The organism is Sulfuriferula multivorans, from assembly GCF_003851125.1.
Classification (GTDB): Bacteria; Pseudomonadota; Gammaproteobacteria; order Burkholderiales; family Sulfuriferulaceae; genus Sulfuriferula; species Sulfuriferula multivorans.
Map to the genome: position 1 here is coordinate 112,945 of NZ_BGOW01000015.1, position 100,797 is coordinate 213,741.

A 100,797-nucleotide genomic window follows, 5' to 3' on the forward strand; every position below is an offset into this window, starting at 1 on the left:
AGTTCGGCGCTGAATTCGGCACCGGGGCTGGGTACCAGCGGCACGCCTTCACCCACCGTGAGCCAGGCAATGGCCTCGCGAATCACCACCGGATCGGTATGGAAACGCCCGCCATAGAGATCGCCCTCGATGATGAATATCGGTTGATCGAAGCTGGATTTGAGCTTGCCTACTTCGCCAAACAGGCGCTTGTCCATAATCGCCAGACTGAAATCGGTAGCGGACTTGCGCTCCACCACCAAGCCACCGCCCAGATCATAGTCGCCGCAATCCAGTTCGGCAGGCTGGGTCACCAGTCCCTTGAAATTGCCCGGAAAGGTCTGCCAGTGCCGGAGCACCGGACCGTTATCTTCACGGGGATGAAAGCTAATGGAAACAGGGGTATCACTCATCGTCATGTTTGGCCGTGTCGTTTGAAAATGATGTCACTATAACGTGTCAGAAGGAAGACCCCGGCTGCTCCAGAAAAACCAGCTCTTCAACCGTGCTGGTGCGGCCGAGAATCGCATTGCGATGCGGGAAACGCCCAAAACGGGCGATCACCTCATGGTGCAGGTACGCATAGCGCACCGCTTCCGCCATGCCTTCCGCATCGCGCAGGCCTTCAAACAGGGGAATTGAATATAACTGATCTTCCATCATCTCACTGTGTTCGAAAGGCAGATAGACAAACATGCGCTGGCGCGGAGGCAGCACCTTATCCAGACCTCGTGCAATGATGTCGCGAGCGATATACCGCGCTTGCGCATCGGTGGCAAAAGCCTGGGCCATTGCGCGAAACAGATTGCGCGGGAACTGGTCTAGCAGGATCACCAAGGCCAGACCGGATGGGGCGGATTCCTGCCAGTCGGCAAGCTGTCCGTCTGCCGCGGCCTGATAATCCGCCAGGAATTCATCCCGCATCCGCGCATCGGTCAGTTCATCCTTGCCGAACCAGCGCCGCTGCTGTGCCGGCGCATCGCCATCGAACCAGAAAGACAGGATTTGTTGCGCGCTGTGCATGATGCATGTCTCATATAAACGTCTTCAAGTGTGCGTTAAAGCGTGCCAATGAACAAGCCCGGCGACAGACGGTCCATATTGCCATGGCACTGAATAAAGCCATTACCCTGTTGGGAATTGCCCTGGTCATGCTGATGGCGGCACCCGCAATGGCCGCCGACTTCGACCCTACCGGCCCCCGGGTGGAATGGCTGGGACGGATCATTGCCATTTATCGCGAGGATACGGATACCTGCTTTGAATTGAATGGCCCTTACGATGCCTACGGCGCCATGCAGGCAGGTGCGACAGGTCAGTTCAAGGCCTGCGCTTTTGGTTACTACGATCCTGCAAAATTTGCGCCGGGGCGCTGGCTGAAAATCACCGGTACCCTGCAAATAAACGCTCAGCGGACACACTCGCCGCTGGTGCTGGGTGCGAAATTAGTGCTTACCAGCCGCCCATTGCCGTCACCACCGTCCTATTGGCATGATCCCTGGTACGATCCCTGGCATACACACTACCCTGGCTATTGGTGGTAGGCTAATAAGCTTCCCCTGTTTGCCGCCTGTACCATGAAATTGCTCACTCAATACAATCTCGACGAACTCAAGCTTGTCTATCTCTGCCTGCACGCCGCGCTGCCAGACAATCCCCCCCTGATGGATTCCGAATTGTTGCAGGACTTGCAAACCCACTTGCAACAAATGGCAAAAGCGAACGGCGTAGACGTATCCCACCACGCACAATGGGCCACCTGGCTTAACAACGGCGTGCTATTGAAGCGCGTGTAGTCAATCATGACGGACTCACGTTTTGTGATGGATGCCACCCGGGAAAATTTTTCCCAGCTGGTGTTGGGTAATTCTGAAAAAGGCCCGGTCATGGTGCATTTCTGGACACCCAAGGCTGGCCCCTGCATGCTGCTGATGCCGCGCCTGGTCAAGCTCACCGCCGAGTACAACGGCAAATTCCTGCTGGTCATGGTCAACACCGACGAACTCGGCCACATAGCCCGCCAATACGGCGTCACCAGCGTGCCCACGGTAAAGTTTTTCCGCCACGGCCAGGTCGTTCACACCATCCACGGTGCTGATCCGGATGCCGAATTCCGTAAAGTGCTGGACCGTTTTATCGCCCGCGACAACGACGCCATCCACGTGCGTGCACTCACCAGCCGGCAACACGGCGATGAGCACGCCGCACGCATGTTACTGGTGGAGGCAGCTCTTGCCGACCCGGACAATCCGCGCATTCCCGCCGATCTGGCAAAGCTGTTGATGTCCGGCGGCGAGCTACAGCAGGCGCACGACTTGCTCACAGCTTTATCACCAACGCTACGAGAGGATGCCGAAATAAGCCGGCTGATCACCCATCTCGATTTTATTCTCACTGCGCATGTCGCACCGCCACCAGCTGATCTGGTGCAACGCATCGCACAGGACGCCAATGACTTGGAAGCACGCTACCAGCTCGCTGCCCAGTGCCTGGTGGCGGATGATATGGGTCACGCCATGGTCGAGCTTCTGGAAATCGTCCGCCGCGACCGCAGCTTTCGTCAGGATATTGGCCGCCGTGGCCTGGTCAGCCTGTTTGATCTGTTGGGTGCCGCGCATCCTCTCACAACGCAATACCGCCCTCTGCTCGTCAACGCATTGCACTGACCCATATGCTTGCCCATGACTGGATCGGCTTGCTCGCCGGCGCACTCACTACCGTCGCTTTTATCCCGCAAGTGATCAAAATCTGGCGCAGCAAAAAAGCCGATGATATTTCCATCAGCATGTTCCTGATTTTTACTATTGGGGTGGCGCTGTGGATGGTATTCGGCATTCAGATCGGCTCGCTGCCAGTCACGCTGGCCAACGCGGTCACCATGGTGCTGGCACTTGTAATTCTGATACTCAAATATCGCTATCGAAAATAACGCCCACACTTGGCTACCCGGCTGGCCAGCCCATTCTTCACTCTTTGATTCACTGCTGCCTCTGCCGACAGTGCTGACCACACCGGTGAACTGGCCGGATACGGCCACGCTTACACGGCTTGCAGCCGAGCGTAGTGTGGTCAACACCAACGGCCTGCCCATTCACTTCGTATCCGGCCATACCCCCGGCCCGGCGCTGGCTTACGAAACGACCATCCACAACAGCGGCATTGTCCCCACTCGCAGTCGCAATTGGCACGACTTCTTCAACGCACTGGTATGGCTCAACTGGCCACACACCAAGGCCGCATTCAACGCATTGCATATCCGCGCCGGGGTGTCGTCCGTGCGCAGCCGACTGCGTGATGCCCTGACCTTGCTGGACGAGAGCGGCGTGGTCGTGGCTTACTCCGAATCTGTACTGTGGGAGAAGCTGGCGCATGCAGACTGGAACGATTTGTTTGTCCGGCAACGCGCAACCGTGCGTGCTGCCATGCGCTTCTATCTGATTGGCCATGCGCTCCATGAAAAAGCGCTGTCCCCCTATCCGTCGATGACGGGCAAGTGCGTGCCTGTTTTGGTCCCAAATGAATTTTTTGCGCTGGATGCCGCACGGCAACGTCTACAACTGGATGCCTTGCTGGCTCAACAGCTGTTGGCAACCCCGCCGCAAACACCGGCACAGTTTCCGCCACTGCCGCTATTGGGTATTCCAGGTGTAACCCCCGCCAGTGAGCATCCGGACTTTTACGCTGACACCCGGATTTTTCGTCCGCAGCGGGTTATTTAATCCAGGATTGCCAATAGCATTGGGGTTGCTCAAGAACGAATGCTGCACACATCACCCACGTCGGCATCCTTTACACGTTGCATCCGTTCCCTCCCGCAAAAAATAACAAATCATTCTTAAATCAATATATTGCTATATGTTGCATAATTCTTGCTTAGATCTGCTTATCAGTTCAATAACGCTAGTGCGGTTCTTGCACCTGTGCCTTAACTTCCCGTGTTCACACGCTAGATAAAGCGAGATTTCGCCATTTTGGCAGAACTTTAAAGATGCATAACAAATAATGCTTTAGGAGCGCAGTGATGAAAACACCAAAATATTTGTCGATACTGTCATTGGCAGTGATCGGAGCGCTTTACGGCGCCTCCCCGGCACTGGCGACGCCATTGTTGGGTTCGGATTTGGCGAGCTTTACGGTTCTGGGTGCCTCGACGGTGACCAATGTCCCGACGAGCACCATCGTCGGAAATGTCGGTGTCTACGCAGGCAGCTCGATCACTGGCTTTAACTCGTCACCCGGCGTTGCAGTGTCGGACCCACAGGTGACTGGAGGGCAGGTTCACGCAACTACTGCGGTCGCGCAGTCGGCTCAGACTCAACTCACCGCCGCAATAACTAATCTTGGATCTCTGGGTGCAGGTACCCTATTGGCTTCGGATCTGACCCTTGCAGGATCCCTCGCTCCGGGCGTCTATACAGTTCCTTATGGAGTTACCAATTTGTCGGGGGCGCTCACTCTAGACGGCGGGGGCAATGCCAACGCGGCTTGGGTTTTCCAGATGGCAAGTTCGCTGATCACCTCGCCCAACTCGGTTGTGAACGTGATCAATACCGGTTCAGGTGCCGGCGTGTATTGGAATGTCGCCAGCTCCGCGACCATTGATGTAAACAGTACATTCTTGGGGAATATTCTCGCGCTCGCCAGCATCTCCTTTAACACCACCGCAACAGATCTTTGCGGTAGAGCCTTGGCGAGTACTGGTGCCGTGACATTGCAGAAAAACAGCCTCTCCGGCGTTTGCTTGGGCAATGGCTTGAGTGGCGGCCTTGATGTGATAACTACACCAGGTGTTGGCACGGAGGTCGCCTTTCTTCCACCCGCCCCCGTTACCGTACCCGAGCCAGCCACGCTGGCGCTGCTGGGACTCGGACTCGTGGGACTCGGATTCAGTCGACGTCGGCGCGATTGAGATAAACAGCCCACCACAACAAAACCCTGCTTCGGCAGGGTTTGTCGTTTGTACGCCGCCATGGTGGAGCAAACAATGGCAACGCCGTCGTGATGGTAGCGGTGACATTCCCATTACAATTACCAGTCACCGGGCTTAAAGCCCCTGAAAAGCCACCGCCTGCTGCGCAAGGTTTTGCACAAGGTTCAGGTTTTTCTCGCCGGAATCAGCGCATGGGTCCCGGCGCTAGCGCACACAATCCACATAATAAACCGGCTTGCCGTCCGTTTCTCCCTTCACCAGCCCGTGAATGTCCGTCTCGAAGCCAGGGAAGCGTTCATTGAAATCGCGCGCGAATTTGAGGTAACGCACGATGGTGGCGTTGAAGCGCTCGCCCGGGATCAGCAGCGGAATGCCTGGTGGATAGGGTGTCAGCAGCACACTGGTAATGCGGCCTTCGAGCTTGTCGATTTCCACCCGGTCGATTTCACGATGCGCCATCCTGGCAAAGGCATCGCTGGGTTTCATGGCCGGTTCCATATTGGAGAGATACATCTCTGTGGTGAGGCGGGCGATGTCGTTGGCCTTGTAGATGCCGTGAATGGCATCGCACAAATCCTTCAGCCCCATGCGCTCGTAACGCGGGTATTTGGCGATAAATTCCGGCAGTACGCGCCATAGCGGCTGGTTGCGGTCGTAATCGTCCTTGAACTGCTGCAGCGCAGTCAGCATGGTATTCCAGCGGCCTTTGGTAATGCCAATGGTGAACATGATGAAGAACGAATACAGGCCGGTTTTTTCCACGATCACGCCATGCTCGGCCAGGTATTTGGTAACGATGGCGGCAGGCATGCCGGAGTCGGCAAAGTCGCCGTCGACGTCGAGGCCGGGTGTGATGATGGTGGATTTGATCGGGTCGAGCATGTTAAAGCCCGAGGCGAGGTCACCGAAGCCATGCCAGCGTTCGTTGGCGCGCAGCACCCAGTCGTCGCGTTCGCCCATCCCCTCTTCGGCCAGGTGTTCCGGCCCCCACACCTTGAACCACCAGGAGTCGCCGAATTCGGCGTCCACCTTGCGCATGGCGCGGCGGAAATCCAGCGCTTCCATGATGGACTCTTCCACCAGCGCGGTGCCGCCCGGCGGCTCCATCATCGCTGCCGATACGTCGCAGGAGGCGATGATGGCGTACTGCGGGCTGGTGGAAGTGTGCATCAGATAGGCTTCGTTGAAGATGTCGCGATCCAGCGTGCGTGTCTCGGAGTCCTGAATCAGGATTTGCGAAGCCTGCGACAATCCGGCCAGCATCTTGTGGGTGGACTGCGTGGCGAAAATCATGGATTCCTTGCAGCGTGGCCTGTTCTTGCCGATGGCGTGCATGCCCTGGTAAAAATCGTGGAAGGTGGCGTGCGGCAGCCAGGCTTCGTCAAAGTGCAGCGTGTCGATCTGGCCGTCGAGCATGGATTTGATGGTCTCGACGTTGTAGAGCACGCCATCGTAAGTGCTCTGGGTGATGGTGAGGATGCGCGGCTTGCCTTTGGCGGCACGGGCGAACGGATTAGCGTCGATCTTTTTCTGGATATTTTCTAGCTTGAATTCCTCCAGCGGAATCGGGCCGATGATGCCATAGTGATTGCGCGTCGGTGTCAGGAACACCGGGATCGCACCAGTCATGGTAATGGCGTGCAGGATGGACTTGTGGCAGTTGCGATCCACCACCACGATGTCGTCTGGCGCCACGGTCGAATGCCACACCATCTTGTTGGAAGTGGAAGTACCGTTGGTCACGAAGAACAGGTTGTCGGCGTTGAAAATACGCGCCGCATTGCGCTCTGATGCCGCCACCGGGCCGGTGTGGTCAAGCAATTGACCCAGTTCGTCCACGGCGTTGCAAACATCGGCACGCAGCATGTTTTCACCGAAAAACTGGTGGAACATCTGTCCCACCGGGCTTTTCAGGAAGGCCACGCCACCCGAGTGCCCGGGGCAGTGCCAGGAATAGGAGCCATCCGAAGCATAATGGGTTAGCGCGCGAAAGAACGGCGGCGCCAGCGAATCGAGATAGGTTTTCGCCTCGCGCAGGATATGGCGCGCCACAAACTCGGGCGTATCCTCGAACATATGAATGAACCCGTGCAATTCCTTCAGCACATCGTTGGGGATATGTCGCGAGGTGCGCGTTTCACCATACAGAAAAATCGGGATTTCACTGTTGCGGAAGCGGATTTCTTCCACAAACGTGCGTAACTGGGCTACGGCCTGATCGGCCGCATTGGGCGAAGAAAATTCTTCGTCGTCGATCGACAGAATAAAGCACGATGCACGACTCTGTTGCTGGGCAAAACTGGACAGGTCACCGTAACTGGTTACTCCCAGCACTTCGGTGCCCTCATCTTCTATGGCCTTGGCAAGCGCCCGAACACCCAATCCGCTGGCGTTTTCGGAACGGAAATCCTCGTCGATAATGACGATGGGAAAACGGAATTTCATTACTGACTCCTCAAGACCGGCTGTTCAAAGACAGCACGGAAGAAAAAATGAAACCGCCAGGACGACGCCTCGCGCGAGGCTGCCTTGGCGGTTTTGGCGCTAGCCTGGAATGACATCGGCCTAGATTTTCGGCAGTGTTACACCGCTCTGCCCCTGGTATTTACCACCGCGATCACGGTACGAGGTTTCGCATTCTTCGTCCGCTTCAAAAAACACGACCTGCGCCACGCCCTCATTGGCATAGATGCGCGCAGGCAGCGGTGTGGTGTTGGAGAATTCGAGCGTCACATAGCCTTCCCATTCCGGCTCGAATGGCGTGACGTTGACGATGATGCCGCAGCGCGCGTATGTGGATTTACCCAGGCATATGGTCAGCACGTTGCGCGGGATTCGGAAATATTCCACAGTGCGCGCCAGCGCGAACGAGTTGGGCGGGATGATGCAGGAATCGCCTTCCACATCCACGAACGAATTGGAGTCGAAATGTTTGGGATCGACAATCGTTGAATTAATGTTGGTGAACAGTTTGAACTCGTTCGAGCAGCGAATATCGTAGCCGTAGCTGGAGGTGCCGTAGGAAACGATTTTCTGGCCGTTCATCTCGCGCACCTGGCCGGGCTCGAACGGCGCAATCATGCCGTGCTGCTCCGCCATGCGGCGGATCCATTTATCTGACTTGATACTCATCTGGATAAGTTCCGGTACTCAGGTATTTTGAATGACGATCTTCGGGAAGGCGGCGCTGTGGTCCTGCGACTGCTCAGCCACTTTCACTGCCACACGTCGCGCGATGTCGCGGTAAATTTCCGCAATGCGGCTATCCGGCGCCGCAACCACAGTAGGTGTACCGGAATCCGCCTCTTTGCGGATACGCATATCGAGCGGCAACGCACCCAGAAATTCGATTTCGTAATCGGCCGACATGCGCTCGCCGCCGCCTTCACCGAAAACATGCTCTTCATGTCCGCAGTTGCTGCAGATGTGAATGCTCATGTTTTCCACGATACCGAGAATAGGAATCCCGACTTTCTCAAACATTTTCAATCCCTTGCGCGCATCGATCAGGGCGATGTCCTGCGGCGTGGTGACGATCACCGCGCCGGTGACCGGCACGCGCTGCGCCAGCGTCAACTGAATGTCGCCGGTGCCGGGAGGCAGGTCAACGACCAGATAATCCAGATCGCGCCAGCGTGTATCGTTAAGCAGTTGCTCCAGGGCTTGGGTGACCATCGGGCCGCGCCATACCATGGGGGTTTCCGCATCAATCAGAAAACCGATGGACATGGCCTGTAGGCCATGACCTTCCATCGGCTCCAGAGTCTTGCCGTCGCGGGATTCCGGGCGACCGACAATGCCCAGCATAGTGGGCTGGGACGGTCCATAAATGTCGGCATCCAGCATCCCCACATTGGCGCCTTCTGCCGCCAGCGCCAGCGCCAGGTTGACCGCGGTGGTGGATTTGCCCACGCCCCCCTTTCCCGACGCCACGGCAATCACGTTTTTAACGCCCGGGATGAGTTTTACCCCGCGTTGCACGCTATGCGAGACAATCTTGTAGCTGACGTTGACAGCGATTTTTCCAATACCCGCCAGCGTACCCAATTTGTCGGCCACCAGCTTGCGGATGATTTCCATCTGGCTTTTGGCGGGATAACCCAGCACCACGTCCAGGCTCACGTCGTTGCCATCCACTTTGATATTGCGCGCGGATTTGCTGGTGATGAAGTCCTTGTGCGTGTTGGGGTCGATCACTTCTTTCAATGCGGTCTGGACTTGCAGCTCGGATATGGGCATTACTCTTGACTCCTTCGGTGTGCGGCGAAATATCTAATTTTAATCAATCTGTCCTGTCGCATCCATGCATGCCAAAATAAAAACCGGGGACATAACCCCGGTTATTCACTTTGACCGGCAGCAAACCATGTTTAATGGGTTGAGCAGGAACGTAAATGGCTGAGCAGCAGGTTCAATTTGCTTCGCCACTACGTATTTGCGTGTCGGCATCAAATTAACACATTGCGCTGGTTTATGCCTCTCGTCCCGTATAGTGCCCTACCAGCAAAGCTTCAGGCACACGATCGCGAATCGCCCCCGCTATTTCCAGCACAACGCCGGAACGATGCCGCAGCGATACCCACAGCACATTGATTGACAGGTTCACATCGGCAAACACCACTTCTCGATAACAGGCGAGAACCGTCTCGATACTGAGCACGGTACGCTCTATGTAGACTTTTGGCTGCTGCCGAAGCTTGGGCAATAACATCATGAAATCGGTCAGCATTTTGCCATTTTCATCGTGTGTGGGAACAATTTTCCACATCGGCAAAGCCGGTTTGGCGGTTTGCGCAGTAAGTACCGCTCGACTGGAGAAACGTGCCGGTTTCATGAGCCTATCTTCATGGATGAAGTTTGCGCGCTGTGACGAAGTTACTATACTTCTCAGTGCGCCAACTGGGTTTCAATTTCGGCGAAAGTACGCGCAATTTCCGCAGTCTGCACGGTAACGCCAAGCTGCCGGGTCAGGCGTGACAGCGACAGGATGCCACGCACCTTCTGCGGCAATCCCGGGGCTGGCCGATCCACCACCAGCGCGTGCTGGCGTCCACTTGCTTTAAGCGTGGCCAGCACATTGCCCGCCCTGGCGTGTTCAACATCATTCATGCAAATCACTTCGAGCCTGTCGCCCGGCGTCATGATGTCCTGCACCAATATCTCTGCATGAGTACAGCCGGTATTCTGGATCACCTGCATCGGCTTTTCCCCCATCAAGTCGGTGGAAGTAACTAATCCTAGTATCGTATTTTTTGCATCCACAACCAGCAACAAGCGCACTCCACGGTGAATCATTTTGTGTTGCGCTTCTTCTATGCTTTCCAAAGGAAAAATGGTGTATGCCGTCACGATTTTGAAATCGGTCATCACATCCAGCGCGGGGCTGTTCAGGGTGACCCGTTCAGGCAGGTTCTGTATAGGTTTATGAAAAGTTGCACCGGACTCAAGCCGTCCGGAAGGAAGCTGGTGATAGGTTTCGCTCATAGTTGTCGCCTTGTCTGATTTTATCGTGTTCTACCCTGTTCTCCTGCCAATCACAGGCTGGTCTGAACCAATATAAACCTTCACAGACAAAACCTCAATCAGCCAGTGCGCGCTCGACTTCATTCCGAATTGCGATATCAGCCCCGGGGCCAAAGTGACTGGTCAACGGATCGAAATCGTCGGTAAAGGCATAATCGAATTTCACATCCTGCAAACCCAGGGCACCGAACAGGCGGTTTTCGAATGAATAATCGTCGGGCTGGGCAATAATGGTCGGCCAGCATGATACACCGCAAGACAATATCGGCCCAAAAAATATCAGCCCGGGCTTATTCTTGCAGCGCAACGCGCAACTGCTTTCGGTGCGCCCTGACATAGGTAAAAAATCAATGGTGCGCGAGAACCGGTTTTCGCGATCCAGCACGATATCCGTCTTGCCTGAAATATGCCGGGCTTCGTGGCCGTAGGCCATGGTTTGCGCAGCAGACGCGCTACGCCAGGCGTCCACATCCTGCGCACCGAGGTGGCTGGGATAAAAAATGAATTTAAGCGGCATGATCGTATTGATTTGCGCCAGGGTTTCCGGGGAAAAAATCGGCGAATTGATCAGAATACCGCCTCCCTCTTTGTCGGCCAGAAAAAAAACTGCCGGGTGTGTGCCCGGCAGGTAGTACACGCTACGATCAAAAGACTCGTACAATTTTTGCATTGCATATCCTATTCGTGGTGATGTACCTGGCCGAAAAGCCGGGCGGTACCATGCTTGCGCGTCGCATCGCGCTCAAGATAACGTTCCAGCTCGGTCAGCGCGGAGCGATATACGTCACGCTTGAAGTCCACAACCGATTCCATTGCTGTCCAGTAATCGTTCCAACGCCAGGCATCGAATTCCGGGTGCGTCGAGGCGCGCAGGCACACATCGCAGTCGCGCCCGGTCAGCCGCAGCAAAAACCATATCTGCTTCTGCCCGCGATAATTACCGCGCCAGTCGCGCCGCACCCACTGATTCGGAACGTCGTAGCGCAACCAGTCGCGGGTACGCCCAAGGATGCGCACATGCTGCGCCGCCAAACCGACTTCCTCCATCAGTTCCCGGTACATGGCCTGTTCAGGGGTTTCGCCGTGGTTGATCCCACCCTGCGGAAACTGCCAGGAATGTTGCCGTATACGCTTGCCCCAAAAAACCTCATTCCGGGAATTACATAGAATGATGCCGACATTGGGGCGATATCCCTCCTTGTCGATCATATCCGTCACCAAAATTAATCCGTTACAATTGATTCCATTTTTCCACAGTTCGTAAACATTGGAAAGCCACGATGCGCTTCCCTGAACCCCTATTTCCGGAACCCGGTGTACTACGTCGGAAATTGCGGCACAAATCCGCAGCTCGCCAGTCGCGATTTGGCTTAATGAGCCGATGATATTTTTAACCTCGATATACCCCGCAAACCGAACGATGGATGATCTGGAAAAACACTATAAAGCGCTTCCGCTAGCCGAAAGGTTGGACCTGGCACTGTCGGAATCCCTGCCTGCGCATTACCGCCCCTTCATGGTGCATGAGCAGTGGATGGTCATCAAATGCTACTTTGCCCGTCGCGCCGACCTCAGCGAAGAAGAAGTCGCTGCGTTGATTGAAGATCAGGATCACGTCATCCGTCTATGCATCGCCAAACGCCCCGACCTCACCCCAACCATGGTGGAAAAATGCGTCAGAGATCGCGACCCCAACGTACGTCATGCCATCTCGCGCAATGCACTCACCAGCGAGGCACAACGTGCGCTACTCAGGCAGGACGAAGATCCACTGGTGGCGCGTGCAGCCGCCAAAGGCGCAAAGGCTACGCAATACCGGCAAAGGCCAGGCCAAACCAGGCTCATTAAATAATCGGTAAATAATCGGTTCTCTTATCCAGGGTGAGAGAAGCGGTTACGTCACTTCTTTTGTTGTCACAATACTGTCATATAAATAGCTCAAACTGATTGCGGTTTTGGTATTTCCAAATACCTCAGTTTCCAATTATTAAGGAGCCCATGATGTTAGCTGCAGCACTCAAACGTTTATATCAACCCCTTGCAATAGGTTTCATTGCTTCCAGCATGATCCTCGGCGCCCAAGTTGCTGCGGCAGCCGATACGCTGACAGGTGCTGGTGGCACCGCCATCTACCCCGTACTGTCCAAATGGGCTGAATCTTATAAAAAAGAAACCGGTACCGAAATCAATTACCAGTCGATTGGCTCAGGTGGCGGCATCAAGCAAATCCAGAGCAAGACCGTGGCTTTCGCCAACAGCGATAAACCCCTTACCCCGGATGATCTGAACAAATCCGATCTGGCACAATTTCCGGCCGTCATCATCGGCATCACCCCGGTGGTCAATTTGCCTGGCGTGAAACCCGGCGAAATGGTACTGAATGGTACCGTTCTGGCTGACATTTACCTGGGCAAGATTACCAAATGGAATAGCCCGGCTATCCAGGCGCTCAACCCCGGCATGAAACTGCCTGATATGGCGATTTCCACCGTGCATCGTTCAGACGGTTCCGGTACTACCTTCAACTTCACCAATTACCTGGCCAAGGTCAGCCCGGAATGGAAAGAAAAAGTGGGTTCCGACACCTCGGTGTCCTGGCCGAGTGGCGTGGGCGGCAAAGGTAACGAAGGTGTGGCGGGCTTTGTAAAGCAGCTGCCTGGTTCAATTGGTTATGTGGAATACGCTTACACCATGGAAACCAAACTGACCTACACCCGCATGGCTAATGCCGACGGCAAAGTGGTTACGCCCAGCATGGACAGCTTCCAGGCCGCTGCTGGCAATGCCGATTTCTCGAAAGTTAGCGATTTTTACCTGATCCTGACCAACCAGCCAGGCGCGAAAAGCTGGCCCATCACGGCTGCCACCTACATCCTGATGCGCAAGGACTATCCCAAGGCCGAAAATGAGAAAGTGCTGAAATTCTCCAAATGGTTCCTCGAGCACGGTCAGGCCGAAGCTGAAAAACTGGCCTACGTACCGCTGCCCAAGCGTACTGTCAGTTTGATTGAAGCCTACTGGAAAAAAGAATTGGGAATTTAAGGCTGTAAAAGGCTTTAACCAAGCTTCGGTTTAACATCAGGGTGGCGCAAGCCACCCTTTTTGTTTGGGTATAACGCCTAAAGTCAAAGCCCCGTAAAAAACCGCTCGCGCATTTCCTCCAGCCCCAGCGTTTCCAGCACTTCATTCAATCGCTCCGCCGGACGTTTGCGCGGCAGATCTTTATAGCTGGCAATAATCAGTTCATTTTTCATCGAGTGTTCCCACCCCACCAGTTCGGTCACGCTTACCTGATAGCCGTGCGCCTCCAACTGCAGACAACGCAGGACGTTGGTGATCTGGCTACCGAATTCACGCGTATGCAAGGGATGCCGCCAGATTTCGGTGAACGCGTTTTTAGCCAGCGTTCTGCTTTTGTTTTTCTTCAACACTGAAGCCACTTCGGCCTGGCAACAGGGTACCAACACCAAGAACTGTGCCTGTTTTTTTAGCGCAAAATGAATCGCGTCGTCGGTAGCCGTGTTGCATGCATGTAGTGCCGTAACGATATCCACTTTGGCCGGCAACAGGTCGGAGGTAATGGATTCAGCTACCGACAGGTTGAGGAAGCTCATGCCCGTGAAACCCAGTCTGGCCGCGAGTTCCTGCGACTTTTTCACCAGCTCGTCGCGGGTCTCAATCCCGTAAATGTGCGACGCATTATTAAGCGTCTTGAAAAACAGGTCGTACAGAATGAAACCCAGATAGGATTTGCCGGCGCCATGGTCCACCAACCGGATATCAGCGTGGTCCTGCTGGACAGCCTGCAGCAATGGTTCGATGAATTGGTACAGGTGATATACCTGCTTGAGTTTGCGCCTGCTATCCTGGTTCATTTTGCCGTCGCGGGTGAGGATATGCAGTTCCTTGAGCAACTCAACGGACTGACCAGGCTTGATTTCGTCCATGTCGCTCATGCCAGCCCCTTGTGGTCATGCGCATTCATCACACGCAACCCCTCAACAAAATGAGTGAATTCCAGCCCCAGGTCCGCTTGTAGACGCGCCGCGCGGTTGCGCAAGGCTTCCCATTCGGTATGGCGAGGCTTGCTGGCGAAGCCGAATACGATGATATTGCCGCGCCGCTCGGCAGGCAGACACAGAATACGTCCATCGAAGGCGGTTTCGATGCGTTTGAGGTAAACATCGAAGTTGGGATCGCTACCCCACAGATTGACCGACAGCACGCCCTGTTGCGTTAGCGCCATCGCGCAATGGTCGTAGAAATCCTGGGTTGCGAGGGATTCGACCTGGCAGCCGGAATCAAAACCGTCCAGCAGAATGGCATCCCAACCCAAGTGTTCAACTACATAACTCGCCGCGTCGCCATGCACTACCTGCAAACGCTCATCGTCTGCCGGCAGCTGGAAAAATGATCGGGCGGCGGCGATCACTTGCGAGTTGATTTCCACGGCAATTGATTTTGTTGCAGGCATCCGGTGGTAAAGAAATTTCGCCAGGGAACCGCCGCCCAGCCCCAGCATCAGTGCGCGCTCCGGTGGCGCCATGAGCAGCAGAAAACCCAGCATGGCGCGGGTATAGGACAGTTCCAGACCGTTGGGGTCGGACAACCGCATGGCTGATTGTACCGTGTCGTTACCCAGGTGCAGAAAGCGCACGCCGTCCTGCTCGCTGATTTCGACGGTATCGAGATCCGACACCGCCTTGTGAATACGTCGCTTGAAAAATCGCATGAAAATCCTATTTGTAAACGCAGCGCAGACGTAGCTGTTAAAATTGCCATCATTTTACGAACAACCGGACAGCTTACACCATGCGCGTCTCACAATTTTTCCTTTCCACCCTGAAAGAAGCGCCGTCCGAAGCTGAACTCATCAGCCATCGCCTGATGCTGCGCGCGGGTTTCATCAAACGACTGGGTTCCGGTCTATACACATGGATGCCGTTGGGTTTGCGCGTATTGCGCAAGGTCGAGGCCGTGGTGCGTGAGGAAATGAACAAGGCAGGTGCACTTGAATTGCTGATGCCTGCGGTGCAGCCTGCCGAATTGTGGCAGGAAACCGGGCGTTGGGATGTATTTGGCCCGCAGATGCTGAAAATCAAGGATAGGCACGATCGCGATTTCTGCTTCGGACCCACTCATGAAGAAGTCATTACCGACATCGCACGCCGTGAGATCAAAAGCTACCGTCAGCTGCCGCTGAATTTTTACCAGATCCAGACCAAATTCCGCGACGAGATACGTCCGCGTTTCGGCGTGATGCGCGCACGCGAGTTCATGATGAAGGACGCCTATTCTTTTCATGCCGATTTTGCCAGCCTGGAGCAGACTTATCAGGCCATGTACGAGGCCTATACACGTATTTTCACCCGCCTCGGGTTGAAATTTCGCGCTGTGGCGGCCGATACAGGCGCAATTGGCGGTTCCGGCTCGCATGAATTCCACGTGCTGGCGGATTCGGGCGAGGACGCGATAGCGTACAACCCGGATTCCGACTATGCGGCTAACGTGGAGCTGGCGGAAGCGATGACACCACTCACTCCACGTCCAGCGGCCACGCAAGCACTGTCAAAAATTCCGACACCAGGCCAGCATAGCATCGAAGAAATCGCTGATTTCCTCAAAATCTCCCCAGCCCAAACCGTGAAAACGCTTATTGTGGAAGGCGCAGAAGGCCCGGTGGCGCTGTTGTTGCGCGGCGATCATCAGTTGAACGAGGTCAAAGCCGCCAAACTCATCGGTCAGGAGATCCGTTTTGCCAGCGAGGCCCAGGTACGCTCGGTGGCGGGTTGTAGCGCCGGTTCGATTGGCCCGATGGGATTGAACATCCCGGTCATTGCCGATCGCGCGGTGGCAGCGATGGCCGATTTTGTGTGCGGCGCCAATGAGGACGGCTTTCATTTGACCGGCGTCAACTTTGCCCGCGATCTGCCCGAACCCAATGTAGCGGATATCCGTAACGCCGTCGCAGGCGACCCCAGTCCCGACGGCAAAGGTGCGCTGGATATTTGCAGGGGTATTGAAGTCGGCCATATTTTCCAATTGCGCACCAAATATTCTGAAGCCATGGGGTGCAGCTATCTGGATGAGGCCGGCAAAGCACAGACCATGGAAATGGGCTGCTATGGCATCGGTGTATCGCGTATTGTTGCCGCCGCCATCGAGCAGAATTTCGACGCGCGCGGCATGATGCTGCCCGAAACCATGGCACCATTCTTGCTGGCAATTGTGCCTGTCGGTTATCAAAAAAGTGAAGTTGTGCGCGAAACTGCCGATAATCTCTACAGGGAGTTGCTTCAGGCAGGTATCGACGTATTAATGGATGACCGCAATGAGCGCCCAGGTGTAATGTTTGCCGACATGGAACTGATCGGCATCCCTCATCGCGTGGTGATCGGCGAACGCGGCCTGAAAGACGGCCTGATTGAATACCAGGGGAGGCGCGATGACGTTGCCCGTACTATTCCGGCCGCCGAAATTAGCGGATTTTTGACTCAACTCTTGGCAAAATGAATTTGAAAACACTCAACATTCTTGGTAAAAGCCTGATCGCTGCCAGCGCCCTTATGGTGGCAATGGCGGCGCATGCAGGCGGCCAGATTTATGAGCCGATGTCAGCCAGCGTGCGCGCCGCCTTGGGCAAATCAGTCGCGGATTCACCCGTCACGCATGTCAGTTTTCTCGACAACCCGCATGGTCAAGCCTGGCTGGCTGAAATGTCACAACGACTCAGCAAACGCATGCCGGATCCCCAGCAACGGGTGGATTTTCTGAATACCGTGTATTACGAAGCGACCCGCGCCGGACTCGACCCTGAAATGGTATTGGGATTAATAGAAGTGGAATCCGGTTTCAAGAAGTATGCGATTTCCAGCGTGTCGGCACGCGGTTACATGCAGGTCATGCCATTCTGGGTAAAAACCGTTGGCACACCCAACCAGGACTTGTTTCAACTGCGCACCAATCTGCGCTACGGCTGCAATATCCTGCGGCTCTATCTGGATATCGAAAAAGGCAATCTATACCGCGCCCTGGGTCGCTACAATGGCAGTTTAGGCAAGCCGGAATATCCCGGCATGGTGCTATCCGCCTGGCAAAAACACTGGACCTTCCGTCCCTTCACCAAAACCGCGCAGAACGCCATTCCTCCGCGTAGCTAGTCTTAGCGTTTCTCCAGCACAATCAACGTCGGTGGTTGTAGCGTAGTCGCCACATACATACCAGGCTCGACCAGCCGCGCGTTCACCACCCCATCAAACGGGGCCCGCAATATGCTGTCCTGCTGATTTTTACGTGCGATGATGAGACGGGCCTGCGCTTCTTTTGTCATGGCATCCGCACGGGCATTGCGCAGTTTGGCCGCATCCAGTTCGGTGGTTGAACTCACCGCACGACTGTATAACTCTTTGGCGCGCGCCAGATCGCGCTCGGCATCCAGGCCTTCTTCCTTGGCACGTGCGACACCTGCCTCGGCTTCCATGACTCGCGCCTGATAAATGGTGTCATCCAGCGCCACTAATGGCTGGCCTTTTTTGACCCGCTGACCCACGCTGACAAACACGCTTTTGACTACACCAGAAACCGGTGTGGTAAGCGGTATGCCATGTAATCGGGTAGCCTCCCCCGCCAATGCAGACGTGCAGCCCAGTAGAAATACCAGTGCCCATAAAGCTTTCATAATACCTATCCTTTTGGTTGTTTATCCGCCAGCGCCACGATGTCAGCCAGCGGCTTGCCCGCCAATGCCTCCAGCCGGGCCAACGCCAGCGCCAGCCGATATTCCACGCGACGTGCCCGCAGTGAAGCAACCAAAGTCTGCGCCATGCTGTCACCCAGATTGGTTTTAAGTTCGAGTTCGTAATCGGCGCGACTGCGGTCCAGTGCCACGTCGCGGTATTTGATCTGCTCCTCGGCTGCAGGCCGGCTGCTACCCTGCAACTGCTGGATTTCCAGCAGCGTTTCCAACAAGCTTTGTGCTATCCGCATATGAAGTTTGTCAGCACCCGCCTGCAGTTTCTGAAACTGCGCCTGCTCGCGCGCGATATGGGCATCCACACGCCCACCCTGATAGAGCGGCCATGACAGGATCAGCCCAGCACTGACGCTATCGCGCGTAATCGAAGTGCGGCTGTAATCCGCTGCCACCATTTCCGCATCCAGACTGGGGGAAGTCTCATGACGCAAACCAGCCAGGCGCTGCTGCGCGGCCGTCAGCAATTGCAACTGAGCCAGCATCAGGTGATTGTGCGCCAGCACCCAAGGCAACAGCGTTTCATATTCGGGCAGCTTTGCATTGTTATTGGGCAACTTGGGATCTTCAAGGTCGGAAGCCAGCACGTCTGGACGGTTAAGGGCATTTGCCAACAACGCCCGTGTGATGCGTTGCTGTGCCAGGCTGGCGTTGCGCTTTTCACGCAGATCCTGATAACGCGCCTCCAGCACGGCAAAATCAGGACGTGACATTTGCCCGACTTTAACGCGGTCGCGCGCATTATCCATCGCGACATAAGCCACCGCCATGAATTCATTGTCGGCCGCATATTGCTGGTCGGCGAGCAGCACGTCGAAATAACGCGACATGATGTTTAAACGGCGCTGGTCGCGCGTATCGAGCAAGGCATCTTCACGCGCGTTTACCTCAGCTCGCGCCGCGCCCAGGGAATATTCGGTGCGCGAAAAGTCATACACATTTTTACGTGCCACGATACGTGCGCTGTTGTCTGCACTCCATGCATCCGATCCAACAGTGGGGCGCCCCTGACGCAATATCCCCTCAAAGCTGACAGTCAGGTCGCGCTGCGCAGCCGCGGCCCGCTCATCTGCCTGGGCTGCGGCGAGATCCGCCTGGGCGCTGCGTAAATCGGGATGCTGCGCATCCACTGCAGCGAGCGCTTCGGCCAAGGTCAATGCGTGAGCCGGCACTCCCATCGCCAGCGTACCGGCCAGCATCGTAGCCGCCAAGAGATGACGCGGATGAATCATTGCTGTGCTTGCTGTTTGTAGGCTGCAAACGGTTTGTCCTTATAGACACCGTCCACCACGTAGCGTCCAAGCAACAGGAATTCATTCGCGTCTTTGGTAACGCCGATGTAACGAGTAATCAGATCGCCATGGGTATCGAAAAACAGGAAAGTGGGCGTAGCACGGGCGCGGTTTTTAAGCGCAAAATCTTTCTCGGTGGTATCGACGCCCTTGAAATCAACCATGGGTGTATCGCCTTTCACATCCATCTCGAACACCAGGAAGTGTTTGCGATAATAATCCTGCACCGCGGACTGGTTGAGAACAGTGGATTTCATACGTTCGCAAAATGGACAATCGGCCATCTGAAACATGATGAGCACACCCGTCTTGCCTTCCTTGCGCGCGGTTTGCAGTTCACTTTTGAAATCTCCCAGCTTGGGCTGGAAAAAATAGGTCTGCACATCGCGCACCTCGGCAATGGCCGTAGTGGCAAACAGCAGCAAGGCCAAACCTAGCACGCGTAGCATCTGTCGTCTCCTTCATTCCCCCGCATTTTGCGGGTGGTTATTTTTTTACGGTACTTTTGCTATTGATATAGCTTTCCACAGCCTGTTGGGTAATCCCGCCCACCTGATAGGCAACCAACCTACCCTCCGGGTTATACAGATAAGTAGTTGGCAAACCCTGTAGCGGACCGAACTGTGCGGCAATCTTAGAGTTTCCCAACACAATTGGATAGCTGATAAACATACTATCGGCAAAATCCAGCACCTGTTTAGGATTCTGGTAGTCCATGGCGATGCCGATCACTTCCAGCCGCGAGTTTTTGTACTTGTCGTGCAGTGCACTCAAGGCAGGTATCTCGTCCAGGCAAGGTGGACACCAGGTCGCCCAGAAATTCACCAGCACCCATTTCCCCTTGTAACTGTCCAGCGTGTGCAGCTTGCCCTTGCTGTCGGTCAGGCTGAATGCCGAGGCAGTGGTGGTCACTGCGAGCATGGCCAGTAACAGCAAAATTCGTTTCAACATGCATAAACTCCTATAATTGCAAATTTGTTTAAATTGCCCGCCATTAAACCATGACCGACTATCGCATTGAACAAGACTCGCTGGGAAAGTTTAAAGTTCCGGCCGACGCTTGGTATGGCATCCAGACTGCGCGCGCAGTGGAAAATTTCCCCATCTCGGGGCGCATGCCGGATACCGACTTCATCCGTGCCCATGTGCAAATCAAGCTCGCCGCGGCACGCGCCAACTGCCAGCCGGACTGGCTCACTCCCACCCAGCGCGATGCTATCGCCAGCGCGTGCGAACGGATCCTGGCGGGCGAACTGCTGGATCAGTTCGTAGTGGACCGCTTTCAGGCGGGTGCGGGCACCAGCCACAACATGAACAGCAACGAAGTCATCGCCAATCTTGCTAACGTAGCGCTGGGCGGTGAAAAAGGCCAGTACGCACCGATCCACCCTAATGACCATGTCAATATGGGACAGAGCACCAACGACACCATCCCCACCGCGATTCGTCTGGCGCTGCTGGCCAAGCTGCCGCGCCTGCTGGCGGCCAGCGAGTCCATGGCAGCCGTGTTTGAACAGATCGCCGGGCGCGAACACGACACCGTCAAAAGCGGCCGCACTCATTTACAGGATGCGGTGCCGACCACCATCGGCCGCGAGTTCGCCGCCTACGCCTGGACCCTGCGCCGCGCCGGGACCAACCTTGCCGCCGTACGCCCGCTACTGTGCCAGACCGGCCTGGGAGGGTCAGCTGCGGGCACCGGGCTGAATACCTCGCCCGATTATGCGAATCGCGTGGCCGCCGAACTGGCCGCGCTGACCGGAGAAGCCATCGGCGTGGGCGATCTGGCTGCGCAGATGCAATCCATGTTCGACATGCAGGCGCTGTCGGCCGCGCTGCGCGGGCTGGCCCTGGAGCTGACCCGTATCGCCAACGACCTGCGCCTGCTGGCTTCAGGTCCGCGCACCGGGCTGGGCGAGATCACCCTGCCGCCGGTGCAGCCCGGCTCTTCCATCATGCCCGGCAAGGTGAATCCGGTAATGTTCGAAATGCTGAATCAGGTGTGCTATCAGGTGTTGGGGCAGGACGCTGCCGTAGCCTACATGACCCAGGCCGGGCAACTGGAACTCAACGTGATGATGCCGGCGCTCGGTTCGGCCCTGTTCGATGCCATGGACTGGCTCACCAACGCGATGAACGCCACCACCGAGAAAAATCTCAAGGGACTGGTGGTCAACCGCGAGCGCTGCGAGCGTTTCATCCACGACAGCGTCGGACTGGCGACCCTGCTGAATACCCGCATCGGCTATATGAGAGCGGCAGAAATTGCCAAGGAATCGGAACAAACCGGCAAGCCGGTACGCGAGATTGTCACCGCCCATCAACTGATGAGCGAAGCCGAATTCAACGCCCTGGTGTTGCAAGCCGCGCACGGCGAGGGGAGCGGCGGCGGGGGAGGCTGATCTCGTCCGTTTGACAGGAAATATATAAGACGGCCAGATGAAATCGCTGGCCGTCTTTAGCTTCTTGCTCAGTGTCCCGAGCCAGCCTTTTCATCGGGCTCATCACCCACCTTGCCGTGAGATTCTGCCGCATGGGTAAAGTACAGCGCCACACCGATCAGGGCAATACCGCCACCCAGATAGAGCAGATCCAGCGGGCTATCCATTTTGATTTGCAGCGCTTTCTCGAACAAGGTGACGATCAGAATCATCAGGATGACTTTAGCCAGACGCTGTTTCAAGTCATCCAGATTGTTGATCACCAGAATCTTGCTGGACGCGCGGCTGCCGTGCGCCTCGTCAATGTCGCTGACGAACAGCTCATACAGGCCGAGTGAAAAAATCAGCATGAAGGTGGCGAGCAGATAGCCATCCACCACTTCCACCACATGGGTAATCGTCTCGTCGTGGATTGCCTTGCGCGCATCGGCCGACAGACCCGGATCCGCGTAATGCACGACATGACCGACCAGATACACCACATCCACCGTCGCCATGTACATGACCGCTACCGCAGCAGCCATACTCGCCACCACCGCCAGCACCACCATATACCGGCTGCGCCACAAGGCAGCCTCGAACATTAATTCCAGGAATTTCACTCTTGCTCCTCTATGCCAAACCAACGCTGCAAAACCTTGCGCGGCAAATACCTGGCAATGATTATTATCGCAGACGCGCCCACCACCGCTGCCGCCAGCAACATCACAAAATCTTGCCGGGGATGGCCTTGCAGTCTGATTTCCAGCGCCGCCAGCGCAGTCGAGACCAGCAATGCCAGCATGCGCCATACCGGCGCCTGGGCGGTTATGCGCAGTCGCGCCACTGAGCCCAGTACCAGCACAGCCAAAACAGCATAACTCAGGCCGTAGCTCCATTGCAGCGTACCGACAGTAAGCATTTGCAACCCCAACCAGTAGTGGATGGCGTACGACAGCAATGCCCATACGATCGCTGCAACAGACCATTCAATACATTTTGTTTTTTTCATCCGTGGCATTATACCTGCTTGGCTTCCCGCTTAACGACACGCTGGTTTTACAAATTGGCAGATAAGCCCTAGAATTTTCTCACCACACCTAAAACAAATATCCGGCGCCACATGCACCTCAATCTCGCGCTTCCCGTTCCTGATCCAAGCCTAAGCCATCTCGCCGAAACACGTCCAAAATACTTGCAAACATGGCTGGAACGTTTACCTGTTGCCAATTTGCATGAATCAGCGCAGGCACTGTTGCTCTCTCTCGCAGCACAAAACCGCCAGGCTATAGCAGATGACTCCCGCCAGAAACTGCTGGAACTATACCGCATCACCGTACACACATTAACTGGCGCCGTTAAACTGCAAATCAGTGACGCTGCCTTGCCATTGACAGAAAAACAGCACCAGCTTGCAACACTGGCACGCGAACTCCTGATCGAATTGGCCAACGGTTACAAGATAGTGCTACAGGCGAGCAGCGGACGCCTTCTCAGTTTCCGAGGCAAGCCGGATCAGACGCAAACCATGCAGCGCATTTTGTCCGCCAATTCGCGCCTGCTGACCTTGTGTTACGAAGGCTACGCGGATGTACCGACCGGCCTGTGGTCAGAAATACATCAAATTTACCGTTATGCCGTTCACCAGAATGTACAGGATGACATCATCACCGACACGCCTCCCGCCAGCGTCAGTCAACTCTATCGTCTGTGTTTACTGATTGCCACGGCAGATCCCTACCGTCTGACTCTGGGTGAGGTCAGCAAGGTGCTCGATCTGCTGAGACTGTATGGCGACATTGCACAAACCCAGCCACTGACAACACCAGTACAGACCAATGGCCTGTTTTTGATCAGTCCGGATAAAGATCAACCGCCGCTGCCATTATTCCGTTACACCGGCAGCACTGATCCTGCCCGTGACTATTTGTTCAATACCCTGGAACTCGCACGTCGACTCCACCAGTTATTCAACCTTCTCAAGTCAGGCAAATCGGCAGCTCAGCTGGGATTGCCAGGCTATGCAGATGAAGCGACATATCAGGGTTTATTGCAGCGGCTGATACGCAATTGGGGACACGAACCAACCCGGCATTTCAACCGGCGCGGTGGAAGCGATGACGAGGCGGAACTCTGTACCGGCATCCGGGCAATCCATGGCTTTCTGCTGGCGGCGCACCCCACGCCCGATAACACCCAACAAGGCACGTTGGACCCAGACGAAATCAGCATCAGCACTATTTCGGCTCTTGGCCGCAACCATCGTACCGACACCATCGCGACCCATTGGATCGTGACCAATGACAGTGCCAGTGGACTGGCCCTGCATAAACGCAACAGCACCAGCGTCAATCTGAAAGTGGGTGAGGTGGTTGCGGTACGCTCACACCAGCTACCCCTCTGGAATATAGGCGTGGTGCGCTGGTTGCGTAACTCCCCTGCCGACCAGATTGAGTTCGGCCTGCAAATGTTGTCACCCAATCCGCAACCGGTATGGATACGCAACGCAGTAGGCCGAATCCGCACCAATCAGCCAGCCTTGCTATTACCGGCCAACCCGATACTGCAATTGCCTCAGCAGCTTTTGGTACCACGCGGCGTTTATGTTCCGGATATGCCGCTCGAATTAAGCGCGGCCACCAACAGCAGCATACTGCCCGGCAAAGTATTGGAACACACCCACAACTTCGATTTGTTTGAATTCCAGAAAATCAGCTAGGCGTTTGTGGAAATTCAACATCCGTGTCAGCCCTGTCCAAACATCCAGCCATCATCAATACCGCACACCATCGGTAAATTTGAAGACGCCCATGCGCCGGGCCCGGTCTGAACGAATTCTTTTGAGTGTTGCCCAAATTGTCCTGGGCATCCAGCTAAGCTTCAGACGATATAATGCAGAATGAAAAAGAGGTATTTACCATGCAAGACATACTCGTACTTTATTACAGCCAGAACGGCGCAGTTAAACAGCTGGCACAGATTATCGCGCACGGCATAGATTCAGTGCCCGGTGCGCAGGCGCGCATTCGCACCGTACCCAAGGTTGCGTCCGTCACTCAAACCGCAGCCCCACCGGTACCGGAAAACGGTGCTCCCTATGTCGAACTGGAAGATCTGCAGCAATGCATCGGCCTGGCGCTCGGTAGCCCCACGCGTTTTGGCAACATGGCAGCACCCATGAAATATTTCTGGGATGGCACTGCAGGGCTGTGGATGAAAGGGGCGCTGGCAGGCAAACCGGCGGCAGTGTTTACCTCTACTTCCAGCATGCACGGCGGGCAGGAGACCACCCTACTGTCGATGATGATGCCACTGCTGCACCATGGCATGATAGTGCTCGGCATCCCCTATACCGAACCCGAGCTCACCGCTACAGCCGGCGGCGGCACACCTTACGGCGCCAGCCATGTGGCCGGAGCGGCAGGCGATCGACCGATCAGCGAAGATGAACGCAAACTTGCATTCGCGCTCGGCAAGCGCCTCGCGCAAACAGCATTGAAGCTGGCCATATGAGCAATATCGACGCACGACGCTTGCTACGCCGGCAACAGCACGGGGTGCTGTCCACGCTATCGAAAAAACTCGATGGCTACCCGTTCGGCTCGGTTACCCCTTTTGTACTGGATCATCAGGCACGCCCGGTCATCCTCATCAGCACGCTGGCCGAACATACCAAGAATATCGCTGCAGACCCACGCGTCAGCCTGCTGGCACACGATTCCAGTACCGACATACAAGCCAACGCACGGGTGACAGTGGTTGGCCATTGCGCCCGCATGGAAGACCAGACTGCGCTCAGGGCGCGCTATTTGCGTTACTTTCCGGGTGCGGCTGATTACTTTGCCACCCATGACTTTTTCTTTTACCGGATTGAGCCGGCGCATATCCGTTACATCGGAGGCTTTGGCGCAATCCACTGGATCGAAGTCAGCAGTTTTGCTGCACCAGAGAACCAGCTGGCGGCTCAGGAGGACGCGATCATCGCGCATATGAATACGGACCATCAGCACAACCTGGCGGCTTATTGTCGCCATTTTCATGGCGTGGATACTAACTCGGCACAAATGGTCGGGATCGATACTGACGGCTTCGACATACGTGTCGATACGCAGCAACTGCGCTTCGATTTCAACCAGCCGGTGCTGGATGCACAAAGTGCGCGTAGCGCACTGGTTGCCATGGCCGAGGCATGCCGCGCATGAAGCGCATCGTCATACTGCATTACACCAGCATTGCCAGCCTGATCGCGCTGATATTCCTGCTGGTGGCGTGGGAAGGTTGGCTCGCACCGCTCAAGCCTGGTGGTTCGATGCTGATTCTTAAAGTATTGCCTCTGCTATTTCCTCTGTTCGGCATCCTGCGCGGCAAACGTTATACCTACCAGTGGGCCTCCATGCTGATTCTGCTTTACTTCACCGAGGGCGTGGTGCGAGCCTGGTCGGATCAGGGGTTATCGGCATGGCTTGCCGGAGGTGAAATTATCCTCTCAACCATTTTTTTTCTCAGCGCCATTTACTACGCACGCGATCTCGGACGCCTTGCCCATAGTAATCATTAGTGGGATGATTTCGCAATCATAATTCACTAAACAAGGCTCACTCGGGATGGAACACCCCCCACCGCTACGCCGTGCCAGTGACCGCCGCGAGCCCGATGACCGGCGGGAACAGGAGCGGCGCGGCCCACATCCCCCCCATACGACGATGCGGTTCCCTACATTTGGCGAACAGCGTATCCAGTTTCTCACCCGCTATCTTTTTTGCGCGCTGGGATGGGCATTTTTCAATATCCCGGCAGTCACGCCCGGTGAGCATATACCGCTCGCCACGCTCAATATTATTTTCGCCAGTTATTTTGTGTTCACTACTGCTGCGTTTTATCACGCATGGCGTCACCCTGTTCATCCTGCGCGTTACCGGCTGGCGATGTGGGTGGACATCGCCCTGGTCGCCACGTGCATGGTGAATGACCCCTATGATATTCCACCATCGCTGGTGGTATTCATCATGATTGTGCTGGGCAATGGCATGCGTTACGGGATGCGCATGTTTGGTGAAGCGCTGGTAGGGAGCTTTCTCGCTATCATGCTGGCACTCAGTTTTCGCTTCGCCTACGGCACACACGGCATCTCGGCCGGGATGATTTTTCTCAACCTGTTCGGCAGCATTATTCTGATTTACGCCTACGTCCTGATGAGCCGGATTGAGACCGCCCAGCATCTGCTGGAACGCAGCAGTAAACAGGACACGCTGACCGGATTGATGAATCGCCGCGGCTTGGTGGAAACCGCCACATCATTGTTTGATCGCATTGCAACCTATGGCGGCATGGCCAGCGTGATGTTTGTGGATCTGGATCAGTTCAAACGCGTCAACGATGATCACGGACACGCCCATGGCGACCAGGTATTGCGGCGTTTTTCCGACATCCTGTTCGAAAATACCCGCGTCGGCGATATCAGGGCGCGTTACGGCGGCGATGAATTTATCGTTTTGATGCCGGAAACTCCGCTTGACCAGAGTGAAGCAATTGCCCGGCGCATTCAGACAGCTTTCGCTCACTGGTGCACCGCGCATGGCTATCAGTGCAGCGCAACCATCGGCATGGGCGAGGCGCCCCGAGATGGGCGCAGCCTGGAAGCCGTACTGGATAAAGTTGACACCGCACTCTATCACTCCAAGGCTGCTACACCGTATGGCGGCCTGCAGCGCGTGGACCAATTGCCCGTTAAGCTTGGCCCTTCAATCTGACCAACCCTTTACCTGCAAACTTGTCATACCTGAGGATGTGCACGTTCCAATTTACTGTGCAGCTTGTTCAGCGCATGCAAGTAAGCCTTGGCCGAAGCGACCACGATATCGGTATCTGAGCCTTGTCCATTCACGATCCGCCCGCCTTTGGATAACCGCACAGTCACTTCACCCTGCGCATCCGTACCGGTAGTGATGTTGTTCACTGAATAGAGCTGCAACTCGGCTCCGCTATTGACGATGGACTCCAATGCTCGAAATGCGGCATCTACCGGGCCACCCCCTATGGCGCTGCCATCTTTCTCCAGACCATTTTCGGCAATCACGACGCGCGCGCTGGGAATCTCGCCCGTTTCTGAACACACCTTGAGCGATACCAGCTTGAATAGCTCGAGGGTATTGGCGGCTGCCTCGTCACTGACCAGCGCCTGCAAGTCTTCATCGAAAATATCGTGCTTCTTGTCGGCCAGTTCCTTGAAGCGGGCGAAAGCGGCATTGAGCGCCTCCTCCGAACCCAGTTCGATACCCAGTTCGGTCAGGCGCGTACGAAATGCATTGCGTCCCGAGTGCTTGCCCAGCACCATTTTGTTCGCACTCCAGCCCACATCCTCGGCGCGCATGATTTCGTAGGTTTCGCGATGTTTGAGCACGCCATCCTGATGGATGCCGGATTCATGGGCAAATGCATTGGCACCGACGATGGCCTTGTTCGGTTGCACCGCAAAACCGGTGATGCCGGACACCAGGCGCGAGGCAGGCATGATCTGTGTCGCATCGATACGCGTTTCGCAGCCAAACACATCCTGGCGGGTACGCACTGCCATCACCACTTCTTCCAGCGCGGCGTTGCCGGCGCGCTCGCCCAGGCCATTGATCGTACATTCCACCTGGCGCGCGCCATTCAATACCGCCGCCAGTGAATTGGCCACCGCCAGGCCCAGATCATTATGGCAATGCACCGAGAACACCGCCTTGTCGGCATTGGGGATACGATTGCGCAGATCGCGGATCAGCTCGCCAAACTGGCCAGGCATGCTATATCCAACGGTATCAGGGATATTCAGCGTGCCAGCCCCGGCATCGATCACCGCTTCCAGCACACGGCACAGGAAATCCGGATCGGAGCGCCCGGCGTCCTCGGGAGAAAATTCCACGTTATCGGTATATTGGCGCGCCCATTTGACCGCCTTGACCGCTTGCTCGATGACCTGATCCGGGCTCATGCGCAGCTTTTTTTCCATGTGGATGGCGCTGGTGGCAATAAAGGTATGAATGCGCGCCGACCTGGCACCGCGCAGCGCCTCCCCGGCACGCTGGATATCACGTTCCAGCGCCCGCGCCAAGCCGCATACGGTACTATCCTTGATGGCATCCGCCACCGCTTTGACCGATTCGAAATCACCATTGGAGGCGGCCGGGAATCCTGCCTCAATGACATCCACGCGCATCCGCTCGAGCTGGCGAGCGATGCGTACTTTTTCTTCGCGCGTCATCGAAGCACCCGGGCTTTGCTCGCCATCACGCAGGGTAGTATCGAAAATGATTAAATGGTCTTGCTTCATGAAAGACTCCATCCGGTACTAAGCAAACATTTGCTCTTATTTGTTGGCTTCAGAAATCCTGGCGCGCCTGCGGTGCCACCATTGCCATACCCACATCGCATAGCCTGACAGGGCATACAGCCCGACAATTGCAAACAATACATCGGGCGGGCTATAGGCAACCAGCACAAATACCATCGCAATCAGGAATACCACCACAAAGGGCACACTGCGGCGCAGATTGATTTCCTTGCCACTGTAGTAGGGAATATTGCTGACCATGGTCAACCCGGCGAATAGCGTCACGGCCAAGGCAAGCCAGCGCACATCGGCACCCTGAACACCATATTCATTCATCACCCAGACCAGTCCGGCGATGAGGGCAGCGGCAGCCGGGCTTGGCAAACCTTGAAAATACCGCTTGTCAGCCACTTCCAGCTGAGTGTTGAAACGCGCCAGACGCAGCGCAGCACCCACACAGTAGATAAAGGCGGCAATCCAGCCCAGTTTGCCCATGCCTTTGAGTGCCCAGACATAGGCTACCAGTGCAGGCGCCACACCGAATGAAACCATATCCGACAGCGAGTCATACTCTGCACCAAACGCGCTCTGGGTATGGGTCAGTCGCGCCACTCTACCATCCAGACCGTCCAGCACCATGGCAATAAAAATCGCCACGGCAGACAGCTCATAGGCGCCATTCATCGCCTGCACGATCGCGTAAAACCCGGCAAACAGGGCGCCCGTGGTAAACAGATTGGGCAACAGATAGATGCCGCGCCGCTGCGTGCGGTCTTTGCTCATCGATTTGATGGGACGATTGTCAGCCATGTCTGCTTTATAGCTCAGCCAGTACGTCGCTACTGGCGCTTACCTTGTCGCCCAGGGACACTTTAATCCGCGCGGTCAGCGGCAGATAGACGTCCACACGTGACCCAAATCGAATAAAGCCATAGCGCTGGCCACGGGTCAGCTTATCCTTGGCTTTGACATAACACAGGATACGGCGTGCCACCAACCCCGCGATTTGCACGCAAGTCACATCCTGCCCGGATTTCGTCTTGATCCACAAGGCATTGCGCTCATTGGCGACAGAAGCTTTCTCCAAAGAAGCATTCACGAAACTGCCGGGGAAGTACCACACCTTTTTAATCGTGCCATCCACCGGGCTGCGATTCGAGTGCACATTGAACACATTCATGAACACACTCACCATTTGCGCCTCACGTTTGAGATAAGGGTCGGTAACGCGCTCCACCTTGATCACGCGCCCATCTGCCGGGCACAACACCAGATTTTCGCCTTGCGGGATAAGCCGTGGCGGATCACGAAAAAACTGCAATATGAATAGTGTAATCACCCACAGTGGCAATGCCCACAGCCAGCCTGCGAATACGCTTACAACAATGGAAATCAACACGGCAGCCGCCAGAAACGGCCAACCTTCACGGGCAATAATGGGATGGGGATAGTTTTTCAATTTTGAGCGTACTTAATAAATGAATAAAGGCACGGAGCGACAATGTTTTGACGTCTCCGTGCCTCCCGATCAGTTTGTACTGATTAGTTCTTGGCTTGATCCACCAGTTTGTTTTTGCCAATCCAGGGCATCATGGCGCGCAGCTTGGCACCCACGATCTCGATCGGATGCTCGGCATTCTGACGGCGTTTGGCGTGCATACCTGCAGCACCTGCCTTGTTTTCCAGAATAAAGCTCTTGGCGTATTCGCCGTTCTGGATATTGGCCAGCGCCTGCTTCATGGCAGCACGCGCCTGATCGGCGATGACCTTGGGACCGGTCACATACTCACCATATTCGGCGTTATTGGAAATGGAATAGTTCATGTTGGCGATGCCGCCTTCATACATCAGGTCGACAATCAACTTGAGCTCGTGCAGGCATTCGAAGTAGGCCATTTCAGGTGCATAACCGGCTTCGGTCAGCGTTTCGAAACCGGCTTTCACCAGTTCCACGCAACCGCCACACAGCACGGCCTGCTCTCCGAACAGGTCGGTTTCGGTTTCTTCACGGAACGAAGTTTCGATCACGCCACCCTTGGTGCCGCCGTTGGCTGCTGCATACGACAGCGCAAGGTCGCGCGCCTTGCCGGACACATCCTGATGCACGGCGATGAGTGAAGGCACGCCGCCACCCTGGGTGTAGGTAGAACGCACCAGATGACCCGGGCCCTTGGGCGCAATCATCACCACGTCCACATCCTTGCGTGGGGTGATCTGGCCGTAATGGACATTGAAGCCGTGGGCGAATGCGAGCACTGCGCCTTTTTTCAGATTAGGTTCAATATCGTTGCGATACACATCCGGTTGTTGTTCGTCCGGCACCAGTACCATCACTACATCCGCACCCTGGACGGCCTCGGCTACATCCTTCACTGCCAGCCCGGCTTTTTTGGCCTTGTTCCACGAAGCGCCGTCCTTGCGCAGACCGACCACCACTTTAACCCCGGAGTCCTGCAGGTTGTTGGCATGTGCGTGGCCTTGCGAACCATAACCGATGATCGCGACCTTTTTCTTTTTGATAAGGGAAAGGTCGGCGTCTTTATCGTAATAAACTTTCATAGCATGTTCCTTGTTAAGTTAAATCAAACTTTAAGAATGCGATCGCCGCGGCCGATGCCGGAAGCACCAGTACGTACCGTTTCCAGAATAGCTGACTGGTCAAGCGCCTCGATAAAAGCGTCCAATTTGGAACCTGGTCCAGTCAATTCAATCGTGTAGGTTTTTTCAGTTACATCGATGATGCGCCCGCGAAAAATTTCCGCCATGCGCTTCATTTCTTCGCGGTCCTTGCCGAAGGCGCGTACTTTTACCAGCATCAGCTCGCGTTCAATATGACTGCCGTCGGACAGGTCGAGGATTTTCACCACGTCTATCAGCTTGTTGAGCTGCTTGATGATCTGTTCGATCACGTCTTCCGAGCCGCGTGTAACGATGGTCATGCGCGACAGCGTAGCGTCCTCGGTAGGCGCGACGGTCAGAGATTCAATGTTGTAACCTCGCGCAGAAAACAGCCCGGCCACGCGCGACAAGGCGCCCGCTTCGTTCTCCATCAACAGTGAAATGATATGGCGCATGTTACAACTCCTCCGCCAGGATCATTTCACTGATGCCTTTGCCGCCCGGCACCATCGGAAACACGTTCTCGGTCTGGTCGGTGATGAAATCCATGAACACCAGCCGTTCCTTCATTGCGAACGCTTCGCGCAGCGCAGGCTCCACATCTGCGGGCTTCTCGATCTTCATGCCAACGTGTCCATACGCCTCGGCGAGTTTGACAAAATCCGGCAGGGAATCCATGTAGGACTCGGCATAACGGTTCCCGTAGAAGAATTCCTGCCACTGGCGCACCATGCCCATGTAGCGATTATTCAGATTCACGATTTTCAGCGGCAGATGATACTGCTTGCAGGTAGACAGCTCCTGTATGCACATCTGGATACTGGATTCGCCGGTTACACAAGCCACATCGGAACCCGGATGAGCCAGTTGAACACCCATCGCGGCAGGCAGGCCGAAACCCATGGTGCCAAGGCCGCCCGAGGTAATCCAGCGGCGCGGCTGGTCGAATTTATAGTACTGCGCCGCCCACATCTGATGCTGCCCCACGTCGGTGGTCACGAAAGCATCACCGCCGGTCACTTCCCACAGCTTTTCCACCACGAACTGGGGTTTGATAATGGGGCTGGCATGATTGTATTTGAGGCAATTCTTGGCGCGCCACAATTCAATCTGCGTCCACCAGGCCGTGATTGCCTTGGCTTCGGCCTTTTCCTTGCCGGCCTTGATAAGCTTGATCATCTCATCCAGCACACCGCCCACATCCCCGACAATCGGCACATCCACCTTGACGCGCTTGGAAATGGATGACGGGTCGATATCAATGTGCACGATGCGACGCGCATCGCGGGCGAAATGTTCGGGTGAACCGATCACGCGATCATCGAAACGTGCGCCCACCGCCAGCAGGACATCGCTGTGCTGCATGGCCATATTGGCTTCGTAAGTGCCGTGCATTCCGAGCATCCCCAGAAACTGGGCATCCGTCGCCGGATAAGCGCCCAACCCCATCAGCGTGTTGGTAACGGGGTAGCCAAGCAGTTTGGTAAGCTCAGTCAACTGGGCTGCCGCATTGCCCAACACCACACCGCCACCCGCGTAAATCATCGGGCGCTTGGCTTCGAGCAACATTTGCACGGCTTTTTTTATCTGCCCGGAATGCCCCTTAACCACCGGGCTATAGGAGCGCATGGTCACTGTTTCCGGGTAAGCGAATTCGTGGCTTTGCTGGGTAATATCCTTGGGGATATCCACCAGCACCGGGCCGGGGCGGCCGGTAGCGGCAATGTAGAACGCCTTCTTGATCGTGGTTGCCAGATCCTTGATGTCTTTCACCAGGAAATTGTGCTTGACGCAGGGGCGCGTGATGCCAACCGTGTCCACTTCCTGGAACGCATCCATGCCAATGGCAGGGACCGGAACCTGACCGCTGATGATCACCAGGGGAATGGAATCCATGTAGGCAGTGGCAATACCCGTTACGGCATTGGTCAGGCCCGGGCCGGAAGTGACCAATGCCACTCCCACTTTGCCACTGGAGCGTGCGTAGCCATCTGCCCCATGCACGGCAGCCTGCTCGTGACGCACCAGAACGTGCTTGAATTTATCCTGTTTGAAAATCTCGTCGTATATATTGAGAACTGCCCCGCCCGGATAGCCGAATACAAATTCGACTCCCTCCTCAGCCAGGCAGCGCACGGTAATTTCGGCGCCCGTCAATTCCATACTATGGCCAATCTGCCTAATTTGTAGAACCTTTAATACTAATGGTTATCGACTGGCAGGTCAAAAAAACCATAGTCGATTCCGGACTTATTCCGGCTTTTGTTTGGCCGCATGAATCTGGGTCAAATAACTGCGCGCACGATTCACCAAATCGCCGGGCAGGCCGTTTTTCTCGGCAATAATCAAACCCAGGGATTGCCCGGACTTGCCAAACTCCAGTTCGTAAGTGGGCGACAGACTTGCATAATCGAAGCGCATCGAGGCGTTACACAAATAGGCGTGATCATCGGCGAAGGTCTTGAGCGGTGTAAGGTGGGTGGTCACAATGCCATGCACATGGCGGCTAGCAAGCTCATCCAACACAGCCATGGCAAGCGATGCGCCTTCCTCCGGATCGGTGCCGGTACCCAACTCATCCATCAACACCAGGGTGTGCTGATCGGCTTCCTCCAGCAGCCTTTTCAGCGCCTCGACGTGCCCCGCAAACGTGGACAGGTGATTATGCAGACTTTGTTTATCGCCCACATCCACAATCACCCGGTTGAAATTACCGATAATGCAATCGCCTTCCGAGGGTAGATGCAGGCCGCAATGAGCCATGGTGACCAGCAATCCGACCGTTTTCAGCACTACCGTCTTGCCACCGGTGTTGGGCCCGGTAATCACCATCATGGACTGCCCATCGCCCAGATGGATGCTGAGCGGCACCAGACGGGCGATATTTTTTTCCTGAAATTGCAGCAATAACTGCGGATGATAGGCCTGCTCGAGCACCACTTTTGGCTCATCCACCAGCGTTGGCGCGCTGGCGTTGAGCGCTGCGGAAAATTGTCCGGCGGCCAGCGCCAGATCCAGCCAGGTAATCGCATCCACCAGGCGGTTCAAATCGTCTAGATGAGCGCGCACTTCATCAGTCACCGCGCGCAGCACGATTTGATTCTGCCCCTCGATCTGGCCATTGAACGCTTCCAGGCGATTGTTATGTCCAACCGCCTCGATCGGCTCAATCAGAATGTCACGCCCACCACCTATCGAGCCGCGCCGCACCCCTTTCATCTGGTCGGCGTGGGTGGCGCGCACTGCCAATACGGCACGTGCGCCATGCCAATGTACCCGGCTGTTTTCGTCGAACATGCCGGCCACATCCGGGCTTGCCATGCGCGTCTTGAGCTGGGCCTCAAGTTCCTGCCGCACCTGATGGTATTGCTTGTGCAAGGCATCCAGTGCGGGCGTGGCGTCTTCGCGCAAACGTCCGGCATGGCTGATGGTTTTGTCCAGCACCTCGACCAGCGCTGCGGGCGCCTTGAGCTCATTGATACGTGCGAATAAGGCGGGGTAAACGCTCACCAGCTCGCGCAACATCAGGCCGGCCTGCATTACCTGGCGCAAGTTATGCAACCCACTGGCGGGCAACGCGGCACCAGGTTGTGCAGCCTGACGTAATGCCGGGCGGATATCCGGCACCTGATTAACGCGCGGCAGCTTATAGGCATCCGTTGCCTCGCGTGCAGCACTGACGGCACGCTGCATTTCGCGTGCGATATCGAGATTGGGGGCTGGCTCCAGGTTGCGTGCCGCGTCGGCACCATAAGGAGAAAAAGTCAGGCGTTCAAGAATACGGCGAATACCGTCAAATTCCAGCGCCTTGAGATCACTTTGCATGAAAAAATGGATTTAAAAAAACATCTAATGTAGCAAACAAGCAAAAACGCCGCCAGTAGCGGCATTTTTGCGGCCACCTTCTACGTGGGTTTACTCATGTGATGCGTGTTCCAGCGCCGCCATGATTTCATTGAGGGAAGCTTCCCGGTTATCCACCATCGCCACCAGGTTGGCTACATTGCACACGGTCATATTGGCGCCATGCACAATCCAGCCTTTGGCTGGAGTCCAGCCGCGCATCTGGGAAAACAACGAAAACAGGTCGGTATTGCCCGCCACCATGCGCCGGTACCATTGCGCAAACTGCGCCAGGCGCCCTTGCATTTCTGCCGGGATCACGCCTTCGCCTTCGAGGATCGTGCCATCGTCCTGAAAACGACACACGGCTATCACGCCATCCAGTACTAAAATTCGTTTGAGCGACATATTCGCTCCTATGCCGTGCAGGCAGAAATAGCGGCGAAGGCTGCCTCGTAATCGGCATCGCGGTTTTTGACCACCACGCCGCAATTACCATTTACGACCGCCGACCAATCCAGTCCTACCAGGGAAAATCCCTGCAGCGGCTCAAACCCTTTTTGACCAGTGAGCGCTTCCCAGCCGCGCGCTTCCATGGTGGCGACCGCCATGTTGGCGACACAAGTGTGCGCCAGCAGATCCAGCACCTGCGGTGTTAGTTCATTGCCTTCCTTGATCATCTGACCGGTCAGATCACCTTTGTCGGTGTAAGTAAACGCTGCCATTACGCCGGGGACTTCCATCAGTTTGGCCAGATCCATTGTTACCTCCTGTTACAATTTAGAATTTTTAGATTAAACGAGTTGCTCGGTGACATCGCCGCCGATTTTGGAGTACATGACCTGCATCACGTTGTCGCTGATATCGCCTACTTTGGCGCGCATCACCGTCATCACGTCATTCAGTACGCCCTGGCGGTTTTCCAGCAGGCAGAAAAAATTGCCCACCGCGCACACGCTGAGCTGTTTTCCGCGCACAATCCAGCCCTGCAGCGGACGACAGCCGCAATGCTCGGCGAATGAACTGAACATTTCCGCTTGCATACTGACGTTGAGTGTATTGGCACGGCACAGAATGGACGCCATGCGGGCTTGTTCATCGGTCAGCCCGCCTTCGTAAGTGTAACGATCGCCCCGATAGGCGTATTCTCCGGCTGCAATGACGCCCGGGATGGCCATGAGTTGTTTTGCTATATGCATCTCCCCCTCCTCCGTTGTTATGCTTGCGTCGAAACTACGAGCGTAGCTTTACTGCCTTTTGGAATAGAATAGAGATTATGGAAAAAAGTGCAACTCCTTCGCTGCCAACAGCCGGTTTATGGCGCCGAATTTCGGCAATAATTTATGAATCCCTGCTGTTGCTGGCCTTATTATTCATTGCAGATTATCTGTTTCTAGCGCTGACGCACAACGCCTCTTCACCTCTATTCAAAGCGCTTTTGCAGGTTTATTTACTGCTGATGATGGCGGCTTATTTCAGTTGGTCATGGTTACGCGGACAAACGCTGGCGATGAAAACCTGGCGTATTCGAGTGGTTAATCTCGAAGGCGCCCCGATCACCTTGAAACAGGCTCTGCTACGCTTCGTGCTGGCTCTTGTGCTTATCCCGGCATTTGGCATCAGCCTGATCTGGGCGCTGTTTGATCGAGACAAGCAGTTTCTGCATGACCGTCTCGCTGCCACGCGACTGGTGAGAACTGACGTTTAAGCCTATTGCCTCTGCACCTTGCGTATCATCGCAATCGCCACCAGCAGGAATACCAGCGTCGGCAAGACGGCGCTGATCAGCGGCGGCCAGTCATTGAGCAGCCCCAGGTAGGCAAACAGGCGGTTGAGCAAGTGGTACCCCAGTCCGAGCATAATCCCGGCAAACACCCGGGCCCCCACTGCGCCAGAACGCGGCCGGTGATAGGCAAACGGCAATGCAATCAACATCATCACCGGAGCTGAAAGCGGGTAAAACAGCTTGGACCACAGGGCGATTTCATAACGTTCGGTTGTTTGTTTGTTCTTGCGCAGATGCTGGATGTACGACCACAAATTGGATGCGGACATTTTTTCCGGCGCGACCAGCAGCACACTCATAATCCCCGGAGTCAGAACCGAACGCCAAACTTCTTCAGGCTTATGACTCACACTGACATTACCATTGCCGAATTGGGTCTCGGTAATATCCTGCAGGCGCCAACGGTTATCGCGCAGATAATCGCCTTGCTTTGCATGGCTGATTTTCTGCAAACGAAAGGCATCGTCAAACGCATAGATATTCACGTCGCGCAACTCGTTTCCCGGCGTCACTTCACGGATATTGATGAAGCTTTGCCCGTCACGCACCCATAGCCCAGAACGAAAAGCCTGTGCTACCAGCGCATGGGTTGCAGTCAGCTTGACCTGCTGCGCATAACGCTCAGAGACAGGGGCGATCAGTTCGCCAAACACAAACGTCAACGCGGTAAAGAGCAGCCCGACACCCATCAGATAGCCTGCCACACGCTGGATCGATATGCCCGACACCAGCATGATGGTGAACTCGGAATTGGCGACCATGCGCGCCAGTGCAAACAGCGTGCCGATCAGCGCAGCCACCGGCAACAGTTCGTAGACGTGGCCCGGGACACTCAGGGCCACAAAGGTCAGGATATTGAGCAGGCCATACCCACCTTGCCCCAATGAGCCTAGTTCATTGAGCAAATCAAAAAATGCGTACAGGGTCATCAACGCTGTAAACACAAACAGTGAACTGACCAGGGTTTCCTTCGCCAGATAACGTGCCAGAATTTTCATCGGCGCCAACGCCACCACGGGCGCATTGAAATGCGCTGATAGAACATCGACACCAGCACACCTGCCATCAGCAGATGCACTGCCCACATGCCCACCAGCGGCGAGATTTTCTGTTGCGCCACCCAGGCCTGGGAAATACCCAGCAGGTTGTTGTAGATCACGTAAATCAGCAATGCCAAAAGCAGTTTGAACGAGCGCCCGGCACGCGGATTCACGAAGCTCAGCGGAATCGCCATAAGCGCCAGGACCGCTGCGCTGATCGGAAAGCTCCAACGCCACACCAGTTCTGCCATATTGGCCGGCGTGGGATCTCGCAACAGCTTGCCCGTGGGCAAGACCTTGGGTTCAAAGGTCTGCTGAGCGACAAAGTGCGCTGGCTCGATTCGGATCCAGTAGCGTCCGAACTCGACCGTCTTGTAATCAGCACGCCCCGGCACCCCTTCATAGCGGCGACCATTTTCCAGCACCAGGTAGCGCTCACCATTGGGCAATTCGGTATGAAATCCTTCCTTGGCGACTACAATCCCCAGCTGGTTGTTGTCCAGCGATTGCATGAACACGTTTTTCACCCGCGTACCAATCTGGGACAGGCTTTCGACAAAATAAACCTTGTCCGCATTTCTGGATTCAATGAACATGCCCGGAGAAATTGCCGACATATCGTCGCGGTTATTCAGCACCGCACTGTACACTTCCTTTTTCTGCAATGCCCACGGGATCACGGCAAGATTAAGAACTGCAATTAAAAACACCATAGGCAGGGCAAAATACAGCACAGGTCGGATCCAGCTGAGCAAGCCTTGTCCGGCGCTGAACCACACCACCATTTCACTATCCCGGTATGCGCGCGACACGGTCATCATGACGGTAATGAACAGCGCCAGCGACAGCAGTACAGGTAGAAAACCAAGCAGGCCAAAGCCGAGAAAGGCAAATACTGCATCCAGCGCCAGTTTGCCGCGCGCCGCATCGCCCAACAGGCGGATGAACAGCGTGCTCAGGGTGATCGCAATGAGCACCAGAAACACCGCCAGACAGTTATATACAAGTTCGCGCACCAGCGCGCGTCGGAAGATCATTTTTGCGGAGGATAATAGGTAGTTGTTTTGACTTTTACCTCAACACTGCAAATAATGCATTGAAGTGTTTCAGGTCTTACAAGTCGCTGTTTGGAAATCACGCAGAAAATATTAAGGAGTACATCGGTGGAATTTAGCATAAAAAGTACCAGCCCTGAAAAACAACGTACCGCCTGTCTCGTGGTGGGCGTACATGAATCGCGCAAACTCTCGCCTGCCGCCACGCAAATCGACCAACAGGCCGGAGGGTATCTGACTGACATCTTGCGCCATGGCGACATGGACGGGCGACTTGGCAGCACTTGCCTGCTACACAAGGTACCGGGCACGATATGTGAACGAGTATTGCTGGTCGGACTCGGCCGTGAGCGCGATATGAACGAAAAGGCCTACGCTGATGCCAGTAATGCAATGCTTAAGGCACTTGCTGGCTGCGGTGCCGCCGATGCGGCCATCTATCTGATTCAAACCAGTGTCAAAGGCCGCGACCTGGCGTGGAATATCGAGCAACTGGTCATCGCCGCCGAAGCCAGCCAGTACCAGCCGGGCAAGCTAAAAAGCAAACAGGATAAATCTCCCTCCAAACTGCGCAAACTGACTTTTGGCATTAGCGACAGCCAACAGCAGGCAAGCGCCGAAGCTGCCCTGGCACAAGGCCTGGCAATAGGCGCCGGCATGAGCCTGGCTAAAATGCTGGGTGACTTGCCCGGTAACGTATGCACCCCTACCTACTTGGCCGGGCAGGCGCAGGCACTGGCTAAATCGCACAAACTCAAATGCGAGGTACTGGACAAAAAAGACATCGAAAAGCTCGGCATGGGCTCATTCCTGTCGGTAGCGAAAGGCAGCCGGCAACCGCCCAAACTGGTTGTGTTGCACCACAACGGCGGCAAAAAGGGCGACAAACCCATTGTATTGGTTGGAAAAGGCATCACCTTTGACGCGGGCGGCATTTCGCTCAAGCCCGCCGCCGAAATGGATGAAATGAAATACGATATGTGTGGCGCCGCCAGCGTGCTCGGTACGCTACGCGCCATCGCCGAAATGAAACTGCCGCTCAATGTGGTCGGCGTCATTCCCACTTGTGAAAATCTGCCGGATGGCGACGCCAACAAGCCGGGGGATATTGTCACCTCGATGTCCGGCCAGACCATCGAAATCCTCAACACCGATGCCGAAGGCCGCCTGATTCTGTGCGATGCACTCACCTATAGCGAACGTTTTGAGCCGGCCGCGGTGATCGACATCGCCACCCTCACTGGCGCCTGCGTGATCGCACTGGGCCACCACGCCACCGGCATGTTCAGCAATCACGACAGCCTGGCACGAGAAATCGAACACGCCGGCACTGCCGCGCAAGATCGCGTATGGCGCCTGCCGCTGTGGGATGACTACCAGCAGCAGCTGGACAGCAATTTTGCCGACATCGCGAATATCGGCGGCCGCGCAGGCGGCTCCATCACTGCTGCCTGTTTCCTGTCGCGCTTCACCAAAAAATACGACTGGGCGCATCTCGACATCGCCGGCACAGCATGGAAATCCGGCAAGGACAAAGGCAGCACAGGGCGCCCTGTGCCGCTTCTGGTGCATTTCCTGGTGAAGCGTGCCGGCCGGCCCAAATGACGCGCGTGGATTTTTATACGCACGCGCCGGACAAACTTGAACTGGCGCGCGTGCTCACCGGCAAGGCCTATCGGCAGGGGCTGAAAGTCATGCTCTACTCGCCCGACAGCCGGGTGGTGGCCGATATGGACAAGCGCCTGTGGGAGGTTCCGGCCAACAGTTTTTTGCCGCACTGTGGTTGTACCGCACCGCACGCCAGCGCCACGCCCGTGGTGTTGGGCGAGACCGCCGACCACCTGCCGCACGACAATGTGCTGATCAATTTGCATGACACCACGCCGACGTTTTTCAGCCGCTTTGAACGCCTGATCGAAATTGTTTCGCTGGACAGCGCCGACCAGGATGCGGCGCGTTTGCGCTGGCGTTTTTACAAACAGCGCGGCTACGAGATGCACAGTCATGACCTGCGTGAAAAACAAACATGACTGATCCGATGCATCAACTGCTGGATAAAATGCAGACGCTCATGGGTAAGCATCGTGATGCGCCGGTGAAACTCGAGACTGAACCCGCCTCCCCTCCACCCGCAGAAGCCGTAGCCGAGGCAACTCCGTTTCCGGTTTTAACTGACATCGTGCGGCGCGGCGAAATCATTGCAGACCTGCCTTCCTCTGCTCCGCAACCTCTCCCTGACTTCACAGAGGAAATCACCGCGCCTCGACCAGAGGATGAAACCGTCAACATCCCTGAAGCATTCATCCAAACCGAACAGGACGACTCCTATGCCATTGTCGCCACACCGGTTCTGACCGATATCGTTTGGCGCGGCGAATTACTCCTCGACGCGCCACCCGACGATACGCAGGCAACGCCTGATACCATCGAAGAAATCCCTGAACCAGCCGAAGCGACGGACAATTTACTCCTCGACGCGCCACCCGACGATACGCAGGCAACGCCTGATACCATCGAAGAAATCCCTGAACCAGCCGAAGCGACGGACAATTTACTCCTCGACGCGCCACCCGACGATACGCAGGCAGCGCCTGAAACCATTGAGGAAATCCCTGAACCAGCCGAAGCGACGGACAATAGTACCAGCGAGTTCATCAGCCCCGAACATGCACCGCAAGCCGAAACGCCTGACGCCTCGGTGGAAATCACTCATTTGGTTGTGCCCACTGACAATATCCCCGAGGCCTTTACCAGTCCCGAGCTGGCCGAGCTGCTTGCCACTTCGGTTGCCACCCACGTACTTGGCATGATCGACGGCCATCTCATGCACGAAGTCAATACCGTGGTGGCGCAACGCCTGCGCCGCGTCGTTGACGAAACTTTATCCACGCTGCTGACCCAGCTTGCTCTCGACATGGAATCGCTCGTACGCGAGGCGGTCGTCGAAGAACTGGCCAGACATGGCATTCATCCTGCCAACACCCCGGGGAACCCGTCCAATCCGGTATAATCGCGGGTTTTAAGCCTCAACTTCTCGCATCATGGAACTCGCCAAAAGCTTCGAACCCCGCGACATCGAGCAACGCTGGTATCAGCACTGGGAACAGTCCGGCTATTTCCGTCCCAGCATGGACGCCAGCCGCCCCGCTTACTGCATCATGCTGCCGCCGCCCAACGTCACCGGCACGCTGCATATGGGCCATGCGTTCCAGCATACGCTGATGGACGCACTGATCCGCTACCACCGCATGCAGGGCGACAATACCCTGTGGCAGCCCGGCACGGACCACGCCGGTATCGCCACCCAGATCGTGGTGGAACGCCAGCTCGACGCCAAAGGCGAGTCGCGGCATCAGCTCGGGCGCGAAACTTTCCTGAAAAGAGTATGGGAATGGAAGGAACACTCCGGTTCCACCATCACCCGCCAGATGCGCCGTCTGGGCACCTCGTGCGACTGGTCACGCGAACGCTTCACCATGGACGCCGGTCTGTCCGAGGCGGTGACGGAAGTATTCGTAAAGCTCTATAACGAAGGGCTGATTTATCGCGGCAAGCGTCTGGTCAACTGGGATCCGGTGCTGGGCACGGCGGTGTCCGACCTGGAAGTGGTATCCGAAGAAGAGGACGGCTTCCTGTGGCACATCCGCTACCCAATCGAAGGCGAGGACGGCTTTGTCGAAGTCGCCACCACCCGCCCGGAAACCCTGCTGGGCGACGTCGCGGTGGCGGTGCACCCCGACGACGAACGTTATAAACATCTCGTCGGCCGCCATGTGCGGCTACCGATTGCCGAGCGCAGCATCCCGGTGATTGCCGATGACTACGTTGACCCGGCGTTCGGTACCGGCGTGGTCAAAATCACGCCGGCGCACGACTTCAACGACTACGCCGTGGGCATACGCCACAAGCTGCCGCCGATCAGCGTGTTGACGCTCGACGCCAAAATGAACGACCTCTGCCCGATCGAATACCAGGGGCTGGATCGCTACGTGGCACGCGAGAAACTGCTCGTCGAACTGCAAGCCAAGGACCTGCTGGTCGCCGCCAAACCGCACAAGCTGATGGTGCCGCGCGGTGACCGCACTGGCGCCGTGATCGAACCCATGCTCACCGATCAGTGGTTTGTCGCAATGCAACAAATGGGCGCGAGCGGCCTCGATGCGGTCAAGTCCGGCAAGCTCCGATTCGTGCCGGAAAACTGGACCACCACCTACAACCAGTGGCTGGAAAATATCCAGGACTGGTGCATCTCGCGCCAATTGTGGTGGGGGCATCGCATCCCCGCCTGGTACGACGAGGACGGCAATCACTACGTCGCCCGCAGCGAAGCCGAGGCGAGCAAACTTGCCGCTGGCCGGCCGCTGACCCGCGACGAGGATGTGCTCGACACCTGGTTCTCCTCCGCACTGTGGCCGTTCTCCACCTTGGGCTGGCCGCAAAAAACCCCTGAACTGGGCGCTTTCCTGCCCGGCTCGGTACTGGTCACCGGCTTTGACATCATCTTTTTCTGGGTCGCACGCATGGTGATGATGTCGCTGCATTTCACCGGCGAAGTGCCATTCCGGGAAGTGTATGTGACCGGCCTGGTACGCGATGCCCACGGCAACAAAATGTCCAAGTCCAAGGGCAACGTAATTGACCCGCTCGACCTGATCGACGGCATCGACCTCGACAGCCTGATCGCCAAGCGCACCACCGGCATGATGAATCCCAAGCAGGCGCAGGCCATCGCCAAACAGACCCGCACCGACTATCCGAATGGCTTCGCGGCCTTCGGCACCGATGCCATCCGTTTCACTTTCGCCAGCCTCGCCACCCATGGTCGCGACATCAAGTTCGACCTGCAACGCGCCGACGGTTACCGCAATTTCTGCAACAAGCTGTGGAACGCCACGCGCTTCGTGCTGATGAACTGCGAAGGCAAGGACGTGGGACTGGACGACAGCCTGCCCCTCACGTATTCCGATGCGGACCACTGGGTCATCAGCCGCCTGCAGCAGGCCGAAACCGAGGTCGCCAGTGCCTTCGCCGACTACCGCTTCGACATGGCTGCGCGCGCCGTTTATGAATTTGTCTGGGACGAATACTGCGACTGGTATGTGGAACTCGCCAAGGTACAGATCAATAGCGGCGACGAGGCTGCCGCCCGCGCCACACGCCGCACCCTGGTGCGCGTGCTGGAGGCCGCGCTGCGTCTGGCGCACCCGATTATCCCGTTCATTACCGAGGAACTCTGGCACACCGTGGCACCGCTGGCGGACAAACACGGCGCCAGCATCATGACCCAGCCTTACCCGCTGGCCGACGCAGCCAAAGTGGACGCTGGCGCCTGCGAACGCATCGCCCTGCTTAAGGACCTCATCAACGCCACGCGCGGCCTGCGCGGTGAAATGAGTCTGTCACCTGCGCTGAAAGTGCCCATGGCCATCAGCGGCGATGCCAGCGCGCTCACCCGCTTCGCGCCTTACCTTGCGGCGCTGGCCAAATTGAGCGAGGTCAAAATCAGCGCCGAACTGCCGCCCGGCGACGCTCCCGTTGCCATCGTCGGTGACATCAGGCTGATGCTGCTGATCGAAATAGATCGGGACGCGGAGAAAGCCCGGCTGGAAAAAGAAATCGCGCGCCTGCAGGGCGAAATCACCAAATGCGCAGCCAAGCTGGGCAACGCCAGCTTCGTGGACCGCGCCCCGGTTGCCGTGGTGGATCAGGAAAAACAGCGTCTGACGGATTTCAAGGACACGCTGGGCAAACTGCAAGACCAGTTGAGCCGCCTGGCGGCGCAGAACTGAATCCGTCATGCCGGCCTGGATCCGGCATGGTGGGGGTTATTCTCCCCAGCGATACTGGTGGCAGAACTGCCCTACCCGCTCCACCACTTCGTCACGCTCAAAGAAGCGGTCGGCACGGTTCAGCCTGGCCTGATCGCGCTCGTCCTGACTGCCGCCAAAGCAGAATATCGGCACGTTGAGCATCCACTCCATGCGTACCTGACGTATCGCGTCCTGCGGGTCGAAGTCATCGGTCAGGGTATCCAGGTCTAAAAAAATGAAGCGATGCAGCAGGATGTCGTGGAATTCACCCAAACTCTCCAAATCCAGGGTTTCCACCATCTGCCAGCCCTGCGGCAGTTGTGCGCGCAATTGCGCTGCGATGCCAGCATCGTTGCTCATCAGAATGAATTTGCGTTGCAGACGCGCTTCGATGGTAGGTTGACTCATATGGCCTCCGGATTGAAATGAGCGGTCTCGGTTATGCGCTGCGCCCAGAGTTGTGCCGCAGCGCTATCGAGATAAGTCGCCAGCTCAGCAGCAATTGAATCGGGTTCACTGGCCAATAGCGTCTCCGGCAAACCGGGCGCGACGGACAGCGCCACCCGCACCACACGCCTTTCCTGGGTCAGCACCCGCACCCAGCCAGTATCATACTGGCGCTCGGTCAGGTAACAGGCGGCGTTGATCTTGATGCCGTGCGGCACCATGCGTGCGCTGCCCTGATGATCCGGGATCAGCTCTGTGCGCCATTCGTCACTGGCTGCACGCTCATCCTCGCGCAACAGTGACTGCTCCCAGCGCCAGCCGAACTGGTTATTGGCAGCGCGCCGATACACCATGGATAACCACTCCCAGTCGGGCACGCTGGCATGTTGCGACCAAGAGGTAAGCGATGCACGTAACGCTTCGATCAACCACTGGCGAAAGCCATCAGATGGAGAAGCGACCCGTCCGGCAAACTGTTCGATGGGGAAATCCAGCATGAAGCTCGACCCCACCACGCCGGCGCGGCCTATGGTGGCGGCGCCGCTGCCTGCGAGCTTGCTGCCATGCAGCCAGATATCCTGTGCCGCCAGCGTGACCGGCAGGCCTGCCTCGTGATAAACCTGCACCATGGGCTGCAAAGCGTGGGCGTACCAGTCAGCGGAGCGAAACGGAAAAAAATCCAGCGGCGCGACCAGCGCCACACACGCCTGATCGCTATCCACCCAGACCCCGCCGCCGCCCAGCGGACGCCGCACAATGGGCACGTCCGAGTATGCGGCGTTCAACTCAACCGACGCGGATTGATGCTGCCCGAGGCAAATATGCGGCTGTGGTCTGCCCCATACCACGGCTGGTAAATCGCCGGGCTGCATGGCTTCTGCCACACCTGCGTAGGTGGCATGGTAATCCCACGGGTCGCAGCAGCCTAAATCAATCCAGCGCGCCCTCAGGAGGCGGATGGCTCGCCTCCCTCGTCAGGTTTGTTTTCCTTGAAAAACTTGCCGAAATAGAAATCGCGCCGATTCAGCGCCTCCAGTTCTTCGGCGCGGGCAGTGAGGCCCGCACGCATGATTTCCACCAGATATTGCCCCTGTTCGGCGTCCAGAATATGGATTTCATTAATCAGGTCCTCGTCCACATCCACGAAATGCGCGGCAAACCCCTCGGGCGCCTGCACATGCAGCAACCAGGACTTGCAATCCGGGTCTTCCGCATCCACCGGGCTCATGCTGATTTTGCCCAGCCAGGCCATACGCGCGGCCTGGTTGAAATAGCGTATATCGAGCTTCTTGCCCTTCTTGTACTTGTTCAGTTCGTTTTTTAACGAACCCACATCGGTGACTTTAATCGATTTCATGGCTGATCTTTCCTGATTTTCGAACTTTAGAGTGTGACGAATTTGGCGTCGCCCTGCAACAAAAAGCCCCGCCGCAGCGGGGCAATGGATAGTGCTATTTTAATGTTCAGGAGTTGTTCCCGCCACCCTGCCCATGGTCGCGCGGATTTCGTCCGGAATCTCGACGATACGCGTGAAATGCCCCATGCTCAGATTCGGCCAGCCCAGTGCAATACGATAACGAGCATAGAGGGAATACACTTTGTTACCCACAATATAGATTTCATAGGGAAGGCCGGCAATGTAATCCGCACCGCCGACTGTGTATACCCAGCGACCATCGCCCGTTTTGTCGTCATTCATGGCAACACCAAATACGGCGATTTTTTTATCCGCCATGACCACCTCATACACCTCGGCAGTATGATTAACGCCTTTGGCCAGATTGTCGCGCACTGTCGTCACGGCAGCATTGAAATCAGGCAATGTATTGAGTTCGTTCTTGTCCGAATCGAAACGCTCCATGCCTGGCATATAGCGATACTCGGGCAGAAATGCAGCGCGTTCGTCGCCGCCAAACCCGGCACCCACGCCCAGCGCCTGCGCCAATCTTTCCTGCACGGCTTTGACAGCCGCCTGCTCGCGAACAAAGTTGTTGCGGAAAAAAGCGCGGTACCAGTAGTCCGGATTCATGTAGGAAACCGTGCCATCGCTCTGCACGCCAATGCGTATCCCGGCCCCGACTATATTGCTGCCACCGATACGGTGGATGGCATCCAGAATACCCTTGTCGCTGACCACCAGCACGGCATACTGCGGCATGCCTTGTATCTGATATTTGCCCAGCGTGGTCAACCCGGCAGCCCCGGTTTTTTTCTCGACCGCCGCCAGCACCTGCGCCACGTCGCCGGCCGCCACCCGATCTGCGGAAATGTAGGGCGCCACCGCCAGCGCCCACGGCGACCATAACAAGAACAACAACACTCCCAATGCACGTTTCATTGCCATCACACTGCTGTTTTAACCGGGTAAAAAACAAAAAGGCCGAGGGGATTAACCCTCAGCCTGATTGTACTGCTTTTGAAACAGACTAACTCAGATCAGCTTGCTTACATCTTCCAGGCGTAAGCGATGCCAATCGAATTTTGGTACATTTTGATGGTTTCAGTGCCGCCCATGACGAGTGACGGGCCGGATACCGAGTTCTCAAACGCATGCATGTAAGACACCGTCAGTTCATCACCTGAATTGGTCAGGTAAGTCACACCCAAGGTAGCGTGATCCTTGACCACACCCGGAGCGATGATGTTGAAGGTCACATCACTCGCCTGGATTGGGTTGTCACCATGGTTGTAACCCGCACGCAGCGTCCACTGTTTGTTGTATTGATACGCCGCACCCAGCTTCCAGACGTCCACATCCTGCCAGCCAAAGCCGGGGCCATTGGACGCGCCCAGTGCATTGCCAAGAAGAAGATTCTTGCCGGGATTGGCAATGGAATTCACGCCGCTATAATTGATACGCTGATAGTCCAGCGCCAGGGTCAATTCAGGCGTGGCCTGGAAAGCAATACCCAGATTGTAGTTCTCCGGCAGGTCAAACCCACCCTGATCGGCGAACAGGCCCTTGTACCGATCGAATTTCTGCATGTTCATTTTCGTGGCATACGCAGCACCAATAGTGATCGTTGGCGTGATTTTTCCCATATATCCAACACGCAGACCGTAGCCAAAGGCATGGTCATAACCTCTATTGGTAACGTCCCCCTTACTGCTTGAATAAGGGATGAATGCTTGCAGACCATCGGCCTTGAAGGTCTGGTAACCAATCAAAGGTGAAATACCAATGGAGTGGTTGGGAGCAATCTTGAACGCCACGGTAGGGGCAACGATCAACTGCATCAGATCAACACCAAGTCGACCTTGGCCGCAAAGAGCATTGGAAGCTGGCGCGCCCGCGCCACAGTAATTTGCCGGGATCACTGCGCCTGCATAATCGGTATTCATACCACCGTTGCCATACACGGTCACGCCCAGCGACATATTGGGGTTGAGCATTTTATTGTAGCCGAACTCAGGAACAGGAAAGTAATTGCTATCACTATCTTGAGAGAAATTACGGCCAGGATCTGGACCACCAAAAGAAGAATTAATGCGACTCGCCGAACGCTTGGGTGAAAACAGGCTCACGCCCAGATTAAGCTGGTCGCCCGCGAACACCATGCTGGCTGGGTTGTTGGCACCGCCGAATGCATCATCTGCCATCGCTGTCGCTGCGCCGCCCATACCGTTGGCTTTCATGCCGTAACCGCTCGAGAAATAACCGTTGGTTGCCATGGCTGCGCCAGGCAGTGCAAAACCGGCAACGGCCATCAGGCCAATCAATTTTTTGAGTTTCATTTATGTAGTCTCCAAGGATTATTAAAATTAAGAACAACGCTGACATTTATTTATTATGATTTTGACGAATAGTACACTTGTCACATTGACCTGCACAAGACCATTGCGTGGGCAATTCAGAGCGATGTTGCATTTCTGCAACAAAAAAGTCGGGTGCCTAGGCACCCGACTTTTTTGCTCAAGGCGGATTACTTAAATCAGCCCGGCACCAATCTCTTCACCGGCCATCTGGCGCTTGACGATTTCCACGTCCTTGCGCGCCAGCGCGAACGGGAACGAGAGGATGTCGGAAGGACTGGAATCGCCATACGGGCGATTGCAGGCAGACACTTCTTCGTCGTCCTTGCCGGGACAGCCGGAAGTCTGGAACGGCTTGCCGGAATTCACCAGATCCGTCAGTTCGTCTTCCGGCACGCCAAAATCGATCACCTTGCCGTCCGCATCGAACAGCATTTTGCTGACGTGGCCGCCGGCGTAGTCAATGATGAAGCGCGCCAGTTGCACGCGGCGCCATTGGCCTTTGTCGCAAGCTGGCCAGTCTTCCATCATCGAGCCCTGCTCGGGGTAGAAGGCGAACATATGGTTGTGGCCGCCCATGTCCTTGATCTTCTGGCAGACTTCGAGAATCTCCTGCTCGGTCTCGCCCATGCCGCAAATCAGGTGGGCACCGAATTTTTCCGGACCGAATATTTCCGCTGCCCATTCGATGGCTTGCCAGTATTTGCTGTAGCGGTGCGGGCTGTCCACGGTCTTGCCGCGGGTGCGTTCGAAAATCGCCGGGGTGACTGCGTCCAGCGCCACGGTAAAGATATCGGCACCCATCTTGTGCAGGCGCACTAGGTCGTCTTTTTCCATGGTGGTGGGATTGGACAGGATGGACACCGGAATATGCGGCAGCGCCTTCATCCATTTATCCAGCAGCACGAAGGTATCGGCATCGGAATTGGGATGGGTGATCATGGAGATGCACATGCGCTGGAACTGGCCTTTGTCATTTCCCACTTTGACGCGCTCGATGACTTCGTCGTAACGTGCGGTGGGCCAGTCCACGCGGATGAAGTTGCGATCCGCATAATCGCGCGACTCTTCACGATGCCGTGCCAGACCGCAATAAGTGCAGTTGGCGCGACAGCCTTCCGGATAAGTCACCAGAAGGTTCAGGCAGTTGGTGCAGGCGGTGCGGTGCATGTTGCCCGGCACCAGACCCAGCGTGATCGCAGCCGCGGTGCTCATTTGCACATACTCGGGCGAACGCATGTCGGGGGTTTTGACATGGTAGTTGGGGCGATAAAACTGTACGACTTGAGGTTGATCCAGTACGGCGCTCATGCGACTCTCCTTAAAAGCACGGTTTCCAATTATTCAAGCAGCGAAATAGTCCGGGAAGGCAATCCAGCTCTTGCGGTGCAAGGGATCGGCGTGCGCTTCCTCGGTGTTCCAGAACTTGTCCAGCCAGCGGCGGCGTTCCGCTGCACGGCTTACCGCGACTTCGAACTGGTCGCGGATGTCTTCTTCAAAATCTTCCAGCGCGGCACGGTCGTTATGCTTCAACCATGCCACAGCAGCTTGTCCGGCGCGTTCGCCGGAGATCACCGCCGCCGCGATGCCCGCACCCGTGATCGGATGGGTGAGGCCGGCCGCATCGCCGGTAAACAACACCTTGTCCACCACCAGATGCTCGCGCAGGCCACCCACTGGGATCGCGCCGCCGGTACGGTAGCTGATCTCGGCACCGACCAGGTCTTGCGCCATCAATTGCTGATGCAACGCATCGAGCGGTGCCTTCATGTCGCCTGCGAAACGTTTTTCCAGCCCCAGCCCGAGATTCGCCAGCTTGCCCTTGGGAAACAGCCAGGCATAGCCACCAGGGTAGGCGGGCGAGAGCCAGATGTCGGTATCCACATAGGCGCGTTTCAGCGGCACGGTGTACTGGCGCGTGGTTACCACTTCCATCTCGGGCAATCCCAGCGCCTCTGCAACAGGAGAATGCGGGCCATCGGCGGCAATCAGCAGCTTGTAGCTGACGTCGATTTCGCCAGTCGACGTTTTGACTCGCGCCACGGATTGCGCGGCATCAAGCCTGGTCAGGCGGCTATCCAGCATGAGTTCCGCACCCTGCGTCGCGGCCTCGTGCGCCAGTGCCTGGTCGAATGCAGCGCGGTCTATCATCAGACCGGGGAAATCGGTCTCGGCCACGGTGCCAGAGGGCAGGTAGCTTTTCATGCCCTTGATGTGTTGTAACAGTACGCCGTCGGCCATGGCGTATTTTCCCATCGGCAACGGGATGAATTCCGCGCATTGCACCGGCAAGCCGATTTCATGGCGGCGATCCACACCCAGTACGCTTAACCCGCCATGCGCCGCGGCTACAGCGGCAGCGGCACCGGCCGGGCCCAAACCAATAATCAGCACATCGACTTGGCGCATCATGCTGCAGCCTCGCTATTGGCCTGCGCCAGTGCTTCGTGCAGCACGCTGACAAAATCATCCGCCGTCAGGGTCAGCATATCGACTGAGCGCGTGGCAAAAAACTGTTTCACGTTAAGCGCCAACTGTTCGGCAAGCGTGTCGCGCAGGGCGGCCTCCAGGTCAGCAAGCGTACGGCTCGGGCTGATGAATACATCGCCGGAAAACCACACCTGCTTGATGCGGCTCTGAGTACGGTCAAACGCCACACTGGCACGCAACAGACCACCGGAGAACTTGCGTACAGCATTCAGCGTGGGTTGGTCGACTGCTGGTCGAGCGAGCAGGTTGATCCAGTCTGGATGATCGATTTCAGCCAGTGCGTCGTTATAAAGCGCCTCTTCATGCGAGGTAAGCAATGCAGGGGTGAATTCCACATCAAATTCTTCAGAAAACGCATTCGCCAGTGCAGACTGGACCTGCGCCATCGGCGGCACCCGATCCAACAAATCTGCAAGGTTGGCCACGCGCTCACGCGCCGAGGCGATGGCTTTGTCAGAAAGTTTTTCCGCAGGAATTTTGAGCACGCGCAGCATTTTTTCCACATCGAATTCGATCAGCAGCGTGCCTTGGTACATCAAGGCATCGCCGTCAAACGCCCCACCGGTGCCGGATATTTTACGTCCGTCCACTTCGATATCGTTGCGCGGGCGGAATTTGGCATCCACACCCAGCGTCGAGATTCCACGTGCGGCCGCTTCACAGATACGGCGCGAGATTTCGGTCATGTCTGCCGTGCCCAGTTCATGCTTGTGCAGGTACAGCTCCCACCCTATCTGGGTGGTGTCGAAATAGATTGCGCCACCGCCGGTAATACGGCGCTGGATGGTGACGCCGTGTTCGCGGCAATAGTCCAGATTGAGTTCCTGCTCGGCACTCTGGTGATAACCCAACAGCGCGCACGGCTCAAAACGCAAAAAACGCAGTGTGCTGAGGCTGGCATTTTGCTGGCGCGCTTCCAGCAAAGCCCGATTCAACGCTATATTTTGCGCTGCGGGTCGCAGGCCGGTATCGAGTAAACGCCAGGTGGTCACGTCATTAATCCTGTTCAGCTACAGCAGCCGCCCACGGCTTCGGGCTGGCCAGCCATCACTACCTTGATGCCGCCGAGCGAACCGGCCGCAGCAAAAGTAGGGCGCTTCATGCGCTCGTGTTCGATGACTTTCTGGATGTCTACTTGCAGACCGGCGTCTGCGGTTTCAATCGCCATCACTTCATCGCCAATTGCGATGGAGCAACACGCCGGGGTGACACGCACATCGCGTTCCAGACGCACGGCAAGTTCCACCATGCCATCCGATGGATGCGCCAGACCATTGAGGCCGGCCATTACGGCGTAGCTGTCGATCTCCACCTTGGTACGGCCGGGCGGGCGGGCACAGCCGAGCAGCAAAGGCACATCCGGCAGCGCGGCGCGGGCATCCATGAAGAAACGTCCGACTTCGCGGCTATCCGGGGTAACGAAGGGGCGATTTTCCGGTGCATAAAACGGCATCACCACCACTAGCACGACCGCCTGGGGTTGATGACGCTGGATGATTTCCAGCGCATTCCATTCGCCCAGCAGGTGCCCGTAATGCAGGCCTATCACGATGTGCGGTACGACCTTGAGCTTGGTCGAAACCAGGTATTCGAGGGTTTTCTCGAAGTCATCCACGCTACGGCGCAAATGATAGACCTGGGTGATCGTATCCTGCGAGCCAATCACGTCCATCATTGCCGCATCGATACCGCTGTCTTCCATGCGCCGCGCGATATCCATATCCACCAGTGCGGTATGCATGGCAATCTTGAATTCCGGGAAGCTATCCTTGATGCGTCGAATGGTTGCGTAGTAGTCGTCGTATTCGACTTCATTGCGGTGGTTGGAGCCGCCGGTTAACAGCATGCCCTGAGCGCCGCCATTGATCTGCTCGTTGACCACACGCCATAAATCTTCCGGGCTGCGCGCAGCAATCATCGGCTCCAGAATTTTGGCCTTGCAATGGTCGCATTGCAATTTGCAATCGCCCCCGGTAATGGATACCGCAGGCCAGGCACTTTTTCCGCAACCGGCAATTTCCGAACTGGCAAACGCCTTGAAGGTCGGCGTGTAAAAATTCACGCGCCCAACACCTTCACCGCGCACCTGCGCATATCTTTGCTGCATTTGCCCGACCAGGGTGGCATCCAGTTCGATGCCATCCAGCGGCTCAACACGTTCAACGACTTCCAGCCAATCACTCATTAGTGTTTACCTGAAACCCCAATTAGCATAGGGTTTTAATCCTTACAGAAAACAATAGGGGCGATTAGACATCGCCCCTATTGAATCAAATACGACTGCGTTTAGCAGCCGCCGAAACCGTCAGCGCCCATCTTGGTTTCGAACGCGCCCGCCACTGCACCGCCGGTAATCAGCGCACCCGAATCAGCATCCCAGTTGCTGGGCTTCATTTTTACCAGCCAGCCACTACCGTAAGGGTCAGCGTTGATGGTGCCGGGTTTACCGGCTACATCAGGATTGGTAGCAAGGATTTCGCCGGTCACCGGAGCTTTCACCGGACCAACCCATTTGCCGGATTCAACCGTGCAAACCGATTTGTTCTGTTCGATTTCCTTACCTACTTTTTTCGGGGTATACGAAACGATCTCGCCCGCCAGTGAACAAGCGTAGGCTGTCATGCCAATGGTCAGTGTGCCGTCTGCTTCGCGGCGTGCCCATACGTTGTTGTCAACGTTGTAGAAAAGATCGTCAGGTAGATTACAACCACGTACTGTTGCCATGCTCATTTCTCCTCAGAATGAAATTCAATCAAACATTTAGTGCCTGCATATTTTGCAGGCGGTTCCGCAAGATTTAAGCGAAATCTAGCTCACAGCGCCAAATCAGAAATACATGGATTTGTCGCTGCTCAAAATCAAATCGGCAAGCGCGCCTGCATTGGATACTTCATCAATCTCTGCAATGAGATCGCCAACATCAAGATCGTAACCAGGCATCGCCGGCTTGCATAAATGCAATTTTACTCCAGCCGCTTTCGCATCGCGAATAAATTCAAGAATGGTTTTACCATCTTTCATTGCCGCCAGATTTTCAGCCACGCCTTTTTTGGCCAGCATGACGCCTTCCATGGTAAAAAAGATGTGCACATCTGAATCCATCGAAGCAAGTATAGATCCGATATAAAATGGCGTGGCACAGCGGTGCGGAGTAGACGGGCCACTGGTCATGACGATAACAACGGATTTTTCTTCGTTGTCCAGATAATGGTGGTCCGCCATCAGCGCGCACCTCGCTCACAGTGTATGTCTTCACGCCGGGCACGTTCGCAATACCCAGCTTGCGCTGCATCGCCGGTCAACAAGACGGACAGGGCTTCTTCCGCGGTACCAGACGGCCTTACCCGCGCAATCCATGCTTCGTAGGGTTCGATATTCAGCAGATTCGGGTCCTCCAGCACACTATGATTGGCTTCTTCTATGACGCAATCGAATACGTTAGGGACGGGGCCTGCCCATTTACCGCTTTCAATCGTCGCAACAGGCTTGCCAACAGGGCGCAATGTTCCTGGACGGCGCACGCGCACGTGTAAAATCTTACCCGCCACCGTTTGTGAAATATCCGTCATGCCGACAGTCAGACTACCGTCTTCCTCACGGCGAACCCAAATCTGGTATTGGTCATCATAATAGAGTTCCGAGCGGAACTCGCAGCCATTGCATTCCATATTGTTGTGTTATGGCGCTATATTGGTTGACGAAATAACTGACTGAAATAAATTGGGCGCGGTGTACGCGCCCAATTATTGCCGGCCCGCGGTTTGCGGTCAGGCCGCATGGCCGCACTGGTGTGCTTAGACTACGCCCTTGGCATGGAGAAAGTCCAGCGAATCGCTGACGTTCTCATGCACACCCAGTTTACGTGCAGACAATCCCATAGCCAGTCCCAGTAACTGGGTAAAGTATAGGATCTTCACATGGGTCTTGATGCCGAATTCAGTTTCCGCACGCACTTGGTGCATTTCCAGACCAGAGTGGCAGGTCGGGCATTCAGTAGCGATCACTTCTGCACCCGCGTCTTCTGCCGCCTGGATGATATTCAGCACCAGTTGGGTTGAAGTATCCGCATCGGACAGTGTATGCGCCCCTCCACAGCATGCGGTTTTCAGCGGGAAATCCACGTTAACGGCTCCAGCCGCAGCGAGCAGGTCATCCATGAAGTGCGGCTTGTAGCTGGACTCCGAACCGGGGCCCTGGTCTTTTTCTGGAAAAATCTGACGCGGACGCGTATACATGCAGCCGTAGTAGTTGGCAATCTTGATGCCGTTCAGGCTCTTGGAGATTTTCTGTTTAATCCCTTCGGTACCCAGATCCTCCATCAGCCACTCGAGCAGGTGCACGGTACGCACATCGCCCTTATAGACCGGGTCGTCGGATTTCTTGGCCAGATCCTGCAGGGTTTTCAGTGACTCCTCTGAGGTGGCGAGTTCATACTCGGCTTTCTTCAAATTGTGATAGCAGCCATTGCAGGGCGCCATCACTGTATCGTAGCCCATTTGCTCACTGGCGATCGCCATATTGCGGGCGGACATATAGGTTTGCAGCATGGGGTGAACGTTTTTCACCTCCATCGCGCCACAGCAGTTCCAGTCCTGCAATGTTTCCATTTCCAGACCGAGGCTCTTGACCAGCGCACGGGTAGAACGGTCATAAGGGCCGCCTGAACCCTCCAGCGCGCAACCCGGATAGTAGGCAACTTTAGCCATGTGCCAACTCCTTCTGTTCTTTCACATACTGTTTCAATACGTCACCGGTACGACCCCAGGACTTCGTTTTTGGCTTGATGAACATCGACAGCCCCATGTGCAGCGAGTGCATGATGGGTGTACGGGACAGGAATCTGAACACATTACCCTGGCGTAACTCGGTCCATTTGTTCATGCGCGCAACAAAAATACCCAGCCAGCCATGCAGCGCCATTTGCATCATGTCCTGCTTGGAGTTCTTGAAGAAATTGCTCATCACTTCAGAGTCTTCAATGCGGCCGCGTTCCAGGCACTGACGGGTGAATTCTTCATCAAAAATACTGGAATTGGATTTGCTACCGTAACCTTCTTCTTCGATCCAGTGCGCCAGCGCTTTCATGACGCCTTCCGGACGCACATCTTTCGGGCAGATATTGGTACATTTATTGCACGAAACACACTGCCAGATAATATCCTTGTCTTTCAGGATTTCGTCCTTGAGGCCGAGACGAACCAGATAAATCCAGTAGCGCGGGTTGAAATCGGTATTCTGCGCGTACATCGTGCAAGAGTTTGTGCATGACCCACACTGCCAGCAACGGTGAACGTTCTCGGCACCGGAATACGTTTTGATTTTCGTTTCAAAATCATCGTCGTAATCCTTCAGCGTGCGCGGCAGGATCATCGTATTCCAGTGACCTGACACGTCTACCCCGTCTACCACCAGTTTGTCGCTGGTAATCAGACGATCAGCATCGATCAGTGTTTTTTCGTGAATTGCCATCGAAGCTTCTCCTAAAATCTAAAACCCGGAGCACCCGCTGCCCCATTATTAATTTCGCACAAATATGGACTTAATGAACCACGTCGCGCTTGACTCTGGACTGCCCCGCCTTGCGTTCCGCATCGATACCAAGAAACTTTTTCAGCTGCTCTTGCGGCGTTATACCCCGGCCGAAATCCGCGCTCAACATGCCTTCCGCCATTGAGCGAAAATACTCCGAGTAAGCCTGTGCCTCCACCAGATCGATCCAGAACGGCACATCTTTGTATAAACCCTGTTCGGCAATCTGCTCTGCCAGCCAGGCACGCGCTCCTTCAAACATCTCGGGGCTATTACCCAGCGGCACATCGGGTAAGGAATCATTACCCCGGATAAATTCGCGCAATGCGCCACTCACCGTATTCTGATCCCACACCCAACGCGTCATCAGCGGATACTTGACCGGGTTATTGAAATGCAGCATCTCAGCTCCAAAATCAAACGCTGCGCGCCGATTTTTGGCGGCCTGCTTACGCGTTTCCTTGTCTGCTGTTTCATCTATCGGTACGATTTCTGAAAATGCCTGCAATCGTTCAACCAGAGCCATATCCCCATACAGCAGCTCATGAATAGCGCCCCGCGCCGCCTCAACACCTAACGTTTGTAGCGCCGGGAATAGCCGACGTCGGGCAGAAAATACCGTTTCCAGTAACGCTTCGATACCCTCCATCGACAAGGTAGGAAAGCTTTGCGGGTTAAGCAAACTGGAAAACAACTGGCTTTTCATCTGCAGACTGGCCAGCAACGCCTCCAGCCCAGCCGATTCTTCCGCCTGGCTACCCAGCTTCGCAAAGTGCTGCTGGAACAGACCGGGGTCTAGGGTTACTGACAATGTTGCCGGCACAATCGTGTCAGCCTCACCGACAGGAACCGCGCTATCAGGCTGCTTTTTGAACCAGAGCATTCATGTCACCAACAGCGCGCATAGCCATAGCCAAGCCATGAGAGATGCTGGTATCAATATCTTCTGGGCCCAATGCGGCACCGCCTACATAGATACCGCGGCGCGTACTGCTAAAACTGCTGGTGTACTGCTCGCCTTTTTCAACGAAGCCATGTTTCTCGAGACCAATACCGAACACTTTTGCAAGCTCAGGGTTTTCTTCGCTTGGATCCATGCCAATGGCATGAACCACGATATCCATAGGGATGACAATAGGACGCTTGACCAAAGTGTCCTCACCCTTGACCAGCAAGCGGTTATCGGCAGATTTTGTAACCTCGGCGATACGTGCCTTGACGAATTTGGTCTTGTATTCTTCCTGAGATTTCCAGTAGAACTTGTCTTCGTACAAACCAAAAGTACGGATATCCATGTAATAAATGAATACGTCGGTTTGTGGGGAAATTTCCTTGATTTCCATGGCCAGATTGGTGGATACAGTGCAGCAAATCTTCGAGCACCACTCGCGACCGATCTGCCGATCACGCGAACCTACGCACAGCAGGATCGCTACACGTTCAGGGACGCGCCCATCTGATGGGCAGGCAATTTTTCCGCTGGACACCATTTGCTCCATCTGGGTGGTGGTCAGCACATCTTCGTAGGTACCGAAGCCCCACTCAGGTTTGTTAATGGAATCAAAATGAGTGAAGCCTGTGCCGAGAATGATGCTGCCGACATTGGCACTTTGACCATTGGATAATGTAACGGTGAAATTCCCCGCCTCGCCTTCCACTTTCACCACTTTGGTGGATTTGTGGATGGTGACATTAGCATTGTCTTCGACACGCTTCACCATGCGACCGATAGCATCCTTGGCCCACTCGCCGGACGGAACCAACTTGGCATAACCGGACAGAATGGGCGCCCCTCCCAGGACCGCCTCTTTTTCAACCAAAATCACTTTCTTGCCAATCGAAGCCACGCCAGCGGCAGCGGACAGACCTGTGGGGCCTGCGCCCACAACCAAAACAGTATCAGACATTTAACTCGCTCCTAGTGCCAATTCGGGGTTGTACAAGTATTCAATATTTCCGGCCTCGACTTCTTTGAGGTATGCCTCGAATGTCTTTTTGGCTTCGGTCCAGGACATGCCCATTTTCTCCACCAGTTCTTCGCAGGGGGAAGCATGCCATTGCAGTTGCACAATCTTGAACGGGTCCGCACCACAGGCCAGCGCAGCAAATTGCACATCAGCCATAATAGGCACGGCGAAATCATTATCGTGAGCCTTACCGATCCACTGGTTCTTGTCCATGGTGGTAATACAGCCAGTGTCGATACCCAGCATCACGTCCGCATTGGCTTCTTCGCGGGCCACACGAATCTTGCGGTCCATGGTGAAGGAACGGGTGAACTCGCGTTCGGAAATAATGTGCCGGAAGCCGAACCCGCAGCAGTCGTACCAGGTGGAGTAGTCGATCAGCTGGGCGCCGAGCGCCAATGCCACGGAGCTGCCGACGGCGGTACGGTTGCCACCCAGAACGCTGGGGTCGTAAATCGCATCTTCGTGCACCATCTTGTAGTAATGGCAGGCAGCGTGCATGGTCACACGAATGTTGGACACATCGACGGTCTGCAGTTCGGAAGCGATGCGATTGCGCATCACGTGCACCCACTCGGAGTAGTGAATGATCTCTTCCGGAATGACCAGCTTGCCATCAACAAGACGCCCCAGTTTGCCAAGAATCTTGGTGACACGCTCGCGCAATTCAGCAGACTCAACCAGGTACTTGCGGATTTCCTTGTAGTTGCCGAAGGATGTTCCGCAATGCACCAGTGGAAAGAAATGACCTGCTTCGAAGCCATGCTGTTTGCCGGAAATATAAGCCTGGTGGAAATTACGCATGAACACAGCCGCCAGAGACTCGACGTTGCCGATACCAGAACCGTGATAGTTCCAGGCGGTGCAAGAAGTCTGGTCGGTTTCATCGAGGTAGTCCTTGCCCGGCTCAAAACCGAACTTGTTCATGAACCACAGCAAGGAGGTTGGGTAACCCGGGATATTCCCGCACTGGCCGCAGGACTTGTGGTGCCATAACTGCATGGTTGGTACTTTTTTGGTCCAACCAAACAGGGTTTGCACTTCAATTGGTTTATGCGCATCAGTAATGCGATGGACGATAATCTGACCATCCTTTTCCAACTCCCACATGTGATCGCGAATGTCATCCATGCGCTCGCCGAGGTCTACGGTACGCTTGTCTACGTGCTTACGTACCCACTCGGTGGCTTTCGCGGCTTCAGCGCCAGAGAGGTTGGTTTGCTGGAAGAAAGAACCGTGTCCAGCTATGCCTTCGGTTTCGTTGCTATCCACAATATTGCTCATGGTCAAGCTCCTTAATTTAATGCGCTTAGTATAAGGTTGAGACGAACGACTATTTGTCTTCCTGCTCTTCCAACCACTCTTCGTACTCTTCACGTTTTTCGTCGATAAAATCTTCGATCACGTCAAACAGATTCTCGTCCATCGCCTCAAGCGAAGACAATACGCCGGTCATTTCCCAAATTGTATACATCTCAACCGAGGTTTTCAGCGAGACTTCCCATGCAGTATCGGTGGTCTGCAATGTGCGCACCGGGATTGCCTTGCGCAACGTTTTGAGATCGCCTTCAACTTTCTGGATATTTGGACCCCAGTCCGGGAAGTGATCCGGCTGGATCATGTCTGGCGAAAGCTGATTACCAGTAGTAATAAGTTTGAGCATTACACGGCCAAATGGGCGCAGCACATCTTTGGCAGACTGCATTCCATGCTTGATGGATACTTCACGCATGATCATTACCAGACCGCCGGGGGAATTCTTGAATGGGCAGCGCGCAGCGCACGTCATGCACTGGGCACATGCCCATATTTTTTCCTGCATTGCGTCATAGATCTGCTCAACATTTTCGGTCCAGAGCAGTTGAACAATCTCGCGCGGGCTGTAATCATAAAACTGAGCGGACGGACACGTAGCGGTGCAAATCCCGCAATTCAGGCAGCCGTTCAACTCATGATCGTAGCGGAAGTCGCTACGAATATCGTCATAAATTTCGCGCATTTCAGCGTAAGTTGCCATATGCACCCCTTCGATTAACCATGCCAAATAGTTGACAAAACTAGTAAGGTATTACCATACACCAAGTATTTAAAATTTCAAGCCTGATCTCATCAAACCAGATCATTGGCCGTATAAAACTTCCGACAGAGGGTACGCGCTAGCGTTCCATTGAACTGACAGCCTGGCATGGTCAACCAAACCGTTGTGGTGAATAACCGGAGATTGTGTCTCCGGTTTTAACTACCTGTCATAACGCAAATTTCCTGCGCGATAACTTTAAATCTCATTAAATATACAAACAGATATCCGATTCGCCGGCAAACTCAAAAAACGTGGCGGCGCCACCGTATTCCAAACCGTCAATGAAGTCGCTGTGTTCAAAACCGAACAACTCGACGGTCATCTGGCAAGCAATAAACTTAACATCGGCTTCCTGACACATTTCGCGCAAGTCAGGGATCGTCGCGACACCATTATTTTTAATGGTTTGCTTCATCAAACTGGTTGCCACTGCCTCATATCCAGGCACTAGCGACTGCACGGCGTTAGGGATATTCCAATTTAGGCCACGGAACCACTTGGGCCCAAAAGGCATCTTCATTGGCATGCCCGGGTTACCCAGCGGGCTTACCTTGAGTACAGACAGGTCTTTACGAAGAAGCTGCAAACCATAGAACGTAAAGAAAATCTGGGTTTCGTAGTCCAGCGCCGCGGCAGTTGACGCCAAGATAAACGGTGGATAAGCCCAGTCCAAAGTACCCTTGGTTGCGATGATTGCAAGTTTCTTCTGATCCATGCCTGCCTCCTAAAAGTGTTTAAAGTTGAGAATTCGCGCTTACGCTTGAACGCCTTACCACCCAACTCACAATTATATTTATTGTATATTAAGTACTCTAATTATTTCTTTTTCATGAAGAAAGTGTACTCGCCACCCGCTTCAGCAGACGATAACAGTTCGTTGCCTGTCTGTTTTGAAAACGCCTGAAAATCCTTAATAGCACCGGGGTCGGTTGCTACAATTTTCAAAACCTGGCCGCTCGGCATGTCAGTCAACGATTTTTTGCAGCGCAGAATAGGCAACGGGCAATTAAGACCACGCGCATCGAGTTCTTTATCAAAATTCATCTTCAAATCTCCTTAAGCGTCTAAAAAATGGAAAGCGGTGCAACATAAACCAAGCAGGTGATAATTGCAACTATCTGCATATCCCTACCCAACTAGAATCTTTATACCATAGCTGCCAGAGGTTTTCCGGAACGGATCCAACCCATAATTCCGCCTTGCAAATTATATACATTCCCGAAACCTTTGGCCGCCAAAAACGCGCAAGCCTGTGCAGAACGGCCACCGGATTGGCAGTAAAACACCACCGGCTTATCTTGCGGGATATCCTGCGCCTTGATTGGCAACAAATGCAGAGGGAGATGCATGGCGTCGTCAATCATACCGCGCGACACTTCGGCGTCCGTGCGTACATCAATCAATACATAGGAACCCGAGGTTTTCAACGTTTCCAGACCTGCCGCATCCACTTCCTTGAAGCCGTACATATTCGCCTGCTCCGCCGCAACAACAATTTAAAGAATGCTAATATAGCAAAATACTACTGTTCTGCAAATACTCTGTTAAAGTTTTGTTTCAGCAATGTTGGGCGCCGTGATATAGATTGACAACATGTCGCGCCTCGGCAAAAAACAACCAACGCTCAGCCACCATCCCCAGCAATGCCGTTAAGACAGCTGCATAAATCGTGATAGCGGCACTACCGCCCACTGTCAAAATCAAGGCGGGGATAACAAACCCAGCTAAAAAAACGCATGTTTTCAGCGTCAAAGAAAATTTTCGAGCAACCTGAAAACCAAATTCCTGAGTAAGGAAAGTGCCATGCGTGTGCCCTGTATCCAGCAACCTGACCGTGCCGCGCGTAAATCCAGTAGCTGTTTTAATGGTAGAGCCTGTTCCAGGGCTGGCAATCCAGAAATAATAGATCGCTTTAAGCGAGGCGGCCACTACCAACAGAGCCAGCACTAACGTCACATAGCCAGTCAGTGCCACTTGGCCATTGCTTGCTACGGCCAGCAAGAGTAACGCGCCGCTGAAATGTCCTAGCGCCAGATAATTGGCTGGTACCAAGGGTGAATTCCACTGCCGGATGGTTTTCAGGCAGCCGTAGATCATGCCCGTACTGAATAGCGTGATCCATGCCAACAAAGTGGCGAGCGCACCAGCCATCAGACGCAACACTTCCAACTCGGGCAGTACCAGCCAGGTCAGCCCTAGATAGATTATCGCAAATGGATAGAACGCCATCGCGAATACCCCTTCGCGAGACAACCAGGAGGTTCGAAAACGACTGAATGCGCGCCAGGCATTTTTAGGGTTGGCCAGGTGAAACATGGACGAAGTCAGGCCCGCTGCCACCAAGACTAGCGCAAGGATACCGGCAATCAGTTTTTGCTCGACTGGCAATCCGCCATCCAAACCAAACAAATCCATCAGATACAGCAAGGTAAACAAACCAAAGCCAGCGCCGGAACTGACAGTAAAAAAAATAACAGAAAATGCGGGATGCATTCGGAATTCCCTTATGACGAGTATGCGAAAATTAGCGCTTTACAATACGGTTGGCGATGCCTTTGATCTTATCCTTGAAACCGGGCTTGCCCAGGTTTTCGGTCGGAATCGGCTTGGCTGTACGTACCGGCAAATAATGATTCGTCGGGTTATAGCCCAACTCAGGCATCAATTGATAACCACCACGCTCACGTACCACGCTACTGACTGCTGAACCCGGATCATCCAGATCACCAAACATGCGCGCATGTGCCGGACAGGTGAGCACGCAGGCGGGCTGGCGCTCTTCTATCGGGATTTGCAGGTCATAGATACGATCCACGCACAGGGTACATTTTTTCATGGTTCCGGATTCGCGATCCAGTTCACGCGCACCATAGGGACAGGCCCACGAGCAATAATTGCAGCCCATGCACTTGTTTTGATCAACCAGTACGATACCGTCTTCGGCTCGCTTGTAAGAGGCTCCAGTAGGGCATACGGTGACGCAGTCCGCGTCTTCACAATGCATACACGACATGGGGAAATTGATGGTTTTGTTGTTAGGGTATTCACCCACTTCGTAGCTACGAATCCGATTAAACCAGACGCCTGAAGGCTCCGCACCATAGGGTTGGTAGTCTGTCAGAGGCGCCGTGGTGCCGGAAGCGTTCCATTCCTTACAGGCGATGGCGCAAGCATGGCAGCCCACGCATACGTCGAGATCGATAACGAGTCCAAGTCTCATATTGATACTTTCAAATTAATCAAGCCGGGCGGCAATGCCACCCGGCGAATCAGGGGTCGGCTAATGATTATTATTCGCTGGGCTTGTCGTCGCTACGGGTACTATAGCGCAACGTATCCGGACGCTCGCCATCGTCCCACGGCAAAGGTTTGAGCGCCGGGAATTCCGGCCAGCTGCCTTCTTCACCGGGAGCGGCTTTGGAGATTTTGACGCGCAAATCGAACCAAGCTGCCTGGCCGGTGACCGGATCGGAGTTGGTAATGCGACGCTCACCTTGTTTGGCCGGCAACAATTCGGAAATCAGGTGGTTCAGCAGAAAACCTTTAGTGGCTTCCGAGGCATTCGGCTTCAGGCCCCATGCACCGCCCTGCTTGCCGATAGCGTTCCAGGTCCAGACAGTGTTTTCCTGAGTTCCTTCCATGGTACGCATCTGGCAGCGGATTTTGCCGTTATGCGACTCGACCCAGATCCAGTCATCGTCCTGCAAGCCCATACGTGCAGCCTGGCCACGATTCATGTACATGTAGTTTTGCGCCAGAATTTGGCGTAACCACACGTTCTGCGAATCCCAGGAATGGTACATCAGCATGGGGCGCTGAGTCAGCGCAAAGAACGGGTATTCATTCTCGTCCACACGCGCCTGCTCGAGCGGCTCATACCATAGCGGTAACGGGTCAAAATACTTGGCCAGGCGTTCGCGGTCTGTCTGATTATTAGGCTGTGGGCCATCGTACAAGCCCTGTCCTGCCAAACGGAATTTTTGCAGCGGTTCGGAGTAAACCTGCATGATGATGGGTTCTGACTTACCAATAAAACCCACCTCCGCCGCGACATCCAAATATTCTTTATTGGCGAAACGGTTGTATTTCTGGCTATCCGGCCAGTGGTGCGCGAAGAACGACTCGTTCTCGATGTATTTTTCCCACTGCTTCGGATTCGGCTCGCCCTTGAGCGATTTTTCACCGTTCTTTCCACGCCATCCGGCCAGGAAACCCACACCCGGAGAACGCTCATAGTTGACGATGAAATCAGGGTAATCCTTGAACTTGCGCGTCCCGTCGGCGTTGGTAAATGCCGGGAATTTCAGACGCGAAGCCATTTCCACCAGCACTTCCTGCCACGGGCGCACATCACGGTCAAGTTTGATCAACGGGTAGCGAATCGCATCGGCGGCCGCATCCGGCTCGGAAATCGGCCGATCCAGCAACGAAATAGTGTCATAACGCTCCAGATACGTGGTATCCGGCAATACCAGATCGGCAAAGTTGACCATTTCGGAATGGAATGCATCCACGACCACCAGGAACGGAATCTTGTGCTGGCCCGGCTCTTCCGGGTCTTTCTCGCGCAGCATGTCCTGAACATTTTTGGTGTTCATGGTGGAATTCCACGCCATGTTGGACATGAACAGCATCAAGGTATCGATCGCATACGGGTCATGGTTGGTGGCATTGGTGATCACCATGTGCATGAGACCGTGCGAAGCGATCGGAATCTCCCAGGAGTACGCCTTGTCAATGCGCAGCGGATTACCGTCTGCGTCGATCACCAGATCTTCAGGGCGCATCGGGAAACCGAGCGGCGTACGCGACAGCGGCGTATTGGGCGCATTGATCACGTCAAGATTGTTTTCCGGCAATTGATGCGGCGGTACCGGCTTGGGATAAGGCGCTCGTGCACGGAAATTGCCCGGGCCGTCCAGTGCACCCAGCAGCATCTGGATCAAATGCACCGCGCGGCAGGCATGAAAGCCATTTGAGTGCGCCGCTATACCGCGCATTGCATACATCGCCACCGGGCGGCCAATCACCTTGTCGTGTTTGCGCCCCCAACTGTCGGTCCACTCGATATCCAGTTCGACGGTTTCCTTGAACGCCACTTGCGCCATTTCCAGCGCCATGCGCTCAATGGTTTCGGCGGGCACACCGCATTCCTCGGCAACGTTGGCCGGCGCGTAGCGATCGTCCAGATAACGTTCGGCGGTGAGGCTCATCACGGTGCGTACCGGACGGCCATCAGGTGCTACAAAATCGCCGAACAGCGCCGGTGCGATGTCCTTGTCCAGGCCGTTGACGAAGGTTTTCTTTTCCAGATCCCACACCAGCGGGTTGCCCGCCTCGTCGCGCAAAAACAGCCCGTTGCCCTGCTGCCCCGGCGTATCGACGACCAGCCAGGCGCAGTTGGTATAACGAATCAGGAATTCCCAGTCGAACAACTCGCGCGACAGCAGCACATGCACTACCGACAAAGCCAGCAGGCCGTCCATGCCGGGCTTGATCGGGATCCATTCGTCGGCAATGGCGGAATAGCCTGTGCGTACCGGATTTACTGAAACGAACTTGCCGCCATGGCGCTTGAGCTTTTCCAGGCCGATCTTGATCGGATTGGAGGAATGGTCTTCGGCCACCCCCCACATGATGAAATACTTGGCGTAATCCCAGTCCGGGGCGCCGAATTCCCAGAACGAGAAACCAATCGAATACAACCCCGCAGCCGCCATGTTAACCGAGCAAAATCCGCCATGTGCCGCCCAGTTTGGGGTGCCGAACTGCTGTGCCCACAGACCGGTGAGCGCCTGCATCTGGTCACGCCCTGTAAAAAATGCCAGCTTGGAAGGGTCCGTCGCACGAATGTCACCCAGACGTTCGGTGAGCATGTCCAGCGCCTCATCCCACTCGATTTCAACGAACTCGCCATCTCCACGCTCGGATCCCGGCTTGCGCAGCAGCGGTTTGCGCAGCTTGGCGGCGGAGTATTGCTTCATGATTCCCGCCGAACCCTTGGCGCACAGCACACCCTGGTTGGTCGGATGGTTGCGGTTACCCTGAATGAAACGGACTTTGTCCTCTTCCAGCGTGACTTTGATCCCGCAGCGGCAGGCACACATATAGCAGGTAGTAAACTTGATTTCCTGCTTGTCGTGATTTTCTATTTTGACGATTGCGTTCATTAATTTATTGATTATTCATGATTAATTAAATAGTAGCGTATTATATTTCTCTAATATTGTCGCTTATATTCCACTCGCTAGGCAAACTGCTCATTTTATAGCCCTATAAAATATTTTTGGTAAGCTTTATTTGTCCTAAATGACCGTAGCAACGCATTGTGAGGCCAGAAATTACATGTTAGAGTATTAGCAATATTCTATATTCTTCTGTGCTAGGTCGCATTAGCACTTGGATTCCAACCGAGCACTCGCTCAGCAATTACAGGAGTTTCGCAGTGGACAAGAGCAGTTTCAAGGAAAATACGCGTTATACCATCACGTTGCGCGCAGCTGACGGCAAAATGCGTCCTGCCAATATCTACGTGTACAAAATGTTCGACACCACGATGATCGCACGCATGACAGACAGCGGCGGCCTGCTGCACAAAATTGCTTACACCGATGTACTCAAGATTGTCAAAGAAAAATCCGTGGACAAGGAAAACCAGTTTTTCATTCCTGCCGCCGTGCTGGACGAAAAGGCGTGGAAAGACCGCACCGTAATGGAACGTTACTCCTCTTCCCCCCATATGGGAAAGTAAGTCAGCTTGAGCGTTTACAAAAACGGAGCCTGGCGCTCCGTTTTTTATTGCACCTGACAGCCCGCAATACGTCAATGGCGGATTGACGCAAGTCCTGATAATTTCATCCTCCAGCGCAACTCACTCCATAGCAACACGCCTGCAACTGCTGTACCAGTTGTCGCAACGTCGTATTTTCCCCATGGTGCAGTGCCATGGCCGCCAGCCACTGGTTTAATGTGGCAGCGCGCAAGCCGCCGTCGCCCGGATCAAAATCACGCAACGCCTGACTCAACTCGCTGCAATCAGTGGCGGCCTCAATCCGCCGCAACGACGCGCGGCGCACCTGCCAGCGCTGGTATTGCCGCCAGCAAACATATGCCAGCCAGGTCACTGCAACCAGCAGCCCGGCAATTACCGCAAGCCGGGCGAGCTTGTGCCAGAGCGGATTCACTGCTGTTATGACAGGGGGCTGGATAACAACGGATTCAATACGACCACCAAGCGGATCGAAATAGGGCAACACTAGCGTCGGCAGCCGCATATTGCCTGCGCGTAGCGGCTGAAACGGCAGCGTCAGCCGCCAGGTTTGGGCCAGGGTGTTGGCGTCGCCAATCTGCTCTATTTGCGCGGGATAAAAGCGCAATGCGTCATTGTCCGTGAGCACTGGCAACAGTTTGGCCAGACCTTCTGCACTCAGCCCTGTGCCGCGCACGGTCAGTATCCAGTTCACCGGGCGATTGAGCACCAACGTACCCGTGGGAGGCCGGGATCTCACCTCGATTTTGCCGATCGGCACAAACACCGGCAGGTAGGCAGGTGCCGGCCGGGTGTCGAATTGCAGCGACGGCAGCGCATAGCGCAGTCGATTGCCAAATTTGAGCGCTTCCAGCATGGGCAAATTCACCACGCTGGAGCCAGCGCGCAACGGCATGATGGCCCAGGCCCGGCGATGCACGGTCACTGGCACGCCATTAAGCATTTCCTCGTGCTGTGACGACGCCAGTTCGCGAACATGTACGGCAGCCGGCGGTGGTAACCAAAGCGGCGACCATTGCAGGCTGCCATCGTCGTAAATGTCCAGGACCAGCCTTGCGGTCTGACGCGTGACCAGTCGCTCGGGATGCAGGGTGAGTTTGAACCACACGTGCGGCACATCAGCACTGGAGGAGCGTACCTCCAGCACCAGCGGCCGGCTGCTGGCGCCGGCAAAACGCAGCGCAGGAAACAGTATGCGTCCGCTATGCAGCGGGTACAGCACCAGCGTCATGGTTTGGCTGGTGACCTGCCGACCATGGATGGTCTGGGTCTGGGTATCGCTGGAACGGCGGTAAATATCAAAGTCCGCCTGCAGCGCGTTTAATTTCAATTCATCCAGTGACGCCCTGGCAAGTTCGGTACTCAAGGTGACGGTAACCGGTTCGCCCAGCGTAATTTCGGATTTGTCCATGTGCGCCACTAATGCCGCGCTGGCCCATGCCGGCAGGACCAGCAACATGAAGCATCCCCAGCGCAACCACTTCACCATGGCAGCAAGACTCCGTAATCCTGGTCATCGTGGCGCGCATCCAGTTGCAGCAACTGCTTCTGGATGGCTGCGTTTTTGTCTGTGGTCAGTTCAAGTTTTTTCATTGCCACGCGTGCAGCTTGACCAGACTCAGGCACAGAAGATGACGTAGCAATACGACTATTCAAGGCAGCTCGATATGCTTCCGACTGCTGGTCGGATGAATCAAATTCAGGTGGGATTTTTTTATCCGACTCCACGATAGTGACCGGCCGATCGCCGATTGCCTGATTCAGATCACCGCCGACCCGGCTGCCACGCCGCCCGAGTATGCCCGCGCTATTTGTAGCGCGTTTGCTGACCGCCGACAGCCGCCCGGCAGCGAGCGCCAGATTGGCACGGGCATTGGCGTCGCGCGGGCGCGAACTCAACACCCCCTGATACGCGTCTGCCGCTGCACGAAAATTACCTGCCGCGAAATAACTGTTGCCCAGGTTATATAGCGCATCGGCGCGCATCGGCGCGTTTTGCGCTGCCAGCATCGCGCTGGTGAATTGACCGATTGCCGCGACATAATCGCGCCGTCGATACGCCGCGGCACCGGCGCCCATGCGAGCCGGGTAACCCTGCATACGCCCATACAGCGCCTGCGCCTCGACATAATTGCCGCTACGGTAAGCAGCATAGGCCGCCTGCGCGGTGTCGGCGTCGGCGGCGCGCGCATTCGGTATCATCCCGCCCCACGCCACCATGCCTACCAATAACCAGCCCGCAACTTCAGGCCGGATGGCGCGCCACCGCAGCGGAAAATGCAGATATAGCAACAGCAACCATGCCGGCAACAGACACCATGCATACAACTCACGCCAGGTTTGCGCCGGATCTACCGGGTGCGGATTGCCGGGCAAACCCAAAATGCCGCGATCGTACAAGGCCTCCCAGTCGGCATCGCCATCCTGCACGGTTTGGTAAGCGCCGCCACCCAGGCGCGCCAGCGTGGCGAAGCCGTTCTCATCCAGGCGGCTGGTCACCGCGCTGCCGTCCTGCTCGACCACGCCGCCATCGGGCAGCGGGATGGTTGCGCCAGCAGGTGTTCCCACTCCCAGTACATACAGCGGCAGGTCAACCCGTTGCAAACTGCGTGCGGCCTCCAGTGCTGCGGCGCCCGCCGTACCGGAGAGCGCGCCGGCATCACCATCGGTAAGTAGTAGCACTGCACCGCGCTTGCCCGAGCTTTGCGCCAGCAGTGTTTGCTGCGCCAGCTTGAGCGCAGCGGCGATATTGCTGCCCGGCGTATCCAGCAGGCTGGGTTGTGCCAGCGGCAAATCGGCGCGCACAGCATCCATGTCACGGGTGAGTGGCAGCAACAGCCCGGCGCTGCCGGAAAACACGATCAGCCCGAGCCGTTCGCCATGCAGACGCGGCAACAAATCAAGCAACTTCAATCGGGCGCGCTGCAGACGTTGCGGCGACACATCCTGCGCCAACATGGAAGGCGACACATCCAGCACCACCATCACATTCAGTTCATGGTGCAACGCTGCGATCCTGTGTTCCGGTGTGGTCAGCAGCGGCAGGCGCGGCCCGGCGGCGGCACAGGCCAGCAACAGCCACGCCAATATATTGGCGACGCGGCGTCCATTGGACGCCGCGCCGAATGCACCGCGCACTGCCCATGGCAGCAGGTGCGGATCGGCATAATGCAGCACACGTCCGCGGCGCCAGTACAGCAGCGTTGCCATCAACAGCGGCTGCAAGGCCAGCACCAGCCACCATGGGTTGCGCCAGTCCAGTTGCGTCAGTTCGCCCAGACCGGTCATGCCGTCACCCGCCGTATCGCACTCAGTCGCGCCAGACTCAACAGCCCCACCGCCAGCAACAGCGGCAGCAAATACCATTCCTGCACCACCCGGCGGGTGGCGGGGCGCACGACAGTTTTTTCACGCTGGCCGATGTCATGGATGACACTTTGCAAAGCACCACGATCGCCCGCCTGATAATAACGCCCACCGGTTGCGGCAGCGATTTGCGCAAGCCCTGGTTCGCTAACGGTTTTGGCGGGTGCCTTGGGACGCCCGGCGGCAAACAGGTCGCCGCCAATCTGCACGGTGTAAATCGGCACCCCCATGTGGCGCGCCAGCGCGACTGCCTCGCCGGGGGTGATATCGCCTGCGGTACTGTCACCATCGGTAAACAGGATCAGCGCCGGGCGCAGGCGCGGCTGCGCCTGCAATTGCTTGAGCGCCAGCCCGATGGCATCACCGATGGCCGTATCGTCACCGGCAATGCCGACTCGCAGACGCGCCAGCATGGCGCTCACCAGATCCCGGTCAAACGTCGGTGGCACCAGCGTGCCGGCCACGCTGCCAAATGCAATCAGTCCGAAGCGATCGCCCCGGCGTCCTGCCACAAAACGCGTAACGATGTCTTTGAGTACAGCCAGACGTTCCACCGGCTGGCCGTCCAGTTCAAAATCGGTGATGCTCATGGTCCGGGAAGTATCCACCAGCAGCACGATTTCGCGCCCTTGCGGAGTTTCTGGCAGCCAGGCGCCGATCCATTGCGGCTGCGCCAAGGCCAGCACCAGACAGAGCTGGGCAAGCAAATCCAGCCAGCGCACAAACCGTCCGCCGGGCTGCGCGACCTGGCTGCGCGCCAGCAACTCCAGCTGGGGATGAATCAACGCCACACTGGCCGGTTCCTGGCTGACACGTTCACGCCGCCAACGCAGCACGGCAAGTACGAGCAGGGGCAATGACAAAACCAGCCAGATTGGTTGCGCCAGATTCAGCATCGGCCTGCCCGCTTCAGCCAGATGTCGACCTGGTTGCATAGGCGCATCCATTCGCCCTCTTCCAGGCCGGCTCCGGCCTGATAACGCAACGTATCCAGACGGGCTATGGCTTCTGCCCAGCCGGGGTGTTCGGCTACCGGCAAGGCAGGCGGCGGCAAGTCGGCGTTTAGCTGCTGCAGTTGCAATCCCAGCCGCAGCTCGGATGCCAGGCGATAGGCCGCCGTGTGCTGGCTTACATGGCCTGCGGCGCAAGCCTGCCGGAGTTGCTGCAGACGTTTGCGGCAGGCACGGACACCGCGCCAGCGCCAGCGCATCCATAATCCCAGCGCCACCAGCGCCAAAACCAGCCACCACGCGCTGTAGCTGGTAGCAACGAGCATCGGCCTGACCGGCTCGATGATGTCGATCAAACCGCTGGTTGGGTCATTCATGGCAGACGCATTTCTTGCAGCAGCGCATGCGGGTCGGCGTCGGCCAGCAAACAATGAAGGCGCACACCGATGCGTCGAAACAGCGCCTGCTGTGCGGCCTGACTGCTGCTGGCCTGCGCCCGATACGCCGCACGCACCTCGCGCCTGCCGGTGTCTACCCAGCAGCGCGTCGTGGAAGCCACATCCTGGAATGCGATCAGGCCGACATTGGGCAACGCCTGCTCAGTCACATCCAGCACCTGAACTGCCTGCACTTGGTGGCGGCTGGCCAGACGCAGCAGCGCAGGCATGTCCGCCTCGCACAGTGCATGAAAATCGCTGATCAACACCACGTTGGAACCGCGCGGCAATTGCGCATCCAGCCGGTCGAGCAAGGCATGCAGGAGCGGCATTGCCGCAGCAAACGCATCCGTCAACGGGGGGCATGGTGCAATCGCCGCCTGCGCCAGTTGCATTGCTCCCGCTGTACCATTGCGACAGGGCAGCGTCATCGCGTCGGGTTGCCAGAGCGTGCCGCCGATACAGGTATTGGCCCGCGCAGCGCCGAATCCGAGCGTGGCGGCAATGCGCGCGGCTTGCGCTACTTTCAGTCTGGTGCGGGTGCCGAAACGCATGCTCGGGCCGCGGTCGATCACCACATGCAAGGCAGGCTGGTGCTCTTCCCTGTAAATCTTGATGTGCGGCCGGGCGGTGCGCGCCGTGGTGCGCCAATCCATGCCGCGCACGTCGTCCCCAGGCTGATAGGGCCGCGCCTCCTCGAAATCCAGACCGCTGCCCAGATACACCGAGCGAAAATCCCCGGCGTGGCGATGCTGTGACTCCCTGAAATAGGGCGCTGCCTGTTGTGCCTGGATACGGTGCATCAGTTGGGCGAGTTCTTCTGCATCCAGCAACGGCGCGTGCGTATCCACCGCAGCGGGCCGGCCAACGCTCAGGGCAACCAGGCGCTGCCCGAGTGAGGCCAGCTTAGCCAATGATGCTTTCACAGCGGGTTAAGGGACCGGCACCGCATCCAGCAAAGCCTGGAGCAGGCTATTTCGCGACACTTTTTCCATGCGTGCGTTAAAGCTCGGGATGATGCGATGGCGCAGGCAATCCGCGGCGACCGCATGAATATCGTCCGGGATGACATATTCCCTGCCCTGCAAATACGCATGGCCGCAGGCTGCGTGGGCAATGGCAAGGGAAGCGCGCGGGCTGGCGCCGACCTCGATCATGCCGGCCTGATCCGGCAGCCAGTGCGCAATATCGCGCGTCGCGCCGACCAGGGTCACGATATAGCGTTCCAGCGCAGCGTCCAGATGAATCTTTCTCACTTCCTCGCGCGCCGCCAGCACGGTCTGCACATCCACTTTAGGCAGGGATTCCGTGTCGGCAGCATTGCCCATACGGTCGCGTTGCAGTATGCGCAACTCATCCTCCGCACTGGGATAGGTCAGCTCGACATGCAACAGAAAGCGGTCGAGCTGCGCCTCCGGCAGTGGGTAGGTGCCCGCCTGCTCCAGCGGATTTTGCGTGGCCAGGACCATGAACAGGGGCGGCAATGGCCGGGTTACGCCCCCCACCGTGATCTGGTGTTCTTGCATGGCTTCGAGCAAGGCGGACTGCACTTTGGCCGGCGCCCGGTTGATTTCGTCCGCCAGAATGATTTCATGGAACAGGGGCCCCTCGACAAAGCAGAAGCTGACTTCCTGCGGATTGTAGATATCGGTGCCGGTCAGATCGCCCGGAAGCAGATCGGGGGTGAACTGGATGCGCTGGAAACGGGCGTGAACTGCTCCCGCCAACGCTTTCACCGCCGTGGTTTTGGCCAGACCTGGCAAACCTTCCAGCAGCAGATGCCCGCCGGTCAGCAGTCCGATGACCAGCCGGTCGAGCAAGGCCGACTGACCGACAATGGTATTTTCCAGAGACTGGCGTAGCGCGATGATTTTGGGCTGATTCAGCATCATTCGTTCCTAACATTGGACAGCATGCCGCCACACGACGAAACCAGGGTGTAGTGTATTTACATTCCCAGAAACGTAACATGGTTAATGCGAACCACAATAATCCTGAAAAAATCAGTTAGCCACTGAGAACACAGAGTTCACAGAGGCAACGGGGTTCGCAGGGATGGGCGGCTTGTCGCCCAACTCGCAAAAACAATTGGTTGCCGTAAATATTGGCTTCACCCATCAGGTGAAGCGGAAAAATAGGTGGAAACCGCTTCATCTCTGTGTTCTCTGTGGCTTGAATCGCGGTTTTTAGGATAATTGCGGCATTTACACCGCCATAAAATGACAAAGTGACCACGAAAATTATTCCCACCTCCTACCCACCCGCGCCAGTCGGCTTTGGCGAATCGCTCAAATACTGGCTCAAGCTCGGTTTCATCAGCTTCGGCGGCCCGGCCGGGCAGATTGCCATGATGCACTTGGAACTGGTGGAACGGCGCCGCTGGATTTCCGAGCGGCGCTTTCTGCATGCGCTGAATTACTGCATGCTGCTGCCCGGACCGGAAGCGCAGCAACTCGCCACTTACATCGGCTGGCTGATGCACGGGGTGAAAGGCGGGGTCGCGGCGGGCGTGCTGTTCGTGCTGCCGTCGCTGCTCCTCCTGATTGCGCTCACCTGGGTCTATGTATCTTTCGGCAGCCTGCCCGTTGTGGCAGGGATTCTGTATGGCATCAAACCCGCAGTCACCGCCATAGTTGTGTTCGCGGCTTACCGCATCGGCACGCGCGCACTCAGGCATGGCGTACTGTGGGCGATTGCGGCGGCCGCTTTTGTCGCCATTTTTGCGCTCGATATCCCCTTCCCCTACATCGTGCTGGGCGCAGCGAGCCTCGGCATGGCTGGCGGCAAATTCATGCCGGACAAATTCAAGGCTGCGGGTGGCCATGGCACGTCCGGCAGGGACTACGGCGCGGCGTTGATCGATGACGACACGCCCACCCCCGGCCATGCATGCTTTTCCTGGGCACGGCTGTCAGGATTGGTGATCATTGGGTTGGTGCTGTGGGGCAGCGTGATGGCGCTGCTGTCCGGCCAGTCAACCCTGTTCACCATGGGCGGGTTCTTCACCAAGGCTGCGCTGGTGACTTTCGGCGGTGCCTATGCGGTGCTGCCCTATGTCTATCAGGGCGGTGTCGAACATTACCAGTGGCTCACCGCCCATCAGATGATAGACGGGCTGGCGCTGGGCGAAACCACGCCCGGACCGCTCATCATGGTGGTGGCTTTCGTCGGCTTCATCGGCGGCTGGAGCAAGGCGCTGTTCGGTCCCGATACGCTGTTCTGGGCCGGGGCCGCCGGTGCCGGCGTGGCGACTTTCTTCACCTTCCTGCCCAGCTTTCTGTTCATCCTGGCCGGCGGGCCGCTGGTGGAACGCACCCACGGCGACCTCAAGTTCACCGCACCGCTTACCGCCATCACCGCTGCTGTCGTGGGGGTGATCCTGAATCTCGCCGTGTTCTTTGCCTGGCATACACTGTGGCCTGCGGCGATCAAGACCGCGCCATTCTCAGGCCAGTTCGAGTGGTTTTCAGCGTTGCTGGGTGTCGCCGCTTTCATCGTCCTATGGCGCTACCAGGCCGGTGTGGTGAAAGTTATCGGCGCCTGTGCCCTGCTCGGGCTGGGTTACTCAATGCTCGCTTGAACCTGTTCAACACTCACCGGGACTGGAGGGGAACCATGAAATGGATCACCAGAGAGCATCCAAAAATCGATCGCATCGCCTGCCCGTGGCTTATTGCACGCTTTATCGATGCAGCGCCGCAATTTCTGTACGTGCCGGCAAGCGAAGTACTGGAGGTGGCCGCACAAACCGGGGCGGTTCCCTATGATATTCCCGGCGTGGAGTATGGTCATGACGGCGAACTATGCAGCTTCGATGCCTTCGTGAAAAAACACCATCTCGACGAGCCAGGATTACAACAACTCGCGCTGATCGTGCGCGGCGCGGACACCGCGCGTCCGGATCTCGCCCCCGAAGCAGCGGGTTTGCTGGCGATTTCACTGGGCTTGTCACGCTGCTTTTCGGACGACCATGAAATGCTCAGGCACGGCATGGTGATCTGCGATGCGCTCTATGCCTGGTGTCGTGAAGGACGGGCGGAAGCCCGCAACCGGCCGCCAGCTTGAAACTAGTGCGCGGGCAGCAGCGCCATGAGTTTTCCCAGGGCATCGGGCTCATCCCATTCCGTACCACCGAACATGACGTAACGCACGCGACCCTGTGCATCCACCACAAAGCTGGAGGGCAGAGCAAAGGCTTTCCACGCTTTCAATCGGCTGGCTTCGCGATCCATCAAGATGGGAAAAGTAACCGGCACCTGCTTGAGAAAAGCCTGCACGTCGCTGTTTTGTTCACCCACATTTACCGACAAAATCGCGAAAGGCTTACCGGCCATGCGTTTTTGCAAGCGCTCCATCGAGGGCATTTCCTTGAGACACGGCGGGCAATACGTCGCCCAGAAATTCACCAGGACAACTCGTCCGCGATAACTTGCAAGGTCAAATTTTTTGCCGCTCATATCGGACAGCGCGAGCGCTTTGGCCGGATAAGGCGCAACAGCATGCAAGTCGGCATCGGCCGCGTGTGCAGTAATAAAAAACAGACTAAGGATGAGGGCGAGCAGCGGGCGCATGAGGGATTCCGTGAGCGGGTGAATCTGACGCAAGCTTGCGCCAGGCATTAAACATGGTGGCGCCGAGTCGCCGGGATTCCTGGAGTTCGTGCTGGCTTTGATTCGGGCGCTCATAAAAAGCATCCCGTACCCCCGGCAAGATCGTTACGTGGACTTTGCTGCCTCCGCTTTGCAGCGCGTCTTTCAGTTTGTCCAGCCACCAGAAACGCGGGGATTGCTGCGGTTGCAACAGCGCGACACTGAGCCGGACATGGCTCGTCGCAGGCAGAAAGTGCAGCGCTTTGCCGGTGTCCACCTCTTCGACCAGATCCGGGTAGATCAGCACGGCGCCAGATATCTTGGGGGGCGATTTACCTTTTCTTACATGCGGCTCCTGCTGTAACAGCTGTACGCCATTGAGCAAGGGAATCACGTTCGTACCTGCCCCGGCAAGGTAGAGCTTTTTGCCATCGTGCAGCGCAAATTGCAGCAGGGCTTTCATGTCGGAAGCGGGCACCTTGTCGCGACTGCTACGCAGATCGGGCAGATCATATGCAGACAAACTGTCTACCAACCATACCTCCACTCCATGCGCGGCGAAATATCTGGCTGCGGCTTGCTCATAGCGTTGTTCGCCATACTCGGCCCCCATCCATAACACCCGGTTCCGGCCTTGTGCCGGATAAACGCTGTAACTCAACACCGCACCGGATGGCGATTCCCAACGCTTATTTTGCGCATGCGCAGCTGCCTGTACCTGGCTGCTGCCCAATGCAGTCAGTAGCAACAGACTGACCAGCATGCCATACAAGACGCGATTTAATTCATTAAAAACCGGAAACTTCATAAGAGATCTGCAGAGCATAGCGACGTTATAGGCAAAGTAACTGCTCTGATGTTTAGTCGCAATGGTACACACTGCTCAGGGCACGGTTTCTCCGGCCCTGCGCTTTACATCCAGGAGCTTGCCTTCTTCCATATCCTGCTCGCGGATAGCCAGGCCGGAAAAGATCAATTCCTCGATGCTCACCACGTCCACATGGATAGTCATTGCCATGGTGGTTTTCCCCATTGGTCCGTTATGGCTGGATCAATTAAACCGCGGCGGCGCCGCCGACAATCTCGGAAATCTCCTTGGTAATCGCCGCCTGCCGGGTTTTATTGTAAATCAGCCGCAACTCGTCGAGTACGTGGCCCGCATTCTCTGTCGCCGCTTTCATCGCCACCATGCGTGCACCCTGTTCGGAAGCCATGTTTTCCGCCACCGCCTGGTAGATCAATGCCTCCACATAACGCCTGAGCAATTCATCCACAATGGTTTTGGCGTCCGGTTCATAAATGTAATCCCAGTGCCCATAGGGACTGGCGAGCTGCTCACCGCTGAGCGGCAGCAGTTGCTCCAGCACCGGTTCCTGTTTCATGGTGTTGATGAAGCGCGTATAGCAGATGTAAAGCGTGTCTATCCGACCTTCGCTATAGGCGTCCAGCATGGTTTTCACCGGCCCAGCCAGCCTTTCCATGTGCGGCGTGTCGCCCAGTGCAACAGCGTACGACACGACGTTGGCTCCCATCCGCCGCAGGAAACCGAAGCCTTTGCCACCGATGGCGCAAACCTCCAGCGCCATCTTCTGCTCCTCCCGTTCCTTCATGTGGTTAAGCGCCAGGCGCAGCGCATTGGTGTTCAGGCCACCGCACATTCCCTTGTCGGCGGTGATCAGTATCAACCCGGCGTGGTTTGCCTTTCCACGTGCGACCAGGAATGGGGATTTGTATTCCGGATGTGCGTGGCTCATATGCGCAGCCACATTGCGGATCTTTTCACCGTAGGGACGCGCAGCGCACATGCGATCGCGCACCTTGCGCATTTTGGATTGCGCCACCATTTCCATGGCGTAGGTGATCTTTTGCATGTTCTGCACAGTTTTGATCTTGGTCCGGATTTCCTTGAGGCCAGCCATTCGTCGTTATCTCCAAACAAAAAGTCTGCTCGCGGATGCGAACAATGCCACCGTATTGAGAAGATCGAGGCGGGTGCTCAACCGTCTGACAAGACGATTCCCTTCATAAGCGCCATCTGCTGCGAACTGGGCAATGTCACCCGGTGTCTGCTCGATCATTCTGTCGACCGGCATTGCAAAAGTGTATCGTCGGACATGTTCGGACTCCTCCTCGAGAATGCACTTGTAGAGTAAGCGCACCAGGACCATGCCGCCAGTGGACAGATCATGTACCCGGCTAGGTACTTTTCCTTAGGAATGAATGTGGCTGGAAGTTTTCGGGCCGTTTAGAGAATACCGGCGGCTCATTGCAGATGGCCATTACGTCACCAGGATGCTGCATTCGGGTCGGGGCAACCCGGTATGCCCGTCGGATTACTCGGCGTTGCTGAAAGAACTTCTCTACAATTGTGAAGGTTTGCGCGCTGCAGACGGATTTCGGGAACATGAATTGATGGCATGGATGGGACAGAGGGAAGTGGCGATAAACGGCTCGAGCGCTGCATTGGTGCTCGAACAGTACCGGCAGACCCATGGGCGGGTAGTCCTGTTTCTAAGCATTGTGGCGGCCGTGCTGACACTGTTGCTCGCTGCGCCTGCGCAGGCCAGCCCGCCAGTGCGGATCGGCGTCCTCGACTTCCTCGGCTCCGATGCCGCTTTTTCCGACTGGTCCCCGATGGTGGCGCACCTCGAAACGGCCCTACCGAAGCGGCGTTTCGTTCTTGCTTATTACGACGTCCCCGGCCTGCGAGAAGCCGTGCGCCGGCAGGAGGTGGACTTCGTGATTACCAACAGCGGCCAGTATGTGGCCCTGGAATCGGAATTCGGTGTCAGCCGCATCGCCACCCTGGAGTCGCCTGGCGTGCCCTCCCCCTCGCAGGCCATCGGTTCGGCGGTGATCGCCCGCGCCGACCGGCGCGACCTGAACGTGCTGTCTGATCTCAAGGGCAAGCGTGTGGCCGCCGTCGGCGAGGATGCGTTCGGCGGTTTCCAGGTGGCCTGGCGCGAGTTCCGGCGCCAGGGCGTCGAGCCGGAGGATTTCGCGCGCCTCGACTTCCTCGGCTTTCCCATGCCGCGCATCGTCACGGCCGTGGCCCGCGGCCAGGCTGACGCAGGGATCGTGCGCGCCTGCCTGCTGGAAGAACTGGCGCGAGCCGGAACCATCCGGCTCGCCGACTTCAAGGTGCTCTCGCCGCGCCGGGTGACAGGCTTCGCCTGCGGCCTGTCGTCCGATCTTTACCCGGATTGGCCCATCGCCACCCTGCGCCATACCGATCTGCACCTGGCCAAGGCAGTGGCGACGGCACTCCTGTCGATGCCGGCATCTCCCAAAGGCTACGCCTGGACGGTGCCGGCGGATTACCGGGAGGTGCACGAACTGTACCGGGATTTGCAAATCGGCCCCTATGCCTACCTGCGCGAGACCACTCTGCAAGCACTGGCACGCCGCTATTGGCCATTCATGTTGCTTTTTTTCGCGGCGCTTGCCGGCTGGGTCGTGCACACCGTTCGCGTCGAGCAACAGGTCCACGCCCGCACGACGGCGTTGCGTCAGGCGCTGGCGCAACGGGATGCGGCCGAGGCGGGGATGCGTGCGCATCAGGAGCAATTCGACCATTTGTCCCGCCTGTCGATCCTGGGCGAGCTGTCCGGCACCCTGGCACATGAATTGAACCAGCCGCTGACCGTCATCGCCAACTACGCCCAAAGCCTGGTACGCCGGCTCGACAGCGGCCGCTACACGCCCGCTGTGCTGGCCGAGGCGAGTCAGGAAATCGCCACCCAGGCAGAGCGCGCCGGCGGCATCGTGCACCGCATCCGCGCCTTCGCCCGCAAGCGCGCCGCAGTGCGCGAGCGGCGCCCGCTGGCCGAGCTGGTGCGGGGGGCCGCCGCTCTGTTCGGCGGCATGCTGCCGGGCGCACCGCACATCGACATCGCCGACCGCCTGCCGGCTGGCACGCAGGTTGAGGCGGATACCGTGCAAGTGGAGCAGGTTCTCCTCAATCTGCTGAAAAACGCCGCCGACGCCATGCAGGGCCTGCCGCCCGACGAGCGCGCCATCGAGGTTACGCTGGAGCGCGAGGGGCGCAACTACCGGATTTCCATCCGTGACCATGGCGCCGGCCTGGCGCCGGCGTCCGCCCAGCACCTGTTCGAACCTTTCTTCACCACCAAGCCCGACGGTATGGGGCTTGGCCTGTCGATCTGCAAAACCATAATCGAGGCCCACGGCGGACGGCTGTGGGCCGAGGCCAACGCCGGCGCGCCCGGCATGACGTTTATTTTTACCCTGCCCGCCGATGACCTCATCACTTGACCAAGTTCTGATCCATATCGTCGACGACGACGCGGCGCTGCGCCGCTCCCTGGTGTTCCTGCTCGACTCGGTCGGCTGGCGCACCCAGGCCCACGCCAGCGCCGAGGAATTCCTGGCCACCTACCAGCCGGGTGCGCCCGGCTGCCTGGTGCTGGACATCCGCATGCCCGGCATGAGCGGGCTGGAGCTGCAGCAGGTGCTGCGCGCCCAGGGCCGCACCTTGCCGATCATTTTTATCACCGGCCACGGGGATATCTCGCTGGCGGTGCAGGCCATGAAGCAGGAGGCCTGCGATTTTCTGGAAAAGCCATTCAAGGACCAGGTGCTGCTCGATGCGGTGACCCAGGCGGTGCGCCGCAGCTCCCGGCAACTGGCGGCGGAGCGGCGCCACGACCAGGCCCATGCACTGCTGGAACGGCTGTCGCCGCGCGAGCGGGAGGTGGCGCTGCGGGTGGCGCACGGCCTGCCCAACAAGCTGATCGCGCGGGAGCTGGACATCAGCGAAAAGACCGTGCATGTGCATCGCCAGCACGTGATGGAGAAAACGCACACCGGTTCCGCCGCCGAACTGGCGCGCCTGATGCTGCGCGCCGACCCGGCCGACCCGGATTGAGGGAGCGCGCTTAGAGCATTTCTATTACCCACTTGGTAACCGTGCCGGTTGCGTGAGCGCATTGATTCCCGCGTGCCTCGTCAAATGCCTTATATGCTTCGGCATTCCACATGTCATAGGTTCGGCCGGTAAACTGTCTCTGCAGTTCCTCGCAGGTGATGCCGCCAAACTCTGCCCGGAACCGCTCCACAAGTTCTTTGTTTTTTTTGAAATTATTGATACAACGGCCTTTATCGAGCTTGTCGCGGTCACGGCCGAATTTCGCACTCAGCGCCAGCAGCCCGCCTGTCAATGCACCGCAAGCACCTTGCGCCATCAACCCGCCACCGCCGGAAAGTCCATGACTGGCTTTGATCGTGCTGTCATCAATAATGCCAACGCTTTCCTGAACGGCGGCCAGAACACATTGCGGACAACAGCCATAAGCCAACTCGTACTGCAGGGCCTTGTGGTAGGCATTCTGCGCAAGCTCCCGTTTTTCTTCCGTATTCATGCCGGCCTCCTGAATCCCATGCGCCAACCTGGCGATTTGACCTTAAAGCCCCTTCTTGCTGTGGCGCAATTTCTGAACGCCCTGCAGATGCGCAAGCGCTTTTGCCAACTCCACTTCCAGCTTTGCATACTCCATCGCCGTGACGCGGTTTTTCATGGTTTCTTCGACCTTGCGCTTTTCATCCCATAGCTTGCCTTCTTCCATGGTCTTCTCACGGATAGCCATGTCGGAAAGAATCGTCACTCCCTGGGGCTGTACCTCCAGCATGCCGCCGGAAACGTAAACCACCTCCTCCTGCGCCTGGTGCGGAATTTTCAGTCGCACGACGCCGGGTTTGAGGCGGGCGATCATTGGCGCATGCCTGGGGTAAATGCCGACCTCTCCCATTTCCGCCGGCGCGACGACGAACTCCGCCAGGCCGGAAAAGATCAATTCCTCGATGCTCACCACATCCACATGGATAGTCATTGCCATGGTGTTTTTCCTCTATTGCCTGCTATAAGCCCCACGGCGGCCTCCTAAGCGCGCGCGACGCTGGCCGGCAGGCCGTTGCGCACCGAGGTCCCCGACACCGCGTCCACCCACACCGACTTGCCCTGACGCGTAGGGTCCGCCAGCCCCAGGTCGTTGAGGTTGACGCCGGCACCGATAGCCGGCTCGTCCGGCTGGCGCGCACCACCGATGCGGTGCGCGCGGGCGCCCAGTTCCTTGTGGCCGAAGCCGTGCTCGATCGCCAGTACGCCGGGCATTACGCCAGCATGCACGATCACCCGGCCGCGCACGCTGCCGCCGGGGGTGCGGATCACCGCGGCGTCGCCGCTTTCCAGCCCGAAGCGGGCCGCGTCCGCCGGGTGCATCAGTACCGGGTTTTCCGGGTGGATGCCGCGCAGCCGCGAGGCGGCGATGGAATAGGAATTCTGCAGCGCCGACTTGAAGCTGACCAGTTGCAGCGGCCACTCGGCTTCCGGATAAAGCTTGCGCATCGGCGTGCCGTCGGCGAACACCGGTTCGGTCCAGGTAGCGCAGCCGGTGAAGCGTTTGCCGGTGATGCTGTTTTTTGTCGCACCCAGGTTTTCGTTGTAGATCTGCAAGCCCTTGTCGTAGCGGTGGGTCATCCATTCCGGATTGTCCTCATCATAGGTTTCCTTGGCAGGCTGATAGCGCCCGCCGCGGGCCAGGATGAAGGCCACCTTGCGCACTTCCTCCGGCTTCAGGGTGCGTTCCAGCAGCGGCCGCAGACGCTCGACGCCGGACAGCAGGATATCCTCGTCGCTGGCGTCCGCCACCGGTTCCTTGCCGAGCCAGGCGATGTTCGCGCCGCCCCGCAGATACCAGTCTTCCGGCCGCTCCAGCGGATAAGTGTTGCCCTCCATGTCGGCGATCGCGCCGGGCCCGAAACCGGGCAGCGCCATGGCCTTGGCCAGGGCGATGAAAAAGGTTTCCACGCCGATTGCCTGGCCGTCCGCCAGCTTGTCCGCCTTCGGCTCCACCACCGGCCAGCGCGCGGTGCTGGCCTTGGTCGGCACCGCGCCCCAGGCCGAGCCCCAGCCCCAGCTCTCGTACAGCAGCGCGTCGGGCACGATGTAATCGGCGAAGGCGTTGCTCTCGTTGATCAGCGGATCGATGGAAACAATCAGGGGGATTTTTTTCGGATCCGCCAAGTCCTTTTCCACCTGCGCGCGCAGGCCGGGGATTCCGTAGACCGGGTTGGCACTCCACAGGAACAGCGCCTTGATGCCATACGGGTATCCGTTGGCGGCACCAGTCAGCCACTCGGTGGCCAGGGCCGGCGCATTCGGAAACCACGGTGCCTGGGCCGGATAGGCCTTGCCTGCCGCCTTTTTCGCGGCGAACTCGGCGGTTTTCTCGTACGGCACGTTGCGCCCCAAAGGGACACCGGAGGGCTTGATCATGCCGGGGAAAGCTGCCAGGTTGTAGCGCGGGCCGGCACCATCATCCTTGAAGCCGCCGCCGTTCATCGCCAGTCCTCCCTTCCAGTTCAGGTTGCCGATCAGGGCGTTCAGGGTCACCACGCCGTAGGCGTTGTAGAAACCGTTGCCGGCCATCATGCCGCCGTGGGCGATCGCCGCCGCGCGCTTGCCGTGGCTGGAGAATTCCCTGGCCAGACCGGTGATGGTGGGTGCCGGGACGCCGCAGGCGACGGCGTATTCGTCAAGGCTGCGGGCGAAAACCTGCTCGCGCAGTAATTGCAACGAGGATTTGACCTTGAGCGGCTGGCCGCCGGCCTCGACCGTGCTGTCCACCAACAGTTGTGCCGGCCCGGCGGCCTTGTCGTGAAACACGGGATGTCCATCGGCGTCGAGCACTACGAATGGGTCACCTTCCTTGTAGCGTGTCTCTTCGGTCAGCGCCAGCCCCAGATCGGAACCACGCAGGAATCGCCCCTGGCGCGGATGGCCAGGTTCGGCGATGACCAGATGGGTGGCATTGCTCCAGGATGGCTCGCCGGCCGCCTGCGCCACCACAGGGTTGGGGTGGGAAAGGTGTTTCGCGTCGTAGCGCTGGTTCTCGAACAGCCAGCGCATCATACCCATTACCAATGCGCCGTCGGTACCGGGTTTGATCGGAATCCAGCGCGCGCGCTCGCCGGCGGCAAGGTTGCTGGCGTTGGTCAACACCGGATCCACCACCACGTAGTTCAGCTTGCCCTCGGTGCGGCCCTTGGCCACCATTGCCCCCTGCAGTTTGAAAGGATTACCCGCCTGGCCGGGGGCGGTACCGATGAAAAGAGCGAATTCCGTATTGGCGAAATCCGGCTTGCCGTGGGGCATTTTCTTCATGTCGCCAAACAGCGCGCCGGAGCCGGAGCGGTAGGCGCCGCCGCAATAGGAGCCGTGACCGACAACATTCAGCGTGCCGTAGGCCTGCTGCATGAAACGCTTGCCGAAGGCCAGTCGACCGTCGTTGAAGTTAGTGAAGAGGGCCACCTGGTTGACTTTCGGCCCCAGCTCAGGACGCTGCGGGTCGATCGGGGTGGTCAGGTCGCGCAGGGTTTTCAGACCTGCGACCTGCCCTTCTCCGAACAGGTTGCCGCCTTCGGTCAATTCCCGCACCAGCTGTTCGAATGGAATCGGTTTCCACTGTCCCGAATTGCGCGGGCCGACCCGCTTCATCGGGCGCAACACCCGGAACGGCGAGTCCATCTGCTCCAGTACCGCATTGCCGCGGCCACATGCTGTTGAGCGTCCCGCCAGACCTTTGTCCTGGAAACGGGAAAGGGCGACGAAGCTGTCCCGGATCGACGCCTTCATTGGCAGGTGCGGCACGGTGGACAGCGGGCTGTAAGGGTTGCCGGCGACGCGCAGCACCTTGCCGCTGGCGCGGTCGATGCGTACCCGTACGCCACACATGGTGGTGCAGCCGAGACAAGCGGTATAGCTCACCTGCTGCGCCAGGTTCAGCTTCAGTGTCCCGGTTTCCGGATCGATTTTGAACTCCGGTTCGAGGGAGGCGCCGTAGAATTGGCTCTTCGGCTGATTGTGGTCAAGCAAGGGGCTGAGCATGCGCTTGGCGGTGGCGCTGAAGCCGGCGCCGAACGCGACCAAGCCACCGGCGATGAGAACCTTGCGACGATTGTTGGTAGTCATGACATTCTCCTTAGGACTCGTTAATGAATAACTTGGACATGCGCTGGGGTCACTTTGAGCGCAGACCAAGGCGCAAGACGTGCGGTTGTGTCATTCACAACAAGCGGCTTGCAACGCCGGGATGCGCTCAAAGCGACCCCAGCCCGGAGGGTTGCTGCATATTCGTGTGTCTGCGGCGTTGCGAAACTTGCGAATGGAATGACCATTCGCTGCGTTTCGCGCCTTGCATCCATCACGAATACGCAGCAACGTATGTTCAAGTTATTCATTAACGAGTCCTTAAGCTTGGACGCGGCGTTGGCCGGCCCAGGGCAGAACTGAGATAAGGATGATCAGAACAGCGATCCACAACCCGGCGGTGCCGAGGATGCCGAGCATGCCGTCCTGGCCGAGGGGAAGATGGTAATCGTGGTAATAACCGGCGCCGGTTTTGGGGATTTCCTGGCCGCCGATGAACACCGTCCAGCGCATCATCCAGGCACTGTGCAGGGCGATCAGACCAGCCGCCAGGCGCCAGGCGGGATGCCGGACGGCAAGCCAGAGCGTGACCATGGCGCTACCGGCGGCCCACACGGCGGTGATCTGCCATGCGCTCGAGGGCGCCACTTGCGCCAGCGCGTTGGCGTGAGTCGGAGACAGGCCGGTTACGCCCAGCAGCAGCCATGCAGCGCCAACAGCCAATACCAGTATCTGGGTCGCCGCCAGCAGGCGCAACAGGTGGGCTCCCTGCGCTGCGTGGCCGTCGCCGATGGCGCGGTCCAGCACCAGCACCAGGCCGATGGCTCCAGCCACGGCGGTGATGAAGAACTGCACCGGCAGAAGCGGCGTATCCCAGAGGGGCCGGGCGTGCACCACCATCACTTCCATGCCGGTGTAGAGCGCCACCAGCGCGGCGCCGGTCAAGGCAAGCACGGCGGCGATGCGGATCGCCCCCAGGCTGTCATGGCCGCCGTAGGCAAACGCCCGGTAAACGCCCGCCCAGCGTCCGCCGGCATCGGCCAGACGCTTCAAATCCGGGCGCAGTATCAGCCAGGTATAGAGCGCCAGCCCGCCCAGGTAGAGTGGGATGAAGAAGGCGCCCCAGGCCATCCAGGAGCCGAAATTGGGGTGCAGGTAGAAATTGAGAAAGCGGCCGGGCTGGTGCAGGTCCGCGAGCAGGGCCACGGGTGCGGTCAAGCCGCAGGCCAGCGCGCCCAGCAAGGCCAGACGGCTCGCCCGCTCCCAGGCGGGCCGGCGCAGCGCGAACCAGGGCATAGTCAGCAGAAAACAGCCCACGGACAGGCCGATCAGGAAAAAATACTGGACCGCCCAAGGCAGCCACGACACTTCGCGGGCCACGTTGACGACTTCGACAATGGATGTGCTCATGATCAACCTCCGTGCTCACTCGGCCGCCACAGGGCGGCCTGGCCCTCGACACGCCCCTGGAAACGGGGATCGAGGCCGATGTAAAAAACGTTGGGGTGGGTGCCGGATTCGGGCTTGAGCACCTTGACCGCGTTGGGTTCCGTGCGTTTGGCGGCGTCCAGCCTGCGTCGCAGCTCACCTTTGGGATCGTTCAGGTCGCCGAAGATGCGCGCGCCGCCGACACAGGTTTCGACGCAGGCGGGCAGCAGACCAGCGTCGACCCGGTGCGCACAGAAGGTGCACTTGTCGGCCTTGTTCGTATCGTGGTTGATGAAGCGCGCGTCGTAGGGGCAGGCCTGAACGCAGTAAGCGCAGCCCACGCAGCGGTCGCCGTCCACCACTACGATACCGTCGTCGCGCTTGAAGGTGGCACCCACCGGGCAGACCGGCACGCAGGGGGGATTGTCGCAATGGTTACACAGGCGCGGCAGCACGTAGGTGCCGACCTGGGTATGGCCGTCCACCTCCTGCGTTACGGCATAAGTGGAGACGATGGTGCGGAAGCTGTTCACCGGCACCGCATTTTCCATGATGCAACTGACGGTGCAGGCCTGGCAGCCGATGCACTTGCGCACATCCACCAGCATCGCCCAATGGTGTTTACCTTCGGCAGCGCTGGCGCTATTCAAGGGCAGCGCCGCGCCGGCAGTAATCGCCGGTAGCGCCCGCAGAAAGGCGCGGCGGGATTGGAAAAGCGTATCGTCGGACATGTTCGGACTCCTCTTCGAGAATGCACTTGTAGAGTAAGCGCGCCAAGACCATGCCGCTAGTGGAGGGATCGTGTACCCGGCTAGGTACTTTTCCTTAGAGAGTGATGTGGTTGGAGATTTTCGGGCCGTCTGAAACCTGATGAGACGGTTTTACTTGAGAGGCGGATGTCTATGAGAGAAAACCGGCCCGCTGGGAGCCGGGCGGTGTTCCTGAATTTCACTGCGAAGCTGGAGTACCCGCAGTCGCGAGGGATCAGGGGCTGGGAAGGATTTTGCCTACCGCACGACACAAGCTGCAATTCCAGGCTGCTTGCGAAAGGGCATTCATTTCTCTTCGACCCGTCGTGCTAAAAAGTCAGCACCTTGTCACTGTCGCGTGCAATCCGATACAGATCCTGCATGGTGGAAATCTCGCAAACGCCGGTATCCGTGCTATCCCGCAGCTTCAGACAGGTGCCACATGCCTGTATCCTGCCACCCGCCGCAATGAACTGATCCATGGCTTCCGTTACCTTGAATTTTTCGTTGTCCAGGCTGCTGCATTCCACGCCCTTGGCCAACAAAAAAGCCGCAACTACATCCCCCTCCTTCAAGGCAAACACACCCAAACGGAAGGCATTCCACACCGTTTCACTATCGGTGGAATAAATCACCAGACCGAGCTTCATGACATTCCCCTTTCGTTTAGAGCTTGTCCGCCGGATTCAACCGCGGATGCGTTTCCTCGCCCCATATCCATACGATCAAACCCGAAACCAGCATGGCGATGGTCACAAACCAGAATCCGGAGTTGATGGCACCGCTCAGGTTCGCCACCAGTCCCAGCGCCAGCGCGCCGATGCCGTAGCCGAGGTCGCGCCAGAAGCGGTAAATGCCGATGGCTGAACCGCGCCAGTTGGGATGCGCAATATCTGCCACTGCGGCACTCAAGTTTGGGTAGAGCAATGCCATACCGAAACCCGTCACGGCTGCCGAGAACGACCACCATAAAATACTTTCACCCATGAGCATCATGCCCACGCCCGCGCCGCAAATCCACATCCCCCACACGATGGGCTTCTGCCGGCCGATGTGGTCGGACAGTTTGCCGGTGACCAGCTGCGAGCCACCCCAGACGAACCCATACACGCCCACCACCCAGCCAATGTTGGGAAGGCTCAAACCATGCTGATAGAGATAAAGCGGGTAGAACACCCAGACCAGCGCATCCACGAATTTTTCCACCAGTCCGGCCTGGCTGATGACGGCCATGCGCCTGTCGCGCCAGGACATCAGGGTGAATACCTCCCAGGTGGTGGGATTGTCGGAAATGTTATGGGGAAAGCGCGGTTTCGGCCCTTTTGATTGACCCGCAGCATAGCGTGCGCCTTCTGCCTTGGCCCAGGGCAGCGTATCTTTGACCCAGAACAAGGTCAGCGCGATTGCCAGCACGATCACCACCAGGCCAAAGATGAGCAGTCCCTGGCGCGCTCCAAACGCAGTCGCCATATAACCGGTGATGATGCCGGCGATGGCCACCCCCACGTAGCCGGAAAATTCATTCAAGCCGATGGTGAGGCCGCGCTGGTCGGCACGGGTGATATCCAGCTTGGAGGTTTGGGTCATGGACCAGGTGAGTCCCTGGTTGACGCCCAGCAATACCGTCGCCGCAACAATCCAGCCCCAGCTCGGGGCATACAGGATCATGAACGGGATAGGCAACGCCGACAGCCAGCCCAACAACAATACCTGCTTGCGGCCGATGCGTTCAGACAAACGTCCCGCCACGAAGTTAAGCGGACCCTTGACGAAACCGAACGCCACCACAAACGCCATGAGCAGCAGGAACGAACCCTTCGGCACGCCGAATTCGGACTCCGCCAGGGCCGGTACTACGGTGCGCATCATGCCCAGCGTCAGCCCAACCAGCAGTACCTGGAACAACTGGTGTAAAAATTGCACCCGATTGTGGCCGATGCCGTGACGATAATCCTGATAGCTTGCCTGGTGCGAAGTCGAAGCGCTCATCAAATCATCCCTGTCTCATCAGGCCGCGATATTCGCCGCCACCATTTTGTCCATCTCTGCTGGCCGCGGCGGAATTTCGCTGGTGAGATAGCTCACGAACTCATCCATGGCGGTGATATGCAGCCCAGGATTGAAGCGTTTTTCGAAACCGATGGTGGAAGACGGCTTGCCGGAAATGCCCGCGCCGCATGCGCTACCTGCCTGGTGGCCGGGGAAGATTTCGGTCTCGTCCGGCAGAGTCAGCAGCTTGGCGTGAATGCTGTCGAACAGCATGGCGGCCATCGCCTTTTCGCGCCCGGCAAGATCAGGGCGGCCGACGCTGCCCACGAACAGGGTATCGCCGGTAATCACGAACCAGGGTTGTTCACCGCGGCGCTTGTCGGTCACTGCAAGGCAGATGCTGTCCATGGTATGGCCGGGGGTATGCAGCACCTTGGCCACCACATTCCCGGCCTCGATGACGTCACCGTCATGGAGGGGATGAAACGGAAATTGCACCACCGAAGCATCGCTTTCGTGCAGGCAATAATGCGCGCCCACCATTTCGGCCAGCTTTCTGCCGCCGGAATAATGGTCGGCGTGAACATGGGAGTCGATCACGTGGCTGATCGTGACATTGGCCTTTTTAGCCTCTTCGATGAACCATGCCTCGTCGCCCGCGACCACGTCCACGGCAATGGCCTTGCCAAGGGTGCCGCAGCCGAAGAAATAGGAAAGTGAAGACTCTTTAGTAGCTAGCTGTTTGAAAAACATGGGTTCCTCCGTGAAATATTTCTGATCAAAAATTAGTATTCAAACGAATATTTGAATAATGGACAAAAAATATACCCAAGTCAACCAAAAAAAGAAGGTAAACCGGAAGAGATCAAAAAGTATTTAGTTTTTTTCCACCGGCAACAGGTCTGCTTTCCACTCCGGGTATCCATCTTCCAGGCGGCGTGCCTTATATCCCTGGCTGCGCAGCTGGGAGACCGCCTCATACGCGAACATGCAATAAGGCCCTCGACAATAGGCAACCACCTCCTGGTTCGTCGGCAACTTGGCCAGATGCTTGGACAGGCTGTCCAGAGGGATACTGATTGCACCTGCAATATGGCCTGCCTGGTATTCTCCTGCCGGCCTGACATCCACCACCACCGCTTCGCCACTGCTGACCAGTTGCAACAATTCTTCACGTTTGACGGGTTTCAGATCATCCAGACGGTCAAAATTCTCCCGGACTATGCGCTCGACTTCGGCAAGATGGCGTTCAGCTAAACGGCGCAATCCGCTCAAGATGTTGGGAATCTCGGAATCATTGAGGCTATAGATAACCTGCAACCCCTCCTTGCGAGATTGCACCACGCCGCTGTCACGCAGTATTTGCAAGTGATGGGAGGTATTTGCCACCGGTATCCCGGTGGCATTCGCCAGCCCTTCTACACTGCGCTCACCCTGCGCCAGCGCCTCAAGCAACTCAAGGCGACTGGGACTGGCCATGGATTTGGCCACCTTGGCAAAATGCTCATAAAGCTTCTTTTTAGGAGAAATAGGCACAGACATATAAAAATTAGGCGCTCAAAAACGAACAGTGATTGATAATTTACTGGCAACACTCAGACTACATCCGCTGTCACTACAAAAAACGAACCCAGCGGCAGACTGGCAGGCAATACACTTTCCAGTTGCTGTGCAATCCAGCCGCCTCCCGGTACAAAAATCGAAAACGCCATACGCAGATTCCGCACCGGCTGGCCGGCGAACAGTTCGCGTACCTGTGCCGCGGTATGCCAATGTGCGCCGCGATAAGCGCCCTGTCCGCCGCCGCGACCCTTTTGCCAATAAAGCAGACTATGCCGGTTCAACAAGCCCAGCGCAATCCGGCGCCGGGCCACCCGCAGCATCTCCGCGAGTGCAAGGCGCTGGTCGGGGATAAAACACAACGCAGTGACCGCCATCACCAGGTCAAAGCCGCCAGCAGCGAAAGGCAGTGCAAGCGCACTGCCGTTTACATAATTTTCCGTACCTACAGCATGGCGTTCGGCAAACGCCAGCCAGTCCCGGTTCGGATCCAGTCCGGTAACGGCAGACTGGCTCCCTCGCGCAAACCGACGGGTGAAAAACCGGTACCGCAACCGACATCCAGCAGGCTCTCTGCGGATTGTGGCCCGAGCATGCGTCGTAACAGATCGGATTCAGTTTCCCCGACCCAGCGCCCACGAGGCGTCTGGTACCACGCGTCATACTCAGCCGCCTGCATCGCGCCTCCCTGAAGCCATTTAAGATTTTTGTGGATATACCGATAAGTATGTAAACCCATCGTTTGTATATGGCCACACGGTTTAAATAACCAACGATACGACCTGCCCAACCAAGGAACCACCCACATGCTGCATTTTAGAGCCATCGCATTATTCCTGGCTGGGTTAATTTTCGCTAGCGCGGCCAGCGCTGGCCTGACCGAACCTGCTGACAACAAACTCAGGATAGGTGGAACCGGTTGCGCCATCGCCACGATGCATATCCTCGGCAAGGCGTTCACCAAAATCCATCCTGATGTCACGGTTGTCATCATGCCCAGCCTGGGTAGCGGCGGCGGAATCAAAGCCATGCTTGCCGGCGCCATTGATCTGGCAATCAGCGGCCGCGACCTGAAACCGGCTGAACGCGCCCAGGGAGTGCTGGCAAGCGAGTATGCACGCACGCCATTCGTATTCGCCGTCTCCTCGCACAATAGCGTTTCGGCCATTACCACAAGCCAACTGGTCAAGATATACAGTGGCAATAGCACGATCTGGCCTGACGGGAAAAAACTACGGCTGATATTACGGCCGGCGGAAGAGTCCGATACGGACATTGTCAAAAGCATGTCCCCGGAAATGAACCAGGCGGTGAAAATCGCATTGGCGCGGGAAGGCATGATCATGGCAACCACCGACCAGGACAGCGCAGACAACATGGAAAAGATCTCTGGCGCCATCGGCACTACGACGCTGGCACAAATCATTTCCGAACAGCGAGCGCTCAAACCGCTGACTTTGAATGGCGTCACCCCAAGCCTTGATACGCTGACGGAAGGGAAATACCCTTATTTTAAAACCTTGTTTATGGTAAGCAGCCCGAAGCCCAAGCCGTTGACCCAGGCGTTTATTGCCTTCGTGCGTTCCGCCGCAGCCCGCCAAATACTGGCAAAAAATGGCCAATTGGCAGCGTCCGCCAAATAAGCCTCGAATGCCATGACGCTGCCTGACTCAAGACTGGTACCCAATGCAACCTGGTTGGCGGGCATCTTTGCCGGCTTGATCGCACTTGCTTTTCCGCTATTGTATTTTGGCCTGAGCTACCAATATCAGGTTGCGTCAATACAAACGGAAGTGGAATTCAACGCAGCCAACATTTCACAAGTTATTAACGCCAATCCTGAATTGTGGCAATTTGAAGAGCACCGTCTCGTCAGCCTGCTCACCGATCAAGCTTCGACTACCCTTCCCGAGTCGCGCCGTATTGTCGACACCAAGGGCAAGCTCATCGCGCAAAGTCAGGAAAAACTCACCCCCCCGTATCTATCACGCTCTGCCGATCTGCGGGATTCAGGCAGCATAGTCGGACGCGTTGAAGTCAACCGGTCCTTGTCTCCACTACTGCTTGATACTGCAATGGCAGCACTGATCGGCCTGCTGCTGGGCGGGGTGACTTTCATGGTTTTCCGCACCTATCCCTTGCGCGCACTGAAACGCGCGCTCAGCACACTGGCAAATGAAAAAGAGCGTGCCGAAGTCACGCTGCACAGTATCGGCGATGCAGTCATCACCACCAATGCCGACGGCTGTATCGAATACCTAAACCCTGTCGCCGAGCAGCTAACTGGCTGGAGCAGCGCCGCTGCATACGGGCAGCCATCTTCTCAAGTATTCAACATCATCAATGAAAACACCGGTGAACTGCTGGACAACCCGGCGGAAAAGGCGGTCAGGGAAAATCGCATTGTCTCCGCCACCAATCATGCCGGCCTGATCAAGCGCAATGGAAAAATCATCCCGATAGAAGACAGTGCCGCCCCCATCTGCAACAGCCATGGCCAGATCATAGGCGCCGTGCTGGTGTTTCACGATGTCAGCCACGCTCGTGCCATGGCTATCAAGCTCAGCCACCAGGCCAGCCACGATGCCCTGACCGGTCTCCTGAATCGGCACGCATTCGAGACCCGCCTACAGCAGGTGCTTGAAAATGCAACGCGGGAAAACAGCTATCACACCTTGTGCTATATGGATCTGGACCAGTTCAAGATCGTCAATGACACTTGCGGCCACACGGCAGGCGATGAGTTGTTGCGACAGCTGTCTGCCGAACTGCGCGCCCAGGTGCGTGGCTCGGATATCCTTGCGCGCCTGGGCGGGGATGAATTCGGGCTGCTGCTGGAAGGATGCAGCATGAACATGTCCGACATCATCGTGGGAAAATTGCTGCAGGCAGTCAGAGACTTTCGCTTCAGTTGGCAGGAGCAAACTTTCTCGGTAGGCGTCAGCATCGGCGTAGTCAGCGTACATGCCGAGTGCGGGGGCCTGATGGAAATCATGCGCGCTGCGGATTCAGCGTGCTATACCGCAAAAGACCGGGGCCGCAATCGCATTTATGTATACCAGCCCGATGACCACGAGGTGGCACTGCGGCGTGGCGAAATGCAATGGGTATCGCGCATTACCAAAGCCATTGATGAGGATAGATTTCGCCTTTATTACCAGACTATCCAGCCGATCATTCCCGACGCACAGGGCGCTCATTATGAAATCCTGCTGCGCATGCTGGATGAAGACGGAAAAATCATATCACCGGCTTCCTTTATCCCGGCCGCCGAACGCTACGGTCTGATGCCGGCCATAGACCGCTGGGTCATTCAAAATACATTCGCCAAACTCGGGGCACTGTACCGCGGGGATACGAAACAGTTGCTTCATACCTGTTCCATCAATCTCTCCGGCACTTCCTGGGCAAATGAAGATCTGGTGGGTTTCATCTGCGAGATGGCTGCCCAATACAGGGTTCCTGCGCGCGTGATCTGTTTTGAGCTCACCGAAACAGCTGCCATCACCCATCTCAGCAAAGCCATTGCATTCATCCGTGAACTCAAAAGCGTAGGCTTCCGATTTTCGCTGGATGATTTCGGCAGCGGCGTCAGTTCGTTTGGCTATCTCAAACAACTTCCCGTGGATTATCTGAAAATTGACGGCGGCTTTGTCAGAAACATGGTCGACGACAAAATCGATCTTGCCATGGTAGAGACGATCAATAACATCGGCCACATCATGGGCATTAAAACCATTGCGGAGTTTGTGGAAAACGAAGCCATACTGGAAAAACTCACCCATATGGGTGTGGATAACGCCCAAGGCTACGCCATTGCCAAGCCATTGCCACTGGATGATATGATTATTAGAACACCTGCCGTAACGCCGCCGCAGGAATTATCTGCATCTCTTATGGTGGCAAATTAACTCGAGCGCCAATGACCTGATTTCCCGCCCTGTTTTTCCTGCAGATGGATCGCCTCCATCCGCATTCCCCGATCCACTGCCTTGCACATATCATAAATAGTAAGCAGCCCAACGCTGAGCGCAGTAAGCGCTTCCATCTCCACGCCGGTTTTGCCCACCGTTTCGGCAGTCACCCGGCATTCAATCGCGGAATCCGCCTCCTGCACCAGAAACTCCACTGATACGTGGGTAAGTGCAAGCGGATGACACAATGGAATCAGCTCAGCGGTACGTTTGGATGCCATGATCGCGGCGATGCGCGCGACGCCCAGTACATCGCCCTTCTTGGCATTACCGTCGAGGATCATTTTCAGCGTGGCGGGCTGCATCACGATGCGCCCGGTCGCCACCGCAATGCGCCGGGTGTCGGATTTATCGGCCACATCCACCATCCGGGCATGGCCACGGTCATCGAAATGAGTGAATTGGTTCATAGTCAGGAACTGGAAAACAGAAGTCGTTATCATAGCATTCATGAAATCAGCATCCTTATTCCTGGCTTTGTGCCTGGCTAGCCAGCCGTTGTTGGCGAGCGAACTACCGGACCTTGGTGATGTCTCGCAAGGCGCGTTTTCACCGCATGACGAAGCTCGGGTGGGCAATAAAATCATGCGCGAAATTTACGCTGAACCGGCCTATTACGACGATCCGGAACTCACTGATTACCTCAACAATCTCGGCTACCGCCTGGTAGCCGCCAGCCCGGAAAATCGCCTCTCGTTCCAGTTCTTTGTGCTGCGCGACCGCACGCTGAATGCATTTGCCTTGCCGGGCGGGTTTATCGGCGTCCATACCGGCCTGATTGAAGCCACCCAGAACGAATCCGAACTGGCAGGCGTGCTGGGCCATGAAATCGCCCACGTCACCCAGCACCACCTGGCGCGCATGATCGAAAATCAGAATCAGGGCATCATCCCGTCACTAGCCGCATTGGCAGTGGCGCTACTTGCTGCGCGTTCCAACCCGCAAGTGGCTACTGCCGCCATTGCCACGGTTCAAGCTACTTCCATACAGAAACTGCTCAATTTTTCTCGAGACAATGAACGCGAGGCCGACCGTATCGGCATACAAATCATGAGCAAAGCGGGTTTTGACCCGCGCGCCATGGCAACTTTTTTCGAACGCCTGCAAAAAAACAGCCGTCTGTATGAAAATAACGCTCCGGCTTATCTGCAGACCCATCCGCTGACCTCGGAACGGATTGCCGATATGCAAAATCGCTTGGCCAGCCTGCCCGTCAAACAGGTGGCAGACAGCCTGGAGTTTCAATTGATACGTGCCAAACTGCTGGCCGGCGAAGGCAGCCCCGAAGCAGCCGTCAAGCGTTTCTCTGAAGCCATCCGCGCTACTCGCTATAACAATCTAGCGGCTGAACGTTACGGGCTGGTAGTGGCGCTGCTGCGCGCACGCCAGTTCGAGCGCGCGGATCAGGAACTGAACCAGCTCAACCAGTCGGGTGCCAGCAGTCCGATCATTGCCATGCTGGGTGCCCGGATCAAGCAGGAAGCAGGCGACATCGATGCTGCACTAATCCGCTATCAGGCTGGACGCGAGCGTTTTCCAGGTTATCGGCCATTGCTATATGCCGATGCCAATGCCTTGCTGCAGGCGGGCAAAGCCAAAGCAGCGCTGGCGCTTGTCACCGATCACCTTACCCTGTATCCGGACGATTACCGCCTGTACGAGTTACAGTCACGTGCCTACGCCATGCTGGGCAAAGATTTTTTGCGCCATCACGCCCAGGCTGAAGCCTATGTGAGGCAAGGCAATCTTGATGCCGCCATTGAGCAGTTGAAGTTGGGACTGAAGAGCCGCGATGGCGATTTTTATCAGATGTCCATTGCTGAGGCGCGCCTAAAAGAACTCATGGCGCTTAATAAATCAAGCAAACCATAAATCTTCTGAAACATTCATCGTGCGCTGATTTGGTATAAACATACCGAATGTCATGTTTTTGCAAAAAAAACGCGGTCAAGGGCTTGGACAAGCAAAAATTTTGCACTATGCTTGCCGCATCCTTAGTTTGGATAGGCAGACTGGGATGCCTTCGCGGCAAACCGGAAAAACATTCAGTTGCACCCACAATTAGACTAGGAGGATGACATGCGTGCAGGAGCATCACTAATCTTGACCGCAAGCATAGTCGGCATGTTCGTTATGGCCAACTACGCGGTGGCAGCAGACGCACCCAAAAAAGAAGAAACCGGCAAGTCCATTGCCTTTGACAAAGGCAAAGGCAATTGCCTGGCGTGTCACGCCATGCCTACCGTACCGGACGCGGAATCCGCTGGCACCATCGGACCACCGCTGATCGCCATGAGCGCGCGCTACCCGGATAAAGCCAAATTGCGCGCCCAGATATGGGATGCCACGGTTGCCAACCCTCAATCTGTCATGATTCCGTTCGGTAAACACAAGGTGTTGACTGAACAGGAAATCGATAAAGTCACCGATTTCGTATACGGCCTGTAATCCAGGCTCAAAATCACCTAGGAGAAATGAATGAATGAATTGCGTAGAAATATCCTGAAAAGCGCCGGCGCCGCTGGTGTGGTTGCCATGGCAGCTACCGCAGGACTGCTTAAGTCCGGCAATGCGCTGGCCGCCTGGAACAGCAACGCGTTTGCTGCGAAGTCCTCTGCTGAAGCAATCAAGGATCTGGGTTTGCCCACACCTGCAGACAGCAAGGCCATCACCATCAAGGCTCCGGATATTGCTGAAAACGGCGCTGTGGTTCCCGTGGAAGTACTCAGCACCCTTCCCGGCACAACCAACATTGTCATCATATCCGAGAAAAATCCCACCGTTCTGATTGCTGATTTCAAACTCTCCAACGGTGCTGAGGGTTTTGTCTCTACCCGTATCAAGATGGCACAAACATCCATGATACGCGCCGTAGTGGCCGCAGGTGGCAAGACGTACACCGCTGCCAAAGAAGTGAAAGTAACCATCGGTGGTTGTGGCGGTTAACTGACGCATATCTTGCCCAGCATCTGTGTCTTAATAACTTAGCTTAGAGGAATTCAAAATGGCAGAACCAATGAAAATGCGCGCATCCATTAGTGGCGATGTGGCCGATATTAAAGTATTGATGAATCACCCGATGGAATCCGGGCAGCGCAAAGATGCCAAGACCGGCCAAATCATCCCGGCTCACTTCATTGATGAAGTGCATGCCACGCTTAACGGCAAGCCCGTGCTCGACGCCCAGTGGGGCGGCGGCGTGTCGAAGAATCCATATCTGGGATTCAAGGTCAAAGGCGCCAAAGCCGGCGACAAAGTGGAAATCAGCTGGAAAGATAACAAGGGTGAATCCAATAAAGTTGATGGTGTGGTTTCCTGAGTTTCAACCAGGCTAAACCAGGTGCCAGGGCCGACACCCTGGCGTCACCCGACAAATATCAAACGGAGGACGGCATGAAAACGACAACGTTTCGCGGGCCACAGGCGAAGTCGCCAAAGGCGCACGGCAAAAAAATTCTGTTGGCACTGGTTGGGGTGGGGCTACTGTTCGGCGCACTGAATGTAAGTGCCTCACCAGAACAAGACCGCCAAAACCTGCTTGATTTTTTTAGCAGCAAATATCCGGACATCAAAGCCGGAAACTATGTTTATGGCGCGCTGGCATTCGATCCCGATGCGATGGCACAATACAACAGCATCATGGATTTTCCACCCTTCAGCTCGGTAGTTGAGCAGGGCAAGAAGATGTGGGAAACACCATTCAAGAATGGCAAAACGTATGCAAGCTGCTTCCCCAATGGCGGCAAAAACGTAGCAGGCAACTATCCCTATTTCGATGACAAGGCTGGCAAGGTTGTCACCTTCGAGATGGCCATCAATGCCTGTCGTACTGCCAACGGCGAAGACGCTTACAAGTACAATGACATGAAGACCATGGGCACTTTGACATCGTACGCCCGTACGCTGTCGGACGGGATGCCGATGAACATCAAGGTGCAGGGTCCTGCCGCCACTGCTGCCTATGAAGCCGGCAAAAGCCAGTTCTACAGCCGCCGCGGCCAACTCAACTTCTCTTGCGCCTCTTGCCACGTCGCCAACGCTGGCAACCACCTGCGCTCAGAAGTACTCTCTCCCGCCGTGGGCCAGTCTACGCATTGGCCGGTGTTCCGTGGTGGCGAGAATCTGGTGACCTTGCAGGAACGTTACGTCGGTTGCAACAAGCAGGTCCGTGCCGTGCCTTTTGCGCCTGGTAGCGTGGAGTACAACGACCTGGAATACTTCCATTCCTACATCAGCAACGGTTTACCTCTGAAGGCCTCGGTATTCCGTAAGTAAGCAACCGTTCCATCACTAGGCGAAGCCTGGCGTCAGCCAGCTTCGCTTTTTTTATTGGTGCGCCCGGCAGGGCGCACTTACTTGGAGGTGAAAGACCTCTACTCGCCCGGCAAGGGGAAGAGTTAGCTGAACGGCAAGG

Annotated in this window: 107 protein-coding genes (1 of these 107 only partly in view); 33 read left to right on the top strand and 74 right to left on the bottom strand. The window is 56.5% G+C overall.

The genetic code is table 11. The annotated features are described in order from the left end of the window. A protein-coding gene (locus tag EI185_RS08935; protein WP_189836345.1) for an ERCC4 domain-containing protein crosses the window boundary here: on the bottom strand, positions 1–392 show its 5' portion. Its footprint begins 283 nt before the window's first position; 392 of the gene's 675 nt are visible here — the first part of the coding sequence; it begins with the start codon at positions 390–392; the stop codon falls past the left edge of the window. Positions 393–438: 46 nt separating this feature from the next. Next, a complete protein-coding gene (locus EI185_RS08940) occupies positions 439–1,002 on the bottom strand; it encodes a DUF924 family protein (protein ID WP_124704793.1) in 564 nt (187 codons plus the stop codon). 83 nt (positions 1,003–1,085) lie between these two features. Between EI185_RS08940 and EI185_RS08945 the strand changes: the two genes are divergently transcribed. From EI185_RS08945 to EI185_RS08970, 6 genes are all read left to right on the top strand, one after another. Continuing rightward, positions 1,086–1,523, top strand: coding sequence for a Slp family lipoprotein (locus tag EI185_RS08945; RefSeq protein WP_189836346.1), 438 nt, complete (start codon positions 1,086–1,088; stop codon positions 1,521–1,523). A gap of 33 nt (positions 1,524–1,556) precedes the next feature. Further along, positions 1,557–1,775: a hypothetical protein gene (locus tag EI185_RS08950; protein WP_124704795.1), complete on the top strand. Its 219-nt coding sequence runs from the start codon at positions 1,557–1,559 to the stop codon at positions 1,773–1,775. A gap of 6 nt (positions 1,776–1,781) precedes the next feature. Then, complete coding sequence (locus tag EI185_RS08955; RefSeq protein WP_124704796.1) at positions 1,782–2,645, top strand: tetratricopeptide repeat protein; 864 nt, start codon at positions 1,782–1,784, stop codon at positions 2,643–2,645. Between the two features lie 5 nt (positions 2,646–2,650). Continuing rightward, on the top strand, positions 2,651–2,908 hold the full coding sequence (locus EI185_RS08960) for a SemiSWEET transporter (RefSeq protein ID WP_124704797.1): 258 nt from the start codon (positions 2,651–2,653) through the stop codon (positions 2,906–2,908). A 70-nt stretch (positions 2,909–2,978) separates the two neighbouring features. Further along, on the top strand, positions 2,979–3,698 hold the full coding sequence (locus EI185_RS08965) for a DUF3025 domain-containing protein (protein WP_189836347.1): 720 nt from the start codon (positions 2,979–2,981) through the stop codon (positions 3,696–3,698). Positions 3,699–4,000: 302 nt separating this feature from the next. Next, the gene (locus tag EI185_RS08970; RefSeq protein ID WP_124704799.1) at positions 4,001–4,888 is read left to right on the top strand and encodes an ice-binding family protein; all 888 of its coding nucleotides are present in this window, start codon (positions 4,001–4,003) and stop codon (positions 4,886–4,888) included. Between the two features lie 225 nt (positions 4,889–5,113). Here EI185_RS08970 and EI185_RS08975 read toward each other — a convergent pair whose 3' ends face one another. The 7 genes from EI185_RS08975 to EI185_RS09005 all read right to left on the bottom strand — a co-directional run bounded on the left by EI185_RS08975 (position 5,114) and on the right by EI185_RS09005 (position 11,641). Further along, on the bottom strand, positions 5,114–7,354 hold the full coding sequence (locus EI185_RS08975; RefSeq protein ID WP_124704800.1) for an arginine/lysine/ornithine decarboxylase: 2,241 nt from the start codon (positions 7,352–7,354) through the stop codon (positions 5,114–5,116). 120 nt (positions 7,355–7,474) lie between these two features. Beyond that, positions 7,475–8,041, bottom strand: a complete 567-nt coding sequence (gene dcd / locus EI185_RS08980; protein ID WP_124704801.1) for a dCTP deaminase — start codon at positions 8,039–8,041, stop codon at positions 7,475–7,477. 18 nt (positions 8,042–8,059) lie between these two features. Then, on the bottom strand, positions 8,060–9,148 hold the full coding sequence (apbC, locus tag EI185_RS08985; RefSeq protein WP_124704802.1) for an iron-sulfur cluster carrier protein ApbC: 1,089 nt from the start codon (positions 9,146–9,148) through the stop codon (positions 8,060–8,062). 232 nt (positions 9,149–9,380) lie between these two features. Continuing rightward, the gene (locus EI185_RS08990; RefSeq protein ID WP_124704803.1) at positions 9,381–9,743 is read right to left on the bottom strand and encodes a hypothetical protein; all 363 of its coding nucleotides are present in this window, start codon (positions 9,741–9,743) and stop codon (positions 9,381–9,383) included. A gap of 53 nt (positions 9,744–9,796) precedes the next feature. Then, positions 9,797–10,393, bottom strand: a complete 597-nt coding sequence (locus tag EI185_RS08995; RefSeq protein ID WP_124704804.1) for a CBS domain-containing protein — start codon at positions 10,391–10,393, stop codon at positions 9,797–9,799. A gap of 94 nt (positions 10,394–10,487) precedes the next feature. Next, the gene (locus tag EI185_RS09000) at positions 10,488–11,102 is read right to left on the bottom strand and encodes a hypothetical protein (RefSeq protein WP_124704805.1); all 615 of its coding nucleotides are present in this window, start codon (positions 11,100–11,102) and stop codon (positions 10,488–10,490) included. An 8-nt stretch (positions 11,103–11,110) separates the two neighbouring features. After that, positions 11,111–11,641 carry an RNA pyrophosphohydrolase gene (locus EI185_RS09005; protein WP_124704806.1) on the bottom strand — a complete coding sequence of 177 codons (531 nt, stop codon included), beginning with the start codon at positions 11,639–11,641 and terminating at the stop codon, positions 11,111–11,113. A gap of 211 nt (positions 11,642–11,852) precedes the next feature. Between EI185_RS09005 and EI185_RS09010 the strand changes: the two genes are divergently transcribed. Next, positions 11,853–12,284: a hypothetical protein gene (locus tag EI185_RS09010; protein ID WP_124704807.1), complete on the top strand. Its 432-nt coding sequence runs from the start codon at positions 11,853–11,855 to the stop codon at positions 12,282–12,284. 146 nt (positions 12,285–12,430) lie between these two features. Then, the gene (gene pstS / locus EI185_RS09015) at positions 12,431–13,474 is read left to right on the top strand and encodes a phosphate ABC transporter substrate-binding protein PstS (protein ID WP_306308276.1); all 1,044 of its coding nucleotides are present in this window, start codon (positions 12,431–12,433) and stop codon (positions 13,472–13,474) included. Between the two features lie 83 nt (positions 13,475–13,557). On the opposite strand, the gene EI185_RS09020 is transcribed toward pstS, so the two are convergent. Together EI185_RS09020 and EI185_RS09025 are read right to left on the bottom strand one after the other, a co-directional pair. Continuing rightward, positions 13,558–14,388 carry a class I SAM-dependent methyltransferase gene (locus EI185_RS09020; RefSeq protein ID WP_124704808.1) on the bottom strand — a complete coding sequence of 277 codons (831 nt, stop codon included), beginning with the start codon at positions 14,386–14,388 and terminating at the stop codon, positions 13,558–13,560. Further along, the gene (locus EI185_RS09025; protein ID WP_124704809.1) at positions 14,385–15,164 is read right to left on the bottom strand and encodes a polyamine aminopropyltransferase; all 780 of its coding nucleotides are present in this window, start codon (positions 15,162–15,164) and stop codon (positions 14,385–14,387) included. Before EI185_RS09025 ends, EI185_RS09020 begins: the two co-directional genes overlap by 4 nt. A gap of 80 nt (positions 15,165–15,244) precedes the next feature. Between EI185_RS09025 and EI185_RS09030 the strand changes: the two genes are divergently transcribed. Both EI185_RS09030 and EI185_RS09035 read left to right on the top strand, forming a co-directional pair. Beyond that, on the top strand, positions 15,245–16,945 hold the full coding sequence (locus tag EI185_RS09030) for a proline--tRNA ligase (RefSeq protein WP_124704810.1): 1,701 nt from the start codon (positions 15,245–15,247) through the stop codon (positions 16,943–16,945). After that, on the top strand, positions 16,942–17,592 hold the full coding sequence (locus EI185_RS09035) for a lytic transglycosylase domain-containing protein (protein ID WP_189836348.1): 651 nt from the start codon (positions 16,942–16,944) through the stop codon (positions 17,590–17,592). Before EI185_RS09030 ends, EI185_RS09035 begins: the two co-directional genes overlap by 4 nt. A 2-nt stretch (positions 17,593–17,594) precedes the next feature. Here EI185_RS09035 and EI185_RS09040 read toward each other — a convergent pair whose 3' ends face one another. Genes EI185_RS09040 through EI185_RS09055 form a run of 4 tightly spaced genes read right to left on the bottom strand, consistent with a single transcriptional unit; the run spans position 17,595 to position 20,425 of the window. Then, positions 17,595–18,110, bottom strand: coding sequence for an efflux RND transporter periplasmic adaptor subunit (locus tag EI185_RS09040; RefSeq protein WP_124704811.1), 516 nt, complete (start codon positions 18,108–18,110; stop codon positions 17,595–17,597). A gap of 5 nt (positions 18,111–18,115) precedes the next feature. Further along, positions 18,116–19,414, bottom strand: a complete 1,299-nt coding sequence (locus EI185_RS09045; protein ID WP_124704812.1) for a TolC family protein — start codon at positions 19,412–19,414, stop codon at positions 18,116–18,118. Then, positions 19,411–19,923: a thioredoxin family protein gene (locus EI185_RS09050; protein ID WP_124704813.1), complete on the bottom strand. Its 513-nt coding sequence runs from the start codon at positions 19,921–19,923 to the stop codon at positions 19,411–19,413. Before EI185_RS09050 ends, EI185_RS09045 begins: the two co-directional genes overlap by 4 nt. 37 nt (positions 19,924–19,960) lie before the next feature. Then, a complete protein-coding gene (locus EI185_RS09055; RefSeq protein ID WP_124704814.1) occupies positions 19,961–20,425 on the bottom strand; it encodes a TlpA family protein disulfide reductase in 465 nt (154 codons plus the stop codon). 50 nt (positions 20,426–20,475) lie between these two features. Between EI185_RS09055 and EI185_RS09060 the strand changes: the two genes are divergently transcribed. Further along, positions 20,476–21,876, top strand: coding sequence for an aspartate ammonia-lyase (locus EI185_RS09060; protein WP_124704815.1), 1,401 nt, complete (start codon positions 20,476–20,478; stop codon positions 21,874–21,876). Between the two features lie 68 nt (positions 21,877–21,944). Here EI185_RS09060 and EI185_RS09065 read toward each other — a convergent pair whose 3' ends face one another. Both EI185_RS09065 and EI185_RS09070 read right to left on the bottom strand, forming a co-directional pair. Then, the gene (locus EI185_RS09065) at positions 21,945–22,517 is read right to left on the bottom strand and encodes a YqhA family protein (protein WP_124704816.1); all 573 of its coding nucleotides are present in this window, start codon (positions 22,515–22,517) and stop codon (positions 21,945–21,947) included. Then, positions 22,514–22,906 carry a hypothetical protein gene (locus EI185_RS09070; RefSeq protein ID WP_124704817.1) on the bottom strand — a complete coding sequence of 131 codons (393 nt, stop codon included), beginning with the start codon at positions 22,904–22,906 and terminating at the stop codon, positions 22,514–22,516. The genes EI185_RS09065 and EI185_RS09070 overlap by 4 nt, the downstream gene beginning before the upstream one ends. A gap of 111 nt (positions 22,907–23,017) precedes the next feature. Here EI185_RS09070 and EI185_RS09075 point away from each other — a divergent pair, with 111 nt between their 5' ends. From EI185_RS09075 to EI185_RS09095, 5 genes are all read left to right on the top strand, one after another. Further along, positions 23,018–24,613: a cyclic-di-GMP receptor FimW-related protein gene (locus tag EI185_RS09075; RefSeq protein ID WP_124704818.1), complete on the top strand. Its 1,596-nt coding sequence runs from the start codon at positions 23,018–23,020 to the stop codon at positions 24,611–24,613. Positions 24,614–24,813: 200 nt separating this feature from the next. Beyond that, the gene (wrbA, locus tag EI185_RS09080; RefSeq protein ID WP_124704819.1) at positions 24,814–25,407 is read left to right on the top strand and encodes an NAD(P)H:quinone oxidoreductase; all 594 of its coding nucleotides are present in this window, start codon (positions 24,814–24,816) and stop codon (positions 25,405–25,407) included. Next, the gene (locus EI185_RS09085) at positions 25,404–26,096 is read left to right on the top strand and encodes a HugZ family pyridoxamine 5'-phosphate oxidase (RefSeq protein ID WP_124704820.1); all 693 of its coding nucleotides are present in this window, start codon (positions 25,404–25,406) and stop codon (positions 26,094–26,096) included. The genes wrbA and EI185_RS09085 overlap by 4 nt, the downstream gene beginning before the upstream one ends. Next, positions 26,093–26,452, top strand: a complete 360-nt coding sequence (locus EI185_RS09090; protein ID WP_124704821.1) for a DUF2069 domain-containing protein — start codon at positions 26,093–26,095, stop codon at positions 26,450–26,452. Before EI185_RS09085 ends, EI185_RS09090 begins: the two co-directional genes overlap by 4 nt. 46 nt (positions 26,453–26,498) lie before the next feature. Further along, complete coding sequence (locus EI185_RS09095) at positions 26,499–27,644, top strand: GGDEF domain-containing protein (RefSeq protein WP_124704822.1); 1,146 nt, start codon at positions 26,499–26,501, stop codon at positions 27,642–27,644. A gap of 23 nt (positions 27,645–27,667) precedes the next feature. On the opposite strand, the gene EI185_RS09100 is transcribed toward EI185_RS09095, so the two are convergent. From EI185_RS09100 to EI185_RS09145, 10 genes are all read right to left on the bottom strand, one after another. Further along, the gene (locus EI185_RS09100; RefSeq protein WP_124704823.1) at positions 27,668–29,206 is read right to left on the bottom strand and encodes a 2-isopropylmalate synthase; all 1,539 of its coding nucleotides are present in this window, start codon (positions 29,204–29,206) and stop codon (positions 27,668–27,670) included. 36 nt (positions 29,207–29,242) lie between these two features. Beyond that, positions 29,243–30,016 (bottom strand): CDP-diacylglycerol--serine O-phosphatidyltransferase, encoded by a 774-nt coding sequence (gene pssA, locus EI185_RS09105; protein ID WP_124704824.1) that lies wholly within the window; start codon positions 30,014–30,016, stop codon positions 29,243–29,245. 7 nt (positions 30,017–30,023) lie between these two features. Beyond that, positions 30,024–30,665, bottom strand: a complete 642-nt coding sequence (locus EI185_RS09110; protein ID WP_124704825.1) for a phosphatidylserine decarboxylase — start codon at positions 30,663–30,665, stop codon at positions 30,024–30,026. An 83-nt stretch (positions 30,666–30,748) separates the two neighbouring features. Next, entirely contained in the window at positions 30,749–31,765 is a 1,017-nt protein-coding gene (ilvC, locus tag EI185_RS09115; RefSeq protein ID WP_124704826.1) for a ketol-acid reductoisomerase, read from the bottom strand. A gap of 23 nt (positions 31,766–31,788) precedes the next feature. After that, positions 31,789–32,280, bottom strand: a complete 492-nt coding sequence (ilvN, locus tag EI185_RS09120) for an acetolactate synthase small subunit (protein WP_124704827.1) — start codon at positions 32,278–32,280, stop codon at positions 31,789–31,791. A 1-nt stretch (position 32,281) separates the two neighbouring features. Further along, entirely contained in the window at positions 32,282–33,988 is a 1,707-nt protein-coding gene (locus EI185_RS09125) for an acetolactate synthase 3 catalytic subunit (protein WP_124704828.1), read from the bottom strand. Positions 33,989–34,075: 87 nt separating this feature from the next. Further along, the gene (locus tag EI185_RS09130; RefSeq protein ID WP_124704829.1) at positions 34,076–35,650 is read right to left on the bottom strand and encodes an endonuclease MutS2; all 1,575 of its coding nucleotides are present in this window, start codon (positions 35,648–35,650) and stop codon (positions 34,076–34,078) included. A gap of 90 nt (positions 35,651–35,740) precedes the next feature. Continuing rightward, complete coding sequence (locus EI185_RS09135) at positions 35,741–36,076, bottom strand: DUF2173 family protein (RefSeq protein WP_124704830.1); 336 nt, start codon at positions 36,074–36,076, stop codon at positions 35,741–35,743. 8 nt (positions 36,077–36,084) lie between these two features. Continuing rightward, positions 36,085–36,429, bottom strand: a complete 345-nt coding sequence (locus EI185_RS09140; protein ID WP_124704831.1) for a DUF2173 family protein — start codon at positions 36,427–36,429, stop codon at positions 36,085–36,087. A gap of 33 nt (positions 36,430–36,462) precedes the next feature. Next, positions 36,463–36,867 (bottom strand): DUF2173 family protein, encoded by a 405-nt coding sequence (locus EI185_RS09145; RefSeq protein WP_124704832.1) that lies wholly within the window; start codon positions 36,865–36,867, stop codon positions 36,463–36,465. Positions 36,868–36,890: 23 nt separating this feature from the next. Between EI185_RS09145 and EI185_RS09150 the strand changes: the two genes are divergently transcribed. Continuing rightward, positions 36,891–37,376, top strand: coding sequence for an RDD family protein (locus tag EI185_RS09150; RefSeq protein ID WP_223247757.1), 486 nt, complete (start codon positions 36,891–36,893; stop codon positions 37,374–37,376). A 2-nt stretch (positions 37,377–37,378) separates the two neighbouring features. On the opposite strand, the gene lptG is transcribed toward EI185_RS09150, so the two are convergent. After that, entirely contained in the window at positions 37,379–38,452 is a 1,074-nt protein-coding gene (lptG, locus tag EI185_RS09155) for an LPS export ABC transporter permease LptG (protein ID WP_124704834.1), read from the bottom strand. Continuing rightward, entirely contained in the window at positions 38,449–39,531 is a 1,083-nt protein-coding gene (gene lptF, locus EI185_RS09160; protein ID WP_124704835.1) for an LPS export ABC transporter permease LptF, read from the bottom strand. The genes lptG and lptF overlap by 4 nt, the downstream gene beginning before the upstream one ends. A gap of 126 nt (positions 39,532–39,657) precedes the next feature. Here lptF and EI185_RS09165 point away from each other — a divergent pair, with 126 nt between their 5' ends. The 4 genes from EI185_RS09165 to EI185_RS09180 are packed head-to-tail and all read left to right on the top strand — an operon-like array spanning position 39,658 to position 45,338. Continuing rightward, positions 39,658–41,154 (top strand): leucyl aminopeptidase, encoded by a 1,497-nt coding sequence (locus tag EI185_RS09165; protein ID WP_124704836.1) that lies wholly within the window; start codon positions 39,658–39,660, stop codon positions 41,152–41,154. Then, positions 41,151–41,579 (top strand): DNA polymerase III subunit chi, encoded by a 429-nt coding sequence (locus tag EI185_RS09170; RefSeq protein WP_124704837.1) that lies wholly within the window; start codon positions 41,151–41,153, stop codon positions 41,577–41,579. The genes EI185_RS09165 and EI185_RS09170 overlap by 4 nt, the downstream gene beginning before the upstream one ends. Further along, positions 41,576–42,559 (top strand): hypothetical protein, encoded by a 984-nt coding sequence (locus EI185_RS09175; protein ID WP_124704838.1) that lies wholly within the window; start codon positions 41,576–41,578, stop codon positions 42,557–42,559. Before EI185_RS09170 ends, EI185_RS09175 begins: the two co-directional genes overlap by 4 nt. Positions 42,560–42,590: 31 nt before the next feature. Next, a complete protein-coding gene (locus tag EI185_RS09180; RefSeq protein ID WP_124704839.1) occupies positions 42,591–45,338 on the top strand; it encodes a valine--tRNA ligase in 2,748 nt (915 codons plus the stop codon). Positions 45,339–45,374: 36 nt separating this feature from the next. Here the strand turns inward: EI185_RS09180 and EI185_RS09185 are convergent, their stop codons facing one another. The 24 genes from EI185_RS09185 to EI185_RS09300 all read right to left on the bottom strand — a co-directional run bounded on the left by EI185_RS09185 (position 45,375) and on the right by EI185_RS09300 (position 67,795). Next, positions 45,375–45,767, bottom strand: coding sequence for a hypothetical protein (locus EI185_RS09185; protein WP_124704840.1), 393 nt, complete (start codon positions 45,765–45,767; stop codon positions 45,375–45,377). Then, complete coding sequence (locus tag EI185_RS09190; RefSeq protein WP_124704841.1) at positions 45,764–46,678, bottom strand: lipoate--protein ligase family protein; 915 nt, start codon at positions 46,676–46,678, stop codon at positions 45,764–45,766. The genes EI185_RS09185 and EI185_RS09190 overlap by 4 nt, the downstream gene beginning before the upstream one ends. A gap of 74 nt (positions 46,679–46,752) precedes the next feature. Continuing rightward, positions 46,753–47,163, bottom strand: coding sequence for a hypothetical protein (locus EI185_RS09195; RefSeq protein WP_124704842.1), 411 nt, complete (start codon positions 47,161–47,163; stop codon positions 46,753–46,755). 99 nt (positions 47,164–47,262) lie between these two features. Further along, entirely contained in the window at positions 47,263–48,150 is an 888-nt protein-coding gene (locus tag EI185_RS09200; RefSeq protein ID WP_223247758.1) for a hypothetical protein, read from the bottom strand. A 101-nt stretch (positions 48,151–48,251) separates the two neighbouring features. Further along, positions 48,252–49,541 (bottom strand): OmpP1/FadL family transporter, encoded by a 1,290-nt coding sequence (locus tag EI185_RS09205; RefSeq protein ID WP_124704843.1) that lies wholly within the window; start codon positions 49,539–49,541, stop codon positions 48,252–48,254. 192 nt (positions 49,542–49,733) lie between these two features. After that, positions 49,734–50,870: a radical SAM protein gene (locus EI185_RS09210; RefSeq protein WP_124704844.1), complete on the bottom strand. Its 1,137-nt coding sequence runs from the start codon at positions 50,868–50,870 to the stop codon at positions 49,734–49,736. Positions 50,871–50,903: 33 nt separating this feature from the next. Continuing rightward, complete coding sequence (locus tag EI185_RS09215) at positions 50,904–51,971, bottom strand: NAD(P)/FAD-dependent oxidoreductase (protein ID WP_124704845.1); 1,068 nt, start codon at positions 51,969–51,971, stop codon at positions 50,904–50,906. After that, positions 51,968–53,041 (bottom strand): lipoate--protein ligase family protein, encoded by a 1,074-nt coding sequence (locus EI185_RS09220; RefSeq protein ID WP_223247759.1) that lies wholly within the window; start codon positions 53,039–53,041, stop codon positions 51,968–51,970. The genes EI185_RS09215 and EI185_RS09220 overlap by 4 nt, the downstream gene beginning before the upstream one ends. Positions 53,042–53,055: 14 nt before the next feature. Continuing rightward, positions 53,056–54,234, bottom strand: coding sequence for a radical SAM protein (locus EI185_RS09225; RefSeq protein ID WP_124704847.1), 1,179 nt, complete (start codon positions 54,232–54,234; stop codon positions 53,056–53,058). A gap of 101 nt (positions 54,235–54,335) precedes the next feature. After that, a complete protein-coding gene (locus EI185_RS09230) occupies positions 54,336–54,773 on the bottom strand; it encodes a glycine cleavage system protein H (RefSeq protein ID WP_124704848.1) in 438 nt (145 codons plus the stop codon). A 102-nt stretch (positions 54,774–54,875) separates the two neighbouring features. After that, entirely contained in the window at positions 54,876–55,271 is a 396-nt protein-coding gene (locus EI185_RS09235) for a DsrE family protein (protein ID WP_124704849.1), read from the bottom strand. Then, a complete protein-coding gene (locus EI185_RS09240) occupies positions 55,271–55,717 on the bottom strand; it encodes a biotin/lipoyl attachment domain-containing protein (RefSeq protein WP_124704850.1) in 447 nt (148 codons plus the stop codon). The genes EI185_RS09235 and EI185_RS09240 overlap by 1 nt, the downstream gene beginning before the upstream one ends. A gap of 126 nt (positions 55,718–55,843) precedes the next feature. Beyond that, positions 55,844–56,755, bottom strand: a complete 912-nt coding sequence (locus tag EI185_RS09245) for a CoB--CoM heterodisulfide reductase iron-sulfur subunit B family protein (RefSeq protein ID WP_124704851.1) — start codon at positions 56,753–56,755, stop codon at positions 55,844–55,846. Further along, a complete protein-coding gene (locus EI185_RS09250; protein WP_124704852.1) occupies positions 56,748–57,518 on the bottom strand; it encodes a 4Fe-4S dicluster domain-containing protein in 771 nt (256 codons plus the stop codon). The genes EI185_RS09245 and EI185_RS09250 overlap by 8 nt, the downstream gene beginning before the upstream one ends. 70 nt (positions 57,519–57,588) lie before the next feature. Then, positions 57,589–58,461 carry a hypothetical protein gene (locus tag EI185_RS09255; protein ID WP_124704853.1) on the bottom strand — a complete coding sequence of 291 codons (873 nt, stop codon included), beginning with the start codon at positions 58,459–58,461 and terminating at the stop codon, positions 57,589–57,591. Then, positions 58,436–59,485 (bottom strand): CoB--CoM heterodisulfide reductase iron-sulfur subunit A family protein, encoded by a 1,050-nt coding sequence (locus EI185_RS09260; protein ID WP_124704854.1) that lies wholly within the window; start codon positions 59,483–59,485, stop codon positions 58,436–58,438. The genes EI185_RS09255 and EI185_RS09260 overlap by 26 nt, the downstream gene beginning before the upstream one ends. Then, positions 59,486–60,829: a heterodisulfide reductase-related iron-sulfur binding cluster gene (locus tag EI185_RS09265; RefSeq protein ID WP_124704855.1), complete on the bottom strand. Its 1,344-nt coding sequence runs from the start codon at positions 60,827–60,829 to the stop codon at positions 59,486–59,488. Positions 60,830–60,878: 49 nt separating this feature from the next. Next, positions 60,879–61,544 (bottom strand): 4Fe-4S dicluster domain-containing protein, encoded by a 666-nt coding sequence (locus tag EI185_RS09270; RefSeq protein ID WP_124704856.1) that lies wholly within the window; start codon positions 61,542–61,544, stop codon positions 60,879–60,881. A 286-nt stretch (positions 61,545–61,830) separates the two neighbouring features. Further along, entirely contained in the window at positions 61,831–62,340 is a 510-nt protein-coding gene (dsrE2, locus tag EI185_RS09275; protein WP_124704857.1) for a sulfur carrier protein DsrE2, read from the bottom strand. A gap of 101 nt (positions 62,341–62,441) precedes the next feature. Then, entirely contained in the window at positions 62,442–62,669 is a 228-nt protein-coding gene (locus EI185_RS09280) for a sulfurtransferase TusA family protein (RefSeq protein WP_124704858.1), read from the bottom strand. 101 nt (positions 62,670–62,770) lie between these two features. Beyond that, positions 62,771–63,094: a rhodanese-like domain-containing protein gene (locus EI185_RS09285; protein WP_124704859.1), complete on the bottom strand. Its 324-nt coding sequence runs from the start codon at positions 63,092–63,094 to the stop codon at positions 62,771–62,773. Between the two features lie 88 nt (positions 63,095–63,182). After that, positions 63,183–64,118, bottom strand: coding sequence for a dimethyl sulfoxide reductase anchor subunit family protein (locus tag EI185_RS09290; protein ID WP_124704860.1), 936 nt, complete (start codon positions 64,116–64,118; stop codon positions 63,183–63,185). 31 nt (positions 64,119–64,149) lie between these two features. Further along, the gene (locus EI185_RS09295) at positions 64,150–64,845 is read right to left on the bottom strand and encodes a 4Fe-4S dicluster domain-containing protein (protein ID WP_124704861.1); all 696 of its coding nucleotides are present in this window, start codon (positions 64,843–64,845) and stop codon (positions 64,150–64,152) included. Between the two features lie 70 nt (positions 64,846–64,915). After that, the gene (locus EI185_RS09300) at positions 64,916–67,795 is read right to left on the bottom strand and encodes a molybdopterin oxidoreductase family protein (protein ID WP_124704862.1); all 2,880 of its coding nucleotides are present in this window, start codon (positions 67,793–67,795) and stop codon (positions 64,916–64,918) included. 275 nt (positions 67,796–68,070) lie between these two features. On the opposite strand from EI185_RS09300, the gene EI185_RS09305 reads away from it, so the two are divergent. Further along, positions 68,071–68,376, top strand: coding sequence for a hypothetical protein (locus tag EI185_RS09305; RefSeq protein WP_124704863.1), 306 nt, complete (start codon positions 68,071–68,073; stop codon positions 68,374–68,376). 103 nt (positions 68,377–68,479) lie between these two features. Here the strand turns inward: EI185_RS09305 and EI185_RS09310 are convergent, their stop codons facing one another. The 6 genes from EI185_RS09310 to EI185_RS09330 are packed head-to-tail and all read right to left on the bottom strand — an operon-like array spanning position 68,480 to position 75,039. Beyond that, positions 68,480–69,883, bottom strand: coding sequence for a BatD family protein (locus tag EI185_RS09310; RefSeq protein WP_124704864.1), 1,404 nt, complete (start codon positions 69,881–69,883; stop codon positions 68,480–68,482). Next, positions 69,877–71,682 (bottom strand): vWA domain-containing protein, encoded by a 1,806-nt coding sequence (locus EI185_RS09315; RefSeq protein WP_189836349.1) that lies wholly within the window; start codon positions 71,680–71,682, stop codon positions 69,877–69,879. Before EI185_RS09315 ends, EI185_RS09310 begins: the two co-directional genes overlap by 7 nt. Next, a complete protein-coding gene (locus tag EI185_RS09320; RefSeq protein ID WP_189836350.1) occupies positions 71,679–72,695 on the bottom strand; it encodes a VWA domain-containing protein in 1,017 nt (338 codons plus the stop codon). The genes EI185_RS09315 and EI185_RS09320 overlap by 4 nt, the downstream gene beginning before the upstream one ends. Further along, complete coding sequence (locus EI185_RS18015; protein WP_189836351.1) at positions 72,650–73,087, bottom strand: hypothetical protein; 438 nt, start codon at positions 73,085–73,087, stop codon at positions 72,650–72,652. Before EI185_RS18015 ends, EI185_RS09320 begins: the two co-directional genes overlap by 46 nt. After that, positions 73,084–74,061, bottom strand: a complete 978-nt coding sequence (locus tag EI185_RS09325) for a DUF58 domain-containing protein (RefSeq protein ID WP_124704867.1) — start codon at positions 74,059–74,061, stop codon at positions 73,084–73,086. The genes EI185_RS18015 and EI185_RS09325 overlap by 4 nt, the downstream gene beginning before the upstream one ends. Before the next feature lie 18 nt (positions 74,062–74,079). Further along, complete coding sequence (locus EI185_RS09330) at positions 74,080–75,039, bottom strand: AAA family ATPase (RefSeq protein WP_223247760.1); 960 nt, start codon at positions 75,037–75,039, stop codon at positions 74,080–74,082. A gap of 335 nt (positions 75,040–75,374) precedes the next feature. On the opposite strand from EI185_RS09330, the gene chrA reads away from it, so the two are divergent. Then, positions 75,375–76,727, top strand: coding sequence for a chromate efflux transporter (chrA, locus tag EI185_RS09335; protein WP_223247761.1), 1,353 nt, complete (start codon positions 75,375–75,377; stop codon positions 76,725–76,727). Between the two features lie 35 nt (positions 76,728–76,762). Continuing rightward, entirely contained in the window at positions 76,763–77,212 is a 450-nt protein-coding gene (locus EI185_RS09340; RefSeq protein WP_124704868.1) for a chromate resistance protein ChrB domain-containing protein, read from the top strand. Positions 77,213–77,214: 2 nt separating this feature from the next. On the opposite strand, the gene EI185_RS09345 is transcribed toward EI185_RS09340, so the two are convergent. The 4 genes from EI185_RS09345 to atpG all read right to left on the bottom strand — a co-directional run bounded on the left by EI185_RS09345 (position 77,215) and on the right by atpG (position 79,655). Next, positions 77,215–77,718 (bottom strand): TlpA disulfide reductase family protein, encoded by a 504-nt coding sequence (locus tag EI185_RS09345; RefSeq protein WP_189836352.1) that lies wholly within the window; start codon positions 77,716–77,718, stop codon positions 77,215–77,217. Then, positions 77,690–78,544, bottom strand: coding sequence for a hypothetical protein (locus EI185_RS18020; protein WP_189836353.1), 855 nt, complete (start codon positions 78,542–78,544; stop codon positions 77,690–77,692). The genes EI185_RS09345 and EI185_RS18020 overlap by 29 nt, the downstream gene beginning before the upstream one ends. Positions 78,545–78,619: 75 nt before the next feature. Continuing rightward, positions 78,620–78,754 carry a hypothetical protein gene (locus EI185_RS18350; protein WP_262982385.1) on the bottom strand — a complete coding sequence of 45 codons (135 nt, stop codon included), beginning with the start codon at positions 78,752–78,754 and terminating at the stop codon, positions 78,620–78,622. 37 nt (positions 78,755–78,791) lie between these two features. After that, positions 78,792–79,655, bottom strand: coding sequence for a F0F1 ATP synthase subunit gamma (gene atpG / locus EI185_RS09350; RefSeq protein WP_124704870.1), 864 nt, complete (start codon positions 79,653–79,655; stop codon positions 78,792–78,794). Between the two features lie 301 nt (positions 79,656–79,956). Between atpG and EI185_RS09355 the strand changes: the two genes are divergently transcribed. Further along, positions 79,957–82,011, top strand: a complete 2,055-nt coding sequence (locus EI185_RS09355; RefSeq protein ID WP_223247762.1) for a sensor histidine kinase — start codon at positions 79,957–79,959, stop codon at positions 82,009–82,011. Beyond that, complete coding sequence (locus EI185_RS09360) at positions 81,995–82,624, top strand: response regulator transcription factor (RefSeq protein WP_124704871.1); 630 nt, start codon at positions 81,995–81,997, stop codon at positions 82,622–82,624. The genes EI185_RS09355 and EI185_RS09360 overlap by 17 nt, the downstream gene beginning before the upstream one ends. A gap of 10 nt (positions 82,625–82,634) precedes the next feature. Here EI185_RS09360 and EI185_RS09365 read toward each other — a convergent pair whose 3' ends face one another. The 10 genes from EI185_RS09365 to EI185_RS09410 form a co-directional block, all read right to left on the bottom strand. Then, positions 82,635–83,117: a C-GCAxxG-C-C family protein gene (locus EI185_RS09365; protein ID WP_124704872.1), complete on the bottom strand. Its 483-nt coding sequence runs from the start codon at positions 83,115–83,117 to the stop codon at positions 82,635–82,637. 42 nt (positions 83,118–83,159) lie between these two features. Next, positions 83,160–83,591: a F0F1 ATP synthase subunit epsilon gene (locus EI185_RS09370; protein ID WP_124704873.1), complete on the bottom strand. Its 432-nt coding sequence runs from the start codon at positions 83,589–83,591 to the stop codon at positions 83,160–83,162. Between the two features lie 44 nt (positions 83,592–83,635). Further along, positions 83,636–86,725, bottom strand: a complete 3,090-nt coding sequence (locus EI185_RS09375) for a tetrathionate reductase subunit A (protein ID WP_124704874.1) — start codon at positions 86,723–86,725, stop codon at positions 83,636–83,638. 279 nt (positions 86,726–87,004) lie between these two features. Then, on the bottom strand, positions 87,005–88,093 hold the full coding sequence (nrfD, locus tag EI185_RS09380; RefSeq protein ID WP_124704875.1) for an NrfD/PsrC family molybdoenzyme membrane anchor subunit: 1,089 nt from the start codon (positions 88,091–88,093) through the stop codon (positions 87,005–87,007). A 2-nt stretch (positions 88,094–88,095) separates the two neighbouring features. Further along, entirely contained in the window at positions 88,096–88,842 is a 747-nt protein-coding gene (gene dsrO / locus EI185_RS09385; RefSeq protein ID WP_124704876.1) for a sulfate reduction electron transfer complex DsrMKJOP subunit DsrO, read from the bottom strand. 347 nt (positions 88,843–89,189) lie between these two features. After that, complete coding sequence (locus tag EI185_RS09390; protein ID WP_124704877.1) at positions 89,190–89,510, bottom strand: DsrE family protein; 321 nt, start codon at positions 89,508–89,510, stop codon at positions 89,190–89,192. Positions 89,511–89,526: 16 nt separating this feature from the next. After that, complete coding sequence (locus tag EI185_RS09395; protein WP_124704878.1) at positions 89,527–90,849, bottom strand: MFS transporter; 1,323 nt, start codon at positions 90,847–90,849, stop codon at positions 89,527–89,529. An 18-nt stretch (positions 90,850–90,867) separates the two neighbouring features. Then, the gene (locus EI185_RS09400) at positions 90,868–91,602 is read right to left on the bottom strand and encodes an MBL fold metallo-hydrolase (protein ID WP_124704879.1); all 735 of its coding nucleotides are present in this window, start codon (positions 91,600–91,602) and stop codon (positions 90,868–90,870) included. 123 nt (positions 91,603–91,725) lie between these two features. Next, positions 91,726–92,391 carry an ArsR/SmtB family transcription factor gene (locus EI185_RS09405; protein WP_124704880.1) on the bottom strand — a complete coding sequence of 222 codons (666 nt, stop codon included), beginning with the start codon at positions 92,389–92,391 and terminating at the stop codon, positions 91,726–91,728. 53 nt (positions 92,392–92,444) lie between these two features. Continuing rightward, positions 92,445–92,963: a class I SAM-dependent methyltransferase gene (locus tag EI185_RS09410; RefSeq protein WP_223247763.1), complete on the bottom strand. Its 519-nt coding sequence runs from the start codon at positions 92,961–92,963 to the stop codon at positions 92,445–92,447. Positions 92,964–93,215: 252 nt separating this feature from the next. Here EI185_RS09410 and EI185_RS09415 point away from each other — a divergent pair, with 252 nt between their 5' ends. Further along, positions 93,216–94,052, top strand: a complete 837-nt coding sequence (locus tag EI185_RS09415) for a substrate-binding domain-containing protein (protein ID WP_124704881.1) — start codon at positions 93,216–93,218, stop codon at positions 94,050–94,052. Between the two features lie 12 nt (positions 94,053–94,064). Further along, positions 94,065–96,320, top strand: coding sequence for an EAL domain-containing protein (locus EI185_RS09420; protein WP_124704882.1), 2,256 nt, complete (start codon positions 94,065–94,067; stop codon positions 96,318–96,320). On the opposite strand, the gene moaC is transcribed toward EI185_RS09420, so the two are convergent. Beyond that, the gene (gene moaC / locus EI185_RS09425) at positions 96,317–96,793 is read right to left on the bottom strand and encodes a cyclic pyranopterin monophosphate synthase MoaC (protein WP_124704902.1); all 477 of its coding nucleotides are present in this window, start codon (positions 96,791–96,793) and stop codon (positions 96,317–96,319) included. The two genes, EI185_RS09420 and moaC, sit on opposite strands and share 4 nt — an antisense overlap. A gap of 40 nt (positions 96,794–96,833) precedes the next feature. Between moaC and EI185_RS09430 the strand changes: the two genes are divergently transcribed. The 5 genes from EI185_RS09430 to soxA all read left to right on the top strand — a co-directional run bounded on the left by EI185_RS09430 (position 96,834) and on the right by soxA (position 100,658). Further along, entirely contained in the window at positions 96,834–98,255 is a 1,422-nt protein-coding gene (locus EI185_RS09430; protein WP_124704883.1) for a M48 family metalloprotease, read from the top strand. Positions 98,256–98,507: 252 nt separating this feature from the next. Further along, complete coding sequence (gene soxX, locus EI185_RS09435) at positions 98,508–98,831, top strand: sulfur oxidation c-type cytochrome SoxX (protein WP_223247767.1); 324 nt, start codon at positions 98,508–98,510, stop codon at positions 98,829–98,831. A gap of 30 nt (positions 98,832–98,861) precedes the next feature. After that, a complete protein-coding gene (soxY, locus tag EI185_RS09440) occupies positions 98,862–99,329 on the top strand; it encodes a thiosulfate oxidation carrier protein SoxY (protein WP_124704885.1) in 468 nt (155 codons plus the stop codon). A gap of 58 nt (positions 99,330–99,387) precedes the next feature. After that, on the top strand, positions 99,388–99,702 hold the full coding sequence (gene soxZ, locus EI185_RS09445; protein ID WP_124704886.1) for a thiosulfate oxidation carrier complex protein SoxZ: 315 nt from the start codon (positions 99,388–99,390) through the stop codon (positions 99,700–99,702). A gap of 74 nt (positions 99,703–99,776) precedes the next feature. Beyond that, complete coding sequence (gene soxA / locus EI185_RS09450) at positions 99,777–100,658, top strand: sulfur oxidation c-type cytochrome SoxA (protein ID WP_124704887.1); 882 nt, start codon at positions 99,777–99,779, stop codon at positions 100,656–100,658. The last annotated feature ends 139 nt before the right edge of the window (positions 100,659–100,797 follow it).

Excerpts from the sequence above, each read along its gene's own strand:
- EI185_RS08940 (WP_124704793.1), bottom strand. The coding sequence starts at position 1,002 with ATGCACAGCGCGCAACAAATCCTGTCTTTCTGGTTCGATGGCGATGCG.
- EI185_RS08945 (WP_189836346.1), top strand. The coding sequence starts at position 1,086 with ATGGCACTGAATAAAGCCATTACCCTGTTGGGAATTGCCCTGGTCATG.
- EI185_RS08950 (WP_124704795.1), top strand. The coding sequence starts at position 1,557 with ATGAAATTGCTCACTCAATACAATCTCGACGAACTCAAGCTTGTCTAT.
- EI185_RS08955 (WP_124704796.1), top strand. The coding sequence starts at position 1,782 with ATGACGGACTCACGTTTTGTGATGGATGCCACCCGGGAAAATTTTTCC.
- EI185_RS08960 (WP_124704797.1), top strand. The coding sequence starts at position 2,651 with ATGCTTGCCCATGACTGGATCGGCTTGCTCGCCGGCGCACTCACTACC.
- EI185_RS08970 (WP_124704799.1), top strand. The coding sequence starts at position 4,001 with ATGAAAACACCAAAATATTTGTCGATACTGTCATTGGCAGTGATCGGA.
- EI185_RS08975 (WP_124704800.1), bottom strand. The coding sequence starts at position 7,354 with ATGAAATTCCGTTTTCCCATCGTCATTATCGACGAGGATTTCCGTTCC.
- dcd (WP_124704801.1), bottom strand. The coding sequence starts at position 8,041 with ATGAGTATCAAGTCAGATAAATGGATCCGCCGCATGGCGGAGCAGCAC.
- apbC (WP_124704802.1), bottom strand. The coding sequence starts at position 9,148 with ATGCCCATATCCGAGCTGCAAGTCCAGACCGCATTGAAAGAAGTGATC.
- EI185_RS08990 (WP_124704803.1), bottom strand. The coding sequence starts at position 9,743 with ATGAAACCGGCACGTTTCTCCAGTCGAGCGGTACTTACTGCGCAAACC.
- EI185_RS08995 (WP_124704804.1), bottom strand. The coding sequence starts at position 10,393 with ATGAGCGAAACCTATCACCAGCTTCCTTCCGGACGGCTTGAGTCCGGT.
- EI185_RS09000 (WP_124704805.1), bottom strand. The coding sequence starts at position 11,102 with ATGCAAAAATTGTACGAGTCTTTTGATCGTAGCGTGTACTACCTGCCG.
- EI185_RS09005 (WP_124704806.1), bottom strand. The coding sequence starts at position 11,641 with ATGATCGACAAGGAGGGATATCGCCCCAATGTCGGCATCATTCTATGT.
- EI185_RS09010 (WP_124704807.1), top strand. The coding sequence starts at position 11,853 with ATGGATGATCTGGAAAAACACTATAAAGCGCTTCCGCTAGCCGAAAGG.
- pstS (WP_306308276.1), top strand. The coding sequence starts at position 12,431 with ATGATGTTAGCTGCAGCACTCAAACGTTTATATCAACCCCTTGCAATA.
- EI185_RS09020 (WP_124704808.1), bottom strand. The coding sequence starts at position 14,388 with ATGAGCGACATGGACGAAATCAAGCCTGGTCAGTCCGTTGAGTTGCTC.
- EI185_RS09025 (WP_124704809.1), bottom strand. The coding sequence starts at position 15,164 with ATGCGATTTTTCAAGCGACGTATTCACAAGGCGGTGTCGGATCTCGAT.
- EI185_RS09030 (WP_124704810.1), top strand. The coding sequence starts at position 15,245 with ATGCGCGTCTCACAATTTTTCCTTTCCACCCTGAAAGAAGCGCCGTCC.
- EI185_RS09035 (WP_189836348.1), top strand. The coding sequence starts at position 16,942 with ATGAATTTGAAAACACTCAACATTCTTGGTAAAAGCCTGATCGCTGCC.
- EI185_RS09040 (WP_124704811.1), bottom strand. The coding sequence starts at position 18,110 with ATGAAAGCTTTATGGGCACTGGTATTTCTACTGGGCTGCACGTCTGCA.
- EI185_RS09045 (WP_124704812.1), bottom strand. The coding sequence starts at position 19,414 with ATGATTCATCCGCGTCATCTCTTGGCGGCTACGATGCTGGCCGGTACG.
- EI185_RS09050 (WP_124704813.1), bottom strand. The coding sequence starts at position 19,923 with ATGCTACGCGTGCTAGGTTTGGCCTTGCTGCTGTTTGCCACTACGGCC.
- EI185_RS09055 (WP_124704814.1), bottom strand. The coding sequence starts at position 20,425 with ATGTTGAAACGAATTTTGCTGTTACTGGCCATGCTCGCAGTGACCACC.
- EI185_RS09060 (WP_124704815.1), top strand. The coding sequence starts at position 20,476 with ATGACCGACTATCGCATTGAACAAGACTCGCTGGGAAAGTTTAAAGTT.
- EI185_RS09070 (WP_124704817.1), bottom strand. The coding sequence starts at position 22,906 with ATGAAAAAAACAAAATGTATTGAATGGTCTGTTGCAGCGATCGTATGG.
- EI185_RS09075 (WP_124704818.1), top strand. The coding sequence starts at position 23,018 with ATGCACCTCAATCTCGCGCTTCCCGTTCCTGATCCAAGCCTAAGCCAT.
- wrbA (WP_124704819.1), top strand. The coding sequence starts at position 24,814 with ATGCAAGACATACTCGTACTTTATTACAGCCAGAACGGCGCAGTTAAA.
- EI185_RS09085 (WP_124704820.1), top strand. The coding sequence starts at position 25,404 with ATGAGCAATATCGACGCACGACGCTTGCTACGCCGGCAACAGCACGGG.
- EI185_RS09090 (WP_124704821.1), top strand. The coding sequence starts at position 26,093 with ATGAAGCGCATCGTCATACTGCATTACACCAGCATTGCCAGCCTGATC.
- EI185_RS09095 (WP_124704822.1), top strand. The coding sequence starts at position 26,499 with ATGGAACACCCCCCACCGCTACGCCGTGCCAGTGACCGCCGCGAGCCC.
- EI185_RS09100 (WP_124704823.1), bottom strand. The coding sequence starts at position 29,206 with ATGAAGCAAGACCATTTAATCATTTTCGATACTACCCTGCGTGATGGC.
- pssA (WP_124704824.1), bottom strand. The coding sequence starts at position 30,016 with ATGGCTGACAATCGTCCCATCAAATCGATGAGCAAAGACCGCACGCAG.
- ilvC (WP_124704826.1), bottom strand. The coding sequence starts at position 31,765 with ATGAAAGTTTATTACGATAAAGACGCCGACCTTTCCCTTATCAAAAAG.
- ilvN (WP_124704827.1), bottom strand. The coding sequence starts at position 32,280 with ATGCGCCATATCATTTCACTGTTGATGGAGAACGAAGCGGGCGCCTTG.
- EI185_RS09125 (WP_124704828.1), bottom strand. The coding sequence starts at position 33,988 with ATGGAATTGACGGGCGCCGAAATTACCGTGCGCTGCCTGGCTGAGGAG.
- EI185_RS09130 (WP_124704829.1), bottom strand. The coding sequence starts at position 35,650 with ATGCAAAGTGATCTCAAGGCGCTGGAATTTGACGGTATTCGCCGTATT.
- EI185_RS09135 (WP_124704830.1), bottom strand. The coding sequence starts at position 36,076 with ATGTCGCTCAAACGAATTTTAGTACTGGATGGCGTGATAGCCGTGTGT.
- EI185_RS09140 (WP_124704831.1), bottom strand. The coding sequence starts at position 36,429 with ATGGATCTGGCCAAACTGATGGAAGTCCCCGGCGTAATGGCAGCGTTT.
- EI185_RS09145 (WP_124704832.1), bottom strand. The coding sequence starts at position 36,867 with ATGCATATAGCAAAACAACTCATGGCCATCCCGGGCGTCATTGCAGCC.
- lptG (WP_124704834.1), bottom strand. The coding sequence starts at position 38,452 with ATGAAAATTCTGGCACGTTATCTGGCGAAGGAAACCCTGGTCAGTTCA.
- lptF (WP_124704835.1), bottom strand. The coding sequence starts at position 39,531 with ATGATCTTCCGACGCGCGCTGGTGCGCGAACTTGTATATAACTGTCTG.
- EI185_RS09170 (WP_124704837.1), top strand. The coding sequence starts at position 41,151 with ATGACGCGCGTGGATTTTTATACGCACGCGCCGGACAAACTTGAACTG.
- EI185_RS09175 (WP_124704838.1), top strand. The coding sequence starts at position 41,576 with ATGACTGATCCGATGCATCAACTGCTGGATAAAATGCAGACGCTCATG.
- EI185_RS09180 (WP_124704839.1), top strand. The coding sequence starts at position 42,591 with ATGGAACTCGCCAAAAGCTTCGAACCCCGCGACATCGAGCAACGCTGG.
- EI185_RS09185 (WP_124704840.1), bottom strand. The coding sequence starts at position 45,767 with ATGAGTCAACCTACCATCGAAGCGCGTCTGCAACGCAAATTCATTCTG.
- EI185_RS09190 (WP_124704841.1), bottom strand. The coding sequence starts at position 46,678 with ATGCAGCCCGGCGATTTACCAGCCGTGGTATGGGGCAGACCACAGCCG.
- EI185_RS09195 (WP_124704842.1), bottom strand. The coding sequence starts at position 47,163 with ATGAAATCGATTAAAGTCACCGATGTGGGTTCGTTAAAAAACGAACTG.
- EI185_RS09200 (WP_223247758.1), bottom strand. The coding sequence starts at position 48,150 with ATGGCAATGAAACGTGCATTGGGAGTGTTGTTGTTCTTGTTATGGTCG.
- EI185_RS09205 (WP_124704843.1), bottom strand. The coding sequence starts at position 49,541 with ATGAAACTCAAAAAATTGATTGGCCTGATGGCCGTTGCCGGTTTTGCA.
- EI185_RS09210 (WP_124704844.1), bottom strand. The coding sequence starts at position 50,870 with ATGAGCGCCGTACTGGATCAACCTCAAGTCGTACAGTTTTATCGCCCC.
- EI185_RS09215 (WP_124704845.1), bottom strand. The coding sequence starts at position 51,971 with ATGATGCGCCAAGTCGATGTGCTGATTATTGGTTTGGGCCCGGCCGGT.
- EI185_RS09225 (WP_124704847.1), bottom strand. The coding sequence starts at position 54,234 with ATGAGTGATTGGCTGGAAGTCGTTGAACGTGTTGAGCCGCTGGATGGC.
- EI185_RS09230 (WP_124704848.1), bottom strand. The coding sequence starts at position 54,773 with ATGGCAACAGTACGTGGTTGTAATCTACCTGACGATCTTTTCTACAAC.
- EI185_RS09235 (WP_124704849.1), bottom strand. The coding sequence starts at position 55,271 with ATGGCGGACCACCATTATCTGGACAACGAAGAAAAATCCGTTGTTATC.
- EI185_RS09240 (WP_124704850.1), bottom strand. The coding sequence starts at position 55,717 with ATGGAATGCAATGGCTGCGAGTTCCGCTCGGAACTCTATTATGATGAC.
- EI185_RS09245 (WP_124704851.1), bottom strand. The coding sequence starts at position 56,755 with ATGGCTAAAGTTGCCTACTATCCGGGTTGCGCGCTGGAGGGTTCAGGC.
- EI185_RS09250 (WP_124704852.1), bottom strand. The coding sequence starts at position 57,518 with ATGGCAATTCACGAAAAAACACTGATCGATGCTGATCGTCTGATTACC.
- EI185_RS09255 (WP_124704853.1), bottom strand. The coding sequence starts at position 58,461 with ATGCTCTGGTTCAAAAAGCAGCCTGATAGCGCGGTTCCTGTCGGTGAG.
- EI185_RS09260 (WP_124704854.1), bottom strand. The coding sequence starts at position 59,485 with ATGTCTGATACTGTTTTGGTTGTGGGCGCAGGCCCCACAGGTCTGTCC.
- EI185_RS09265 (WP_124704855.1), bottom strand. The coding sequence starts at position 60,829 with ATGAGCAATATTGTGGATAGCAACGAAACCGAAGGCATAGCTGGACAC.
- EI185_RS09270 (WP_124704856.1), bottom strand. The coding sequence starts at position 61,544 with ATGCGCGAAATTTATGACGATATTCGTAGCGACTTCCGCTACGATCAT.
- dsrE2 (WP_124704857.1), bottom strand. The coding sequence starts at position 62,340 with ATGGATCAGAAGAAACTTGCAATCATCGCAACCAAGGGTACTTTGGAC.
- EI185_RS09280 (WP_124704858.1), bottom strand. The coding sequence starts at position 62,669 with ATGAATTTTGATAAAGAACTCGATGCGCGTGGTCTTAATTGCCCGTTG.
- EI185_RS09285 (WP_124704859.1), bottom strand. The coding sequence starts at position 63,094 with ATGTACGGCTTCAAGGAAGTGGATGCGGCAGGTCTGGAAACGTTGAAA.
- EI185_RS09290 (WP_124704860.1), bottom strand. The coding sequence starts at position 64,118 with ATGCATCCCGCATTTTCTGTTATTTTTTTTACTGTCAGTTCCGGCGCT.
- EI185_RS09295 (WP_124704861.1), bottom strand. The coding sequence starts at position 64,845 with ATGAGACTTGGACTCGTTATCGATCTCGACGTATGCGTGGGCTGCCAT.
- EI185_RS09300 (WP_124704862.1), bottom strand. The coding sequence starts at position 67,795 with ATGAACGCAATCGTCAAAATAGAAAATCACGACAAGCAGGAAATCAAG.
- EI185_RS09310 (WP_124704864.1), bottom strand. The coding sequence starts at position 69,883 with ATGGTGAAGTGGTTGCGCTGGGGATGCTTCATGTTGCTGGTCCTGCCG.
- EI185_RS09315 (WP_189836349.1), bottom strand. The coding sequence starts at position 71,682 with ATGACCGGTCTGGGCGAACTGACGCAACTGGACTGGCGCAACCCATGG.
- EI185_RS09320 (WP_189836350.1), bottom strand. The coding sequence starts at position 72,695 with ATGCAACCAGGTCGACATCTGGCTGAAGCGGGCAGGCCGATGCTGAAT.
- EI185_RS18015 (WP_189836351.1), bottom strand. The coding sequence starts at position 73,087 with ATGAATGACCCAACCAGCGGTTTGATCGACATCATCGAGCCGGTCAGG.
- EI185_RS09330 (WP_223247760.1), bottom strand. The coding sequence starts at position 75,039 with ATGATGCTGAATCAGCCCAAAATCATCGCGCTACGCCAGTCTCTGGAA.
- EI185_RS09340 (WP_124704868.1), top strand. The coding sequence starts at position 76,763 with ATGAAATGGATCACCAGAGAGCATCCAAAAATCGATCGCATCGCCTGC.
- EI185_RS09345 (WP_189836352.1), bottom strand. The coding sequence starts at position 77,718 with ATGCGCCCGCTGCTCGCCCTCATCCTTAGTCTGTTTTTTATTACTGCA.
- EI185_RS18020 (WP_189836353.1), bottom strand. The coding sequence starts at position 78,544 with ATGAAGTTTCCGGTTTTTAATGAATTAAATCGCGTCTTGTATGGCATG.
- EI185_RS18350 (WP_262982385.1), bottom strand. The coding sequence starts at position 78,754 with ATGGCAATGACTATCCATGTGGACGTGGTGAGCATCGAGGAATTGATC.
- atpG (WP_124704870.1), bottom strand. The coding sequence starts at position 79,655 with ATGGCTGGCCTCAAGGAAATCCGGACCAAGATCAAAACTGTGCAGAAC.
- EI185_RS09355 (WP_223247762.1), top strand. The coding sequence starts at position 79,957 with ATGTGGCTGGAAGTTTTCGGGCCGTTTAGAGAATACCGGCGGCTCATT.
- EI185_RS09360 (WP_124704871.1), top strand. The coding sequence starts at position 81,995 with ATGACCTCATCACTTGACCAAGTTCTGATCCATATCGTCGACGACGAC.
- EI185_RS09365 (WP_124704872.1), bottom strand. The coding sequence starts at position 83,117 with ATGAATACGGAAGAAAAACGGGAGCTTGCGCAGAATGCCTACCACAAG.
- EI185_RS09370 (WP_124704873.1), bottom strand. The coding sequence starts at position 83,591 with ATGGCAATGACTATCCATGTGGATGTGGTGAGCATCGAGGAATTGATC.
- EI185_RS09375 (WP_124704874.1), bottom strand. The coding sequence starts at position 86,725 with ATGACTACCAACAATCGTCGCAAGGTTCTCATCGCCGGTGGCTTGGTC.
- nrfD (WP_124704875.1), bottom strand. The coding sequence starts at position 88,093 with ATGAGCACATCCATTGTCGAAGTCGTCAACGTGGCCCGCGAAGTGTCG.
- dsrO (WP_124704876.1), bottom strand. The coding sequence starts at position 88,842 with ATGTCCGACGATACGCTTTTCCAATCCCGCCGCGCCTTTCTGCGGGCG.
- EI185_RS09390 (WP_124704877.1), bottom strand. The coding sequence starts at position 89,510 with ATGAAGCTCGGTCTGGTGATTTATTCCACCGATAGTGAAACGGTGTGG.
- EI185_RS09395 (WP_124704878.1), bottom strand. The coding sequence starts at position 90,849 with ATGAGCGCTTCGACTTCGCACCAGGCAAGCTATCAGGATTATCGTCAC.
- EI185_RS09400 (WP_124704879.1), bottom strand. The coding sequence starts at position 91,602 with ATGTTTTTCAAACAGCTAGCTACTAAAGAGTCTTCACTTTCCTATTTC.
- EI185_RS09405 (WP_124704880.1), bottom strand. The coding sequence starts at position 92,391 with ATGTCTGTGCCTATTTCTCCTAAAAAGAAGCTTTATGAGCATTTTGCC.
- EI185_RS09415 (WP_124704881.1), top strand. The coding sequence starts at position 93,216 with ATGCTGCATTTTAGAGCCATCGCATTATTCCTGGCTGGGTTAATTTTC.
- EI185_RS09420 (WP_124704882.1), top strand. The coding sequence starts at position 94,065 with ATGACGCTGCCTGACTCAAGACTGGTACCCAATGCAACCTGGTTGGCG.
- moaC (WP_124704902.1), bottom strand. The coding sequence starts at position 96,793 with ATGAACCAATTCACTCATTTCGATGACCGTGGCCATGCCCGGATGGTG.
- EI185_RS09430 (WP_124704883.1), top strand. The coding sequence starts at position 96,834 with ATGAAATCAGCATCCTTATTCCTGGCTTTGTGCCTGGCTAGCCAGCCG.
- soxX (WP_223247767.1), top strand. The coding sequence starts at position 98,508 with ATGTTCGTTATGGCCAACTACGCGGTGGCAGCAGACGCACCCAAAAAA.
- soxY (WP_124704885.1), top strand. The coding sequence starts at position 98,862 with ATGAATGAATTGCGTAGAAATATCCTGAAAAGCGCCGGCGCCGCTGGT.
- soxZ (WP_124704886.1), top strand. The coding sequence starts at position 99,388 with ATGGCAGAACCAATGAAAATGCGCGCATCCATTAGTGGCGATGTGGCC.
- soxA (WP_124704887.1), top strand. The coding sequence starts at position 99,777 with ATGAAAACGACAACGTTTCGCGGGCCACAGGCGAAGTCGCCAAAGGCG.